The organism is Pseudomonas sp. PDM03, from assembly GCF_014852385.1.
GTDB classification, from domain to species: Bacteria; Pseudomonadota; Gammaproteobacteria; order Pseudomonadales; family Pseudomonadaceae; genus Aquipseudomonas; species Aquipseudomonas migulae.
On sequence record NZ_JACVBM010000001.1, the window covers coordinates 739,240 to 854,582 of the forward strand.

Consider the following 115,343-nt stretch of genomic DNA (forward strand, 5'->3'; position numbering starts at 1 on the left):
CGACACGCCGTTGGTGGAAATACCCGGTCGCTGGGAAATGGACGACTACGCCTCCCTCGCCTACACCCGCGCGCCGGACTTTCCTTCGGGACTGGACCGCACGGCCAGCTACGAGCTGACTCTGGACAACTGGTGCCGCGAGTACGATGGCGCCATGAATGAAGGGTTGTGCCTGACCACCCTGTTCCACCCCAAGATCACCGGCAAACCGGGACGCATCCTGTTGCTGGAAAAACTGTTCGAACACATGCGTCAGCGCGACGACGTGTGGTTTGCCACTTGCCGCGACGTCGCCCAGTGGTGGCTGAAGGAGCATCACCATGGCTGATTCCATCGTCTGGCCCGACGGCTATCGCTGCGCGGTGGTGCTGACCGTCGATTACAACGACATTCACGGGATTCTCACCCAGGCGCCGGAAGTCGCCGGGCGCGACAAGACACTGTCTGTATGGCGTTACGGCAGCCAGCGCGGCGTCGAGCGTCTGCTGGGTTTGTTCAAGGAGCTGGGGGTTCGCAGCAGCTGGTTTGTCCCCGGTATCGTCGCCGAAGAAAACCCCGAACACCTTCAGGCGATTCAGACCGGTGGGCATGAAATTGCCTGCGCCGGGTATCGCCATCAAAACTACGACACCCTCGATCTGGCGCAGCAGAGTGCCGAAATTGCCGCCGGCTGCGAGGCTTTGCAAGCATTGACCGGCCAGCGCCCGACGGGGTTTCGCATCCCCGCTGGCAATGGCGCGCCGGGGTTCATCGAGGCGCTGAGGGATCAAGGCATTCATTGGTCATCCTCGTGGCGCGGCGATGATTTGCCGTTCGCGCATCCCACTGCGCCGCAGGTGATTGAACTGCCCTTGCACTACGAGCTGGAAGACGAACCCTACTTCGCGTTCAACCTGAGCCCAGCGGTGCCGCCGGCGCAATCGCGGATCGCTTCTTACAGCCACACCCTGGGCAACCTGCAAATGGACTTCGCCGGGTTTCACCGCTTCGGGCTGTGTTACGTGCTGCGTTTGCACCCGGAAATCATTGCTACACCGGGGCGGATCGGCGTGTTGCGCGAATTGCTGCAGGGTATTCAGCAACACAACGACGTGTGGATCGCCACCGGAGCCGAAGTCGCTCAGTGGTGGGCCGATTCCGCGACGCCTGTGACCGAGGATCACCCGGCGTCAGTGTACGAACGGCATTATCGGGACTACCTCCTATGACCGAGCGCTTGCAACGACTGGCGCAGTTTTGCGTCGACACACGATTTGAAGACTTGCCCCCGGCACTGGTTGCACAAGCCAAACGGCACATTCTCGACACCTTTGGCGCGACGCTGGCCGGGGCTGATAGCGATGTGGCGAAACAGGCGCGCCTGGTGTTCGCGGGTGAAATCGGCGGCACGCGGGTCTGGGGCGCGGACCTGCGGGTCGGCGCCGCTCAGGCTGCGATGCTCAACGGCGTCGCCGCGCATGCGCTGGAACTGGACGACACCGGTGGCTGTGACCATTCCGGCGCGGTGGTGCTGCCGGCGGTGATGGCCGCTGTTTCGATGTGCACGCGGCCTGTCAGTGGTCGCGAGTTCATCACGGCGGTGGTCATCGGTTACGAAGTCGGCCGCCGCGTGCTCGAAGCCTGTGGTGGTTATTCGGCGCACAACGGCGCCGGCTGGCATTCCACCGCCACCTGCGGTGTGTTTGGCGCGGCAGCGGCAAGTGCACGCATCCTGGGTTTGAACGCCGGACAAATGCTCTCGGCACTGGGCATTGCCGGCAGTTTCAGCGGCGGCTTGTGGGCCTTCATCCACGACGGCTCGCAGAGTAAAAAACTGCACAGCGGGCGCGCCGCCGAAGGTGGGTTGCTGGCAGCACGGTTTGCGCAGCAAGGCATCACCGGGCCGTCGAAGCTGTTCGATGATGTCTGGGGTGGTTTTCTGAAAACCCTGGCCGGCGAGACGGCACAACCCGAGGCGCTGGATGCCGACCTGGGTGTCGTGTGGAAGCTCGCCCGCTGTTCGATCAAGCCGTTCGCCTCGTGCCGTGGCACGCATTCGGCCATCGACGCGTTGGGGTTGTTGCTGGATCAACTGCAGGTGGATGTTGATCAGGTTGAAGACCTTGAGGTTTCGCTGTGCGGGTTTCTGCAGGACATGTGCGGCGCTCAGGAAGTGAGCAGCCTCGCGGCGGCGCAGATGAGTTTGCCGTACGCCCTCGCCGCACGCCTGGTTCATGGGCATTGCCGGCTGGAGGCGTATGACGACGAACAACGGCGTGTTCCGCAGATTGCGCTGTGGATGTCGCGCATTCGTCTTGTAGTGGACCCGCAACTGTCAGAGGATGGCGAGCCCGTGGTGAGCGTGCGGACGGTGGACGGTCGGCAGGCCAGCCTGTGCGTCGACCCGCCACTGGGTGCGCCGGGTAATCCGTTGAGTGATGACGCGCTGGAACAGAAGTTTTTCAGTTTGGCGGTGCGGGTGATGCCGAGGTTGCAGGCTGAAGAGTTGGTCGGGCAGTTGTGGCGGTTGGAACAGCTTGAGTCGGTTGCTGTGCTGGATCGGTGGTTGAGTTGAGTAATGCGGTGGCTGATCTGGCCTCTTCGCGAGCAGGCTCGCTCCCACAGGGGAACGCATTCCAAATGTGGGAGCGAGCCTGCTCGCGATTGGGCACGACTCGGTACATCGCCGAACACCCTGAAATCTGAATAAGGACATTTGCCCCACCGTGGCCACTTACTCGCTTGTTATCCGCCGGTTGATGATCGTATCGCTGACCATCGTCGTCAGCCGCGCCATCACCAGCCCGTTGCTCACGTTGTTCCTGAGCAACAAACTGGGCCTCAACCAACAGGACGTTGGCTTGCTGCTGGGCATCGCGGTGTTCATCGCCACCCTGCTCGCGCTCTACGGCGGCTACATCATCGACCGCCTCGAAAAACGCCGGCTGCTGATCCTCGCCATGCTCTCCAGCGCCATCGGTTTCGTGTTGCTGACCTTCGCCGAAAACCTCTACCTGACCACCTTGACCCTGGTGATCACCGAAACCGCTTCGGCGCTGTTCCTGATCGGCTCGAAGGCGATCCTCAGCGAAAACCTGCCCATGGGCCAGCGCGCCAAGGCCTTTTCCCTGCGTTACACCCTGACCAACATCGGTTATGCCACGGGGCCGATGCTCGGCGTGGTCATCGCCGGTGTCTACCCGATTGCGCCGTTCCTGATTGCCGGCGGCATTGCGTTTTTCAGCATCTTTTTGATGAGCGGGATCCCGAAAGATTCGAGCCAGACACCCGCGATCGGCCAGCCGCAAAGCTTTCTGAAAACCCTGATCACCCTGAAAAACGACCGCACGCTGATCATGTTCACCTGCGGCTGCCTGCTCAGCACCGTGGTCCATGGGCGCTTCACCCTGTACCTGTCGCAATACCTGCTGGTGACCCAGGATTCCAAACGCGCCCTGGAAACCATGGCCGCCCTGCTCGCTTGTAACGCCATCAGCGTGATCCTGCTGCAATACCAGATCGGCCGTTTCCTCAAGCGTGAACAACTGCGCTACTGGATTGCCGGCGGCACCAGCCTGTTCATCCTCGGCCTGATCGGCTTCAGCCTGGCGGATAGCCTGGTGTCGTGGTGCATCGCGATGTTCATCTTCACCCTCGGCGAAATGATCATTTACCCCGCCGAATTCCTGTTCGTCGACACCCTGGCCCCGGAAGAACTGCGCGGCAGTTACTACGGAGCCCAAAACCTGGCGGCTTTGGGCGGTGCCCTCAGCCCGGTGATTTGCGGTTTCCTGTTGATGCACACCCCGGCGCCGACGATGTTTTATGCCCTGAGCGCGCTGACCGCCATGGGCGGTTTCCTGTGTTTCATGAGCGGACGCCGGGTGGCTTTACAGCAAAATTAATGCACTGAAACTGCATTAATATGAATTTGTCTCCGTCTGGAATGAGCGGCACACTGTGCCTCGTTCCTCCCCCAATAGTTGGAACGACTTCAAGGGCTTTCTGGGTATCCCAGCTAAGCCTTTTTTTTGCCTCGACTTTTGCAACGGACCATTCACCTCATGTTTGCTCGCTGGTTCCCCGCCGCCATCAATACCCGACCTTCTGAATGGAGCCGCGCCGCCATCGGCATGGCCCTCGGTACGATGTTCAGCGTCTGGCTGTGCTCACAGGTTTTCGGCATCGAAGTGGCGCAGCACCTGATCGGTCCGCTGGGCGCCTCGGCAGTGCTGTTGTTCGCGGTGTCCTCCGGCGCATTGGCACAACCCTGGTCGATTCTCGGCGGTTACTTGAGCGCAGGGGTGATCGCATTGTTGGTCGCCCACGTGCTCGGGCGAACCCTTGGCAGTGCTTGCCTGGCCGCGGGCATGTCGCTGATCCTGATGTGCTGGCTGCGTTGCCTGCATCCGCCGGCCGGTGCCTTGGCGTTGCTGTTGGTATTGGCAGACCCGGCGACCATCGCGCTGGACTGGAAAGCCCTCGGCCCGGTAATGCTCGGCGCCTCGACGATGTTGCTCAGCGCGCTGGCGTACAACAACCTGACGCGCATTCGTTACCCAAGACGCGCCAGTGAACCGGTGGCGATGGTGCCGGCCGATCACCCGCCCATCGACAGCCAGGCGATCACTGCCCAGGATCTGAAACGGGCGCTGGCGGACATGGAAGCTTTCTTTGACGTCACGCCCGAAGACCTTGAGCAGTTGATTCAAGCCAGTGAGTTGCATGCCAAACGGCGCAGTATCACTGAAGTCCTTAGCCGCAGAACCTGACACCCTACAGAACCCTTCAGGAGCGAGCAGTCTCGCTCCTGAAGGTTCGAGTCACGCCGCAGATAATTGCTTGGCCGGCACCGCCAGACTCACCGCCCGCACCGATGCCCCGGCACTCAACCCCAGTGTTTTTGCGGTCTGCGCATCGACAATCAACGTGCCCGCCGCTACCCGCGCCGGAGCTGCGGTAATCCGGCACTCGGCAAACTGGCGGTTGTGAATCAGGTAAGTCGCCGCCTGTTCTCCGGGGGTGCCAATGCTCAATTGCAGCACCTGACTGTCACGCACCGCGCGGATGTCGGCGGTGGCACATTCAATCAGCGGCCCGCCGTCGAAAATGTCGATGTAGTCGCGGTGTTCGAATCCTTCCGCCTGAAGCATGCCCAGCGCCGGCTCGGTGTTGGGATGGACGCGGCCAATCACCGAGCGCGCCGCTTCCGGCAACAGGCAGGTCGGCAGCGGAAATTTGGGCATTAGTTCCGCAATGAAGGTCTTGTTGCCCAGGCCGGTGAGGTAATCGGCATCGGCAAAGTCCATCTTGAAAAAGTGCCGCCCCAGTCCTTCCCAGAACGGTGAAACGCCTGCTTCGTCCGAGTAGCCGCGCATCTCTGCAATGACCTTGTCGCCGAAGTGCTGACGGAACTCTGCGAGAAACAGGAACCGCGCCTTCGACAACAAACGCCCGTTCAGGCCGCTGCGGTGATCGGCGTGCAAGAACAGAGAGCACAACTCCGATTGCCCGGTCATGTCGTTACCCAGGAACAGCGTCGGCAGTTGTTGATTGATCCCGAGGTTTTTCGACGCTGCGACAAACAAGCCCATTCGATAGTTGTACCAGGGCTCGCGCAGGCCGACGGCACCGGCCAGCGCACAAATACCGATCGCCTCTTTCTGGTCATTCTCCAGCACAAACAAGTAGTCGGCATCGGCACGCTCGGCGTCGCCGGCAAAGGTTTTCGCGGCCCATTCCAGACGCTGGCGCAAACGCGGCGCATCGGCAGGCAAGGTGGTCAAACCGGTCCCGGCGCTATGGGCCAGGGCCAGGAGTGCCGGCAGGTCAGCCGGTGTGGCGGGACGGACGATCATCGCACTTGCTCCTTGGCAGTCAGGTGTTTGGGCAGGAATACTTCGGCCAACATGCAGCGGGAGCTGCCGCCGCCGATGCGTTCGATGGTGTCGATGTTCACCGGCAGCGGCGTGGTGTGGGCTTCAATCAACCGACGCTGGCGGGTGTCCAACGCTTGCCAGGCGGTACGTGACATCACCAGCACGGGGTCGCCCGCACTGCTTTGAACTTCCAGCATGTTGCCGGCAAAGGATTCCAACTGGCTCCAGTTCAGCGCGATGACTTGCTTGCCGCTGTCTTCCAGCCGCGAGCGCAGGGCCAGGCGTTCGCTCGGGTTCGTGACCGATGCCAGGCAGGCAATGGCCAGCCGCGTACCGACGCTCATCATCACGTTAGTGTGATAAATCGCGACGCCCTGACGGTCTTCCGCCGTGAACGCGCACAGCTCGTAACCCAGATGGTCGACCACCTGATCCAGCGCCCGGGCGTGAGTGCGGGTGGAATAGCCGGCGTAGCAAATCCGCTGCTGACGATCCAGCACCATGCTGCCGGTGCCTTCAAGGAAGACTTCCTGCTGTTCGAGGCTGGAAAGGTCCAGCAACTGCTCGACCCGGTATTCGTCGCGCAGCCAGTCGAGCACACCTTTATCCCGCTCCAGGCGCCGGTTGTGGCCCTGCATCGGATACAGCACCAACGTGCCGTCGGGGTGGCTGCTCCACCAGTTGTTGGGAAAGATCGAGTCTGGCGTGTGTGGGGCTTCAAGGTCGTTGTGCACAAGGACCTCGACGCCTTGCCCGCGCAGTGCGGCAACGTAGCCGTCGAACTCTTGCAGGGCCTTGAGCTGAACCTCTTCGGACACGGCTGCCGGGCGCTGAAAACGGTTGTTCGCCGCCGTGTCCTGATTGAAAGAGAAACGTGTCGGGCGAATCATCAAAACGGTATTGGTGGTTTGCATGGGCACAGATTCAATGAGGGTTGAGAGAGGCTCATTGTCTGTTTCGGGAGCGGGAAAACCCGGTTGATAACGGGGTTGGTGGTGAGGAAAACGGCTGAAGATTCAGGCCCCTCCAGCCGATTCGGCAAACACCCAGAACCACTGTGGGAGCGAGACCGGCTTGCCGGCGATTGCGGTGTGTCAGACAACATTATTGCTGAATGACATACCGCAATCGCCGGCAAGCCGGTCTCGCTCCCACAAGGGAACTTCGGTGTTTATTACTCCATCGTGGTCTTGACCATCGCCAGTTCCGGGTGGCTGACCAGTTTGTCGATGTGCAGCTCCGGGTCGTCGAACCAGACTTCGGTCAGCACCCGGTAATGTTCCATGTCGCGGCAACGCATGCGCAGGCTGTAGTCGAACGCGCCGCTGATCAAGCGACATTCCAGCACCTGCGGGCAAGCACGGACCTTGGCTTCGAAGGCTTTTTGCGCCGCCCGCCCGCTCTGGTTCGACAGCGCCACCAACACCAGCAAAGACAGCCCCGGTGTCAGTTTTTTCTCATCGAGGATCGCCCCGTAACCGCGAATGACCCCCAGCTGCTCAAGCTTGCGCACCCGTTCCAGGCATGGCCTGGGGGTCAGGTGCACGCGTTCCGAAAGCTTTTGGTAAGTGATGCGCCCTTCATGGCGCAGCACTTCAATGATTGCCTGATCGATACGATCAAGCACGATCGACAGATCGCGGATGTCCGCCATGTACGTCTTGCCTCACTTCAAACGACCCGATAGGAATTGCTGCAAACGTTCACTGTTTGGCCGGTCGAGGATCGTCGCATCACCCTGCTCCTCGACCCGCCCCTGATGCAAGAACAACACCTGGCTCGACACCTGCCGGGCAAAGCCCATTTCATGGGTCACCATCAACATGGTCCGGCCTTCTTCCGCCAGTGCCTGAATCACCTTGAGCACTTCGCCGACCAACTCCGGATCAAGGGCCGAGGTCGGCTCGTCGAACAGCAGAATTTCCGGCTCCACCGCCAGCGCCCGGGCAATCGCCACCCGTTGTTGCTGGCCGCCGGAGAGAAACGCCGGGTATTGATCGGCGACTCGCTGCGGCAAGCCGACCTTGTCCAGATAAGCCCGTGCACTTTCCTCAGCCGCCTTGCGGCTGATGCCCAGCACCCGGCACGGTGCGAGCACGATGTTTTCCAGGACGGTCAGGTGACTCCACAAGTTGAAATGCTGGAACACCATCGCCAGACGCGTGCGCAAACGCTGCAACTGTGCCGGATGGGCGACGCGCATACCACCCGCGCCCGGGCGAGTGATGACCCGTTCGCCGTCGAGTTCGATGGCGCCCTCGTCCGCCCGTTCCAGAAAATTGATGCAACGCAGCATGGTGCTTTTGCCTGAACCGCTGGCGCCGATCATGCTCACCACGTCCCCTGCCCGCGCATTCAACGAGACGCCCTTGAGCACTTCATTGTCACCAAAACGTTTATACAGATTTTCAACCGTGAGTTTGTACATGCAGACACCCCTGCTGCAGCACCCGATTCGGCGCTGCTCTGGATAAATGGATTAATGAGTCGGCCCGAGAAAGCTCAGCCAGCGCTTTTCCGCGAGGCGAAATGCGCCGACCAGGCCGAACGACAACGCGAGGTACAGCAGGCCGGCAATGCCGAACGCCTGAAAGGTCATGAAGGTCGCGGCGTTGGCGTCGCGGGCGACTTTGAGAATGTCCGGAATGGTCGCGGTGAACGCCACCGATGTCGCGTGCAGCATCAGAATCACTTCGTTGCTGTAATACGGCAGCGCCCGGCGCAACGCCGAGGGCAGGATCAGTCGCAGGTACAGGCGCCAGCCGCTCAAGCCATAAGCGTGGGCTGCCTCGATTTCACCGTAGGGAATGCTGCGGATCGCCCCGGCGAAAATTTCCACGGTATAGGCGCAAGTGTTGAGGGTGAACGCGAGCAGCGTGCAATTCATCGCGTCGCGAAAGAACGCTTCGAGCAGCGGCTGCGAGCGCACCACCGCGATGCCGTAGATCCCGCTGTAGCAAATCAGCAGCTGGATATACAGCGGCGTACCGCGAAACACGTAGGTAAACAGCTGAACCGGCCAGCGCAGCAAGCCCCAGCGCGAGGTGCGCAGGATCGCCAACGGCAACGACAGGACAAAGCCCATCGCGATGCTCGCCACCAGCAACCACAGGGTCATCGCCAGGCCAGTGAGGGTCTCGCCGTCGCTGAACAGAAAGGGTTTCCAGTATTCGGCAATCAACTCGATCATCGCGCCATCCCCCGTACGCCCTGGTTGTAACGTCGCTCCAACACACGCAAGGCGTAGTTCGACGCGCTGGTGACCAGCAGATAAAGCGCCGCCGCCATCAGCAGGAAATCGAGCATGTTGAAGGTGCTTTTACCGGCCTCTTGCGCGACCTTGACCAGGTCCGACAGGCCGATGATCGACACCAGCGCCGTGGCCTTGAGCAACACCAGCCAGTTGTTGCCCAGGCTCGGCAAGGCAAAACGCATCATTTGCGGAAACACCACGAAGCGAAACCGCTGCCAGCGGTTCAAACCGAAACACGCCGCGGCTTCCTGTTGTCCACGCGGCACGCTGAGGATCGCTCCGCGAAAGGTCTCGGTGAAATACGCGCCATAAATAAACCCGAGGGTGATAATCCCGGCCACGAACGGGTCGATTTCCATGTAAGGCCAGCCCATCGCTTCGGTCAGGCTGCTCAGCCAGCCTTGCAGGCTGTAGAAAATCAGCAGCATCAGTACCAGGTCCGGCACACCGCGAATCAAGGTGGTGTAGAAGGTTGCCGGCAGGTTCAACAGCTTCAGCGGCGACAGCTTTGCCGCCGCGCCGAGCAACCCCAGCGCCATGCTCACCAGCAGCGAGAGCGCCGACAGTTTCAACGTGACCCAGGTGCCGTGCAGCAACAATGGGCCATAGCCTTGCAGGGCCGAAACATCGAGCCCGATCAGATTCAGGAAGGAATTCACGCCAGTCACCTGTCTTGAGGCGCCCACGGTGAAACACTGTGCCGGTTCACGGCACAGTGTCTTGGGGCGCGAGGATCAGTTGTTGTAGAGGTCCAGATCGCCGAAATGCTTTTGCTGGATCTGTGCGTAGATGCCCTTGTCATGCAGGGCCTTGATGGCGGCATTGAGCATGCCTTTGAGTTCTTCGTTGTCCTTGCGTACGCCGATGGCGATTTCCGACGGCACCAACGGGTCGCTGATGCCTTCGCTGTTCTGGAAGTCAGCCCCTTGTGGCGATGTGAGAAAGCTCATCTGTGCTTGCAGCTTGTCCTGGATCGACGCATCGAGACGGCCATAAACCAGGTCGGCGTACACCTGATCCTGATTCTGATAAGCGCGCAGCTTCACGCCGCCCGGCCCCAGTTTGGCCTTGGCGTAGGTTTCCTGAATCGTGCCCTGCATGTAACCGATGGTCTTGCCCCGCAGCGACTCGGCGGTGGGCAGCAGTCCGGAGTCCTTGCGGGTGACGATGGCGGTCGGCCCGGCGTACAGACGGTCGGTGAAGTCGATCTGCTTTTTGCGCGGCTCGGTCACGGTCATCGACGATTCGATGGCGTCGAACTTGCCGGCCTTGAGGGCAGGAATCAGCCCGTCGAAATCATTGCTGACCCACACGCAAGTCAGTTTCAGCTCGGCACAGATCGCGTTGCCCAGGTCCACACCAAAGCCCTGCACGCCGCCATCGGCGGTGGTTGACTCAAAAGGCGGGTAGCTTGGGTTGACGCCGAATCGCAGCTCTTTCCATTCCTTGGCATGGGCGCCGGTGGTGCAGCACAGCAGCGCGAGTGTCGGCAAAGTCAGCCATTTGATATTCATCTTCTTGAGTCCCGATTTGTTTGGAATTATCGCGGCCTGGCGAACCGGACCGCCTTTTTGGGCAGGAACAGAGAGTCGGTGCGGCGCGAGCCGCAACAGCGTTCTTATTGTTTTGTTCGAGGGGCCGCACGTTGCGGCCTCCAGCCTGAAACCCTCGGCACAGACGGCTTCAAAAGCACGGCCAGAATGCCAACAGATAACCCGTTGCAGGTGTCGTAAGGGCCGCTACAGACGCCCCGATTGCGCTGATAAGGCTGTTTTCACAGCCGATTCGGTCGTGAGCGCGGCCCACGGTGGTCTTGAGAGGGAAATCCTTCAGCGCTATTACAAAAATGCACACGAGACCTGCACATATCCGGGTTGTACTAGGCAAATTTGCACTGTTACGATCCAGCATCGCTCGCGCGCGAGCTTCTCTATAAAGAACAATAAAAGCAGGGAGTTAGTGATGACTGCTCAGGTTTCATCGAAGTGGACTTCGTCCATGGATGCCACGCAAAACGACGTGCTGGCCGAGGTTCGCAACCATATCGGTCACCTGACCCTCAACCGCCCCGCCGGCCTCAACGCCATTACCCTCGACATGGTGCGCAATCTGCAGCGTCAGCTCGACGCCTGGGCGCAGGACTCGGACATTCACGCGGTGGTCTTGCGCGGTGCCGGCGAAAAAGCCTTTTGTGCCGGCGGCGACATCCGCTCGTTGTATGACAGCTTCAAAAACGGCGACACCCTGCACGAAGACTTCTTCGTCGAGGAATACGCCCTCGACCTCGCGATTCACCATTACCGCAAACCGGTTCTCGCCCTGATGGACGGCTTCGTCCTGGGCGGCGGCATGGGCCTGGTGCAAGGCGCCGATTTACGCGTGGTCACCGAGAAAAGCCGCCTGGCGATGCCGGAAGTGGCCATCGGTTATTTCCCTGACGTCGGCGGCAGTTACTTCCTGCCGCGCATCCCCGGTGAACTGGGGATCTACCTGGGCGTCAGCGGCGTGCAGATCCGTGCGGCGGATGCGCTCTATTGCGGCCTGGCCGACTGGTATCTGGACAGCAGCAAACTGGCGACGCTGGACGAAAAACTCGATCAGCTGGAATGGCACGACACGCCGCTCAAGGACCTGCAAGGCCTGTTGGCCCGACTCGCCGTTCAGCAACTGCCGGACGCGCCTTTGGCAGCGCTGCGCCCGGCCATCGATCACTTCTTCGCCCTGCCCGATGTGCCGAGTATTGTTGAACAACTGCGCGACGTCACGGTTGCCGACAGCCATGAATGGGCGACCACCACCGCCGACCTGCTGCAAAGCCGTTCACCGCTGGCCATGGGCGTGACCCTGGAAATGCTGCGACGCGGTCGACACCTGAGTCTGGAAGACTGTTTTGCCCTGGAGCTGCACCTGGACCGTCAGTGGTTCGAGCGCGGCGACCTGATCGAAGGCGTGCGCGCCTTGCTGATCGACAAAGACAAGACCCCGCGCTGGAACCCGCCGACCTTGCAGGCGCTGGACGCCGCACATGTCGCGAGTTTTTTCACAGGGTTTGACCGGAGCGGGAGCTGAGCCATGCACGATATCGAATTGAGCGAAGAGCAAGTCATGATCCGCGATATGGCCCGGGACTTTGCCCATGGCGAAATCGCGCCGCACGCGCAAGCCTGGGAAAAGGCCGGCTGGATCGACGACGGTCTGGTGGCGAAGATGGGCGAGCTGGGGCTGCTGGGCATGGTGGTGCCCGAGGAATGGGGCGGCACTTATGTCGATTACGTCGCCTACGCCCTGGCGGTGGAAGAGATTTCCGCCGGCGACGGTGCCACGGGTGCACTGATGAGCATCCACAATTCCGTGGGTTGCGGGCCGGTCATGAACTACGGCACCGACGAACAGAAACAGACCTGGTTGCCGGATCTGGCCAGCGGCAAGGCCATCGGCTGCTTCTGCCTGACCGAGCCGCAAGCCGGTTCCGAGGCGCATAACCTGCGCACCCGCGCCGAACTGCGCGACGGCCAGTGGGTGATCAACGGCGCCAAGCAATTCGTCAGCAACGGCAAGCGGGCGAAACTGGCGATTGTGTTTGCCGTGACCGATCCGGACCTGGGCAAGCGTGGTATCTCGGCGTTTCTGGTGCCGACCGATACCGCCGGTTTCATCGTTGATCGCACCGAACACAAGATGGGCATTCGCGCCTCCGATACCTGCGCAGTGACCCTGAGCAACTGCATCATTGCCGAAGCCAATCTGTTGGGTGAACGCGGTAAAGGCCTGGCCATCGCCCTCTCCAACCTCGAAGGCGGACGCATCGGCATCGCCGCGCAGGCCTTGGGTATCGCGCGTGCCGCATTCGAAGCGGCGCTGGCCTACTCCCGTGATCGCGTGCAGTTCGCCAAGCCGATCATCGAGCACCAGAGCATCGCCAATATGCTGGCCGACATGCACATGCAACTCAACGCTGCACGGTTGATGATCCTGCATGCCGCGCGGTTGCGCAGTGCGGGCAAGCCATGCCTGTCGGAAGCTTCGCAGGCCAAGCTGTTTGCCTCGGAAATGGCTGAGAAGGTCTGCTCGTCAGCGATGCAGATCCATGGCGGGTACGGGTATCTGGAGGATTACCCGGTGGAGCGTTACTACCGGGATGCGCGGATCACGCAGATTTATGAAGGATCGAGCGAGATTCAGCGGATGGTGATTGCGCGAGAGTTGAAGAATTATCTGGTTTGAAGCCTAAAAGCATCGCGAGCAGGCTCACTCCCACACTTGACCGCATTTCTCCTGAAGAAACCTGGTCGAATGTGGGAGCGAGCCTGCTCGCGATGGCGTCCGCCAGGACACCGCATTACTTACCGACGAACTCCGCCTCACGCTTGGCAATAAACGCCGCCATCCCTTCCTTCTGATCCTGCGTCGCAAACGCCGCATGGAACACCCGACGCTCAAAACGCACGCCTTCCGACAGGCTCACTTCGAAGGCGCGGTTGACGCTTTCCTTGACCATCATCGCAATCGGCAGCGACTTCTTGGCGATCAGCGCGGCGACCTTCAGCGCTTCTTCCAGCAATTCATCCGCCGGAACGATCCGCGCGACGATCCCGCAACGCTCTGCTTCCACGGCATCGATCAAACGGCCGCTCAGGCACATTTCCATCGCCTTGGCTTTACCGACCGCGCGAGTCAGGCGCTGGGTGCCGCCCATGCCCGGCAACACGCCGAGGTTGATTTCCGGTTGGCCGAACCGGGCGTTATCGCCGGCCAGGATGAAGTCGCACATCAACGCCAGTTCACAACCACCGCCCAGGGCAAAACCGTTCACAGCAGCGATGATCGGCTTGCGGCGGTTGGCCACGCGGTCGCTGTCGCTGAACAGATCGTCGAGGTAGATCTGCGGGTAGGTCAGCTCAGCCATTTCCTTGATGTCGGCACCGGCGGCGAAGGCTTTTTTCGAGCCGGTCAGCACGATGCAACCGATGTTCGAATCGGATTCCAGGCCATCGAGGGCGTGGTTCAGTTCGCTGACGATCTGCGCGTTCAACGCGTTCAGCGCCTGCGGACGGTTCAGGGTGATCAGGCCGACACGGCCGTGGGTTTCCAGCAAAATCGTTTCGTAACTCACAATGGACTCCTTCTTAAAGACTGCGCGAAATGACCATGCGCTGAATATCGCTGGTGCCTTCGTAGATCTGGCATACCCGCACGTCGCGGTAGATCCGCTCCAGCGGGAAGTCGTTCAGGTAACCGTAACCGCCGAGGGTTTGCAATGCAGCAGAGCAGACCTTTTCGGCCATTTCCGAGGCGAACAGTTTGGCCATGGACGCTTCGACCAACGCCGGTTTGCCGCTGTCACGCAGCGCGGCGGCGTAATGCACCATTTGCCGGGCGACGGCGATCTGGGTCGCCATGTCCGCGAGGCGGAACGCGACGGCTTGATGCTCGATGATCGGTTTGCCGAAACTCTCGCGCTCACGGGCGTAATCCCGCGCCGCTTCAAACGCGGCTCGGGCCATGCCCACCGATTGCGAAGCGATGCCGACGCGACCGCCTTCGAGGTTGGCCAGGGCAATTCGATAGCCTTCGCCCTCCTCGCCCAAGCGGTTGGCCACCGGCACTTTCACGTCTTCGAACAGAATCTGGCAGGTGTCGGACGCATGCTGGCCGAGTTTGTCTTCGACGCGGGCGACTTTGTAGCCCGGTGAATCGGTGGGCACGATCAGTGCGGTGATCCCGCGTTTACCGGCGCTCGGGTCCGTCACTGCAAACACGATCACCACACCGGCGTTCTGCCCGGAGGTGATGAACTGTTTGCAACCGTTCAGGACGTAATGATCGCCTTCCAGGCGCGCACGGGTTTTCAGGCCGCTGGCATCGGAGCCGGCCTGCGGTTCGGTCAGGGCGAAAGCGCCGAGCATTGCACCGCTGGCCAACGGTTTGAGAAAGCGTTCTTTCTGGTCGTCGTTGCCGTAGTTGAGGATCGGCACGCAGCCGACCGAGTTGTGCACGCTCATGATGGTCGAGCAGGCGCCGTCGCCGGCGGCGATTTCTTCCAGGGCCATGGCGTAGGCCAGGTAACCGGTGTCGCACCCGCCCCATTGTTCGGGCACCAGCATGCCGAAGAAGCCCAGTTCAGCCATTTCGCCGATGGCTTCCTTGGGGAAACGGTGCTCACGGTCCCATTCGGCGGCGAACGGTTTCAGCCGTTCCTGGGCAAACTGCCGGGCCGCTTCGCTGATCTGCAGTTGTTCGTCATTGGGAATCATGGCAAATCCTTAAAATCCGGGGTACGACACAGAACTCTGTGGGAGCCAGCCTGCTGGCGATGGCGTCGTGTCAGTCACTGTCTGCTTTTATGACATACCGCATCGCCAGCAGGCTGGCTCCCACAGGGGTGAGGTTGACCTAGTACAGGCATTCCACGGCCATCGCCGTGGCTTCGCCGCCGCCGATGCAGATCGCCGCAACGCCGCGTTTCAGGCCTTTCTGGCGCAGGGCCGAGAGCAGGGTCACGAGGATCCGCGCGCCGGACGCACCGATCGGGTGGCCCAGGGCGCACGCGCCGCCATGCACGTTGAGTTTCTCGTGGGGGATTTCCAGATGGGTCATCGCTGCCATGCCGACCACGGCGAAGGCTTCGTTGACTTCCACCAGATCCACGTCATTCAGCGACCAGCCGGTTTTCTTCATCAGCCGCTTGATCGCGCCGATCGGTGCCACCGGGAACAGGCCCGGCGTGTCGGCGAATGCCGCGTGGCCATGGATCACCGCCAGCGGTTTCAGGCCGCGCTTGTCCGCTTCGGAACGGCGCATCAGCACCAGCGCCGCCGCACCGTCGGAGATCGAACTGGAGTTGGCCGCAGTCACTGTGCCGCCTTCACGGAACGCCGGTTTCAGCGAGGCAATCTTGTCCAGTTTGGCTTTAGGTGGCTGCTCGTCATTGCTGATGACGACTTGCTCTTTGCCGACGGTCACGGTCAACGGCACGATCTCGTCCTTGAAGCTGCCGTCCTTGATCGCCTCCTGCGCGCGAGTGGTCGAGGCGATGGCAAACGCATCCTGCGCTTCGCGGCTGAAGCCGTTGGTTTCAGCGCAATCCTCAGCGAAGGTGCCCATCAGGCGGCCCTTGTCGTAGGCGTCTTCCAGGCCGTCGAGGAACATGGAATCGAGCACACGGCCATGGCCCATGCGATAACCGCTGCGGGCGCGGTCCAGCAGGTATGGCGCGTTGGACATGCTTTCCATGCCGCCCGCCACCACCACATCGGCGCTGCCGGCGAGCAGCATGTCATGAGCCAGAATGGCCGCTTCCATACCGGAACCGCACATCTTGTTCAGCGTGGTGCAGCGGGTCGATTTATCCAGCCCGGCGCCCAGTGCAGCCTGGCGCGCCGGCGCCTGGCCGAGGCCGGCGGGCAGCACGCAGCCAAACAGCACTTCTTCAACCGCGTCCGGCGCAACACCGGCGCGTTCGACGGCGGCGCGAATCGCGGCGGCACCCAATTGCGGTGCAGTCAGGCTTTTCAGTTCGCCCTGGAAACCGCCCATCGGGGTACGGACGGCGCTGACGATAACGATTGGATCGTGGGAAAGGGTCATGACAAATCCTCCTTACTTGGCGGCCATGCGCAAGGCACCGTCGAGACGGATCACCTCGCCATTGAGCATGCTGTTATCAATGATATGCCTGACCAGCTGCGCGTACTCGGCCGGTTTGCCCAAACGTGGTGGAAACGGCACGCCAGCGGCAAGGGAATCGCGGACTTCCGGGGTCATGCCGGCCATCATCGGCGTCTCGAAAATCCCCGGAGCGATGGTCATCACACGGATACCGAAGCGCGCCAGTTCACGAGCCGCCGGCAAGGTCAGGCTGACAATCGCGCCTTTGGATGCCGCATAAGCCGCCTGGCCGATCTGGCCGTCATAGGCTGCGGCGGAAGCGGTGTTGATGATCACACCGCGCTCGCCATCGGCATCCGGCTCGGTTTCGGCGATGGCCGCCGCCGCCAGACGCAGCATGTTGAAGCTGCCGATAAGGTTGACGTTGATCACCTGGCTGAAACTGGCCAGTGCATGCGGACCGTTTTTGCCGAGGATCTTCTCGCCACGCACGATGCCGGCGCAGTTGACCAGACCGTTCAGGCCACCGAAGGCTTTGACTGTGGCCTGCACCGCCGCTTCCGCCGCCGCTTCGTTGCTGATGTCCGCGACCACGCTTTGCGCGCCGAGACGTTCAGCCTGGGCCGCGACCGCTTCGGCGTTCATGTCCACCAGCATCACTTTGGCGCCGGCAGCGACCAGCATTTCAGCGGTGGCCGCACCGAGCCCGGAGGCACCGCCGGTGACGAGAAAAACCTTGTTTTCGATCTGCATCATTGTTTCCTTGGATTCAAGCTGAAACGTTCTTCGCTGCGGCCTCTTGAGCCTTGGCGATTTCCTGGTTGCGCAAGATAAAGCGCTGCAATTTGCCGCTTGGGGTTTTCGGCAACTCGCTGACAAATTCGATTTCACGCGGGTAAGAGTGCGCGGCCAGACGTTTGCGCACATGTTGGCGCAACTCTTCGGCCAACTCCGGCGCGGCGCGGTATTGCGCGCTGAGCACGACGAAGGCTTTGACCAGTTCGGTGCGCTCCGGATCGGGTTTGCCGACCACGGCGGCTTCGACGACGGCCGGGTGTTCGATCAATGCGCTTTCCACATCGAACGGGCCGACGCGATAGCCGGAGGTGGTGATCACGTCGTCACTGCGGCCGACGAAGCTGATGCTGCCGTCCGGGTTCCACTCGACGGTGTCGCCGCTCAGGTAATAGTTGCCGACGAAGGCTTTGGTCGGTGCGCCTTCGTAGCCGTTGAACCAGCACATCGGCGACTGAGTGCGGTCGATGGCGAGGATGCCGGGTTGGCCGACACCCAGTTCCTTGTACTCCTCGTCCAGCACCACGATACGGTGGCCCGGCGAAGCAAAACCGGCGGCGCCCATGTGGATCGGATGATCGAGGCCGTGGTGGTTGCACAGGACCATGCCCAATTCGGTCTGGCCGTAATGGTCGTGAATGACTACGCCGAGGTTGTCGGCGAACCAGCGGATCACTTCCGGATTCAACGGCTCGCCGGCACTGCTGACGATGCGCAGCTTGCCTTTGATCGACTTAGCGAACTCATCGCCACCGGCGATCAACAGACGATAGGCGGTTGGTGAGCCAGTGAGGTTGGTGATCCCGTATTTGTTGATCACCCGGCAGGTGCTTTCGAGGGTGAACGGGCCATCGTAAAAGGTGATCGGATGCCCCATCGCCATCGGCCCGGTGACGCCGAAATAGATGCCGTAGGCCCAACCCGGATCGGCAACGTTCCAGAAGGCGTCTTCAGGGCGAAGGTCCACGGCGTCGCGGGTGTAGCTCTCGAACGCGACGATTGCCTTGAGCGGCACCGAAAGCGCTTTCGACGGGCCGGTCGTGCCAGAGGTGAACATCAGCAGGAACGGGTCTTCGCCGGTCAGCAGCACCGGTTCGCAGTCAGCGGAATAGTTGGCCAGTTCGGCCCAGAAACTGAAATCGCCACGGACGATGCCCTGGCCTTTTGCACCACCGACGGTGACGATGGTCGGGCAGTCGGTGACTTCAGCGAGTTTCGAGCGATTGACCGCGTCGGTCACCACCACTTTGGCGCCGGAGCTGCTCAAGCGGTGTTCGATCGCCTTGGGGCCGAACGCGGTGAACAGCGGCTGATACACCGCGCCGATGCGCCAGGTGGCGAACACGGTGATCAACAATTCGATATTGCGCGGCAGCAGGCCGGCGACCTTGTCGCCTTTCTTTACGCCCTGCGCCAGCAGGAAATTGGCGAAACGTGCAGCCTTGTCCTGCAAGTCGCTGAAGGTGTACGTCGCACTGGTGCCGTCCCGGCCTTCCCAGAACAGCGCGATGCGACCTGGCAACGCATGCCGGTCGCAACACTCGACACAGGCATTGAGGGCCGTCAGGTTACCCGCGAGTGCGGCGTCGACGGTGTGCTGATAATTGAACTGTGACGTGGCAGACAAGTAATCGCGCATTGCCAGAATCCCTCGGTATTTTTATTAGGTTGGGGGAAGCGTAACCAACAGGGAAATACTCGCTCTGCGCGGGGGGGGGGGGCAATGGTCAAAGCTATCAAGTTGTCTGACTGGTTTGGCCAAGGTTTGACAAATGTGGCGCTTGGACAGACGCCATCGCCAGCAAGCCGGCTCCTACAGTTTGGAATGCATTCCCCTGTAGGAGCCGGCTTGCTGGCGATAGCGGCCACCCATTCACTAAAAAACCCGGATCAGCTCGCTTCGGTCAGAATCAAACTCCGATAATGCCCCGGATTCGACCCCGACCATTTGCGAAAAGCCTTGTAGAACGAGCTCGCATCGGCAAACCCCAGCCGCGTGGCGATTTCGGCGAAGCTGATACTTGGCTCCGCCAGCCAGACAATGGCCAGTTCCTTGCGCACGCTGTCCTTGAGGCCTTGATAGGTCTGCCCCTCCTCCGCCAGCCGCCGCCGCAAGGTCGAGGCCGACATGCACAGTTGCTGTGCCAGAGGTTCGGTTTCCGGCCACTGCTCGGCGGGCAATTGCCGCAAATCGTGCTTGATCCGACTCGCCAGACTCTCCGGGTCGCGGTACTTGACCAGAATATTGGCCGGCGCATGGGCCAGGAAGCGCTTGAGCTCTTCCGCGCTGCGCTTGATCGGCAGGTCCAGGCAATCGGCCGAAAAAATCATTCGGGTGCGCGGCCTGTCGAAACGCAGGTTCTCGGAAAACATCACCTGATAGTCATCACAGAAATCCGGTTCCGGGCAGCGCAACTCGATGGCCAGAATCGGAATCCGTCGCCCGGCCAGCCAACACGCAACACCGTGAACGATCATCCAGTAGGTGAAATAGGTGAACGCGCGGCGAGGGTCCTGGTCGTCTTCCAGCAGGACGATTTCCGCGAGGCTTTGCTGACGAACCAGCTGCGCGGGCAGGTGTTCAAGCATCAACGACAGAAACCCCAGCCCCGAAGTCAGGCCGGCGGCCAGGCTCGGCTGGACCATCGAGCAGCGGCACAAAAACTCCAGGCTGCCGGATTTGAGCTTGCGCGGGTCCATGCCAAAAAACTCATCGTCGCCACGCCGGGCCAGCAATCGCCACAAACGCGCATAGGCCGTGGCCGGGACGCGGGCAACGGCGGACTCCAGCAGCGCCGGTTCGATACCGACCTTGTTCAATACCTCATCGGTGGCCGCACCGGGGGCGCAACTTTGCAACAGCGCTTCACGCACCAGTTGAATGGAAATGGTGTCTTTTTCCGACATTGCGCGGGGTGTGCCCTGTTGTTTGAGTGGTGGCATCTTAGCGCAGATCCTGTGGGAGCGAGCCTGCTCGCGATGAGGCCAAATCAGTCGACATTGATGTCGCCTGACATACCGCAATCGCGAGCAGGCTCGCTCCTACAGGGGATCGAGGTGATGTTGAGGGCTGTTCAGGTTAGGTTCAGGTAAATGTCAACTATTGGCATTTGGGAATGAGTGTCATTATGTTACAAATTAGCACCCTATCTAATTCCACGACGGTGCTGAATGCTTGTTCCTTTTCTGATCATGCTGCGCGAAGGCATCGAGGCCGCATTGATCGTCGGCATCATCGCCAGCTACCTCAAACAGACCGGTCGTGGCCAGTGGATGCCGGCCGTTTGGATCGGCGTGTTTCTCGCCGCCGCGCTGGCCCTGCTGGTGGGCGGCGGTCTGGAATTGGTCAGTGCCGAATTCCCGCAGAAACAACAGGAACTGTTTGAAGGTGTGGTCGGCCTGGTGGCGGTCGGCATCCTCAGTTCCATGGTGTTCTGGATGCGCAAGGTGGCGCGTTCGATCAAGCATTCGCTGCATGTGTCCCTCGATCACGCTTTGACGGGCTCCAAACACCAGGTCACGGCGCTGATCGCAATGGTGTTTTTCGCCGTCGCCCGGGAAGGTCTGGAAACGGTGTTTTTCCTGCTCGCGGTGTTCCAGCAAAGCGAAGGCCCGGCGGCCCCGATTGGCGCCCTGCTCGGCCTGATCCTGGCGATCATCGTTGGCTTCCTCATTTACACCGGCAGCATGCGCCTGAACCTCGGCGCGTTCTTTCGCTGGACAGGGCTGTTCATCCTCGTGGTGGCCGCCGGCATTCTCGCCAACTCGGTACAGGCGCTGCATGAAGCCGGGGTGTGGAATCACCTGCAAACCGTGCTGTTCGACTTCAGCGCCACGCTGCCAATGGACGGCCCGCTGGGCTCGGTGCTGGCCGGGATGTTCGGCTACCAGGACGCGCCCACCGTCAGCACCCTCGGCGCTTATCTGATTTACCTGCTGGTGGCGCTGGTGATGTTTTTTCTCCCGGCGCCGGCACCCGCTAAACAACCTTCTTCCGCTTCTTTGTAGGAGCAAGCTTGCTCGCGATAAGAGCGCCGCGGTGCATCAGGCCTCCAGCGTCATCGTTGACGACCATCGCCGGCAAGCCGGTCTCGCTCCCACAGGGTGGGCGTGCGCCAATGCATTTTTTCCAGTCAGTAAGGGCACCCATGTCAAATCAAGCCCCTCCTCAGGCTTCCCCTCCCCGCGCCTTGCGCTGGGCGGTGGCCGGTTCGGTGATCGTGATGATCGCCGCCGGCGGCCTGTTCTACTACGCCTCGAAAATGGCCGCGGCCAAACGCCAGGCCAACCATGACGAAGTGCTGGTGACCATTCACCCCCACAGCTGCGAACCGAACGCGTTGACGGTGCCGGCCGGTCGCGCCAGTTTCCGCATCGTCAACCGCTCGGATCGCGCCGTTGAATGGGAAATCCTTGACGGCGTGCTGGTGGTCGAAGAACGGGAAAACATCGCGCCCGGCCTGAGTCAGGTGATCAACGCCAACCTGTTGCCCGGCGATTACGCGATCACCTGCGGCCTGCTGAGCAACCCGCGTGGCACGCTGCACGTGACACCGACCGCGGCGTCCGATGCCGCTGCCAAGGCCAAGCCGTCGATGGTGGCTTTCGTCGGGCCATTGTCGGAATTCCGCGTTTACCTGAGCAGCCAGAGCACCGTGCTGATCAAGGCCGTCACTGCGCTTGAGCAAGCCATCGAAGCCGGTGACCTGAGTCAGGCACAAGCCTTGTACGTCCCGGCGCGCAGTGCCTATCAACGCATTGCCCCGGCCACGCAACGCCTGGCGGAACTGGACAACATCATCAACGCCCGTGCCGACTACTTTGAAAAGCGTGAGCAGGACCCCGGCTTCGTGGGTTTCCATCGCCTGGAATATGCACTGTTCCAGCAACGCAACCTCGACGGCCTGACACCGGTAGCCCAACAGCTGCTGACCGACGTCACCACGCTCAAGCAACAACTGCTCGCGCAATCGCTGCCCCCGGAACAACTGGTCAGCATCGTGGTGCGCAACCTCAATAACCTCGGCGATGTGCGCGCGACCAGCGGTGAAGAAGAACGCTACAGCCACGCCGACTTGAACGGTTTCGCCGGCAACCTCGAAGCTGCCCGCAAAGTCGTCGACCTGTTGCGCCCGTTGCTGACCAAGTCCGCCGCCGAACTGCTGCCGGCCCTCGACAGCGCTGTCGCCAGCCTTGATGCCGAACTCAACGGTTTCAAGGTCGAGAACGGCTACGCAAGCTACGACAGCGTCAGCGCCGCACAGCGTCAACAGATCGCCAACAAGGCCAAGGCACTGGCCGATGCACTCGATGGAATCGATCCCGCCCTTGGCCTTTCCGGCCTGTAAGCAGAAGACGACTTTTAAATGAACGATTCAGAGCAATTCAACCTCCAGCGTCGCCGGGTATTGATGGGCATGGGCGCCACCGGTGTGGCGTTGGCCGCTTCGGCATTGAGCTGCCCGGCCATGGCCGCCAGCCCCGCGCAAGTCACCGAAGCGCCGAGCAGCGACAAGACCGAAGACCGCCACGACTTCCATGGCCAGCACCAGAGCGGCATCGTCACCCCGCGCCCGGCGTCAGGCATGTTGGTGTCGTTTGATGTGTTGGCCAGTGATCGCGAAGACCTCGAACGGCTGTTCCGCACGCTCAATGAGCGCATCGCGTTCCTGATGAAGGGCGGCCCGGTAGCGCAGGTCGATCCGAAACTGCCACCGGTGGATTCAGGGATTCTTGGCCCGGTGGTCACGCCGGACAACCTGACCATCACCGTCTCGGTGGGTGAATCGTTATTCGACGAACGCTTCGGCCTGGCCCACGCCAAACCAAAACGGCTGAGCCGCATGGTCGGTTTCCCCAACGATGCGCTGGAAGCCGATTGCTGCCACGGCGACCTGAGTTTGCAGTTCTGCTCCAACACCACCGACACCAACATCCACGCCCTGCGCGACATCGTGAAAAACCTGCCGGACTTGCTGCTGGTGCGCTGGAAACAGGAAGGCAGCGTACCGCCCCAGGCACCGGCGAAACCCGGTGTGCCGGCGCAGAGCGCGCGTAACTTTCTGGGCTTTCGCGACGGTTCGGCCAACCCCGATTCCAACGACGCCAAGGCCATGGATCGCATCGTCTGGGTCCAGCCCGGCAGCGACGAACCGGCGTGGGCCGTCAACGGCAGCTATCAAGCGGTGCGGATCATCCGCAACTTCGTCGAGCGCTGGGACCGCACGCCGTTGCAGGAACAGGAAAGCATTCTCGGCCGGGTCAAAAGCACCGGCGCGCCCATGGGCGGCGCCCACGAAACCGAGGTTCCGGATTACGCCAAGGACCCGGAAGGCAAGCTGACCAAGCTCGACGCGCACATCCGCCTGGCCAACCCGCGCACCGCCGCGAGTCAGGCCAACCTGATCCTGCGCCGGCCGTTCAACTACTCCAACGGCGTGAACAAGAACGGTCAGCTGGACATGGGCTTGCTGTTCATCTGCTACCAGGCCGACCTGGAAAAAGGCTTCATCACCGTGCAAACCCGGCTCAACGGCGAGCCGCTCGAGGAATACCTCAAGCCGGTCGGCGGCGGGTACTTCTTCACCCTGCCGGGTGTGACGGGCGACCAGGATTTCATCGGCCGCTCGCTGCTCAACGCCACACAAACAAAAGCCACCGCCTAACCAACCCCCAACACGGAACCGTCCCATGAAAAAGTCGCCACTCGCGTTATTGCTGACCCTTGGTTTGCTCAACACCCCGTTTTCGGCTTTCGCGGCGACGGCGCCGCTGGAACTGGTGGGGCCGATTTCGGATTACAAGATCTACGTCACCGAGCAACTGGACGAACTGGCCAGCCACACCCAGAAATTCACCGATGCGGTGAAGAAAGGTGACCTGGCCACCGCGCAAAAACTCTACGCGCCGACCCGGGTTTACTACGAATCGATCGAGCCGATCGCCGAGCTGTTCAGTGACCTCGATGCGTCCATCGACTCCCGTGTCGACGACCACGAAAAAGGCGTGAAAGCCGAAGACTTCACCGGTTTCCACCGCATCGAATACTCGCTGTTTTCCGAGAAGAGCACCAAGGGCCTGGGCGAACTGGCCGATGGCTTGAACAAAGACGTCAAGGACCTGCAAACCCGCGTGGCCGGCCTGACCTTCCCGCCTGAAAAAGTGGTCGGCGGCGCGGCGGCGCTGCTGGAAGAAGTCGCCGCGACCAAGATCTCCGGCGAAGAGGATCGTTACAGCCACACCGACCTGTATGACTTCCAGGGCAACATCGACGGCGCGAAGAAAATCGTTGACCTGTTCCGTCCGCAGATCGAGAAGCAGGACGCGGCGTTCATTGCCAAGGTCGACAAAAACTTTGCCACGGTGAACAAGACGCTGGCGAAGTACAAAACCAAGGATGGCGGTTTTGAGACCTATGACAAGGTGAAGGACAGCGACCGTAAGGCGCTGGTCGGGCCGGTGAATACACTGGCTGAGGATTTGTCGACGTTGCGTGGGAAATTGGGGTTGAATTGATTTTTTGTAGCGTCTGAGCGGGCCCCTTCGCGGGCAAGCCTCGCTCCTACAGGATTTATGTCGTACGGGGTATTTTCACCCCCGCGCGAACTCTGTAGGAGCGAGGCTTGCCCGCGAAGGCATTTTCAGCCCCGACACATCCCCCTCCTGCTACCATCCCCCGCCAATAATAAAAGCTCACGGAAGACTCACTCATGTCCGCTTCAACCTTCGACCTGCGTCCGCTCATGGTCGCCAACATGGCCTGCACCATGGCAATGATGGCGTTCGTTTCTTTGATCGGGCCCATCGCCCGGGTCTTGGGCCTGGCCACCTGGCAGGCCGGTGCAGCGGTGACGGTGTCCGGGGTGATCTGGATGGTGCTGGCGCGTCCATGGGGTCAGGCCAGCGACCGCTTTGGACGACGACGCATTCTGTTGCTCGGCACTGCGGGATTCACCCTCGCCTATTGGGCCTTGTGCCTGTTCATCGACACGTCTTTGCGATTCCTGCCTTCAGCGGCGCTGGCGTTTATCGGGCTGATGCTCGGACGCGGGCTGATCGGGGTGTTCTATGCGGCGATCCCGGTCGGCTGTAATGCACTGATTGCCGACAACGTCGAGCCGCAACACCGCGCCAAAGCCATGGCCGCATTGGGCGCTGCCAACGCCTGCGGGCTGGTGATCGGCCCGGCGATAGCGGCGTTGCTGTCCCGATACAGCCTGAGCCTGCCCTTCTACGCCATGGCGTTTCTACCGCTGATGGCATTCCTCGTGCTGCGTTACAAGCTCAAGGCTCAGGAATTGCACTTGCGTCAGGCGCCGCGCAAGGTGCACCTCAACGATCCACGGTTGCGTCGGCCCATGGCGGTCGCGTTCGTGGCGATGCTCTGCGTTTCTGTCGCGCAGATCACCGTCGGCTTCTTCGCCATCGATCGACTGGGCATGAGCCCGGCCGACGCCGCGCAAACGGCCGGTATCGCCCTGACCATGGTCGGCTTCGCGTTGATCTGTTCACAGCTGGTTGTGCGTCGACTGGAATGGCCGCCGCTACGGCTGATCCGGGTCGGCGCGATGGTCGCTGCGCTGGGGTTTTCCGGCAGCATCATGGTCGATTCGGCATGGGGGTTGTGGCTGGGGTTCTTTGTCTCGGCGAGCGGCATGGGCCTGATTTTCCCGTCCTTCGCCGCGCTTGCCGCCAATGCGGTCGAGGCCTCGGAGCAAGGCGCGACCGCAGGTTCCATCGGCGCCGCCCAGGGGTTCGGCGTGGTGATCGGGCCGTTGACCGCCACGCTGATCTACGGCATCGAACCGCGTTTGCCGTATCTGGTAGCGGCTGCGTTGTTGCTGCTGGTGGCCCTGTGGCCAGGGCCCCGGCAGCGTCAGGCTTTATAGGATGCGATAGAGCAAGCGTTCAATGCGCACGCGACTGACACGCTTGAGGAACTTGGCCACGCCCGCCGGGTAATCCGGCAGCGTTTGCAGGTCCTGATAACGCTCGATACGCGTGGTGTGCTGGAAAATCTCCGCCAGCTCACTGCGACGCGGCTCCAGCAATTCACCTTTGGGGTCATCAATCAGCAGCGCGTTTTCCAGGTCGAGACGGAATGCGCGCGGATTGAGGTTGTTGCCGGTCAGCAAGGTGTAACGCTGATCAACCCACATGCCTTTAAGGTGATAGGTGTTATCGCCGTCCTTCCACAGGTGCAGGTTCAACTGGCCGCTGTCGACGCTGCGATGATGACGTTTGGCGAAACGCCGCAGGCTGATCTCGTAGAGGTACGGCAACGCCGAGATCACCTTGAACGGCTCGCTCGGCGGAATGTAGAAGTCGTTGGCGGTTTTGTCGCCGACCACGATGTCGATCTTCACACCCCGGGCCAATGCCCGGTTGATCTCCCGGGTCACCGCCAACGGCAGGTTGAAGTACGGCGTGCAGATCGTCAGTTGATGCTGGGCACTGGCGATCAACTCGCAGATTACCCGGCTCAACGGGTTGTTCTTGCCGACCCCAAGCAATGGGCTGACCGACAAACCGTCTTTAACCGTGGTGCCCGTCGTGGTGTCGTACGCCGCATGTTTCAGGCGGCTGCGCAGGTCGCCGATGTCATGGCGCAGGCTGCGGGTGGTCGGCAGGTTCGGCAAATCGAGGCGATGCACCGCTTTCGAGGCGACCAGGCCGTGCTGAACCAGGTGCTGCATCGAGTCGGCCAGGGCGCCGTTGTGCAGCAGGTGATAACGGTCGTAGCGGTATTTGTCGAATTTGTGCAGATAAACGTTGTTCAGGCTCGCACCGCTGTAGATCACGCAGTCATCGATCACGAAGCCCTTCAAATGCAGCACGCCGAACAGCTCGCGGGTCTGCACCGGCACCCCGTACACCGGGACCACGCTGGCGTGGGTTCGGGTGGTTTCCTGATACCACGCCGAATTGCCCGGCTGTTTGCCGGCACCGATCAAGCCACGCTGGGCGCGCAGCCAGTCGACGACCACCACCACGTCCAGTTCCGGACGCGCCAGTTTGGCGGCGTGCAAGGCATCGAGAATTTCCTGGCCGGCTTCATCCTGTTGCAGGTACAGCGCGACGATATAGATGCGCCGGGTCGCCTGGGCAATTTTTTCCAACAGGCAACGACGGAATTCGGCAGCGCCAGAGAGGATGGTGACGGCATCGGCGGTCAGCGGAAAACTGCGCAGTTTGGGCAGCAGAGAGCGTTTGAAAAGCGACGGCATAGGGCTCGCAATGGGTCGAATCCGGAGAGGTTGAGAGCTTACACCATGGAGGGGTTTGGGTCTTGCTGGTGTCTGTGCTGCCCCCATCGCTAGCAGGCTAGCTCCCACATTTGAAATGCATTCCCCTGTGGGAGCTAGCCTGCTAGCGATGGCAATCTAACAAACAAGAAAATATTCGCTTGTCAAAGGAGAACGATCGTTCTACTGTATGCCCCATGAACGAAATCACTAGCAACGACACACGCGACATCATTCTGGATGTCACCGAAAAGTTGATCTACAAAAGTGGCATCGCTGCCACGGGCATGGATCTTCTGGTGAAAACCGCCGGCGTCTCCAGAAAAAGCATCTACCGCTACTTCGCCAACAAGGAGGAGTTGACCGTCGCCGCCCTGCAACGCCGCGACGTGCGCTGGATGCTCTGGTACAGAAGTGCCGTCGACCAGGCCGAAACCCCGGCCGACCGGCTGCTCAACCTGTTTACCGTGCTCAAGGCCTGGTTTGCCTCCGAAGGCTTCCGTGGCTGCGCTTTCATCAACACCAGCGGTGAAACCGGCGACCCGCAAGACCCGGTCCGGCTGGTCGCCAAAGAACACAAACAGAAGCTGCTCGACTACGTGCGCGAGCTCTGCACCGAACATGGCGCAACCGACCCGGAGACGCTGGCCAAACAGCTGCTGATCCTGATCGATGGCGCCATTACCGTGGCGCTTGTCATGGGTGATCACAGTGCCGCCGATAATGCGCAATGCATGGCGCGAAAGTTATTGGACCTGTAACACTTTAAACAAGCCCGACAACTTGCTTGAACTTTAATCTTATTGGGAGACTTTAAATGTCTAACGCCGAAGTTCGTCCGCCATTGCCGCCGTTTACCCGTGAATCGGCCATTGAAAAAGTTCGCCTGGCCGAAGATGGCTGGAACTCCCGTGATGCAGAGCGCGTGTCTCTGGCCTACACACTGGACACCAAATGGCGCAACCGCGCCGAATTCGCCTACAACCGTGAAGAAGCCAAAGGTTTCCTGACACGCAAATGGGCCAAGGAACTGGACTATCGACTGATCAAGGAACTCTGGGCGTTCACCGGCAACCGCATCGCCGTGCGCTACGCCTATGAATGGCACGACGACTCGGGCAACTGGTTCCGTTCCTACGGCAACGAAAACTGGGAGTTCGACGAGAACGGCCTGATGGCCAACCGGTTCGCCTGCATCAACGACATGCCGATCAAGGAAAGCGACCGCAAGTTCCACTGGCCGCTGGGGCGTCGCCCGGATGATCATCCGGGACTGTCTGACCTCGGTCTGTAAACACACATCGCACCCTGTAGGAGCCGGCTTGCTGGCGATGGCGTCATAACATTCAACGATGATGTTGATTGTGAAATCGCTATCGCCAGCAAGCCGGCTCCTACAAGTTTTGTGGTGGTCAGGCGACGTCTGCTTGTTTCACGCTGGCCTCGGCCTCCAGCTCCCGCACCAACGGCAGCACCCGCTTGCCGAAATACTCCACCTCTTCCTGAAAGTGCAGAAACCCCGCCAGCACCAAATCCACGCCCACCGCTTTCAACGCCACAATCCGCTCGGCAATTTGCCGCGGCGTGCCGATCAGGTTGGTCTTGAAGCCGTCGTTGTACTGCACCAGATCCTCGAACGTCGATTTGGCCCAATTACCCTCGCCTTCCGGTGATGCCCTGCCCGCCTGTTTCGCCGCATCGCCAAAGGCATTCACCGCTTCCGGATCAGCCTGATCGATGATCTGCGCCAGCACTGCGCGCGCCTCTTCTTCGGTGTCGCGGGCGATGACGAACGCGTTGACCCCGACCTTCACCGAGTGATTGTTCGCGGCGGCCTTGCTGCGGATATCGTCGACTTGCGCCTTGATGCCTTCCGGTGTGTTGCCGTTGGTGAAGTACCAGTCCGAAACTCGCGCCGCCATGTCCCGTGCTGCACGGGAGCTGCCGCCCTGAAAGATTTCCGGCTGGCCCAGCGGTTTCGGTTTGAGGCTGTAATTGTCGAAGCGGTAAAAGTCGCCGCGAAAGGTGAAGTTGTCCTGGCTCCAGATGCCTTTGAGCGAGCGAATGAATTCTTCGGAGCGGCGATAGCGCTCGTCGTGCTCCAGCCAGTGTTCGCCGATGGCGTGGAATTCACCCTTGAACCAACCACTGACGATGTTCACCGCGATGCGGCCGTTGGTCAGCTGATCGATGGTCGCCAGTTGCTTGGCCGCCAGCGCGGGTTGCCAGGGACCGGGCAGGATCGCCGCAATGACTTTCAATGTGGTGGTGGCGGCGAGCAGCGCGTGACTGAAGGCGACCGACTCATGCTGGTACTCGGCGCCGTAACCGGCGGTGAAGCGAATCTGCGTCAGGGCGTATTCGAACCCCGCCGCTTCGGCCAGTTGCGCCAGTTTGCGGTTGTAGTCGATGCCCCAGTGGGTGCGTTGTTCGATCTTGCTGACCACCAGCCCGCCGCTGACGTTCGGCACCCAGTAGGCAAATTTGACGGCTTGCTGACTCATTGACGTGTCCTCGGGACGTTAGGAAGTCCTGAGGTGAGAGCAGCAACCGTGCCAGTGCTTTCCTGATCCGACCAAAGTCCCCTGTAGGAGCGAGCCTGCTCGCGATGGCGGTGTGTCAGCCAGCACATCTGTTGAATGTTCAACCGCTTTCGCGAGCAGGCTCACTCCCACATGGGGCTGGGTGTGACAGGGCAATTTGCTGCGGCGCTGTTGGCCCGGCAACAGTTCAAGCTGAATCTGAATCCCTACGCTTCAGTAAATCCTGGCTGTCCCTATCCGGCATGGACCATGCAATCCCCCTTGGCATCCACTGCCGATCCAAGGAGCTGTCCCATGACCGAACACCAGGTAATCAATCCGCTGTCCATTGGCACTGACTATGAAGTGCTGGCCGCGAGATTCCGTCCGATTTTCCAGCGCATCGCCGCCGGTGCCGTTGAGCGTGAACAGTCGCGCAGCCTGCCTTACGAGCCCATTCAGTGGCTGAAGGACGCCGGTTTCGGCGCGGTGCGCGTGCCGGTGGAATATGGGGGTGGCGGCGCCTCCCTGCCGCAGCTGTTTGAGTTGCTGATCGAACTGGCCGAAGCCGACTCCAACGTGCCCCAGGCACTGCGCGGGCATTTCGCGTTTGCCGAGGACCGCTTGAACGCCACGCCAGGGCCGGCACGGGACCTGTGGTTCAAACGCTTTGTCGACGGCGACATTGTCGGCTGCGCCTGGACTGAAATCGGCAATGTGGCGATTGGCGACGTGATCACCAAAGTCTCGCCCAACGGCGACGGCTGGCGGCTCAACGGTGAAAAGTTCTACAGCACCGGCAGCCTGTTTTCCGACTGGATCGACGTCTACGCCCAGCGCAGTGACACCGGTGGCGATGTCATCGCTGCGGTGCGCACCCGGCAACCGGGGATCGTGCAAAGCGATGACTGGGACGGTTTCGGTCAGCGCACCACGGGCAGCGGCACGTCGCGGTTTATCGACGCCGAGGTGGACGCCGAAAACATCATCGACTTCGCCACCCGTTTCAAATACCAGACGGCGTTCTATCAGCTCGTGTTGTTGGCCACGCTGAGCGGGATCGGTCGCGCCGCGTTGCGCGACGTGGCGCATCAGGTACGTGAACGCAAACGTATTTACAGCCATGGCAATGCCCAGCGCGTCAGTGAGGATTCACAAGTTCAACAAGTCGTCGGTGAAGTGGCGGCGCTGGTGTACGCCGCCGAAGCGAGCGCGTTGAAGGCTGCACAACCGGCGCAGCGGGCGTATCGGGCGCGGTTTTCGGGGGATGACGCGCTGGAGCGGGCGGCGAATGTTGCGGCGGAACTCGAGTCGGCGAAAGCGCAGGTGGTGGTGTCGGAGCTGATTCAGCGGGCGACCACCGAGCTGTTCAATGCGCTGGGGGCTTCGGATGTGCGTCAGGGGAAATCGCTGGACCGGCATTGGCGTAATGCGCGGACCGTGTCTTCGCACAATCCGGTGATCTACAAGGCGCGGATTGTCGGGGATTGGGAGATTAACGGGACTGAACCGCCGTTTGTGTGGCAGATCGGCAATGGGCCGGGCGCCAAGTGATGTAGCGCCTGCAAGTCAGTCTTCGCGGGCAAGCCTCGCTCCTACAGGGGAATACGCTTAACCGTAGGAGCGAGGCTTGCCCGCGAAGAGGCCACACCAGTCGCCGCAGAAGTTGGATATAGGTAAGATATCGGCCCTTCCCCGCAGCCCTTTGCTGCCCCCCGCCGAATAAGCCCATTTCCATGCCTTTCGAACTCAGCGTTGACCTCACCACCCTCGCCATTCTGGCCGTCGTCGCCTTCATTGCCGGTTTCATCGACGCCATTGCCGGTGGCGGCGGTCTGTTGACCACGCCGGCGCTGTTGACCGCCGGCCTGCCGCCGCACCTGGTGCTGGGCACCAACAAACTCAGTTCGACCTTCGGCTCGGCCACCGCCAGTTTCACGTTCTATCGGCGCAAACTGTTCCATCCCCGGCAGTGGGTGCACGCCATCGTCGGCACCTTGGTCGGCGCGCTGACCGGTGCCGTGGTCGCGCATTACCTGCCCGCCGAATGGCTGAACAAAATGCTGCCGGTGATCGTGTTCGCCTGCGGCCTCTACCTGTTGTTCGGTGGCACGCCGAAAGCGCCGCTGGACAGCGAGGCACCGATCAAGAAAAAGTGGCAATCGACCCAAGGCTTCAGCCTCGGCTTCTACGACGGCGTGGCCGGCCCCGGCACCGGCGCGTTCTGGACCGTGAGCAGCCTGCTGATGTACCCCATCGACCTGGTGAAGGCCAGCGGCGTGGCGCGCAGCATGAACTTCGTCAGCAACATTGCGGCGCTGTCGGTGTTCATCTTTTCCGGGCAAGTGGACTGGATCATCGGCCTGAGCATGGGCCTGTCGGTGATGGTCGGTGCGTTCTTCGGTGCGCGCTCCGCCATTAGCGGCGGAGCCAAGTTCATTCGCCCGGTGTTCATCACCGTGGTGCTGGGTCTGACTGTGCGCCTAGCCTGGCAGCACTGGTTCAGCGTGGCCTAAACGCCGCGCCACATAGACGTCGATCAGGTAACGGGCAATCGAGCGTGACGCCGGCAACGGCGGCAGCTCGTGCACGTTGAACCACTGGGCGTCCTCGATTTCGTCCTCCTGACAGACAATCTCGCCGCCGGCGTATTCGGCGTGAAAGCCAAGCATCATCGAATGCGGGAACGGCCAGCACTGACTGCCCATGTACTGGATGTTCTTGACCTCGATCTGCACCTCTTCACGCACCTCGCGAATCAGGCAGTCTTCAGCGGACTCGCCCGGCTCGGCAAAACCCGCCAGCGTGCTGTAGACCCCGGTGACAAACCGTGGCGAACGCGCCAGCAAGACTTCATCGCCTCGGGTGATCAGCACGATCATGCTCGGCGAAATCCGCGGGTAATAGCGCAAATTGCACGGCTCGCAATACATCGCCCGCTCACGCGGCACCTGCAAGGTCGCCTGCCCGCAGTTGCCGCAAAAACGGTGTTCACGGGCCCAGGTGCCGATCTGCGCGGCATAACCCAGCACTTTGTAAACCGCGTGATCGCCATCAAGCATGAACGCCCGCAAGCCTTTCCAGTTGCAGCCCGGTACTTCGCTGTGACTGCGCAGCTCCAGCAGGTAGACCGGTTCGCCATCCAGATGACCGATGCCGTGCTCGGCCAGAACCGGCAGGTCCTGACGCTTGAGCCATTCACGCGGGAACAGCGCGCCATTGTCGTCGAACAGGAAGCCTTCGGGGCTGCGCGCGACGGCCCAGCCGCCCGGTTGATCGGTGTCCAGTACTGCGGTGGTCCAGCGTGAAGTCATTTTTCAATCAATCCAGAAATTCGGGTTTCTGTTTGCTCATATGGGCGGCCATGGCCACGCGCAAGTCAGTGGATTGCAGCATGGCGGCGTTCCAGGTAGCGACGTATTCGAGGCCGTCGTCAATGCGATGGTCACGCATGTAGCTGATCATCTCTTTGGTGCCGGTGATCGCAATCGGCGACTTGCCGGCGATGTCCCGGGCAATGCCCATGACACCGTCGAGCAGGCTGGCGGTGTCGCTGTAGACGCGATTGACCAGGCCGATACTGCGCGCTTCCTCGGCGCCAAACGAGCGACCAGTGTAAGCCAGTTCACGCAGCATGCCGTCACCGATGATCCGCGGCAAGCGTTGCAAGGTGCCAACGTCGGCGGCCATGCCGATGTCGATTTCCTTGATCGAGAATTGCGCGTCTTCGGCGGCATAACGCATGTCGCAGGCGGCAATCAGGTCGATCGCGCCACCCAGGCAATAACCCTGGATTGCTGCCAGCACCGGCTTGCGGCAGTTGTCGACGGCATTGAAGGACGCTTGCAGCGCGAGGATCTTGCGGCGCAGCAGGCGCGCATTGCGGCCGACGTCCTTGCCCAGTTCATTGGCCACGCCGGCCAGCATCATCAGGTCGATACCGGAGGAAAAATGTTTGCCGGCGCCGCTGAGCACCACCACCCGGACTTCGTCGGTGTCATCGATCCACTGAAAGATCTCGATGATCTCGCTCCAGAACGCGGCGTTCATCGAGTTGATCTTTTCCGGACGATTGATCTGCACATGGGCAATTTTATCGGCCAGTTCGACGGTGAACGCAGTGTACTGAGACATGGCAGTGATCCTTTACCGGGCAAAAAATGAGGCCCGAACTATAACAAGGCAACCCGCGCCGCAGTAAGGCAGCGGTTCGGCCAAAAGCGGGACCTGAGAGCGCACCACAACAGTGCGCAACCGTAATTGCCCTCGCACATTCATGTGACTGCCAGGTTACTTTTTGGGGCTGAATCGCGAAAAAACATGCCCTTCGTCGGGGCGTTCGACTGCCTTTGCGGTACGTCCGTACCGCTTTGAACCGATTGTCGAACAATTTTGCCATATGGCCTTCACCGCTCTAAGTTCTGGCCTAGACTCCTTTTCGCGGGGCAAAACCGGTCGGTCACAAAGTGTCAAAAAAATCGAAACTTTTGCCATTTGTGGCCGGTCCTCTGAAAGGTAGGTGCGTTGCGACTGGTGCAATCCTTGCAACGGCCACTCCAGCCATTCTGCTTTAACGCATGGGCAGCGTTTGCTCACCGATGCGTAGCGCGTTTGCGCCCGGCCACAGGATTTGGCCACGAAACACCGTTTGCCAGACCTAGAATTAGATCAACAACACGGGAGATTCATATGATCAGTACGGCATTAGATATCCAGGGAGAACGTGCTCATCAGCAGGTCGGCGAAACGAGCGCCGTGAGCGCCCCAAGTGCCCAATCGATCAACGTCACGGGTACCAAGACGTTGACGCCGGTGGTCAGGCAGAATCCCAACAGAAAGAAAGTGTTGTTTGTGACCTCGGAAATCGCCGACCTGGTGAAGACCGGCGGTCTGGGTGACGTATCCGCGGCGCTGCCCCGGGCCATGGCGAAATTGCACGATGTGCGTGTGCTGATCCCCGGTTACCCGCAAGTGCTGCACAGCGAAAACCCGATCCACATTATTGGTGAGCTCGGTGGTCATGCTGCGCTGCCTGCCTGCAAGATCGGGCGCATGGACATGCCTGACGGCCTGGTCATTTACGTGTTGATCTGCCCTGAACTCTACGAGCGCGAAGGTTCACCTTACGGCGCCAATAACGGCCGCGACTGGCCGGACAACCATATTCGTTTCGCCCGCCTGGGCCTGGCGGCTGCCGACATCGCCGCCAACCTCGCACAAATCCACTGGTGCCCGGACCTGGTGCACGCCCATGACTGGCCCGCCGGCCTGGCCCCCGCCTATATGCACTGGCGCGGTCAACGCACGCCGACGCTGTTCACCATTCACAACCTCGCTTATCAAGGCGTGACCAGCCTGGGGTCGTGCCCCGAGCTGGGCATTCCCGCGCATGCCCTGCAACAGGAAGGCATGGAGTTTTACGGCAAGATGTCGTTCCTCAAGGCCGGCATGGCTTATTCGAGCCACATCACCACCGTCAGCGCCACCTACGCCCAGGAAATCACCACGCCGGCCTTCGGCTGCGGCCTCGACGGTTTTCTCGCCGCCAAGACCCAGCAAGGCCTGCTCAGCGGGATTCCCAATGGCATCGATGAGAGCTGGGACGCCGCCACTGACAGCCACCTGTTCCGTCCGTTCAGCATCGGTGACTGGGAAGGCAAAGCGGTCAACGCGGCGCACGTACGCGAGCTGTTCGGGCTGGACGACTCCGAAGGTCCGCTGTTCGCCGTGGTCTCGCGCCTGGTCTATCAAAAAGGCCTGGACCTGACGGAAGCCGTGTCCGAGTACATCGTCAAATCCGGTGGCCAGATCGCGATCATCGGGCGCGGCGAGCCGGAAGAAGAACAGGCAATGCGTGAACTGGCCCTGCGCTTTCCAGGGCAGATCGGCGTGCGCATCGGCTTCAACGAAACCGACGCCCGCCGCATGTTCGCCGGCAGCGACTTCCTGCTGATGCCCTCGCGTTATGAACCGTGCGGCTTGAGCCAGATGTACGCCCAGCGTTTCGGTTCGTTGCCGGTGGCGCGCAACACCGGCGGCCTGGCCGACACCATCGAAAATGGCGTGACCGGTTTCCTGTTCGACGAATCCACGGTCGAGAGCTATCAGGAAGCCCTGAGCCGCGCCTTCAAGGTGTTCGCCTTTCCTGGCTTGCTCAATGCCATGCGTTGCCGGGCCATGGCCGCACCGTTCAACTGGTGCAAAGCCGTCGAACCCTACGCCGAACTCTACGAACAGCTGGTGGCTAAAGCGCTGGGGAAATCGAACAAACAGTAAGAGGTTTTTGAACAATGCCGTTACGGACCCTAGAGACCTGGCCCCACGGCGCAATCATGCTGGACGCAGAGCACACGCGTTTTGCCTTGTGGGCGCCGGATGCGTTTTTTGTCAGTGTCGAACTGGAAGATGGACAGTCCTTGCCGTTGCTGCCTCAGGCCGATGGCTGGTTCGTGATCAAGACGCGTTGTCCTGCGGGCACGCGTTACCGCTACAACATTGATGGCGAACTCGAGGTGCCCGACCCGGCCTCCCGCGCTCAGGCCGGTGACATTCACCGGCACAGCGTGGTGGTCGATCCCCTCGCCTACACCTGGCGACACCGCGACTGGCTGGGGCGGCCCTGGAACGAGGCGGTGATCTACGAGTTGCACGTCGGTGCGCTCGGCGGTTTCGTCGAGGTCGAGCAGCACCTGGCCCGGCTTGCCGGACTGGGCATTACCGCCATCGAACTGATGCCGCTGGCGCAGTTCCCCGGTGATCGCAATTGGGGCTACGACGGGGTTCTGCCCTACGCGCCCCAGGCCTCCTACGGCACGCCCGAGCAACTCAAGCACCTGATCGACAGCGCCCACGGCCATGGTCTGGCGGTGATGCTCGATGTGGTCTACAACCACTTCGGCCCGGACGGCAATTACCTGCATCGCTACGCCAAGGCGTTCTTCAATGAAGACAAGCACACGCCTTGGGGCGCGGCCATCGACTTCCGGCGACGCGAGGTGCGCGACTTCTTTATCGACAATGCGTTGATGTGGTTGCTGGAATACCGCTTTGACGGTTTGCGCTTCGACGCGGTGCACGCGATCAAAAACCCGGACTTTCTACAGGAACTGGCGCAACGCATCCGGCAGCAAATCGACCCGGCGCGCCACGTGTGGCTGACGGTCGAAAACGAACACAACCAGGCCAGCCTGCTGCAGGAAGGTTACGACGCGCAGTGGAACGACGACGGTCACAACGCCCTGCACGTGCTGCTGACCGGTGAAACCGAGGCCTATTACGCCGACTATGCCGACAACCCTACCGAACAGTTGGCACGCTGCCTGAGCCAGGGCTTCGTGTTCCAGGGCCACACCAACCGCCATGGCGAAGCTCGCGGCGAGCCCAGCGGTCATTTGCCGCCCACGGCGTTCGTGCTGTTCCTGCAGAACCATGACCAGATCGGCAATCGCGCATTCGGTGAACGGCTGCACCAACTTGCCCACCCCGACGCCTTGAAAGCCGCGACGGCATTGTTGCTGTTGTCGCCGATGATCCCGCTGATGTTCATGGGCGACGAGTTTGCCGTCGAGCAACCGTTCCTGTTTTTCACCAGCCATCACGGCGAACTGGCGGAACTCGTTCGCGAAGGTCGGCGTAACGAATTTTCCGCATTCGACGCATTTGCCGATCCGGCCAGGCGTCAACAGATTCCCGACCCGAACGCGCAGCAAACCTTCGAAGACTCCCGGCCGAATCTGACGGCGAGCGGGCAATCGGCCATTTACACGCTGTATCGCCAACTGCTGAAAATCCGCCACGAGCAGATCATCGCGCGCCTGCCCGGTGCACACCCGTTGGGTGCCGAGGTACTGGCGCCAGGCGCGGTGAGCGCGCGCTGGCAATTGGGCGATGGCAGCCTGCTGCGCATTGACCTGAACCTCAGCGACAAGCCAGTGGTCCACTCCCCACAGGCCGGTACTTCGTTGTTGTTCGAACACCCGCCGAAGTCCGCCGACCTGCTGAATCAGGGCACCCTTGCCCCGTATTGCGCGCTAGTCAGCCTCACGGCCGCAGCCACTTTGCTACCCCCGGATGGAGAGCGCCCATGAGCGATGCGCAATTGGAAATACTGGCCAGCCGAGCTGGCCTGGCCGTCGACTGGATCGATGCCAACGGCCGCCCACAAAAAGTTGCGCCATCGGTGTTACGCAATGTCCTGACCGGGCTCGGCCATCCGGCCGGCAGCGCCCAGGAGATCGATGCCAGCCTGCAAGAATTGCAGCAAGTGCAACAAACCCGGCACCTGCCGCCGCTGCTGACCGCGGACGTTGGCGTGGGCCTCAGCCTCGCGCATTATTTCGAGCCGCAGACCCCCTGCGAGATTCACCTTGAGGACGGATCGCGGCTCAACCTGAAACTGGATGACCAAGCGATGTTGCCCGGCCTGATTCCTGTCGGTTATCAGCACGTCACTATCGAAGGCCAATCCTTTACGCTGGCCGTGGCGCCGGCACGCTGCTACAGCGTCAGCGATGCGGTCGACAGCCCGATCCCTCGCGCCTGGGGGCTGAGCGTGCAGCTGTACTCGCTGCGCCGTTCCGGCGATGGCGGTTTTGGCGACACCCAGGCGCTGGAAGATCTGGCCCGCGTCGCTGGTGAGCGTGGCGCCGAAGCGCTGGCGATCAGCCCGTTGCACGCGATGTTCAGCAGCGACACCCAACGCTATAGCCCTTATTCGCCGTCCAGCCGCCTGTTCCTCAACAGCCTGTACGCAGCACCCGGCGCGATCCTTGGCGAACGAGCGATGCGCACGGCGATTGATGCCACCGGGCTCGCCGCCGAGCTCAAACATCTGGAACAACAGCCGCTGGTTGACTGGCCAGTGGCGGCCGAGGCCAAGCACCGTCTGTTACAGGCGTTGTACGAAGGCTTTGTCCAGGGCGAACACCCGTTGCACGCCGATTTCAGCAGCTTCCGCCACGCGGCTGGCGAAGCGCTGGAGAACCACTGTCGTTTCGAAGCCATTCAGGAAGCCCGTGCCGCCAAGGGTGAGAACCTCGACTGGCGCGAGTGGCCCGAGCAATGGCGCGACCCGCGCAGTGCTGCGCTGGCTGAATTTGCCGAAGAGAACGCCGGGCGCATCGGCTTCTTCGCCTTCTGCCAGTGGTTGATTACCCGTTGCCTGGAGCGCGCACAAACCGCCGCGCGCGGCAGCGGCATGAGCATTGGCCTGATCGCTGACCTCGCAGTCGGTGCCGACGGCGGCGGCAGCCAGGCCTGGAGTCGCCAGGACGAATTGCTCGCCTCGCTGACGGTGGGCGCGCCACCGGACATTCTCAATCGCACCGGGCAGGGCTGGGGGATTTCCGCGTTCTCGCCCGAAGGCCTGGTGCGTCACGGATTTCGTGCGTTCATCGAAATGCTCCGGGCCAACTTCGCCCATGCCGGCGGCCTGCGCATCGATCACGTCATGGGCCTGCAACGGCTGTGGGTGATCCCCAACGGCGCATCACCCGCCGATGGCGCTTATCTGTATTACCCGGTGGACGATCTGCTGCGCCTGCTGACCCTGGAATCCCATCGGCATCAAGCCATCGTCCTCGGCGAAGATCTCGGGACAGTGGAAGACGGCCTGCGGGAAAAACTCATCGCCCGTTCGATTCTCGGCATGCGTGTGTTGCTGTTCGAGCAGGACAACACACACTTCAAGCCGATCCTCGACTGGCCGGACAACGCATTGGCCACCACCAGCACCCACGATTTGCCGACGCTCAACGGCTGGTGGCATGGTCACGATATCGACTGGAATGCCCGATTGGGCCTGGTCGACGCCACGGGTGAAATCGAGTGGCGCCGTCACCGCGAACGGGAGCGTGAAGGCCTGCGCCGGGCGTTGAGCCAGGACCCGCAGAACTTCCGCGAAGAGTCCCATGAGACCGATCAGATACTCGACGCCGCCATTCGCTTCCTCGGCCATACCCGCGCGCCGCTGGTGTTGCTGCCGCTGGAGGATGCCCTGGGCATCGAACAGCAGGCCAACCTGCCCGGCACCATCGACACCCATCCGAATTGGTCGCGCCGCTTGCCCGGCGCCAGCGAAGCCCTGCTCGATGACCTGGACGCGGCCCGACGTCTGGAATTGCTTGCCTGCGCGCGGCTTCAGGCGGCCGAGCGTGACCGATGAATCAACCACGCGCGACCCTGCGTTTGCAGTTTCATAAAGGCTTCACGCTGGACGATGCGGTGCCGCTGGTGTCCTATTTCGCCCGCCTCGGCATCAGCCATGTCTACGCCTCGCCGCTGCTGAGCGCACGCGCAGGCTCCATGCACGGCTATGACGTGGTGGACCCCACCACGGTAAACCCTGAACTGGGCGGCGAAGCGGCGTTGCGCCGTTTGGTCAGCGCGTTGCGTGAGCAGAACATGGGACTGATCCTCGACATTGTCTCCAACCACATGGCCGTGGGTGGCGGCGATAATCCCTGGTGGCTGGACTTGCTGGAATGGGGCCGTTTGAGCCCGTATGGCGAATTTTTCGACATCCAATGGCATTCTCCCGATCCGTTGATGGAGGGTCAGCTCTTGCTGCCATTCCTCGGCAGCGACTATGGCGTGGCGTTGCAGGACGGCACCCTGCCCTTGCGCTTCGATGCACAGCACGGTGTTTTTTACGTCGAACACTACGACCATCACTTCCCGATTTGCCCGATGGACTACGGCGAATTACTCAAGGACGATACCGAGCGATTCAAGTCACTGGCCGACCGTTTCAGCACCTTGAGTTACCAGACCGACGCCCACCGTCTGGCGAAACCGTTGAAAGTCGAGCTGCGCGAACTGGCCAGCGACCCGGCCCTGCTTCACGTCATAGAGCAGAACCTGCAAGCCTACGATTCGCTCACGCCGGACGGTTTCCAGCGCCTGCACCAGTTGCTGGAACGTCAAAGCTATCGCCTCGCCAGTTGGCGCACGGCGGCGGATGACATCAACTGGCGGCGCTTTTTCGATGTCAATGAACTGGGCGGCCTGCGTGTCGAGCGCCCGGCGGTGTTCGAAGCCACTCACGCAAAAATCTTCGAACTGGTCGCCGAGGGCCTGATCGACGGCCTGCGCATCGACCACATCGATGGCCTCGCCGATCCACGCGGTTATTGCCGCAAACTGCGGCGCCGGGTCGACAGCCTGACGCCGGGCCGACACCTGCCGATCTACGTCGAGAAAATTCTTGGCGAAGGTGAAACCCTGCACCGTGACTGGTCGGTGGACGGTACCACCGGTTATGAATTCATGAACCAGTTGTCGTTGCTGCAGCATGATCCCGCCGGTGCGCAAACCCTCGGCGAATTGTGGAACCGCTTCAGCGAACGGCCCGCCGATTTCCGTCAGGAAGCACACTTGGCCCGTCAGCAAATTATCAACGGTTCGCTTGCCGGCGACTTCGAAAGCGTCGCCCAGGCGCTGCTGCAAGTGGCCCGGGATGATGTGATGACCCGCGACCTGACCCTCGGCGCGATTCGTCGGGCGTTGCAGGAACTGATCGTGCACTTCCCGGTGTATCGCACCTACATCAGCCCTTGTGGGCGCTCCGTTGAGGACGATGGGTTTTTTCAGCAAGCCATGGACGGCGCGCGGCAAAACCTCAGCGAAGCCGATTGGCCGGTGCTCGATTGCCTGGCCCGATGGCTGGGCGGCGAACCCTGGCGAAAACGCCCGATGGGTCGCCCGCGCAAGATGCTCAAGCATGCCTGCGTGCGTTTTCAGCAGTTGACGTCACCGGCAGCGGCAAAGGCTGTCGAGGACACCGCGTTTTATCGCTCGGCGGTTTTGCTGTCGCGTAATGACGTGGGGTTCAACACAGAACAATTCAGTGCACCGGTGGCTGACTTCCATGCCGCGTGCCTCAATCGTCTCGAAGAATTCCCCGACAACCTGCTGGCCACCGCGACCCACGACCACAAACGCGGCGAAGACACCCGCGCCAGGCTGGCGGTGTTGAGTGAGCGCAGCGCATGGTTCGCCGAGCAGGTGCCGCTCTGGCAGACACTGGCCCGGCCGGTGCGCGACGACGATGCGATGCCGTCGGCGGGCGATGAATTGATTCTGTATCAGACGATTCTCGGCAGTTGGCCGCTGGAACTGCGCGTCGACGATCGGCCCGCGCTCGAGGACTACGTCAAACGTCTCTGGCAGTGGCAGCAGAAAGCCTTGCGTGAAGCCAAGCTGCAAAGCAGCTGGAGCGCGCCGAACGATGCGTATGAACGTGCGACCCAGGCGTTCATCGAACGTCTGCTGCTAAGCCCCGAAGGTGAGCAGCTGCGCGCAGCCCTGAGCAAAGCCGTGACGTCCATCGCTGCATCCGGCGCACTTAACGGATTGGCGCAAACCTTGCTGCGCATGACCGTGCCGGGCATTGCGGACCTTTACCAAGGCAACGAGTACTGGGACTTCTCGCTGGTCGATCCGGACAACCGTCGCCCGGTGGATTACGCGAGTCGCCAACACAGCATGCAACGTCCGCCGGAACTGCCGGAACTGCTGGCCAACTGGCGTGACGGGCGCATCAAACAAACCTTGATCGCGCGCACATTAAACCTGCGCGCCCAACAGGCCGAGCTGTTTCAACGCGGGATGTATCAAGCGCTGGAAGTGGTCGGCTGCGAGGCACACCGAGTGCTGGCATTTGCGCGCTCGTACAACCAGAAGCAGGCCATCGTGATCGTCCCGATACGTTGTGCAGGCCTGCTGAAAAACAGTGCCGAACCCCATATCGGCGCGCCGCAGTGGGGCGATACGCGAGTCAAATTACCGTTTGCCACCCCTGCCGAAAATCTGAAGGGACTTTTTTCCAGCGTCGCAGTCACAGAACACAAGGAGCTGATGATTGGCGCCGCGCTGGGGGATTTCCCGGTCAATCTCTTTATCCAAAACTTTGAGTTCAGTTCAGGAGCATAGCGATGAGTACCGACGATAAACGCATCCGCGAATTTGCCTATCAGATCTGGGAATCGGAAGGAAAACCCGAGGGCCATGAAGCCCGGCACTGGGAGATGGCTCGCAAGCTGGCGGAAGCCGAAGCCCTGGCCCCCAGCAAATCGCCCAAGGCGGCCGGCAGCAAAGCGGCAGGCACCAAGCCTGCCGTCAGCAAAACCGCCAACGGCAAGGCTGGCGAGCCGAAAACCAAAGCCAAGGCCAAACCCGCCGCTGCGGCCAAGGTGATCCCGCCCGGGGAAAAATCCACCGAGAAGAAACCTCGCGCAGCGCGTAAACCGCCTGCGGTCTGACACTTCCCGGCATTGTCCTGACTGACCTTGTGGCGAGCGACCTCTCGCCACCGTGGGCACGTTCGCCCCCGATAAACCACTGAACACTGTGGGAGCGAGCCTGCTCGCGATGAACGTTAACGATTACGCGCATTGTCTGGAAAAACGCGTCGTTCTGGAGTCCATCGCGAGCAGGCTCGCTCCTACAGTGAATCGGTGTGTGAGCCCCCTTTTTTGCAGGAGCATCTATGACCAGTCCAAAAAAAACCGCGCCAGAACCTCAGGCCGAGGCTTCGCGAATCCGGGAAGGCCTGCCCTTCCCGCTGGGCGCCACCTGGGATGGTCTGGGGGTCAACTTCGCCTTGTTCTCCGCCAACGCGACCAGGGTTGAACTGTGCATCTTCGATGACGCCGGCGAAGTTGAACTGGAGCGCATCGAACTGCCGGAATACACCGACGAGATCTACCACGGCTACCTCCCCGACGCTCATCCGGGGCTGATCTACGGCTATCGTGTTTATGGCCCGTATGACCCGGCCAACGGGCATCGCTTCAATCACAACAAACTGTTGATCGACCCCTACGCCAAACAACTGGTCGGCAAGTTGAAGTGGTCCGAAGCGCTGTTCGGCTACACCATCGGCCACCCCGACGCCGACCTCAGTTTTGACGAACGCGACAGCGCGCCGTTCGTACCGAAATGCAAGGTGATCGACCCGGCGCACACCTGGGGCCACGACCATCGCGTCAGCGTGCCATGGGACAAAACCATCATTTACGAAACTCACGTGCGCGGCTTCAGCATGCGTCACCCGTCTGTCCCCGAGAACGTGCGTGGCACCTTCGCCGGGTTGATGGTCGATGACATGCTGGAACACATCCGCAAGCTCGGCGTTTCGACTGTGGAATTGCTGCCGATTCACGCGTTCGTGAATGACCAGCACTTGTTGCACAAAGGCATGACCAATTACTGGGGCTACAACAGCATCGCGTTTTTCGCCCCGGACCCGCGTTACCTGGCCAGCGGCAAGATCGCCGAGTTCAAGGAAATGGTCGCGCACCTGCACGAAGCCAATCTGGAGGTGATTCTCGACGTGGTGTACAACCACACCGCCGAGGGCAACGAACAGGGCCCGACCCTGTCGATGCGCGGTATCGACAACGCCTCGTATTACCGCTTGATGCCCGACGACAAGCGCTTCTACATCAACGATTCCGGCACCGGCAACACCCTGGACCTGAGTCACCCGTGCGTGCTGCAAATGGTCACCGACTCCCTGCGCTACTGGGCGTCGGAAATGCACGTGGACGGCTTTCGTTTCGACCTGGCGACCATTCTCGGGCGCTACCACGACGGTTTCGATGAGCGTCACAGCTTCCTCGTTGCCTGCCGCCAGGACCCTGTACTGCGCCAGGTAAAAATGATTGCCGAGCCGTGGGACATTGGTCCCGGTGGCTATCAGGTCGGTCGCTTTCCACCGGGCTGGGTCGAATGGAACGACAAATTCCGCGACACCGTGCGCGCGTTCTGGAAAGGCGACGACGGCCAACTCGCTGACTTCGCCAGCCGGATGACTGCCTCCGGTGAAATGTTCAATCAGCGTGGTCGGCGGCCCTACGCGTCGGTGAACTTCGTCACCGCTCACGATGGCTTCACACTCAACGACCTGGTGTCGTACAACGAAAAACACAACGAAGCCAACGACGAGAACAACCAGGACGGCAGCAACAACAACCTGTCCTGGAACCACGGCGTCGAAGGCCCGACTGACGATCCCGAGATCAACGCACTTCGCCAGCGGCAGATGCGCAACTTCTTCGCCACCCTGCTGCTGTCCCAGGGCACGCCGATGCTGGTGGCCGGTGACGAGTTCGCCCGAACCCAGGACGGCAACAACAATGCCTATTGCCAGGACAGTGAAATCGGCTGGGTCAACTGGGACCTGAGCGAAGACGGCAAGGCATTGATGAAGTTCGTCAAACGCCTGATCAAGTTGCGCCTGGCCTATCCGATCCTGCGGCGCGGGCGCTTCCTGGTGGGTAACTACAACGAGGACATCGGCGTCAAGGACGTCACCTGGCTGGCGCCGGATGGCAGCGAGATGAGCACCGAACAATGGGAGGAATCCCACGGCAAATGCCTCGGCATGTTGCTCGATGGCCGAGCCCAGGAAACCGGGATTCGCCGCAAGGGCGCTGATGCCACCTTGCTACTGGTGGTCAACGCGCACCACGACATCGTCAACTTCACCTTGCCGCAAGTGCCGGATGGCAGGTTCTGGACCTGCATGGTCGACACCAATCAGCCATCGATCCGCGGTCAGGAGCGCTTCGAGTTCGGCCACGAATATTCGGTCACCGGCCGTTCGCTGCTGCTGTTCGAATTGCAGCGTGAGGAAGAAGAGTGAAATGAACCTACGGGCGTTTCTACATGGCCAGGCAGCGGCCGGACACTGGAGCGACTCCAGCGATAGTTGCGCGGCCTGGCACAACCCGGAGAAAAATATGTACCGGTGGGAACATCGACGCGACGAATAGCGTGACTTGAGCAATACTCTGTTCGCGGCAATCCAGGGTTCGGAGAGCGGCACATTGCTATTAATTAGAACAAGGACGTAGCCCGATGAAATCCGTTTCCATCAGCGACAGCAGCCTTACTGCACAGATCTGGAACAACGCGCCTCAGCTCGACAACATTCCCGTCATCAACACCCAGACCCTGGTCCCGCCCGGCGCCCGCGCCGTGGTGATCGCGCCGCATCCCGGCGATGAAGTCGTGACCTGCGGCGGACTGCTGCAATTACTCAGCGCTCTGGGCCATCCCCTGCAATTGATCTCGATCACCGACGGCAGCGCCAGCCATCCGGGGTCACAGCAATGGTCGGAGAAACGCCTCAGCGTGTTTCGTCCCCAGGAAAGCGTCGAAGCCTTGCGCCGCCTCGGTTTGCCGATGCACAGCCTGAAGTGGATTCGCGGTGGGTTCACCGACAACGCCCTGGCCGAGCGCGAGCTTCAGTTGACTCAATTCATCGCGCGGTACTTGCGGCCAGGTGATGTGGTGTTCAGCACCTGGTGCGAGGACGGCAATGTCGACCACGACGTCGTCGGCCGCGCCAGTGCCAAAGCCGCCGCCTCGGTCGGCGCAGCGTTCAACGAAGTACCCGTCTGGGCGTGGCATTGGCCCACGCGTGATCGAGGGCTGATCCCATGGCACCGCGCCCGCAAGGTTCGCCTCGACACCTGGACCGTCGCACGCAAAAGCCACGCCACCCACGCCTACGCCAGCCAGCTCGACGGCGAACCCGCCATCGGTATCGCCCCGCTGCTGCCCCGGGTACTGCTGGAACGCATGCGGTTACCCTATGAAATCGTCTTCGTCTAAACCAACACCCCCTGTAGGAGCCGGCTTGCCGGCGATGAGGCCCTTGAACCTTACGCTGATCTTGCGGACGCCATCGCCGGCAAGCCAGCTCCTACAGGTTTGTGTCGATCACAGGTTTAAAGTTGCCCCCACCCCCGTAGGAGCCAGCTTGCTGGCGATGAGGCCCTTGAGCCTTGCGCCATTCTTGCGGACGCCATCGCCGGCAAGCCAGCTCCTACAGGTTTGTGTCGATCACAGGTTTAAAGTTGCCCCCACCCCCGTAGGAGCCAGCTTGCTGGCGATGAGGCCCTTGAGCCTTGCGCCATTCTTGCGGACGCCATCGCCGGCAAGTCGGGCCGCAGCGCATGCTCAAACTGAACTGCCCGCCCCCGCATCAGTCGCATACATAAGCCAGCCTGATTCAGAGGAGTCAAAGTGACCAGTGATTCCAAGCGCCAGACCGTCGAATCGACGCCATTGAACACGCCACCGGCGATTAATCGACTCAGAGTGCTGACGGTCAACACCCACAAGGGCTTCACCGCGTTTAACCGACGCTTCATCCTCCCGGAACTGCGTGAAGCGGTACGCAGTACGTCCGCCGACCTGGTGTTCCTGCAGGAAGTCGTCGGTGAACACGAACGCCATTCTTCCCGCCTCAACAACTGGCCACAGACCTCGCAATACGAGTTCCTGGCCGACAGCATGTGGAGCGATTTCGCCTATGGCCGCAATGCGGTCTACCCCAACGGTCACCACGGTAACGCGCTGCTGTCAAAATACCCGATCCGGGAATACCGCAACCTCGACGTCTCGATCACTGGCCCCGAGCGCCGCGGCCTGTTGCATTGCCTGCTCGACGTACCGGGCCACGCCGAAGTCCACGCAATTTGCGTACACCTGAGCCTGCTGGAAAGTCATCGTCAGTTGCAGCTCCAGTTACTCTGCCAACTGCTTGAGTCTTTACCCGACGATGCACCGGTGATCATCGCCGGCGACTTCAACGACTGGCAGCTACAAGGCAACGCCGCCCTCGCCCGCCACGACTACCTGCACGAAGCCTTCGAGCGCCACCATGGTCGCCCGGCAAAAACCTATCCGGCACGGTTTCCGTTACTGCGACTGGACCGGATTTATCTGCGCAATGCCAGCAGCCATGAGCCGCGGATATTGGGCAGCAAGCCGTGGACGCATCTGTCGGATCATTTGCCGTTGGCGGTGGAAGTGCGTCTTTAGTGTTTCAGGCATGATCCGTCAGGCATCATTGATATTGACAGTAATGTTCTAAGGAATGCGACCGTGAATCTCGCCGTTCACATCGACTTTCTTACCGACCGTCGGCTGCTCAAACGCCTCTGGAACAACACTTTCACGATGATTTTTCGTACAAACAAGAACTTAGATAAGCGCCAAAAAACAATCAGTTGCAACGGCTAAATTAGACATACCGCTTATCGTTCATTTTCTTGACGCGACGCCATCAGTCTTCTTAGCTTGACGTTACTACCCCCGGAAGTACCACCCGGAGCAACCCCCCAGACACCCGTCAAAACGGGCCGCCAGCGGCTTGCCCCAATCCATTCGGTCGCCCCTCAATCAGGGGTAGGAGAGACGCCATAGCGAGATACCACATGCGACTGCAAGGTAGACCTCCATGAAAACTTCATTCACCCCACAAGAGATCAAAGTTACTTTTTGCACGGTTTCGAGTTCACTCTTGCTGTGCTCATCCATGGAAGTGCAGGCCTCGCCTGCCGAGGAAGAAACAACCCCCTGGTATGAACAGGAGGTCCCAGTGCTCACCTTGCCCGCGCTCGCTACCAACTACCCCGGCCGCTTCAGCGCCAAGCCTGATCTGCGAAGTTCACACCTGACCATCGAAGACGCTGCGCCCTCGGCCTGGGATCAGCTCTATGGACAGGCATCGCGTCAGGCACAAACCGATTATCTGTCCCAGGAATTCAGCATTCCTGGCGCCAACGAATTCAAAGGCCCGGCGATCCTCACCCTGCAAAGCGGTAGCGGCCATACCCAGCAGGTCGGGCTGATCGGCGGGATGAGCCAGTTTCAAGGCAACAGCAACGGCCTGCTGACCAGTCGCGCCCTTGCCGACCCCAACACCGACACCCTCAACCTGCAAGGCCAGAGCCTCGGCGCCTACTGGAGCCTGACCGGCCCACAGGGCTGGCACGTCGACTTGACGGCCAGTGGCGGTCGGGTCAACGGCTTCAGTCGTAATGAACAAGGAGCCCGACAAGCCACCGAAGGCAGCGCAGTCACCTTCTCGGTGGAAGGTGGCTTTCCGATTGGTCTGGGCGAAAACTGGGTGGTCGAACCCCAGGCTCAGTTGATCAATCAGCGCATCACCCTGGACACCCCGTACGCCGGTTCCGGCAATGCTTCATCCAGCGACCTGACATCCTGGAGCGGTCGGGTCGGTGCTCGGTTGAAAGGTAGCTACGACATCAACGGCCTCGGGGTCGAACCGTATGTGCGGACCAACTTGTGGCACACGGTTTACACCGGCAATACCGTGACCCTGGATCAGGTCGACAAGATCAGCAGCAGCCGCTATTCATCGACGGTCGAAGTGGGTTTGGGCCTGGTGGCCAGAGTGACACCCGCCGTGAGCCTGTATGTCAGCGCGGATTACAGCAGCAGTGTGGATGAAAATGATTTGAACGGGCTGATTGGCAGTTTGGGAGTGCGGATGCGTTGGTGAAAACACTTGATTCACCTGTTACTTCTTACAGTAGGCGGGCGATTGATGGTCGTGCATTGTGATGGGCAGTTCACTTTGATCAAGGCCAGCAGGGATGCCAATCGGAGCTTCGTCATTCGCGCATACCGGCACGCCGACCATGGTGGTGTCGGATGCGCGTGGGCTGTTGCTCAGGACGGTGCAGTTTCATCGGCGGGAGGCGGTCGATCCTGTTGACACGCGGGTGACACAGCAATGCTTCGATGCGGTGGGTCGATTGACGGCCAGTCGTGATCCGTATCTGTTCGATCTGGCTCACACCGATGCATCGGCCCCTTTTAACCTGAGCCAAGTGACGAGCCTGTCAGGTGGCGCATTGATGACCGACAGCGTGGATGCCGGATGGCGCGTTGTGTTGCCAGGTGACGCCGGGCAGCCTTTGGAACACTGGGACGGCCGCGGCAGCCATTCGCTGACCGAGTACGATGAACTGCTGCGCCCGGTGGCCATACGTGAATCCGGTCGGGAAGTGGCCGAGCACACGCTGGAGCGCTTTACCTATGCCGATGCCAGCGCGGAGTCTGCGGCGTGCAACCTGTGCGGCCAACCGATCCGTCACGACGACCCGGCGGGCACCGTTCATATTGGTAACCTGAGTATCACCGGCAATGTGCTGAGCCACACACGGAAGTTTTTGACCGGCACCGATGCGCCCGATTGGCTGGCCGACGTTGCCGGGCGGGATGCATTGCTCGAACCGGGAGACGGCGCGACCACGGCTTACACCTTTGCACCCGGCAGCGAACTGCTCAGCCAGACTGACGCTTTCGGCAATGTTCAGTCCTTTGCCTACACCCTCGCCGGGCAACTGAAAGACACCCGCCTGACCCTGGCGGGCGGCAGACAGGTCGAGAAGTTGCTAGTCCACGATATACGCTACAACGTCACTGGCCAGATCGAAGCGGAAACCGCCGGCAACGGCGTCATCACCCGCCACCGCTACGACGAAGCCAATGGCCGACTGACCGAACTGAGCGCCGACAAAGCCGATGGCACACCGCTGCAAGACCTGAAATATCACTACGACGCCGTGGGCAATGTGCTCAGCATCGTGGATGCTACGCAACCGATCCGCTACTTCGCCAACCAGCGCATCGATCCGCTCAAGACCTACCGCTACGACACGCTTTATCGGTTGATCGGAGCCACCGGCTGTGAGGCCAAAACCGGATCCGGCGGCCCCGCACTGCCCGACTTTCAAGCCCTGCCGCCCGACCCGAGCCAGCTCGCCAACTACACACAAACCTTTTATTACGACGCGGGCGGCAACCTGCTGGACCTGGTGCACGTCGGCGCGCAAGCCCATGGCCGCACCTTGACCCGAGCACGTTACAGCAACCGCTGCCTGCCCGAGCGCGACAACCGGCCGCCGACCGAGGACGAACTGGCCAACGGTTTCGATGCCAACGGCAACCTGCGAGAACTGCAAGCCGGCCAGTCACTGACCTGGGACTTGCGTAACCAGCTGCGGGAGGTGCGGCCGGTCGTGCGCAAGGACAAAGAAGACGACTGTGAATGCTACATCTACGACGGCGGCGGCCAACGGATGCGCAAAGTGCGCTCGAGTCTGACCAATGCCCGAGTAGTGCTTCGTGAAGTACGTTACCTGCCCGGTTTGGAGGTCCGCAGTCACAGCGGCAGCGGGGAAATCCTCCATGTCATCACCGCCAACGCCGGCAGCAACAGCGTGCAGGTGCTGCACTGGGTGTCGGCACCACCCGATCAAATGGCTCAGGATCAGGTACGTTACAGCCTCAACGACCACCTGAAATCCAGCACATTGGAACTGGACCAGCATGCCAACCTGATCAGCCAGGAATGCTATTACTCGTTTGGCGGCACGGCGTGTTGGGCAGGTCGAAACGTAACCGAGGCCAAGTACAAAACCGTGCGCTACTCCGGCAAGGAACGGGATGCGACAGGACTTTATTATTACGGATTCCGCTATTACGCACCGTGGTTGCAGCAGTGGATCAATCCTGATCCAGCAGGGTACATCGACGGGATGAACCTGTATCAATTTCTGAGCTCAGACCCGATAAATAACATCGATTGCGAAGGTCTGAATAAAAAGCGCTGGCAGGACTTAATCCATAAACATTTACTCACGGGCTATGGACATATATTAAGAGGCATACATCTCGACTACATAGGCGAACAAATTAAAGAAGACGCCCCCAGACAATCGGCCGGATCACGACAGTTTCATGGCGTCAGATACTACAATCAACAGCAGCGAGCAGAGAGGCATATGCCTCACACAGTCGAAGCAGGCATCATTCGCAGATCTACTGGAAGCCAGGCTAATTATGATAAAGCCGGCATAACTTCTTCATTGGACTGGATTAAATCCCCTGGATATTTTGGATATGTACTGGCGTTAAATGAACATAACGCACCAGAGCTCGCTTTATTCAAACCTGCACGAAACAAAACTTACCACTCAAGTCTTTTCTCTGGCCGCCCTGTTTTAGACGCTGGAATGATGGTAATCACATCAGGAGCAGTCGCTTTTATAGAAAATAAAAGTGGTCATTACCGACCAAGGATGGAGCAGAAACTGCATACGTTGAATTTTTTAAAGCAAGGCGGTATGAATTTGAAAGATATTTTTGTATCAGAGCGAATTCCTGACTCATTCAAAACTACTGAGCAGCCCCCCCACGATTACCAGGACGAATTGGAAAACTATCTTGAAAACAACCTCTATAACGCCGCAGATTTTTACAACTGGCATATGGACGTCGCATTACGCCACAAAAATCTTTCAAACACTGAAACTTCCAAAGAGGCTACCCTTACAGAACCACCTCCCACTGTTAACCTACCCTCCAAAGGTAAATTTGGACTAACTCCAATGGAAACTTTAACCTCTAGAAACTGGATGCAGCGCGACGAGAATGGCAGACCAGAAAAACCGCTGAAATCCTCGCGACTGAGCTATAATTAGCCATTTCACTAAAAATCAACTTACTCACCTGAGTATTAGGTTTATCCCTTAGTCGGAGCCAAGTGACGAGTTTTCCAGTTTCAGCGTTGTAGTTGCACAGCGCTGAAACCGTTCTCGATCAACGAATCCGAATCACCCCTCCGGCCTCAACATCAACACCGCCAACGGCGGCAAATTCAGCACCAGCGAAAGCGCCTGCCCATGGCTTGCCTCTTCCTCGGTAGACGCCCCGCCGCTGTTCCCGTAATTCGACCCGGCATACGTCGCCGCGTCGCTGTTGATCACTTCAGTCCAGCGCCCCGCAAACGGTACGCCAATGCGATAAGCCTGACGCGGCACCGGCGTAAAGTTCGCCACCACCAGCATCGGCCGACCGTCCTTGCTCCAGCGCAGGAACGCGTAAACGCTGTTGATCGCGTCATCGCCAATCAACCACTGGAACCCTTGCGGCACGTCGTCCTGCTCATGCAGCGCCGGTTCTTCACGGTACAACCGGTTGAGGTCACCGACCAAAGTCTTCACACCTTGGTGTTCCGGATACTGCAGCAAGTACCAATCCAGCTGCTGATCATGATCCCACTCACGCCACTGGCCAAACTCGCAGCCCATGAACAACAGTTTCTTGCCCGGATGCGCCCACATGAAGCTCAGGTACGCACGCAGGTTGGCGAATTTCTGCCAGCGGTCGCCGGGCATTTTGTCGATCAGCGAGTGTTTGCCGTGGACCACTTCGTCGTGGGAGATCGGCAGGATGAAGCGCTCGGACCAGGCGTATACCAGGCCGAAACTCAGTTCGTTGTGATGATGCGCGCGGTAGACCGGATCCTGCTGGATGTAATGCAGCGAATCGTGCATCCAGCCCATGTTCCATTTGTAATCGAAACCCAGGCCGCCCTGTTGCGTGCTCTGGCTCACGCCTGGCCACGCGGTGGATTCCTCGGCGATCACCAGTGCGCCAGGGGCTTCGAGATTGACCACGTCGTTGAGGTGACGCAGGAAATCGATCGCTTCAAGGTTCTCCCGGCCGCCGTGACGGTTCGGCACCCATTCGCCGGCCTTGCGCGAGTAATCGCGATACAGCATCGACGCCACCGCATCGACGCGCAGGCCATCAACATGGAAATGCTTGAGCCAGTGCAACCCCGACGCCAGCATGTAGCCGTGCACTTCGGTGCGGCCGAGGTTGTAGATCAGCGTGTCCCAATCCTGGTGGAAACCTTCCTGCGGGTTGCCGTATTCGTACAGCGCGGTGCCATCGAATTGCGCCAGGCCGTGGACATCGGTCGGGAAATGCGCCGGCACCCAATCGAGGATGACGCCGATGTCGGCCAGGTGACAGGCGTTGACGAACGCGGCGAAGTCATCCGGTGAACCGTAGCGCGCGCTCGGGGCAAATTGCGAGAGCAGTTGATAGCCCCACGAACCGCCGAACGGGTGCTCCATGATCGGCATCAGCTCAATGTGGGTGAAGCCCAGATCCTTGACGTACGGGATCAACCGTTCACCCAGTTCGTGCCAGGTGTACTGGCGCGCGACTTCGCCCAGATCGTCCAGTTCGCACTGCCAGGAGCCGGCGTGCAATTCGTAGATCGACAACGGCGCGCTCGGTTGAGAACGCTCGACGCGTGCCTGCATCCACGCGTGATCCTGCCATTCGATGCTCAGCGGTGAGGCGACTTTCGACGCGGTGTCCGGCGGCAGCGCGGTGGCCAGGGCCATCGGATCGGCCTTGAGTGGCAGAATGCCGTGGGCACCGAGGATCTCGTACTTGTAAGCCTCGCCTGCCTGCATGCGCGGGATGAACACTTCCCAGACGCCGGTCGGGTGACGCAGGCGCATCGGGTGGCGACGCCCATCCCAGTTATTGAAATCGCCGACCACCGAAACCCGCCTGGCGTTGGGTGCCCACACGGCAAAACGCACGCCGTCGACGCCGTCGACGTTTTTCAGCTGCGCACCGAGGCAACTGCTCAAGTCGCGGTGATTGCCCTCGGCGAACAGGTACAAGTCCATTTCACCGAGCAACGGGCCGAAGCTGTAAGGGTCCTCGGACACCTGTTCGCCACCGGCCCAACGGGTGCGCAGCACATACGGCTGCGCGTGCTCGAAATGCCCGATAAACAACCCCGGCGTCTGGGTGGCCTCCAGGCTGCCGAGTTCTTCGCCGGAGTCCTTAGCCAACACCTGAACGCTCAGCGCGTCAGGCAGATAAGCCCGTATGAATTGCCCGCCAGCACCATCGCCATGGGGGCCGAGGATTGCAAAGGGGTCGTGATGTTCTGCGCGTACCAGCGCATCGATGTCCCGGGATCTGGGCAGTAATGCCTCTCTAGCGTGACCCTGTTCCTTGTTCGAGAAACTCATGACTACTCTCCACCAAGATCGGAAAAGGGTTTAAGCCCACTCAATAATCCATATAAACCGTGCAACGGCACGGGCAACCAGGTGGGCCGATTCTCTGCCTCATAGGCCACCTCATACGCCGCTTTTTCCAGACCGAACAACGCCAGCGCGGCGTCCTCGCCTTCCGGATCTTGCCACGCATGAGCAAGACTAGCTGCCGCCAGCCGATAAGCGTCGACAAATGCCTGTCGCGCTTCACTTAAATAGCGGTCGGCGACACGCTGGCGAGCCGCCTGCACATCGGCGGTGTGATCAGCGTTGTGCACGTTGATCGTCATCGCCGCAGCGTAGTCGAAGGAACGCAACACGCCGCTGACATCTTTATAGGGGCTGTGTTTGCCGCGACGTTCGGCCAGTGGCCGCGCCGGTTCGCCTTCGAAGTCGATCAGGTACGCATCACCCTTGATCACCAGCACCTGCCCGAGATGCAAGTCGCCGTGGACGCGAATCCGCAGACCACCGACTGCTTTTTTACCCAGTTCCTGGACATGGCCGAGGATGGCTTTTTTGTTGTCCAGTAAACGGCTGACCAGGGTTTTGTCCGCCGGGTTCAGTTCGCTTTGATGCTGTTTGAGCAACTTCAGCGCGCGCTCCAGTTGCGCCGCGACATCCTTGGCCGAGGCCAGGGCGTCTTTTTGCGTGGTGACGTGCGGGGCGAAGTCCGGGTCGTCGGTAGACGCCGCCAGCATCAGGTGCATTTCACCCAGGCGCTGACCGAGCATTGCGGCGAAGTCTTTCAACTCGCCGAGGGCGTTGTAATGCTGCTCCTGCTCGGACATGGCGTCGGCCAGTTCATCGCGCAGCGCCCGTTCGAGGTTGTTCTGCGTCCATTCCCACGCATCGCCCTGATTGCTCAAATAGCCTTGGGCGATCATCAGCAGATTGTCTTCGCCCTTGGCGTCGCGGCGAACCACCGAGCCCAGCAGCGGCGAGATATTGGCAAAGCCTGCGTTGGTCAGGTACGCGCTCATTTCCAGTTCCGGGTGCACGCCCGAGGCGATCTTGCGGATCAGCTTCAGCACCATGGTTTTGCCCACCACCACCGAACTGTTGGACTGTTCGGCGGACAGGTAGCGCACTTCCGAATCCGCCGTCAGCCCCAGGCCGGCCAGTGCGGCAGTCGGTTCGAAACGGATTTCACCTCCATCAGAAGGCAACACCTTGCTTTCCTGCATGCCTGACAGCACGGCGCGGATGAAGTGTTCGAGGCTGAAGGCATCGGTGATCAATCCGACCTGCGGTCCGCGTCGCACCCGCGACAATGCCAGTTGCTGCGGCAATGCCGGCCCGACCTGATCGTCCGCAATGAAGCCGAATGGCAACTGGTAACGACTGGTCTGGTCGCCGCTGGTGACTTCGATTTCACTCAACAGCACCGGATGCTGCGCATCACCGAAACGCACGCCGTAGGCCAGGTTGACCTTGTCGATAGTCGCGTCCTTGCCGGCGAACCAACGCCGGTTCTGCAACCAGCTCGGCAAGATGCTCTGCTCCAGCGTGTCACGGGACGGCGCTTCGAGCAGTTCTTCCATGCGTTTTTTCAGCACCAGCGTGGTGAAGTCCGGCAGGCTTTGCGCCGGTTCGACGTGCCAGCTCGGCATTTGGTTTTCTGCCGCCAGTACAAACCAATAGAAACCGTACGGAGCCAGGGTCAGGAGGAAATTCAATTGCCCAATCGGCGGGAACGCATTCCCGCCGAGCATCTCCACCGGCACCATGCCGACGTAGGCCGACAGGTCGAGCTCTGCCGCTTGCGCGCTGCGGGACACGTTGGCCACGCACAGGATGATTTCGTGCTTGCCGTCGGCCCCGGTGAATTCACGAGTGTAGGCCAGAATCCGGCGGTTGCTCGGCGACAGCATTTTCAGGGTGCCACGACCGAAGGCCTTGGACTGCTTGCGCACCGCGAGCATGCGGCGGGTCCAGTTCAACAGCGAATGCGGGTCGCCGGCCTGGGTTTCGACGTTGACCGACAGGTAACCGTATTGCGGGTCCATGATCGGCGGCAGCACCAGGCTCGCCGGGTCGGCGCGGGAAAACCCGCCGTTACGGTCGATCGACCATTGCATCGGCGTACGCACGCCATCGCGATCGCCGAGGTAGATGTTGTCGCCCATGCCGATTTCATCGCCGTAATACAGCGTCGGTGTGCCGGGCATCGACAGCAACAGGCTATTGAGCAATTCCACGCGACGACGATCACGCTCCATCAGCGGCGCGAGACGACGGCGAATCCCCAGGTTGATCCGCGCGCGACGGTCGGCGGCGTAGTAATTCCACAGGTAATCGCGCTCCTTGTCGGTGACCATTTCCAGGGTCAGCTCATCGTGGTTGCGCAGGAAAATCGCCCACTGACAGTTGGCGGGGATTTCCGGGGTCTGACGCAGAATGTCAGTGATCGGGAAACGGTCTTCCTGTGCCAGCGCCATGTACATCCGCGGCATCAGCGGGAAGTGGAACGCCATGTGGCATTCGTCGCCGTTCAGGCCTTTTTTATCGGTGTCGCCGAAGTACAACTGGGTGTCTTCCGGCCACTGGTTGGCCTCGGCCAGCAGCATGCGATCGGGATAATTGGCGTCGATTTCGGCGCGGATCTGTTTGAGGACATCGTGGGTCTCGGGCAGGTTTTCATTATTGGTGCCGTCGCGCTCGATGAGGTACGGAATCGCATCCAGACGCAAACCGTCGATGCCCATGTCCAGCCAATAGCGCATCACCGAGAGCACGGCTTTCATGACCTGCGGGTTATCGAAGTTCAGGTCCGGCTGGTGGGAATAGAAGCGGTGCCAGAAGTACTGACCGGCGACCGGGTCCCACGTCCAGTTGGATTTCTCGGTGTCGAGAAAAATGATGCGGGTGCCGTCGTATTTTTGATCGTCATCGGACCAGACGTAAAAGTCCCGCGCAGCCGAGCCAGGCTTGGCTTTGCGCGCACGCTGGAACCACGCGTGCTGGTCCGAAGTGTGATTGATGACCAGTTCGGTAATCACCCGCAAACCACGTTTGTGCGCTTCAGAAATAAAGCGTTTGGCGTCGGCCATCGTGCCGTAATCGGCGTGCACGCCGCGGTATTCGGCAATGTCGTAACCGTCATCGCGCCGTGGCGACGGGTAAAACGGCAGGAGCCAGATGGTGTTGACGCCGAGGTCGGCAATGTAATCGAGTTTGGCGATAAGGCCGGGAAAGTCGCCGATCCCGTCGTTGTTGGAGTCGAAAAAAGATTTAACGTGAACCTGGTAGATCACCGCATCCTTGTACCAGAGCGGGTCCTTGATAAACGTGGCTGCCTTGGGTTTCTTCGCCATTTGAAACTCCTGTTGAGTTCGAGAAGGTCGCTGGGCCGTACACAATCCTCCAACGCGATGATTTTCCCTTGTAGGAGCCGGCTTGCTGGCGATGGCGGCGGGTCAGTCAACGGAACTGTTGAATGCAATTGCGCTATCGCCAGCAAGCCGGCTCCTACAGATCCTGCGTTTAGACGGTGATGCGCCAGATCCCGAACGGCTGATGCGCCGGGTCGATCCGCATGAACTGGTACTTGCCGTGCCAGGTCCAGCGATGCCCGTTCATCAAATCCTCGCCCTGGGTGCTGGCGTCGTCGGACAAACCCATTTCCCACAGCGGCAATTCGAAATTCGCTTCCTGAACGTTGTGCGGATCGAGGCTGACGGCCACCAGAATGAAATTGCTGCCATCGGCGCTGCGCTTGCCGAAATACACAATGTTGTCATTCCAGGCGTTGTAGACCCTTAGCCCCAAATGCGTGTGCAGCGCCGGGTTTTGCCGACGAATGCGATTGAGCTGCGCGATCTCGGCGATGATGTTGCCGGGTGCATTGAAGTCCCTTGGGCGAATCTCGTACTTCTCGGAATCGAGGTATTCCTCCTTCCCCGGCACGGGCGCGGCTTCGCAGAGTTCAAACCCGGAATACATGCCCCACAACCCCGAGCCCATGGTCGCCAGCGCTGCACGGATGAGAAAACCGGCGCGCCCCGACTCATGCAGAAACGCCGGATTGATGTCTGGCGTATTGACGAAGAAATTCGGCCGGTAGCATTCGCGCCACGGCGATTCGTTGAGTTCGGTGAAGTACGTCGACAGTTCATGCTTGGTGTTGCGCCAGGTGAAGTAGGTGTAGCTCTGCGAATACCCCACCTTGCCCAGGCGCGCCATCATCGCCGGCGTGGTGAAGGCTTCGGCGAGAAAAATCACCTCCGGGTACAGCGCCCGCACATCGGCGATCAGCCACTGCCAGAACGGCAACGGTTTGGTGTGCGGGTTGTCGACGCGAAAGAGCTTCACGCCCTCCTCAACCCAGCCGACCACGATGTCGCGCAACTCGACCCACAGGCTGGGAATGGCCTCGACGGCATAGAAGTCGACGTTGACGATATCCTGGTATTTCTTCGGCGGGTTTTCGGCGTATTTGATCGTGCCGTCCGGGCGCCAGTTGAACCAGCCGGGGTGCTGTTTGAGCCACGGATGGTCCTGGGAACACTGGATCGCAAAGTCGAGTGCGATTTCCAGACCATGCTCAGCCGCTGCAGCCACCAGTCGGCGGAAGTCTTCGCGGGTGCCCAGCTCCTTATGAATCGCCTCATGACCGCCCTCTTCGCTGCCAATGGCATAGGGGCTGCCCGGATCGTCGGGGCCAGCGGTGAGCGAGTTGTTCGGGCCTTTGCGATAGCTGCGCCCGATCGGGTGGATCGGCGGAAAGTACAGCACGTCGAAACCCATGTCCTGGATCATCGGCAGCCGCGAATGCACGTCGTTGAAGGTGCCGTGACGGGACGGGTCATCGGTGATCGAACGGGGGAACAATTCATACCAACTGGCAAACTGCGCGAGCTCGCGTTCGACATCCAGCGGATACTCGGCGCTCAGGCTCAAAAAAGCGTGGTGATCGGCCTCGGCCATCAGGTCAGCGCTACGCTGGTGCAAAAACAGCGCGACCTGCTCGGTTTCGAGCAATCCGGACAATTCATGGTGCAGCGCGGCCAGCGCTTCGCTGAGTGGTCCTTCAGTACGTTCGGCCGCCTGCTGGACCTGATTGCGCCCCTCCTGCAACTCAAGACTGACCGGCACGCGGGCCGTGTACTTTTTTTCCAGCTCATAACAGAAGCTGGCGAACTGATCGACCCAGGCTTCGATGCAGAACACATAACGGCCCTGGCGATCGACGCGGAACTGGCCTTGATAACCGTTGTTGCCCAACTCGCCCATGACTTCGCTCTGCCAGACTTCATCGTCAGCAGCGCGCCAACGGACCCGAACCGCCAGTTTGTCATGACCGTCGGCGAAGACTTTGCTGGTCACTACCACGTCTTGCCCCACCACCGCTTTAACGGCGAATTGCCCGCCTTCGAGGGTCGGCATAGTGTTTTCGATGGCGATGCGCGGTAGCAGTAACGCCTGCGACAGCGGCATATGAGGGTTGTAGTTGAGCTCTGTGGGTTTTTCAGCAGTCATCGAGCATCTCTCCTTCACGCCCCATGGACGCTCTTGTACCTGGTCGTCACTCGCGCAAGGCCAGCGGCCCCGGAATGAACTCACTTAAGTTCCGAGCGACGGGCGCCGGTAAAGTTCACGGGGATTTGCCTGGGTATCCGGTGGAATCAATTCCTGCACGAAGTGGTCAACACACTTAAGCACGACTTGCGCCATGTGCCACTGGAGGCTTCAACGATGAGTATTCCAATTCCGGCAGAAACGCCCGATCCGAACATCGACCAACCGACGATTCCGCCGACTGAGCCGCAACCTGTACCCGAGCAGGATCCGCCGGGCACTACCCCGCCACCGCGTGAAGATCCGCCGGAAACCATCCCGCCGGTAATCGTCAGTCCCGAATGATGCGCGCCCCCCCCTGAATGATGCCGCAACCCCTGTAGGAGCCGGCTTGCTGGCGATAGCGGTGTGTCAATCAATGCAAATGGTGCGTTATAAACCGCTATCGCCAGCAAGCCGGCTCCTACAGCTCCGTGTCAGTCTTTGTTTTCGAGTAGCTTCACGATCCTCGGCATCACACTGAAAATCCCCAACGCCAGCAACGTACTGAACACCGCCGTCGCCTCACGCCCCAACCCGGCGGAAACACCAATCGCCGCGGTCATCCACAACCCGGCGGCGGTGGTCAGGCCTTTCACGTGGCCTTCATCACCGTCCTGGTTTTTCAGGATGGTCCCGGCACCGAGAAAGCCGATCCCGGCGATCACGCCCTGCACCACGCGGCTCATGGCATCCGCCTGAGAACCGGACATTTGCGGCACCAGCACAAACAATGCGGCGCCAAGCGCGACCAACATGTGCGTTCGCACTCCGGCCGCCTTGCCCTTGTGTTCACGCTCGAACCCCAGAATCCCGCCCAAAATCGCCGCTATCAGCAATCTGACGGTAATTCGTGTCAGTTGTGAGGCGTCGCCGATGTCGGCGAACTCCGCTTGCAGCGTCAGCCAAACCTCATGCCACCAGGCGTTCATGGCGCAATCCTTGTAGATGCTCGATAGAGGATGGACCGCGCCGACCATTAATCGGTTGCACAGAACGATGGCGGCCGCAGGTGCCCTAACAGTCAAGAATCCTCAGAAAAAAGGACCTCTCCATGACTGTGCGCATCGAAAACCAGACCTGCTTCTTCATCACGCAGAACGGCGAAGAAATCCGTCTGTGCCCCGACGTCACCATCATCACCGACGGCGCCAAAGCGATGTCGGCGGTAGACATCGACGGCCAGCGCATTTACATCACCGAAGCAGAAGCCGATGCATTGACCGTAGCAGGTGCAGTGGACGGTCGCCGGCATCTGAAGGCCACCGACAGTGATTCGGTGATTTGACTGACCCGGATCAACATCATGGGCGAGCGCCTGATATAGGCGCCCGCGCCCTGTTGTGACGGGTGCATCAACTTGTCGCAGGGCGAGGCTCAACGCTCATCTGATCCGCTTTTTATTGCGATACCTGAGTCTGTTATGCAAACAGATCGCCGCTCATAGTGCTCATGCCTGATGGAGGCTGATGAGCGAAAGACCATGAGCGAAAGAATCCCCGTCCGAATCGTAGAACCCGCCTCATTTGTTAAAAATGAGACTTCGCGTCCAAAGATGAAGGCCAAGTCCAGCGACAACCTGATCCACACCCGCAGCTTCACCGGTCTGTTCCGCACACTGCGCCTGAGTGGTGCGGGATTTCTGTTCCTGCTGTTTTTCGGCACCGTGTGGTTGAACTGGGGTGGCCGTCAGGCTGTGCTCTGGGACCTTTCCGAAAGCAAATTCCACATCTTCGGTGCGACCTTCTGGCCGCAGGATTTCATTCTGCTGTCGGCACTGCTGATCATTGCCGCGTTCGGTCTGTTTGCGATCACCGTGTTTGCCGGCCGGGTCTGGTGCGGCTACACCTGCCCGCAGAGTTCCTGGACCTGGATTTTCATGTGGTGCGAGAAGATCACCGAAGGCGAGCGTAACCAGCGAATCAAGCTCCAAGCCGCGCCCTGGGGCGTGAATAAACTGATGCGTCGCTCGGCCAAGCACACGCTATGGCTGGCGATCAGTTTGCTGACGGGCCTGACGTTTGTCGGTTACTTCACACCAATCCGCCCGCTGGCCGAAGAACTGCTGACCTTGCAGATGGGCGGTGTCAGCCTGTTCTGGGTGCTGTTTTTCACCGGCGCGACCTACATCAACGCCGGTTGGCTGCGCGAAGCGGTGTGCATGCACATGTGCCCGTATGCACGGTTTCAGAGCGTGATGTTCGACAAGGACACGCTGACCATTTCCTACGATGTCGCCCGTGGTGAAAACCGTGGCCCACGCAAACGTGAGGTGAAACCTGCCGACGTCGGCCTCGGTGATTGCATCGATTGCCAACTGTGCGTGCAGGTCTGCCCGACCGGCATCGACATCCGCGATGGCTTGCAGATGGAGTGCATCGGGTGCGCCGCGTGTATCGACGCCTGCGATTCGATCATGGACAAAATGGGCTATGCCCGTGGCCTGATCAGCTACACCTCGGAGCACGAGTTGCAAGGTGGCAAGACGCATCTGCTGCGGCCACGGCTGATCGGCTACACCGCGGTGTTGCTGGTGATGATCGGCGCCCTCGCCCTCGCGCTGGTGGAACGGCCGATGGTGTCGCTGGACGTCAGCAAGGACCGTGGTCTGTTCCGCGAGAACAGTCAGGGGCTGATCGAAAACATCTACAGCCTTAAGGTCATCAACAAGACCCAGCAACGTCAGGACTACCGCTTGGCCCTGGTCGATGGCGACGGCTTCCAGCTGCAAGGCAAGACCGAACTGAGCCTGGCGCCGGGCGAAATTGTCGACGTGCCGGTGTCCGTGGCGATGACCACCGAACGGCCGAGCAGTAGCTCGCAGAGCATCAGTTTCAAGATCGTCGACAGCGATGAACCGCAGATTTATAGCGTGGCCAAAAGCCGGTTTGTTGCGCCGATGAACCGTTGATCCCTTAGACTGCATCGCCGGCAAGCCGGCTCCTACAGAATCGCGCAGACCTGTAGGAGCCGGCTTGCCGGCGAAGAAGGCCCCCCAATTTCTCTGAATACCGCAACCCCAGGGCACTCGATGAAACGCTACGAAAAATTCGCCGACGACATCGCTGAACTGATCCGCTCCGGCGTCCTCGGCCCCGGCCAGCGCGTGCCCTCGGTGCGCTACGCCAGCCAGACCTACGGCGTCAGCCCGTCCACGGTGTTCCAGGCCTATTACCTGTTGGAGCGCCGTGGCCTGATCCGCGCCCGCCCGCGTTCCGGCTACTTCGTCAACACCCATGCGCCGAGCCCGTTTTCAGAGCCGGTGATCAGCAGCCAGGTCAACGAGTCCACCGAAGTCGACGTCAGCGAACTGGTGTTCTCGGTCCTCGACTCGATCAAAGACCCCAACACAGTGCCCTTCGGCTCGGCGTTCCCCAGCCCGACCCTGTTTCCCCTGCAACGGCTGTCACGATCATTGGCCAGCGCCGCCCGGGAAATGGACCCGCGCATGGTCGTGACCGACATGTCGCCGGGCAACCCGCAACTGCGCCGACAAATCGCCCTGCGCTACATGGTCGGCGGCCTGATGCTGCCCATGGAAGAACTGCTGATCACCAACGGCGCCCTCGAAGCGTTGAACCTGTGCCTGCAAGCCGTCACCGAACCCGGCGACCTGGTGGCCATCGAAGCCCCGGCGTTCTACGCCTGCCTGCAAATCCTCGAACGGCTGAAACTCAAAGCCGTGGAAATCCCCGTGCACCCACGCGACGGCATCGACCTCGGCGTGCTCGCGCAAACCCTGGAACGCCACCCGATCAAGGCCTGCTGGTGCATGACCAGTTTCCAGAACCCCATGGGCGCCACCATGCCCGAGGCCAAGAAACAGGAACTGGTGGAGTTGTTGCGCAGCCATCAGGTGCCGCTGATCGAAGATGATGTCTACGCCGAGCTCTATTACGGGCAACAGGCGCCAAAACCGGCGAAAGCGTTCGATACCGAAGGGTTGGTGATGCACTGCGGCTCGTTCGCCAAGAGCCTCGCCCCTGGTTATCGCATTGGCTGGGTGGCTGCCGGGCGCTATGCGCAGAAGATTGAGCGGTTGAAGTTGATGACCTCGCTGTGCGCATCGATGCCGGCGCAGGCGGCCATTGCCGACTACCTGCAACATGGCGGCTATGACCGGCATCTGCGCAAACTGCGCTATGCGCTGGAAGAACAGCAAAGTGCGATGCTCGCGGCGATTGCTCGCTATTTTCCGGCGCAGACTCGCGTCAGCCAACCGGCTGGCGGGTATTTTTTGTGGCTGGAATTGCCGCCGCAGATGGACTCGTTGAAGTTGTTTCAGATGGCATTGGCGCAAGGGATCAGCATTGCGCCGGGGCCGATATTTTCACCGGCGCAGCGGTTCAGGAATTGTATTCGGCTGAATTATGGCAGCCCTTGGGATGAGGCTTCAGAGAAGGCGATGGAGACATTGGGGCGGATTGTGCGGTCGTTCTGAAGGCTCGAAAGTGTTTGGACTATCGCCTTCGCGAGCAGGCTCGCTCCTACAGTTGACCGTGTTCCACTGTGGGAGTGAGCCTGTTCGCGATGAGACCAGAACAGGCACCACAACACTTGAGGACTAGCGCCCGCCACCAAGATCAACAAACGTCCCCGTCGCATACGACGCCTTATCCGACAACAACCACACAATCGCTTCCGCCACTTCATCCGGCCGGCCACCGCGTGCCATCGGTATTGCCGATTCCAGTTTGCTGACCCGGTCCGGATCGCCGCTCAGCGCGTGGAAATCGGTGTAGATGTAACCGGGGCGCACGGCGTTGACACGGATACCTTCGCCGGCCACTTCCTTGGACAGGCCGACGGTGAAGGTGTCGAGCGCGCCTTTGGAGGACGCGTAGTCGACGTATTCGTTGGGGGCGCCCAAGCGTGCGGCTACCGAGGAGACGTTGACGATGCTGCCACCCTGGCCGCCATGTTTGGGCGACATGCGCAGGATCGCGTGTTTGGCGCAGAGGATCGGCGCCAGGACGTTGGTTTTGAGAATTTTGAGGATGCGGAATTCGGACATTTCGTCGACCCGGGATTTGTGCCCCACGGTGCCAGCGTTGTTGACCAGTGCGGTGACCCGGCCCAGTTCGGTGTCGACCCGGTGAAACAAGGCGATCACTTCGTCTTCGATGCTGACGTCGGCACGGACCGCGATGGCCTGGGCACCGAGGGCGCGGACTTGCTCGAGCACACGGTGCGCAGCTTCTTCGTCGGATTGATAGTTGATGCAGATCCGATAGCCCTGTTCGGCGGCCAACAAGGCTGTGGCGGCACCGATGCCGCGGCTGCCGCCGGTGATGACGATGACTTTGTCCATGCGAGCTTTCCCCGTTCAAGCGTAAGCAGTCGGGGGCAAGAATAACCGTCATCGACGTTTTTTGCATGGGGTGTTGTGGTGTCCGGGCGGACGCCATCGCCAGCAAGCCGGCTCCTACAAGGTTTTGTGGCGGGCCTGAACGATCTGAACTACACGGTCCACTGTAGGAGCCGGCTTGCTGGCGATAGCGTCCTCGAAATCGACGTAACTCTCACTGGCCCCATCTCCAGCAAGCCGGCTCCTACAAGGGCTGTAACTCGGCGGTAAGCGGTAACGCGGTCGCACGCTCCGCTCGAAGGATGTCGACCATGAAGCGCTCCGCCGGCAGCGGGTGCCCCAGCAGGTAACCCTGCAACGAATCACAGCCCAGCTGGGTCAGGAAATCCTGCTGCACGTCGGTTTCCACCCCTTCGGCGACAATCCGCAAACCCAGAGCCTGGCCCAGCGCGACGATGGCGGAAACGATCGCGGCATCGTCGCTGTCGCGTTCCAGGTCGCGGACAAAACCACGGTCAATCTTCAATTCATTGGCCGGCAAGCGCTTGAGGTACATCAAACTCGAATAGCCAGTGCCAAAGTCATCGATGGACAGGTCAACGCCCATCTCCGAGAGCTCGTTAAGCACCGTCATGCTCGCATCGGCGTCGCTCATGGCGGTGGTTTCGGTGATTTCCAGGGTCAGGCTGTTGGCGGGCAAATGGTGCGTGGCCAAGGCTTTGGCGACACTTTGAACCAGGCCTGCATGGCAGAACTGCAGGGCCGAGAGGTTCACCGCGATGCGCCAGTCGGTGTAGCCGAGCACGTACCACTCACGCATCTGGCGGCAGGCTTCGTTGAGCACCCAGTCGCCAATCGGAATGATCAGCCCGGTCTTCTCCGCCAGCTCGATGAATTTGTCCGGCAGCAGCATGCCCTGAGTCGGGTGCACCCAACGCAACAGCGCTTCGGCGCCGACCGGCCGGCCATTGCTGGCGTCGAACTTGGGCTGGTAATAGAGGCTGAACTGTTGCTGGTCCACTGCATTACGCAGGTCTTGCAGCAATTGCAGTTGTTTGCGCGCGTTGCTGTTCATCGAAGCGTCGAAGAAGCTGTAGCCGTTTTTGCCCGCGCCCTTGGCGTGATACATCGCCGCATCGGCATTCATCAGCAGCTCTTCGGCCGTTTGACCGTTGCCCGGATAGAGGGCGATGCCGACACTGGCTGAAATCTGCAAATCGTGTTCGGCGACGCGGAACGAGCGCGCGATCATTCCGACCTGACGGGCCGCCAGGTTCAGGGCGTCATGTTCGTCGCGCAGTTGCACCAGCAAGACAAATTCATCACCGCCGATCCGCGCCAGGGTGTCCTGGCTGCGCAGATCCTCGCGCAAGCGCAAGCCGACTTCCCGCAGCAGCAGGTCGCCCATGTGATGGCCGAAGGCATCATTGACCGGTTTGAAACCGTCCAGATCGATGAACATCAATGCAAAACAACCGCCCTGCTCCTGCACCCTCGACATGGCCTGGCCGATGCGGTCGGCCAGCAATACCCGATTAGGCAAACCGGTCAGGGTGTCGTGCAGCGCCAGTTGGGTGAGTTCACGATTGGCTTCGGTCAGCGAGCGGGCCAGGTCGGCGGTGCGCGCCTCCAGACGTGCATCCAGAATCGAGGTGAGCAAGGCGATGCTCAACACCGCCAGCGTGGTGATCAAGACCAGGCTGTCCAGGCCCTTGCCGCTTAAACCGTTGACGGCCGCGCCACAAAAACTGCCGTCCGGAAACTGCGCCGCAGCCATGGCGGTGTAGTGCATGCCGACGATGGCGATGCCCATGATCACCGCCGCGCCGCCGCGAATCAGCCGGACGTAAGGTGTGTGCTTGCGCAGACGGAAGGCGATCCATAACGCCGCGCCCGAGGCGCCAACGGCTATCAGCAGCGATACGCTGAACAGCGTAGGGTCGTAATCGATGCCCGGCTGCATGCTCATGGCGGCCATGCCGGTGTAGTGCATGGCGCTGATGCCGGCACCCATCACCAGTGCGCCGAACGCCAGTTGCCAGGCCGGTAATTGTGGCTGGCTGACCAGCCACAGGGCGAAGCCGCTGGACAGGAACGCGGTCAGCAGCGACAGCGACGTCAGCGTGACATCGTAGCCAAGGTCAATCGGCAATTTGAACGCGAGCATGCCGATGAAATGCATCGACCACACACCAATGCCCATCGCAAAAGCCCCGCCCGCCGTCCACAAATGCACGGCCCGACCTTTGGCGGTGGCAATGCGCCCGGTCATGTCGAGTGCGGTATAGGAGGCGAGAATCGCTACGAAGAGCGAAATGATAACCAGCGTGGGTGAATAGCTACCGATGAGCATTGGATTTCTCGCGACTACCCCGCCGTACTGCTTCCGTTCTCGGGGGGCAAATCGGGCGATTGTACTGATTGCACAAAAGAACGCACTGAGAAAATTAGCAAAGGGCCATCAAGCCGATGAAACGCTTGTTTGATCGCCTGAAATACCTCTGAAACGTTACTCCCGAGCCGCACTCCACACCTCTGTAGGAGCTGTCGAGTGAAACGAGGCGGCGATTCTTTCAGGCAATGAAAATCTGGAGCAAGATCAAAAATCGCCGCCTCGTTTCACTCGACAGCTCCTACAGGGATACGGGGGAATTCGGGAATACGGGGGTCAGTTGTTGAGTTCTAGCTGGCCGTCCCATCCGCCGCCCAGTGCCGCAATCAATTGCACGCTGGCGATCAGCCGGCTCTGCAACAAGTCCAGCATGTTGCGTTCATTGTTCAGCGCCGTGGCCTGCACCACGACCACATCCAGGTAAGCAATCAACCCGGCCTTGTACTGGTTCTGGGTCAGGCGCAGGGACTCACGCGCCGCGTCCAGAGCCTGTTGACGCACGGCGGATTCGTCTTCCAGGACCTTGAGCTGAACCAGGTAGTTTTCCACCTCGCGGAAACCGTCGAGCACGGTCTGGCGGTACTTGGCCACGGTTTCGTCATAGGCCGCTTCGCTGCGGTCGACTTTCGCCGAACGCTGTCCGCCGTCAAACAGGGTCATTGCCAGTTGCGGGCCGACCGACCAGAAGCGGTTCGGCACACTGAACCAGTTGGAGGACGTGCTGCTGCTGTAACCGCCGTTCAAACTCAGCGTCAGGTCCGGGTAATAAGCAGCTTTGGCCACACCGATGTTCGCGTTGGCGGCCATCACCGAGCGCTCGGCGGAGGCGATGTCCGGGCGACGTTCGAGCAATTGCGAAGGCAGGTTCAGCGGCACGTCGGGCAGCAGCGGGATGTCCGTGGTCTCTGCGATGCCGAACTCAGCGGGCGCCAGTCCGATCAGCACGGCGATGGCGTTTTCGAACTGGGCGCGCTGCCAGATCAGATCGACCAACTCGGCCTCGGTGCTCTTGAGCTGAGTGGTGGCCTGTGCCACCGCGTCCTTGCCGGAAACACCGGCGCGGTACTGGTTTTCGGTCATTTTCAGCGAGCGCTGATAGGCCTCGACCGTCGCTTGCAGCAGGCGCCTTTGCTCATCGATCACGCGCAATTGCAGGTAGTTCTGCACCAGCTCCGACTGCTGACTTAAACGCATCGCTGCCAGATCGGCAAAACTTGCCTCGGCGTTGGCAGTGTCGGCCTCAAGGCCCCGGCGCAGTTTGCCCCAGACGTCGGCCTCCCAACTGACCCCGGCCTGGGCCGTGTAGGTGTTGCGGATGCCGCTGGAGGAACTGCTCAGGCTCGAACTGCTGCTGCCGGTGCCCTGGCTGGAACGGTTTTTCCCGACAGTCAGGTCCACCGTCGGGAAGAACGCGCCGCGAGCACTGCGCACCAGGGCCTGGGCCTGACGGTACTGTGCTTCGGACTGGGCGACGGTCTGGTTGGCGCTGTTGAGTTTGTCGATCAGGCCGTTGAGCTGTTGATCGCCATACAGCTCCCACCAGGCACCGCGGGCCAGGGAATCGCTCGGGTTGGCCTGACGCCAACCGGCCGCCTCCTTGTACTGCACTGGCGCGGCGGCCGTCGGGCGCTGGTAATCCGGGCCGATGGCGCAGGCACTGAGCAGCGCCACGCACAGCGACAGGCTCAACAAACGCGAGCCTCGGGCCGTGATCAGCGGTGCAGACAGGTTGATAAGCGAACGGTCAGTCATAGCGGAGTTTCCAGAGCAGCATCAGTACGCACCCCACGCCATTTATTGAAACGATGGCGCAGTTTGTCGAGATAGAGGTAAACCACCGGGGTGGTGTAAAGGGTCAGCACCTGACTGAAGATCAGCCCGCCGATGATGGTCAGGCCCAGCGGCTGGCGCATTTCCGCACCTTCGGCACGGCTCAGCAGCAGCGGCAACGCCCCGAGGATCGCGGCCAGCGTGGTCATCAGAATCGGACGCAGACGTTGCAGGCACGCGCTGCGAATCGACTCCAGCGGTTCCAGGCCCTTTTGCCGCTCCAGTTGCAGCGCGAGGTCGATCATCAGAATGGCGTTCTTCTTCACCACCCCGATCAGCAAAAACAGCCCGAGCAACGAAATCAGGCTGAACTCGCCGCCCAATGCATAGATCGACAGCAACGCGCCGACCCCGGCCGACGGCAAGGTCGAGAGAATGGTCAGCGGATGAATGTAGCTTTCATACAGCACGCCCAGCACCAGATACACCGCCACCAGCGCGCCAAGAATCATCCACGGCTGGCTCTTTTGCGTAGCGGCAAAGGCATCGGCTGTGCCGGCCATTTTCACGATGACGTCTTCCGGCATACCGAGCTTGGCAATCGCCCGTTCGATGGCCGCAGTGCCCTGCTCCACGGTCACGCCTTCGGCCATGTCGAAGGAAATGCTTTCGGAGGCGAACTGGCCTTCGTGGCTGACGCGGTCATCTTCCAGGCTGTTTTCGTAATGGGCGATGGTCGACAGCGGAATCCGCGCGCCGTCGGCGGTGATCACCTGGACCTGCTTGAGGGTGATCGGGTCCTGGGCGTACTTCGGGTTGACCTCCATCACCACTTGATATTGGTTGAGGCTGTCGTAGATCGTCGAAATCTGCCGCTGGCTGTAGGCGTTGTTCAACACGGCGGTGACCATGTCCATATCGACGCCCAGGCGTTTGGCCTGATCGCGATCGACGATCAAGGTCACTTGTTGTGCGCCGCGCCCTTCACGGGCGTCAATCGCGGTCAGCTCCGGCAACGCCTTCAGCGCGGTGACGACTTTCGGGTACCACTGGCGCAATTCGCCAAGGTCGGCGCTTTGCAGGATGTAGGAATACTGCGAGCTGGTCTGTTCACGACCACCGCCAAACTGCAGGTCCTGATCCGCCATCAGCATCAACTGTGCGCCGGGAACCTTGGGCATTTCCTTGCGCAGGCGTTCGATGACCTTTTGCGCGGACAAGGCCCGTTCCTTGATCGGCTTCAGACGCACCAGCATGAAGGCGTTGTTGGTGCCGTTAGTGCCACCGATGAAGCCGGCGACGCTTTCCACTGCCTCATCTTTCAACACGGCACGGCGGAAGATTTCCATTTTCGGCTGCATCACGCTGAACGACAGACCATCGTCGCCGCGCACGAAACCGATCAGCTGACCGGTGTCTTGCTGAGGTAAAAACGTTTTAGGAACAACAACATACAGCGCAATATTCACGCCAACTGTCACGATCAAACTGAGCAACGTCAGTCGACGGTGATGCAGCACCCAATCAAGGCTGGTGGCGTACTTGCCGACCATCCACTCGTTGGCGCGCTGACTCCAGCGCTGCAAACGGTTTTCCTGACCCGGCGTATGTGGCTTGAGCCAACGGGCGCACAGCATCGGTGTCAGCGTCAGCGAGACCACCAGCGACACCACGATGGACGCCGCCAGCGTGATGGAAAACTCACGGAACAGGCTTTCGATGATCCCGCCCATAAACAGGATCGAGAGGAACACCGCCACCAGCGAGACGTTCATCGACAGCAGCGTAAAGCCGACTTCCTGTGCCCCGAGGTAAGCGGCCTTCATCGGCGGCACGCCTTCGTCGATGTGCCGGGAAATGTTCTCCAGCACCACGATGGCATCGTCCACCACCAGCCCGGTGGCCAAAATCAATGCCATCAGCGACAGGTTGTTCAGCGAGAACCCATAGAGGTACATCACCGCGAAGGTGCCGACCAGCGACACCGGCACCGCGAGGGTCGGAATCAGTGAGGCGCGGAAGTTACCGAGGAACAGGAACACCACCAGAATCACCAGCGCCACGGCAATCAGCAGGGTCATTTCCGCTTCATGCAGGGTCGCCTTGATCACCGGCGAGCGGTCCATGGCCAGGTTCAATTTGACGCTGGCCGGCAGCACGGCTTGCAGCGCCGGGAGCTGGGCCTTGATCTCGTTGACGGTCTCGATGATGTTGGCGCCGGCCTGGCGGTTGATCACCAGCAGCACCGCCGCGTCGTCGTTGAAGAAACCGCTGTTGTAGCGGTCTTCGACGCCGTCGCTGACCTTCGCCACATCCTTCAGGCGCAGCGCCGCACCGCCGTTGTAGTGGATGATCAGCGACTCGTAGTCCTTGGCCTTTTCCAGTTGATCGTTGGCCTGAACCTGCCACAAGCGCTGGCCGTCTTCGACCGAGCCCTTGGGCCGGCGCACGTTGGCGTTGGCGATGGTGTTGCGCACGTCGTCCAGCGCCACGCCATATTGGTTGAGCGCTTGTGGTTCGAGCTCGATACGCACCGCCGGCAAAGAGCTGCCGCCGATCTGTACTTCGCCCACGCCCTGCACCTGAGACAGGCTCTGCGACAGGATCGTCGAGGCCAAATCGTAAAGCTGACCCTTTTCCAAAACGTCCGAGGTCAGCGACAGCACCATGATTGGTGCCTGGGACGGGTTGACCTTCTTGTAGGTCGGCATGCTGCGCATCCCGCTCGGCAGCAGGTTGCGCGAGGCGTTGATCGCCGCTTGTACTTCCCGCGCTGCGCCGTTGATGTCGCGGTCGAGGTCGAATTGCAGAATGACCCGGGTCGAGCCCTGGCTGGATCGGCTGCTCATGGTGTTGACCCCGGCAATGGCGCCGAAGGAACGTTCGAGCGGCGTGGCCACGGTCGAGGCCATTACCTCCGGGCTCGCGCCGGGCAGACTGGCCTGAACCACGATCACCGGGAAGTCCATTTGCGGCAGCGGCGACACGGGAAGCAAACCGAAGCTCACCCCGCCCAGCAGCATGATCGCCAGGCTCAGCAACATGGTGGCGACCGGGCGCTTGATGAAAGGTCCGGAGAGGTTCATCGAGGGTAGCTCCCGACATCCACCCCTGTGGGAGCGAGCCTGCTCGCGATGAGGCCTTCAAATTCAACATTGATGTCGACTGACCGGACGCCTTCGTCGGAACGCCGCCCGGAGACAGGCTCGCTCCCACAAGGAATGCGCTTTGCGGGGATGAAATTTCGGCGAGCCGTCATACCGCGACCTCTTGGGCGTCGGATTTGCCGAAACGACGACCGAGGCGGTCAAAGTACAGGTAGATAACAGGCGTGGTGAACAAGGTCAGCACCTGACTCACCAACAAGCCGCCGACCATCACCAGACCCAACGGCTGACGCAACTCAGCGCCAGAACCGGTGGCGAGCATCAACGGCACCGCGCCAAACAACGCCGCGAGCGTGGTCATCAGAATCGGCCGGAACCGCAGCAACGCGGCTTGATAGATCGCCGTTTCCGGGTCCATGCCCTGATTGCGCTCGGCGTCGAGGGCGAAGTCGATCATCATGATCGCGTTCTTCTTCACGATGCCGATCAGCAGGATGATGCCGATGATCGCGATCATCCCCAGGTCATTGCCACTCAACAGCAATGCCAGCAAGGCGCCGACCGCCGCCGAGGGCAAGGTCGAGAGGATGGTGATCGGGTGGATGTAGCTCTCGTAGAGCACGCCGAGCACGATGTACATGGTCACCACCGCCGCCAGAATCAGCAGCAAGGTGCTCGACAGCGAAGCCTGGAACGCCTCGGCCGCGCCCTGGAACTGGGTCTGCACGCCAATCGGCATGCCGATGTCCTTTTGCACTTGCTCGATGATTTGCACCGCATGCCCCAGCGCCACGCCGGGTGCAAGGTTGAACGACATCATCACCGCCGGGAACTGGCCGATGTGAGTGATCGCCAGTTGCGCCTGACGCTCTTCGATGTGCGCCAGGCTGGACAGGCGCACTTGCCCGCCATCGGTGGTCTTGACGTGAATCTGGTTCAGCGCGTCCGGGCCGATTTTCTCGCCGGACTGCGACTGCAGGACCACGCGGTACTGGCTGGCCTGGGTGTAAATGGTCGAAATCTGCCGCTGGCCGAAGGCGTCGTATAGCGCGTCGGTGATGTTCGACACCGATACGCCGACCCGCGAGGCGGCATCGCGGTCGATCACCAGATAAACCTGCAGACCTTTGTCCTGAAGGTCACTGGCGACGTCGGTCAGTTCCGGTCGTTGGGCCAAAGCCTCAACCAATCGACTGCTCCACAGGCTGAGCAGCTCGGAATCCGGCGACGACATGCTGAACTGGTACTGCGTGCGGCTGACCCGGTCCTCGATGGTCAGGTCTTGCACCGGCTGCATGAACAGACGGATACCGACCAGTTTGTCGAGTTCCGGTTGCAGGCGGGCAATCACTTCGGTGGCGCTCAAGTCGCGGTTGCTGTGGGACTTGAGGTTGATCAGCAGGCGACCGCTGTTCAACGTCGAGTTATCGCCGTCGACGCCAATATAGGACGACAGGCTTTCGACGGCCGGATCCGCGAGGATCACTTTCGCCAGTTCCTGCTGCCGCTCACTCATCGCCGCAAAGGAAATCGACTGCGGCGCCTCGGAAATCCCCTGAATTACCCCGGTGTCCTGCACTGGGAAGAAGCCCTTCGGCACGACCATGTAAAGGAACACGGTCAGCGCCAGAGTGCCGATGGCCACCAGCAACGTCAGCGGTTGATGCTTGAGAACCCACTTTAACTTGCGCCCGTAAGCCGCGATCATCCAATCAATTGCTTCGCCGCTAGCCCGGTAGAATCGGCCCTGTTCTTCTTCCTTGGGTTCACGCTTGAGCAGCCGCGCGCACATCATCGGCGTCAGGGTCAACGACACGACCAGGGAAATCAGGATCGCCACCGCCAGGGTGATGGCAAATTCGCGGAACAAGCGCCCTACCACGTCGGCCATGAACAGCAGCGGAATCAGTACCGCGATCAGCGACAGCGTCAGGGAAATCAGGGTAAAGCCAATCTGCTTGGCACCCTTGAGCGCTGCGTTCAACGGGCTGTCGCCCTCTTCGATGAACCGGGAAATGTTCTCCAGCATGACGATCGCATCGTCCACCACGAAACCGGTGGCGATGGTCAGCGCCATCAGGGTCAGGTTGTTCACCGAGAAACCGGCGAGGTACATCACGCCAAAGGTGCCGATCAGCGACAGCGGCACGGCCACCGATGGAATGATCGTGGCGCTGGCCCGACGCAGGAACAGGAACGTGACCATCACCACCAGCGCGATGGCGATCAGCAGCTCGTGTTGCACATCGGTGACCGATGCGCGGATGGTCTGGGTGCGGTCGGTCAGTACGGTGACCTCGAGACCGGCCGGGAGGTTGTCGGTGATGCTCGGCAGTAAGGCCTTGATCCGGTCGACCACCTCGATGACGTTCGCACCCGGCTGGCGCTGAATGTTCAGCAACACCGCCTGATTTTCATTGGCCCACGCTGCGAGGCGTTCGTTCTCCGCGCCATCGACGATTTCCGCCACGTCCTTGAGCCGCAACGGCGCGCCGTTGGTGTAGGCCAGGATCAGGTTGGCGTAATCCTTGGGCGAAGTCAGTTGATCGTTTGCATCGAGCATCGAGACCCGGGTCGGGCCGTCGAAGTTGCCCTTGGGCTGGTTGACGTTGGAAGCGCCGATCAGGGTGCGCACGTCCGACAGGTTCAGGCCGTTGGCCGCCAGGGCTTCAGGGTTGACCTTGATCCGCACCGCCTGACGCTGACCGCCGGCAATGCTGACCATGCCGACGCCACTGATCTGGGCGATTTTCTGCGCCATGCGCGTATCGACCAGGTCATTGAGTTTGGGCAACAGCATGGTTTTGGAGGTGATCGCCAGGGTCAGCACCGGGGTGTCCGCCGGGTTGACCTTGTTGTACACCGGCGGCGCCGGCAGGTCCTTGGGCAGCAGATTGGTCGCGGCGTTGATCGCGGCTTGCACCTGCTGCTCGGCGACATCCATGTTGATGTCAAGGCTGAACCGCAGAGTCAGCACCGAAGCGCCGCCGGAGCTGGTCGAAGCCATTTGCGTGAGTCCCGACATCTGCCCGAACTGACGTTCGAGCGGCGCGGTGACGGCGCTGGTCATGACGTCCGGGCTGGCGCCGGGATAGAGGGTCATCACGCGAATGGTCGGGTAATCGACCTGAGGCAATGCCGATACCGGCAACAGCCGATAGGCGATCACGCCGGCCAGAATAATGGCCAGCATGCTCAGGGTCGTGGCGACCGGGCGAAGGATGAACAGCCGCGAGATGTTCATGCGCCGCCCTTTTTCGCCTTGTCGGTGGTCGCCGGCTCAGTCGCATCGGCCGCCGATTTGCCTTGCAGGTGCCCGGTCGGGGTGGTCGGCACATCCTTGGTGTCGTTGACCACTTCCACTTCGCTGCCTTCCTTCAGGCGGTCGGTGCCTTCCAGGACGACACGATCGCCGGCGGACAGGCCTTCGGTGATCACGGTGTTGTCACCATCGCTGGCGCCGACTTTCAACTGGCGGATCGTGACTTTCTTGTCGCCATCCATCGCATAGACGAAGGTGCCGTTGGTGCCGAATTGAATCGCTGCCGACGGCGCGAGTACCACGCCTTTGAGGGTGTCGGCCAACAGGTGGACGTTGACGAACTGATTGGGGAACAGCGCCTGATCACGGTTTTCGTAGCGCGCCTTGAATTTCAGGGTGCCGGTGGTGACGTCGATCTGGTTGTCGAGGCTCTGCAATACACCGGTGGCCTGTATCTGGGTGTCGCCACGGTTCCACGCTTCGGCGGGCAATTTGGCGCCGCTGCGATAGCGGGCCAGCACAACGTCGAGGCTGTTTTCCGGCAAGGTGAACGCCACGCTGATCGGTTGGGTCTGGGTGATGATCGCCAGCGCCGTGGTGTCGTTGGCGGCGACAAGGTTGCCGACGTCGAGCTGACGCAGGCCCACACGCCCGGCAATCGGCGCACGGATTTTGGTGAATTCGAGATTGAGTTTGGCGTCGTTGACCGCCGCCTGATTGGTCTTGACCGTGCCTTGAAACTGGCCGACCAGCGCTTCGGCGGTGTCCAGGGTTTGCTTGGCGATGCTGTCTTCGCGGTACAGGTTGCGATAACGCTCGACATCGACCTGCGCGTTTTTCAGTTGCGCCTGATTCTGCAGCAAGGTGCCTTCGGCTTGCAGCAAGGCATTCTGGTAAGGGCGCGGATCGATTTCCGCCAGCAAGTCACCGGCCTTGACCATCTGCCCTTCTTCGAACGACACCTTGATCAGCTCGCCGCCCACCCGACTGCGCACATTAATGGTGTTCAGCGCCGTCACGGTGCCCAACGCCTTGTAATACAGCGGGAAGTCACCCTTGACCGCCGGCGCCACACGCACCGGAACCGGCCCGGTCGCGCCGCCGAAACCCGGACGCATGCCACCCGAGCGGCCAGTGTGCCCGGCCACGGCTTTTTGCCCGTTGCCTTCTTTTGGCGCAGCACTGCCAGGCCAGAACTTCCAGCACAGGCCGGCAATGACCAACAGGACAAGCAGGCCGAACAGCCAGCGACGAGGACTACGGGGAGCGGAGGATTGCATTGAATGATCAACCATTGGGCGCGTGGGCTTTTTCTACGGGAGGCTGAACGATAAGCACTGGCGGGGATTTAGCAAAGCGCCTTTACCGGCAATTTACCTTCGGCTTACGTAACAGGAGATTTATCTAAGACACTGAAGCACAAATGAAAACGGCCTGGACAGGGCCAGGCCGTTAACAATTGTAAAACCAGACTTATTTCAGTACAGCGAGTGCCGCTTCGTAGTTCGGCTCTTCAGCGATTTCCTTGACCAACTCGCTGTGCAGCACGTTGTCGTTCTCGTCCAGTACCACAACGGCACGGGCGGTCAGGCCTTTGAGTGGGCCATCGGCAATCGCAACGCCGTAGTTCTCGATGAACTCGGCACCGCGCAGGGTCGACAGGTTCTGTACGTTTTCCAGGCCTTCGGCGCCGCAGAAACGGGCCTGGGCGAACGGCAGGTCAGCGGAGATGCACAGCACGACGGTGTTGGCGACATCGTTGGCCTGGGCGTTGAACTTGCGCACCGACGTGGCGCAGGTTGGGGTGTCGACGCTTGGGAAGATGTTCAGCACTTTGCGCTTGCCGGCGAAGCTCGCCAGGGTCACGTCGGACAGATTGCCGGCAACCAGGGAAAAGGCTGGCGCCTTGGAACCGGCTTGTGGCAATTGGCCGTTGACTTGAACCGGGTTGCCTTTGAGAGTGACTTGAGCCATGAACGGAGTCCTTCTGAACGTTGATGTGGAAAATTCGACGAGGCAGAAGTTAACCATGGATTGCGCTGATGGCCTATGGGCGGATACAAATCGTGATAAGCCGGGTAGGAGCAAGCTTGCTCACGATAGCGGTAGAACCTTCAAAAAAAGGGCGACTCATCGCTGGCCCTGAGTCACTCACCTCCATTGGAGATAACCCCACGCGATTCATGATTGCGATTCATGATAATTGTCAAAACCAGCCCCGATTCCGAGGCGGGCCTCATGCCCAACGAAGGACTGTTGATCGCGATAGGCTACAAAGCGTGCTTAATTTCAAGTTTTTCCATTAAAAAGCAGCACCTCCGACACAAACTACGTCATCTATTAGTTAACCTGATTCAAGAACACACTGAACAACAACCTGCATTGAAACTCCAGCGAATTCCAAGACCAACGCGACCCCCCCGCTGCCGGTATTACCAGTCACCTTCCATACTGGCTGCGTTTGCGCGAGGTCAAATCCAGGCTCACTTATTAAATCTCCTGGGCCAACGCTACCAAAAAGCAGTCTCTTGAGCGTCACTTTGCGACCTAGTAAGGGCGTATCATTTTTGGGAGTCGCCGTTACGATACGGGGGCGGTTGTGGACAAAAAGGGTTCGTGGATCACTTACAGGATTACCGTCAATCAGAACGTCAACTTCTTCGACCATATTCTCAGACAACAGGAAGTTCTCAGGCAGGCTCACTGGCACCGCCATTCCCTTACCCGACAAGCTCATCCCGAACGCACCGCTTTTTTTTGTGCCCGCGCCCCTTAGCGACCAGCTATGCGGACGAGTTTGTATGCACTCAACAATCGTTGGCGAATCACAAGACAAACTGATGGGGTAGTCCGATGGTAGTGGGCTGCCAGCGAAGTGGACAAAAAACTGCTCGAGAAATACCGTTGTCTTGGAATAAGGGCTTGAGCCGCGTTGTTTCGATGACGGGCGATACTTTGGGAAGCGCTGTCGATTTAAACGTCGGCCAATCGACCATGCTGTGAATCACTCACATCCATTGGAGACAACCCCCATGCGATTCATGATCATTGTCAAAGCCAGCCCAGACTCCGAGGCCGGCGTCATGCCCAGCGAAGAACTGTTGACCGCGATGGGCAATTACAACGAGGAACTGGTGAAGGCCGGGATCATGCTGGCGGGAGAAGGCCTGCACCCCAGCAGTAAAGGCGCGCGCGTGCGTTTTTCCGGTGACAAGCGCTCGGTGATCGACGGCCCGTTTATCGAGACCAAGGAATTGATCGCCGGCTACTGGCTGTGGCAAGTGAAGTCGAAAGAGGAAGCGATCGAATGGGTCAAGCGCTGCCCCAACCCGATGCCCGGCACCGAAGCTGAAATCGAGATCCGCCAGGTGTTCGAGGCCGAGGATTTCGGTGCAGAGTTCACGCCGGAACTGCGGGAGCAGGAGGAGCGGCAGCGTGAGCAGATGAACAAGCGTTGAGCCCCCACCCTAGCGCCACGATCACGATCACGTCCAGGTCCTGTGCCATTGAACGGACGTGATCGGGAGTTCTACGCTCACCCGTTTAACCTGATACTTATCGGGGTTAAACGATATTGATGGTTCTTGGAGAACTAGGTTTTCCGCGAACAAAGATACGGGCAGTAATCACACCGACCAATTCCCCCTGTTTAAACTGTATAGAGCTGAATGCATTTTCACCGGTGTATTCAAGTTTCAGACGACTACCGTCTGCCCCTAGCCACTCAACCTGAACCCCCTTCTTCAACTGAGTCCCCTTCATGGATCTCGTCGTTAATGTTTTTGAATTTCCAACCGTCTGCAGAATAATGGTTGTCAGTCTGACACCACCGTCTTGATAGCCCACGTCCACTGGCAGATGAATAAATTCTTGCGGGCTACTCTCCAGACTCAATTTGATTGACAAGTTTCCATCCGTATCGTCACCGCAATTCAGGTTCCAACGAGCAATGGGGTTAAGTGCTTGAGATCCTTCTGGCGGTTCGAACACTGCCCCCAGATTCGGCGGTGTCACTGCATCCGATGACAATACAATTTTCTGGCGTATTAGCGGGCTACCAGGAAAAGGTTCCACCTCAATTAAATTACTGCGATTTCTCACCGCATAAACAACATCGCCAGACTTGAGCTCTTCGCCATTTACCCGGATGACTAACTGTTCAATTGGCTTGGGCGACATGACCTGACAGGGGATTTCCAATGGCATATTCAATTGCCGACTCATTAGAACAAACACAAGAGCACCGCTCTTTCCAATCTCCGGGCTGATCTTATAGCTTAATTTTCCGGCGACCAGCTCGTGCCAGGATTCCAATTTCGGTTCCACCAGGAGTTTAACGCCCTCATTATTGTCCACGACCGCCAGATAAATTTCTTCAGCAACTTCCGGTGCAGCTTCTATTTCGAAAGTACTGTCTTCTCCATAAAACAGGGCGATTGTCTGGTTCGGCAATACCGGCTTGCCGTTGAAGAGTATCGTGGCTTCGTCCCAGGAACGATCGGGGGCTGATTTTTTATTGGGCTGGTTCATCATGGTGTGTTCTCGATAATCGTCGGTGATTGAAAACTGGGCGTTTAACTATCAGCGAAAAACACGCCACCGAAAACTGTCACAAATCACAGGTCGCAAAGACTAATCGGCAATATGCCGGCTGCTTTTTATTCGAATACGGCATGCCATCCCGCGTTCTGTTTGATGCGCATGATCAACATCAGCAGCCACTTCACAGGCAGAGAGTGCGCCCTTCGACTGGATTACCCGCCGACAACTGCTAACGTCATCAGACGTGTCCTACAGGCTTGATAGGAAAGAGATTACGCAGTAACGGCCGCCAAGTGCCCAGTAGACCAATGAGCCACCAAGGAACCGGGGAATCATGTCGAATACTCCAGGAGCGAGCGCCCTTTTGTTGGCGGCATCAATAACGTCCGCCGTGTGTGCCCAGGCGGACAACGCTGACACGGCCAACAAAAGTAACAACCCGTTGAACCTCGCACCGGGGATGAACCTGCAGGACTACTACACCCCGAAGTACTACGACTCGAATATCCACACCAACGATTTGCTGGTGCGCGGGACGCTGCCGATTGCGCCCAACGACTTCATCGGCGTCCCGCAATTGCTGCGCGCCACCGCACCGATCAGCACCCGTCCCGATCCGCACGGTGGCTACAGCACCGGCGAAGGCGATCTGAACCTGTTCGATATCTTCCTGCTCAAGACCGAAGGCGTGCAGTTGGGCATTGGCCCACAGATCACCGCGCCCTACGCCGATCGGGACGAGCTCGGCACCGGCAAGTGGCAAGCGGGGCTGGCGGCCATTGCGATTGATTCATCGCCCCGTGGCTTGCTTGGTGCGTTGGTGCAATACCAGAGCTCTTTCGCCGGCGACAGCGACCGCCCGCATGTCGAATCGGCCACCCTGCAGCCGTTTGTCATTCACAACCTCGATAGAGGCTGGTACCTGCGCTCCACCGCGACCTGGACCTTCGACCTGAAAAACGACACCCATTACATCCCCCTCGGTCTGGGTGCCGGCAAGGTCTGGAAATCCGGGTCCAATATTCTCAACGCTTTAATAGAGCCGCAGTGGACCGTCGAGCGCAAGGGCGATGGCTTGCCGCAGTTCACGCTGTTCGCGGGGATCAACGTCACCTTCGGCAAATAAGGACTCTATTTATGCACGGTGCAATTCGCGCAGCCGGTTACAGCTTGATGAGCATGTTTGTCAGTTGCGGCGTTGGCGCTCAAGACGTCAGCGTCAGTCAAAAGACCGGATTCACCGCCAGCCCGGAGGAAGCGCGGGCCATCGCCAAGGAAGCTTATTTGTACGGCTACCCGGTGGTGGAAATGTACAAGACCCTCTACACCCAGGCGGTCGACAAGAAGAGCCCGAACTTCAAGGCACCGTTCAATCAGATCGGCAATACCGCACAGGCATTCACCGCCAAGGACACGGCCTTCGTCACGCCCAACGCCGACACGCCCTACTCGTTTATCTGGATGGACCTGCGCGCCGAACCGGTGGTGCTGACCCTGCCGCCCATCGAAGAACACCGTTACTACTCGGTGCAACTGATCGACGCCTACACGCAGAATTTTGCGTATCTGGGCACCCGCAGCACGGGCAACGCCGGCGGGCATTTCATGATTGCCGGGCCGAACTGGCAAGGTCAGCAACCGGTTGAAATCGACCGTCTGCTGCGCAGTGAAACCAACTTCGCCTACGCGCTGTATCGCACGCAGTTGTTCGACGAAAAAGACCTGGGCAAGGTCAAGGGCATTCAGAAGGGCTACAAGATCGAACCGCTGAGCCACTACGTTAAACAAAAGGCCCCGCCTGCCGCGCCGAAGGTCAACTGGCCCAAACCCACGCCGACCATGAGCGAAACCCCGGAGCTGTTCGGCTACCTGAATTTCATGCTGTCGTTTGCCCCTCCTCAGGATGCGGAAAAAGACTTGCTGGCGCGCTTCGCCAAAATCGGTATCGAAGCCGGCAAGCCGTTCAAGCCCAACGAGCTGCCAGCCAGTCAGCGCAAAGCCCTGGAAGACGGCATCGCCGACGCCAAGGCCGAATTCGCACAGTTCAAAAAGGACAAGGTCGACAGCCATCAGGTCAGCAGCGGCGATTTGTTCGGCACCCGCGACCACCTCAACGGTAACTACCTGTACCGCTACGCCGGCGCCAACATGGGGATCTTCGGCAACTCCGCCGAAGAGGCGAATTACATCGGTTATTTCGTCGATAAGGACGGTCAACCGGTCGACGCCTCGAAACACGACTACACGCTGCATTTCGACAAAGGCGCCCTGCCCCCGGCCGACGCGTTCTGGTCGCTGACGATGTACGACGGCAAGAGCAAATTGCTGGTCGCCAACCCGTTGAACCGCTACCTGATCAACTCGCGAATGCTGCCGAATCTCAAGCTGGATGCCGACGGCGGCCTGACCCTTTATGTGCAGCACAAAGCCCCGGCCAAAGACCTGCAAAGTAATTGGCTGCCAGCGCCGAACGGGCCTTTCTACGGCGTCCTGCGCCTGTACCTGCCGAGACCGGAAGTCTCCAGCGGCGAGTGGAAAATGCCCTTGCTGACGCCTGTCATTTCAGCCAATCAGTAAGCGGAGCCAGCCATGGTCAGGTGTTTTGTAGTACGTCCTTTGTTGGCCCTCTGCGTGGTTGGCATCAGTCCGCTGGTTTTGGCGGCTGAAGGTGGCGGTGGCCGGCCAATGACCGGCTTGCAGGTATTTTCCAATGCCGGGATCGTGCCACCGGAACCCGGCTGGGTAATGTCGCTGAGCAGTTTCTGGTACGACGGTGAACTCAAGGGCAACGTACAAGTGCCTATCGTTGGCGCCTTGAGTACCGGCCTGGACCTGAAAGTGTCTTACACCATGGCCAACTTCACCCATGTCTGGGATACCGGCAAGGGTCGCTGGAACTACGCGTCGGCGATTGGCGTGCCGGTGCAGTACACCGACATTACCGCGAGCATCACCGGGCCTCGCGGCCGGACGCTGGGAGCGGAAGATACCGGCACCCAGTTCGCCGACCTGCTGGTGACGCCCATCGCCGCCGGCTACCACTTCGACGAGGTCAACCACCTCTCGTTGTCCTTGCCGATCTACCTGCCGACCGGCGCTTACAACGACGATCGCCTGGCCAACGCCGGGCAGAACAACTACACCTTCATGCCCACCGTGGCCTTCACTCACCTCGACGGCAAGGGCGGCGAGTTCACCTTGTCCGGGGGGCTTGAGTTCTACACCGAAAACGACGCCACGGACTACAAGAACGGCAACCTCTTCACCCTCGATGCGCTATGGACCCACGGCTTCGGCAACGGCTGGAACGCCGGCATGGCCGCGGGCTACATCCAGCAGCTCACCGACGACACCGGGTCAGGCGCCAACAGCGGCTTTCGCGGACGCTCGGTGGGCGCCGGTCCGACGGTGGGCTGGGCCGGCAAATTTGCCGACGCCCAGGCCAGCGTCAACGCTCGCTGGATCCCGGAGTTCGACACCAAGAACCGGCCTGAAGGCAACGGATTCAGCGTCAACCTGACCTTGGCGTTCTTCTAGAAGTGAACAGGGATCGCCAGTTTTATCGATCAACCTGCCAATGCCTTTGGCGACTTGAATAAAGGCCCCTCAATGACCGCACTCAACGACCTCAACGCCCTGCAAGCCAGCATCGCCGAAGCGGTACTGGGCCAGGATCAAGTGATCCGGCAGATTCTGCTGGGCCTTCTCGCTAACGGCCATTTGCTCCTGGAAAGCTTGCCCGGGCTGGCCAAGACCCGCACGGTGAAAGCGCTGGCCAAACACCTGGACGCGAAGATGAGCCGCATCCAGTTCACCCCTGATCTCCTGCCGTCGGACATCACCGGTGCCGAAGTGCTGCACCAGATCGATGGCAAGAACGAGATCCGGTTCCAGCCCGGGCCACTGTTCGGCAACCTGATTCTGGCCGACGAAATCAACCGCGCACCGGCCAAGGTCCAGGCAGCTCTGCTGGAAGCGATGGAAGAACGGCAAATCACCGTGGCCGGCAACAGCCATGGGCTGCCGGAATTGTTCATCGTGGTTGCCACCCAAAACCCCATCGAACAGGAAGGCACTTACCCGCTGCCGGAAGCGCAGATGGACCGTTTTCTGATGAAGGTGCTGCTCGATTACCCGAGTGCGGAAAACGAGAGCCAAGTGCTGCGGCTGCTGCGTGAAGAGGAGTTTGCGACAGGCGCCAAGACCGCGCCGGTACAGGGTTTCGCGCTGTCGCAGGAAGTGATTTTCGCTGCACGCCGGGAAGTCAGCGCCATCCATGTGTCCCCGGCCATCGATCGTTACCTGATCGACCTGATCAACGCCACCCGCCATCCGACGGATTACGACGCGGACCTGGGCCGCTGGATCGCCATCGGCGCCAGCCCGCGTGGCGGCATCGGCCTGGACCGTTGCGCCCGTGCCGATGCCTGGTTGCAGGGGCAGGATTTTGTCTCGCCGGACAACGTGCGCGCCGTGGTGCATCCGGTGCTGCGTCATCGTTTGCAGCTGAGTTATGACGCGGTCGCTGATGGCGTCACGGCCGATCAGGTGCTGGATCGCCTGCTCGATAACGTTGCGATTCCTGCCTGATGTTGAAAACAAAAAGTGTCGACGGTCTGGTGTATGTCTCTCTGGCGCAATTGATGGCACTGGAATTCAAGGCCCGTGACCTGAGTTTCCTCGCACGCCAGCCGCAAGGCAGCATCCTCGCCGGCAACCACGCCTCGCGGCTACGGGGGCGCGGGCTGAATTTCGATGAGCTGCGCCGCTATCAACCGGGAGACGACTTGCGCCACCTCGATTGGCGCGCCTCACTGCGCACCGGCAAACCGGTGGTGCGTACGTTCACCGAAGAGCGGGATCGCCCGGCGTTGATCCTCGTGGACCAGCGCATGTCGATGTTTTTCGGCTCGCAACGCAGTTTCAAATCCGCGGTTGCCGCCGAACTCGGCGCACTGGCAGCGTGGATGGTGTTCAACGCGGGCGACCGGGTTGGAGGGTTGGTATTCAACGACTCACGGATCGACGCGATTGCCCCGTTGCGCAGCCGCAAACGGATCGAGGCGCTGTGCAGTCGCATCGTCCAGCAGAATCAGGCATTGAGCGCGGCCAACCCGGACGCCGAGGGCGAGGATCAGCTCGATAAAGTCCTGCAACAGTGTCTGGCAGTGGCCGGTCACGATCACCTGATCTGCATCGTCAGCGACTTTGCCGGTGCGGGCGAACGCACCTTGCAACTGATGCGGCAACTGGCGGCGCACAACGATGTGATCGCCATGCAGGTGTACGACCCGCTGGCGTTGAACCTGCCGAAAAATGGCCGTTTGCTGATTACTCAAGGTCAGTTGCAAGTCGAGCTGGCGGTCGAACAACGCAGTGTTCATCAGCCGTTGGGGGATTTTCTCAGCGGTCGGCTCAAGGACGTTGCCACGCTGCTGCGGCGAAGTCAGGTGCCGTTGATGATGTTCAGTACGGCGACCGAGGCGCAGGCACAACTGCGCGCGGAACTGGGCAAACTCGGCGGGGGGCGGCGATGAACCCGAACGTGCCGAGCATTGAGCAACTCAAGGAAATGGCCCTGCCGGCGCCTGTCAGTTACGCGCCGCAGACGTGGGGCTGGTGGGTGTTGCTGGCGGTGTTGATGGCTGCTGTGTTGCTGGTGGGTGCACGGCGGTATTGGCAGTGGCGGCGGGATCGGTATCGGCGCGAGGCGCTGGTACGGTTGGCTGAACTGCAAAGCAGCGATGATCAAATCAGCGCCCTGCGCGAACTCCCCGAACTGCTCAAACGCGTCGCCCTGTCGATGCCTATGAGTTGGAATACAACCTCTGTAGGAGCCGGCTTGCTGGCGATAGCGGCGTGTCAGGCGCCTTCAATAGTGACTGACCGGACGCGATCGCCAGCAAGCCGGCTCCTACAGGGTTCAGCGCAGAGTCAGTCGGCTTCAAGGGTGAATGGACAGACGCCTTCGCGAGCAGGCTCGCTCCCACAGGAGGATGTGGGTGCACTCGGAGGCGAGGATTGGCAGGCATTTCTGGCGCAGCACAGTGCGCAGCCGTTGCCGGCGGATTTCAGCCGGCAATTGGCGTTGCTGGCCTATGCGCCGGATGCAACATTGCTGGCGTTGCCCAATGATCAGCGCCAGCAGCTGTTCGACACCTGCAAACACTGGGTGGAGTCGCATCATGTGGCAGCTTGATTACCCCTGGCTGTTACTGCTCCTGCCGTTGCCCTGGTTGGGTTATCGTTACCTGCCCGATTACCGCGAAGCCCGCAGCGCCGTGCGCGTGCCGTTTTTTGGCGCCATGAGCCGCGCGGTCGGACAGGCGCCAAGCGCCGCCGGCACACGCAACAATCGCTGGCAATTGCTCCTGAACCTGCTGGTCTGGGCGCTGTTGCTGCTCGCGGCCGCACGTCCGGTGTACGTGGAAAAACCCATCGAACGCCAGCAACCGGTGCGTGATCTGATGCTGGCCATCGACATCTCCCAGTCAATGGAAACCACTGATTTCACCAATGCCAACGGGCAGAAGATCAACCGTCTGGCGGCGGTCAAGGACGTGGTCCACGGTTTTATCGACAAGCGTAAAGAAGATCGCCTGGGCCTGATCGTGTTCGGCAGCGGCGCGTATCCGCAGGCGCCGCTGACACTGGATCACGCCAGCCTGTCGCTGTTGCTGGACGACACCGGCATTGGCATGGCCGGGCCCAACACCGCCATTGGCGATGCGATTGGCCTGAGCCTGAAGTTGCTGGATCAGGCCCATGAACGGGAAAAAGTCCTGATCCTGCTCACCGACGGCAACGACACCAGCAGCGCCATCACCCCGGATCACGCGGCGTCGATGGCCGCCGCCAAGGGGGTGGTGATTCACACCATCGGCATTGGCGACCCGAGCGCCGAAGGCGAAGCCAAGGTCAACCTGCAAGGCTTGCAGCAGATTGCCGACGTCACGGGCGGCAAGTTCTTCCGCGCCGAAGACCGCACGGCGCTGGATCAGGTTTACAGCACCCTCGACACGCTGACCCCGCACCAGGTGAAAACCCTCAGTCATCAGCCGAAAAAGGATCTGTTCTGGTGGCCGCTCGGCGCCGCTATCGGTTTGCTCGCGCTCTACCACCTCGGCGCCCTGTTGCGTCCGCACCTGGCCCACGCGCGTCAGCGGCAGGAGGCTTGAGATGGAGATCAACCTCAGCGACTTGCACTTCCTCCGTCCGCTGTGGCTCTTGCTCGTGCCGTTGGGTGCCTTGCTGCCGTGGCTCTGGAGGCGCAGCCGGGATGTGCAGCGGCGTTTGCGCAGCAACATTGCCGAGCACTTGCTGCCGCACTTGCTGATGACCCCGCAGGACCAACAGCGTTTGCGGCCGGTGCATCTGGTGTGTGCGCTGTTGATGTTGGGCGCCCTCGCCGCTGCCGGTCCGACCTGGGAGCAGGACCGGCCGGACTTTCTGGAAAATCGTGCGCCGCTGATCATTGCCATCGACCTCTCGCCCTCGATGGACGCCAGCGACATGCCGCCCAGTCGCCTGGAAGCGGTCAAACACAAACTGCACGACCTGATCCAGCGCCGCGCCGGTGCCCGCAACGCGCTGATCGCCTACGCCGGCAGCGCGCATCTGGTGCTGCCGCCAACCGACGATCCAGCGTTGCTCGATACGTTTATCCAGGCATTGAGCAGCGACCTGATCGGCAAACCGGGGAAGGATGTCGGCGCGGTGATCGACGAGGCCAAACGCTTGTTGGCGGCGGAGAAAACGCCGGGCACGTTGTTGCTGATCACCGACGGCGCCGACACCTCGCAACTCGGCGGCCTGGGCAAGCAGCTGAACGACAGCACGCTGCAAGTGTTGATCCTCGCCGTCGGTAGCGAGGATGGCGGAATCATTCGTGATGCCAATGGCCAGCCGCGCACCGACAGTAACGGCCACCCGGCCCTCGGCAGTTTCGATCAGGCCGCGCTCAAGCAGTTGGCATCAGCCATGGCGGCGCCGCTGGGCAGCCTGACGCTCAATGACAACGATCTGGACTGGATCGAACTGCACGCCCGGCAACATTTCCAGGCGGCCAGTGACGAGCAGCGTGAGTTGCATTGGAAAGACGCCGGATACTGGCTGTGCTGGCCGCTGCTGCTGATCGCGTTTTTCAGCGTGCGCAAAGGCTGGAGCCTGAACTGGACGGCCGGTTTGCTACTGGCGCTGGGTATCGGTTTTCAGCCCACCAATGCCCAGGCCAACGCCTTGACCGATGCATTTTTCACCCCTGACCAACAAGGTCGCTGGGCCTTCGAACATGAGCATTTCCCGAAGGCTGCCGCCCTGTTTGTCGATCCGTACTGGAAAGGCATCGCGGCCTATCACGCGGCGGATTTTGACCTCGCGCTGGCGAGTTTTGCGCGACTGGAAACACCCCAGGCGTATTTTTACCTGGGCAATATTTACGTGCGCCGTTTCAAGTTTGATCAGGCCATCGCGGCCTACACCCAGGCGCTGAAGCTGCAACCTCAGTTCCCGGAGGCCACGGCCAATCTGGCGTTGGCCATCGCCCTGGAGAAAGACACCGAGAGCGCCGAACAGAACGCGCCCGAGGTCAAACCTGACGAAATCAAGATGGACAAGGCGCCGGGCAAGGGACAAAGCAAAGCCGTGGAGACCGAGCAGGCGACGTCGGACGCGTTGTGGTTGCAGAACCTGACGACATCGCCAGCGAAATTCCTCAAGCAGAAGTTCAGCTTGCAGGATCAGGCGGGGGGCAAGCCATGAACCGAGTCGCGGCCATCGCCGGCAAGCCGGCTCCTACAGGAGGATGCATTTCAAACTGTAGGAGCCGGCTTGCCGGCGATAGCGTCCGCTCACTCACCACAAAACTTGCCGCCTTGCTCTGCTGCCTGATCACCACATCCGCCCTCGCCACCGAACCCGAACTGCGCATCCAGACCCGCCTGCAACCCGCAGACCCGGTCATGGTCGGCGGTCTCCTGGAGCTGCAACTCGACGTCCTCACCGACAGTTGGTTCACCGATGCCCCCGCCCTGCCCGACCTGAAACTGCCCGGCGCGCTGGTGCTGCCGCCCGACGGCCACGCCGAGCACATCAACCAGACGCTGGATGGCAAGGCGTTCAACGGCATGCGCTACAGCTACCGGATCAGCCCGAATCTGGCCCAGAGTTTCGACATTCCGGCGCTGACTGTGCAGGCCACGCCGGGCCAGGCCAGCGCCCCGTTGAGTGCGCAAAGCCAGCCGCTGCATTTCACCGCCACACAGCCGCCGGGGTTCAAGCCTGGTGAACCTGTGCTGGTGGCGCAAGGGCTGCGTTTCACGCAAAAAGTCATCGACTCGGCAACGCCTCTGAAGGTCGGCGACAGCCTGACCCGGCAACTGACCTTGCAGGCCGACAACGCCATGGCCATGTCGCTGCCCGCGCCGTCACTGGGCGACGTCAGTGGCCTGAGTCGTTACCCGAAAAACCCGCAAATCAGCAGCATGGACGACGGCCGGGGCAACTTCGCCGGCGGCCAACGCATCGACACCGTGACTTACCGCATCGACAGCGAAGGCCATCACAGCCTGCCCGCGATCGCGCTGAAATGGTGGGACGCCAGCAGCCAGCAAACCCGCACCGCTCAAGTACCGGCAGTGAGCTTCGAGGCCGTCGCCAACAGCGCTTACACGCCTGTGTTCTCGATTGCCGAAGACCTGAAACAAATGGGCGAACACAGTCGCGTGCGTTTTTCCAGGCACTGGCTGGTTGTCTTGCTGCTGCCGGCAGTGCTGCTTCTGGGCTGGTTCGCAAGGCCTTTCATGCATCGCGTTTACCTGTCCGTGCGCGACCGACGCCGTGCCCGACACGCCACGTGGCTGCAATCCGCCGACTACGCCTGGCGGCAGATTCCACCACAAATCAACGCCCGACCAGCGCAACTCAGCGCCCTGTACCTGTGGCTCAAACGCAGTCGCGGGGGCCTGAAACTGAGCGTCCTCGGCCCGCGCCTGCAGGACCTGTTACGCGCCTGTTACAGCCCTCAATCGACCGAAGATCAGGCGCTGCGCCAACTCGGGCAATCCTTGTCTACGCTGCATAGTCAGGCGCGAGGCAGCAACGTCCGGACCGTTCCCGCACTGCGGCCGCTCAACCCCGTCCACGAGAAGGAATTCCCATGACGAACGCGACTTCAAGCCACCATCGTTTCGGGCTGACGCTGCTCTTCACGCTGATCCTGCCGCTGCTGGCGCATGCCAACGAGCCATTGCCGTCGTGGAATGACGGCCCGGCGAAAAAGCACATCATCGAGTTCGTCCAGACGGTCACCGACCAATCCAGCAGGGACTTCGTCAAGCCCGCTGACCGCATCGCCGTGTTCGACAACGACGGCACCTTGTGGAGCGAGCAGCCGATGTACTTCGAGCTGCTGTTTGCCCTGGAAGAGGTCAAGCGCACCGCGCCGCAGCACCCGGAATGGAAAACCACCCAGCCCTTCAAGGCCGTCCTGGAAAACGATCACCAGGCACTCGCCGCCGCCGGCATGGACGGCATCATGAAGATCTTCGGTGCGACCCACACCGGCATGACCACCGAAGCCTTCGACGACTATGCCAAGACCTGGCTGAGCCAGGCCCGGCATCCGAAGACCGGCAAGCCGTACACCGAGATGATCTTCCAGCCGATGCTGGAAATGCTCGACTACCTGCGCGGCCAGGACTTCAAGACCTACATCGTCTCCGGTGGCGACACCGGGTTCATGCGCGCCTTCGCCGAGAAGGTCTACGGCATCCCGCCCGAGCAAGTGATCGGCACCACCTTCGTCACGGCGTTCCAGTTCAAGGACGGCAAAGCCTCGATCGTGCGCACCCCCAAGCTGGCCCACAACGACGACGGCCCGGGCAAACCGGAAAGCATCGACGCGGTGATCGGCAAGCGGCCAATCCTGGCGTTCGGCAACTCTGACGGCGACCTGCAAATGTTGCAGTGGACTGCCGCCGGCCCCGGCAAACGATTCATGGGGTTGGTGCATCACACCGACGCCAAACGCGAATGGGCCTATGACCGCAAGTCCGATATCGGGCGCCTGGACAAAGCCCTGGACGAAGCAAAAACCCGTGGCTGGACTATCGTCGACATGGCGTCCGAATGGCGCCGGATCTATCCGTTCGAGGCGGCCGCCACTCCCGAGCAAGTGCAATAAAAAGCGTGACGCAGGACTGCAATAAACGTTTGTCGCACCACGCGACACTAGCGCAAAAGGAGCAAGTCAGATGACTCGCATACGCAAGTGGCTACCGAAACTCGCCTTGGTGGCGGCCTCGGTGATGGCGATTTCGGCGACTGCCGGGGCCGCCGAGAAACCCAATATCCTGGTGATCTTTGGCGATGACATCGGCCAGACCAACATCAGTGCCTACTCCATGGGCGTGGTCGGGTACAAGACTCCAAACATCGACCGGATTGCCAAAGAAGGCATGATGTTCACCGACTATTACGCGGAAAACAGCTGCACGGCTGGACGCTCGTCGTTCATTACCGGGCAGACACCGTTGCGTACCGGCCTGTCGAAAGTCGGCGCGCCTGGCGCACCTGTCGGTTTACAGAAACGTGACATCACTATCGCCCAGGCACTCAAGTCCCAGGGATACGCCACCGGACAGTTCGGCAAAAATCACCTGGGCGACAAGGATGAATACCTTCCGACCAATCACGGTTTCGACGAGTTCTTCGGCAACCTGTATCACCTCAACGCCGAGGAAGAACCCGAGCGTCCGTACTGGCCCAAGGATGACCCGGAATTTCTCAAGTCCTATGCCCCGCGCGGCGTGATCCACAGCTTCGCGGACGGCAAGATCGAAGACACTGGCGCCCTGACCACCAAGCGCATGGAAACCATCGACGACGAAACCACTGCCGCCGCGCAAGCGTTCATCGAGAAACAGGCCAAGGCGGACAAACCGTTCTTCGTCTGGATGAACACCACGCGCATGCACTTGTTCACCCACGTGCGTGATTCGATGAAGGGCCAGAGCGGCATGCCCGGCAACGAGTACGCGGACGGCATGCTCGAACACGATGGTGACGTAGGCAAACTGTTGAAAACCCTCGATGACTTGAAAATCACCGACAACACCATCGTCGTCTATACCACCGACAACGGGCCGAACCAATTCTCCTGGCCGGACGCGGCGACCACGCCGTTCCGTAACGAGAAGAACTCCAACTGGGAAGGCGCCTACCGCGTACCGGCGATGATTCGTTGGCCGGGCAAGGTCAAACCGGGTGAAGTCTCCAACGAAATGTTCTCCGGTCTGGACTGGTTTCCGACGCTGCTGGCCGCTGCCGGCGATACCGATGTGAAGAACAAACTCCTCAAAGGATGGGCACCGACCTCCGGTGGCAACAACTTCAAGGTGCACCTGGACGGTTACAACCAGCTGCCTTACCTGACCGGCCAACAGCCTAAAGGTGAGCGTAAGGAGTTCTACTACTTCAACGATGACGGCGTGTTGGTGTCCATGCGTTTCGATAACTGGAAAGCGGTGTTCTGCGAGCAACGCGCGCCCGGCGGCTTCAAGGTGTGGAGTGAGCCGTTCGTCTGCCTGCGAGTGCCAAAAATCCTCAACCTGAGAATGGACCCGTATGAACGCGCCGACGTGGTTTCCGACCAGTATTACGATTGGGCGACCAAAAACGTTTATCTGGCAGCGGTAGCAACCGGTAAAGCGGCAGTGTTCCTGCAAACCTTTATCGAATACCCGCCAAGCCAGAAACCGGCCAGCTTCAGCGTCGACCAGATCCGCGCTGCGGTAGACGCCAAAATCGCTGAAAAAATGAAGAATCAACCTGCACAGTAAGACCGTTTGACCGCCGCTCGCCCGTTACGGCGAGCGGCCCTATTCCCAGATGCAAACACATTACCTGTAGGAGCCGGCTTGCTGGCGATAGCGGTTGTTCAGGCAACACTTCTATCGACTGGACGGCCGCTATCGTCGGAACGCCGCCCGCAGCAAGCCGGCTCCTACAGGGATTTGTGTTTTATTCAAAATTTGTACAAGGCAATAGCCCTATGTCCTCACGTGTCGCCAGCAAGTCGTCGGCCATTCCTGTTCCTCATGCCGCCTCCCCCGCGCTGCTGATCCCGGCCCTGTTGCTGTTCGTCTCCGGTGCCGCGGCGCTGGTGTATCAGGTGCTGTGGATCAAGCAACTGTCGCTGGTGGTCGGCGTCGAGGTCTATGCAATCATCACCGGTATCAGCGCTTTTTTTGCCGGGCTGGCCTTGGGTGGATGGCTGTTCGGACGCTGGGCGGATCGCTTGCAGCAGCCCGTTCTGTTGTATGCAGGGCTGGAAGTGGTCGTGGCCGTGCTGGGTGTCGGCGCGACCTTCGCCATGAGCCTCGCGGCCAGCCCGTTTGCCTGGCTGGAACAACACATCGGTCTGGCCGCTTGGCTGTTGCCCTTCGCATTAGTCGGCATCCCTGCGCTGTTGATGGGCGGCACCTTGCCGGTGCTGGTGCGCTCGTTGGCCAGCGACCCACAGCATCTGGGCAAGGCTGGCGGCCAGCTTTACGCGGCGAACACCGCCGGCGCTATCGCCGGCACCCTGCTTGCCGCGTTCGTGCTGATTGCCACCCTCGGCGTGCGCGGCAGTGCCCTGGCCGCCGCGATGCTGAACCTGCTGGCCGCCGCCGGCGCCTTGTGGTTTCAGCGTCACCATTCATTGCCGGCCGTTGCGCCGGCGAAACACACGTCGAGCAAAGCGCCCGACCGACTGGCCTTGTGGCTGTACTCGATTGCCGGCGGCGTGGCCCTCGGTTATGAGGTGGTCTGGTCACAATCGATCGTGCAGTTCATGAGCACCCGCACCTACGCCTTTGCTGTGGTGCTGGCGACGTACCTCACCGGGCTGTTTCTCGGCAGTGTGCTGCTGGCCCGTCGGGTGGAGCGCATTCGTGATCCCTGGGGAGTATTCGGTTTGCTGATCGCCGGCGCCGGGCTGGTCGCATTGCTGGAAATCGCCCTGCTCGGTCGCTGGCTGGTGATCGCGCAAAGCCTCGCCGAAACGTGGGTGTTGTCGCTGGGTGCGAGTGAATTGCCGGGCATGAGCGCGCGGTTTGCGGTGGCGGCGTTAAGCATCGTGTTTGTGCCGACGCTGTTGTTGGGCGCGGCGTTCCCCCTCGCCCTGCGCCTGAGCGTTGGCCGCGAGCGAGTCGGCCAGGATGTCGGCGCTGTCGTGGCGTTCAATACGCTGGGCGGGATTGTCGGGGTGATGCTCTGCGGGTTTGTGCTGATCCCGTGGCTGGGCCTGGTACGCACATTGGGGCTGTTGGCTATTGTCGCCGCCGGGATCGGGTACTTCGCGGTGCGCAAGGGTCACGGGGTCAAGAAAGGTCGACGGCAAGCGGTGGTGGCTATCGGTCTGTTGTCGGTGGCGGTGGCGATATTTACCCCGGTGAACAAACTCGCCAGCCTGCTCCCCGGTGCTCGCAACGCCACGCTGGCCTTCTATGAAGAAGGACGCGGCGGGACCGTGGCGGTGGTCACCCAGGGCAAGGGGCAGAAAGCCTTCCAGCGCTTGTACATTCAAGGCGTGTCCAACACCGGCGACGCCATGCCGTCCCTGCGTTACATGCGCATTCAGGCGCTGCTGCCGCTGCTGATCCACAACGGCGAACCGCGCTCGGCGCTGGTGATCGGCTTTGGCACCGGCATCACCGCCGGCGCATTGACCCGTTATCCGGGGCTGGAACACCGGGTGGTGGCCGAGTTGCTGCCTTCGGTGGTCAAAGCTGCGCCCCTGTTCAAAGGCAACTTCAATGCCGCCGCCGATCCCGCTGTTGACGTACGCCTGCGCGACGGGCGCCAGGAGCTGCTGCGCAACCCGCAGCGCTATGACTTGATCACCCTTGAGCCGCCACCGCCCTCCGCGGCCGGCGTGGTCAATCTTTACTCCCGGGACTTCTACCAACTGGCCGCCAGTCGCCTGGAGAAACAGGGGCTGGTCGCGCAGTGGCTGCCGCTGCCCACGCAGAACATCGACGATTCGCGCTCTCTGGTGCGCAGCTTTCTCGATGTGTTCCCGTACGCCAACGTGTGGACCAGCGAGTTCCACGAAATGCTGCTGGTGGGCTCGATGGAACCGATTGCGCTGGATGCGGCGAAAATCAGCGAGCGCTTCCAGCAGGACAGCGTGCGCAGCACGTTGCAGGACGTGGGCATTGGTTCCGCCAACGCCTTGCTCGCCACGTGGGTCACCGATCGCACGGGGCTGGAGCGTTTCGCCGCCGATGCACCGCCAGTGACCGACGACCAGCCCCGTATCGAATATGCGCCGTGGGTGCGGGCCAAGGAGATCAGTCGGGTGCTCCCCGCCCTGCTGGACTTGCACGTCGCGCCACCGTTAGTGAATGCCGATGCGGGATTCATCGAGCGGATGAATGCGCACCAGCAACGCTTGATGCAGTTCTATCGGGCGAGCCTGCATGCCTATGACGGCGACCGTGATGCGTGGGCCAGGGATATTCGCGAGGTGATGCGCGGGGATGGGGGGAATCCGTATTACCGGTGGTTTGTCGGGGAGTGATTTAGCGCCTGGTAGACCGCTATCGCGAGCAGGCTCGCTCCCACATTTGATCTCTGTCGCACACATTTTTTGTGTTCACTGGAGATCCAATGTGGGAGCGAGCCTGCTCGCGATGAGGCCCTCAGCCCCAACAAATTATTTGGATTTGAGTTTCAGATACGACTGATGCATATCCGAAGCCCAGCCATCGATCACGCTTTTCACGTCATCGGCCTTCATCACCTGAGATTCATTTTCCAGCGGTTTGCCGGTGCCCTTGCGCACTACCTGGGCCACGACTTTATTGCTGCCGCCGTCCAGGAACACCGCTTCAGTGGCCAGGTCGGTCTGCTGATCACGAATACCGCTGGCAGTACTCACCGCCGCTGCCACCAGCGCAATCGGGATCACTTCATAAGGCTTCAGCCCTTCGGTCTTGCTGCTGACGGCAGTGATCGCGGCGCGCACCACAATCACACCCGGGCCAGGGCCTGAGGCAAGAGGCAGGGATTTGCCGATTTCGCGTTTGAGCGCCTGATCGTAATAACTGGTGATTCCGTTCAGGGTGGTCTGAGGGATTTTTGCCGTCGGCTGAGGTTTGGGATACAGCTGGGTCGGCTCGATGTACACGCTTTTGAATTTCTTGATGTCAACTTTCGGATCGATCCAGCGCATCACTACTGCACCCGAAGGTGACTTGCCTTCCTGGAGCTGGCTGTAATTTTTGAGAAAGCCCGAATACTCGTCCGGCTCGACCTTTTTGCTGGCGCAGCCAACTACGCCGATCGAGGCAATACACAGTGTGCTCATCATTAATGCAAGCTTCATGCGGTAACTCCTGTAGGGCGGTCGACTACGGTTTGGAAACGGGTTTAACAGGTATAGCCAATGCAGCGAGTTTTGTTGTGCAGAATCACAACATTCATCTATCGCCGCGCAGAGGATCACAACCGTCATTTGACAGACGCCCGGCATCCGTCAAAGCTGCATCGAGCTAGAACGCGCGCCTGACGGCAAACGCACCCGGACTATGGAAGTCGTAATGCCGAAACATAAAAACAAAGCAGCCGCCCCAAACCCTGATTCGTCACCGACTTCGTTTTCTCGTTATCTGTTTCCCGTACTCATCAGCGTGTTGCTCCTGGCGATCGCGGGCATTGGCTGGTTTCTGTTCAGCAGCCAACCGGCCCCGCAGACCTATGCGCCGTCGGTCAGTACGCCGGTCCTTGCACCTGAAAAACCCGTGGTCGCCGCGCCGGCGAAGATGGTCGATGAGCAACAGTGCCAGGCTTGCCACAGCGAACAAGTGAAGGACTGGCAAGGCTCGCATCACCAATTGGCGATGCAGGAAGCCAGCGCCGGGACGATGCTCGGCGACTTCAACAACGTCACCTTCAAGGCCGAAAACGAAACGACCCGGTTTTCGCGCAAGGACGACGAGTTCTGGGTCAACACACCGGGCATTGATGGCAACAACGCTGACTTCAAGGTCGCCTACACCTTTGGCATCGCGCCGTTGCAGCAGTATTTGATTGAAGTCGGTGACGGTTGGTTGCAGGCGTTGGGCGTCGCCTGGGATACCGAGAAACACCGCTGGTTTCACCTTTATCCGGGCCAGGGTGTGAACTTCAAGAACCCGTTGCACTGGAGCAAGCCGAGCCAGAACGCCAATTTCATGTGCGTCGAGTGCCATACCACCGGCTATAAACGCAACTTCGACGCGGCTAAAAACACTTTTGACAGTCAGTGGAACAGCCTTGGCGTGGGTTGCCAGGCGTGCCACGGTCCGGCGTCCAGCCACCTGGAATGGACCGCGAAAAAGACTGATCTGATCCACGCCGGTTTCGCCGTCGACCTCAAGGACAAGGACGCGACCGTCGAGATCGAAACCTGCGCCCGCTGCCATTCACGGCGCGCTCCACTGGGTGATGGCTTCACCGTCGGCAAGCGCCTGATGGATGACTATCTGCCCAGCCCCCTGACCCGCGAGTTGTATGCGCTGGATGGCAAGATCAAGGACGAAGTGTTCGAACACGGTTCCTTCGCCCAGAGCAAAATGTTCGACAAGGGCGTGCGCTGCAGCAACTGCCACAACCCCCACAGCAACGAACTCAAGGCGCCGGGCAACGGTATCTGCCTGCAATGCCACAACAGCGCTGGCAAAACCTCGGTGGCCGGTGTCGAGGGCAAGGGCTTGCAGGCGAAAAACTACGATTCGGTCGAGCACACCCGCCACGCCATGGGGCAACCGGGTTCGCAGTGCGTGGATTGCCACATGCCCGGCAAGTTCTACATGGGCAATGACTTTCGGCATGACCACAGCTTCAGCATTCCCAACCCTGAGCGGGCGAAAAAACTTGGCACGCCGGACGCCTGCCTGACCTGCCATCAGGGCAAGGCCGGTGACAAAATCACTGAACAATTCAAGCTCTGGAACACCGCAGCCACCGCCACCCAGGCGCCGCGTTACGACGAAAGCCTGTGGCTGATTCGAAACGGTCAGCCCGGCGCGGCGCAAGCCTTGTACGAACAGCTGCAACGCAACAACCTGCCGGCGATCCAGCGCGCAACGCTGCTGGCCGAGTTGCCGCTGTACCCCAGCGAACAGGCGTTGAAGCTGGCGACTCAAGACTTGCGCAACCCGGCACCGCAAGTGCGTGAAAGCGCCGTTCGGGCGATCAGCGCGTTCCTCCCGCCAGTGGAGCGCACACCACTGCTGACACCGTTACTGGGTGACCCGGTCAAAGCGGTACGCATCGCTGCCGCCCGTGATCTGCTCAGCGTCGCCCGCGATGGTTTGGGCAGCGCTCAGGCGAACTGGAGCGCCGCCATCGCCGAGTATGAGGATGTGCAAAAGAGCCTGGCCGAACGCGCAGAAGCCAACCTCAACCTCGCCATGCTGTATCAGGCCAGCGGTCGCAGCGCTGAAGTTGAAGCGCTGCTGCGCACGGCGCTCCAGCGCGATCCGGACTTTTACCCGGCGCTGGTGACGCTGGTGCAGTGGCTGGAAGCCAGTGGGCGCGGTCAGGACGCACAGGCCCTGCTGGAACAGGGCCTCAAGGAGCATCCGGACGCCGCTTTGCTGTTGCATACCCAAGGGTTGTCGCTGATACGAGCGGGCAAAACGGCCCAGGCCATGCCAGTGCTGCGCAAAGCCGCCGGGCTGGAGCCCCAGAGCGCGCAGTTCGGCTACGTGCTGGCGGTGGCGCTGCATGACAGCGGCAAGGTCGATGAGGCCTGCGAGGAACTGGAACGGTTGTTGAAGGTGCAACCGGCGAACCGCAATGCGCGGTTATCGTTGATCCAGTACTACCTGGAAAACGGACAGGAGCCCAAGGCTCAGGTGCTGTTGCAAGGCTGGAAGAAGATGAACATGGGGGATCCGGCTTTGAAGTGATCCGGGGGCCCCATCGCCGGCAAGCCGGCTCCTACAGAGATCGCATGCCCCTGTAGGAGCCAGCTTGCTGGCGATAGCGTCGCCTCGGTATCACCAGGACGAACCACTCTTCAACGCCAACTCCCGCCGACTGTTCGCCCGCATCGCCTTGATCAACGACACCGTGCCCACCAACAGAATCGCGGCGCCGAACAGGAAGTCGATGTTGTACAGCTGGAAGTCCTCTAGCGGTCCCACCAACAGCACGCGGATCGCGCCGATACTCACCAGTGTCGCGAGAAAATCGATGCCCGGTTCGTCACGATAAAATACGTGCATCAGCGGCAGGCAGATCACCAGCAACAACAGCAGCACGATCACCTTGAACGAGCCTTTGCGCTCGACACTGAAGGCGCACTCATTGGCCGCGTAGGGCTTGTAATCGTCCTCGCGAACCAATGAATTTTTCTCGTTGATGTACTCGACCCGGTTGTACTTTTGAATCGGCGTGAAGGTGTTGGACATCTCCATGAGGGTGGTGATGCGTTTGAACTTCAGGTCGATCCGTTCATTGCCCTTGAGGATGTACAGCACCGGTTTGTAGCCATAGCGCCAGGTGTCGAACGGAAACACCGCCGCCCGCCCCTGCACGCCGATGGGCCGGGATTCAAGCTCGGCGTAGGCACTTTTGTCGAGCGAAGAGAGGTTGCGACTCAGCGGTTTGATCCTGACCTGCTCAAGGAAGATCGGCGTGACGCCGTAGGACCATTGAAGAGGTTCCAGGCGCAGGCGCAACTCATTGCGGCCCAGGTCATATCGATCGAAAGTGCGCTCGGAGACGATGACCGCACCCGAGAGCATGAAATCGCCCCGTACGTTGTTGGTGATGCGCAGGGTCAGGTGATCCTTGCCCAGCGCCGCCGCATCGCTGGCCGGTGGCGTGCCGCACCAGGCGGAACTGTCGGCCGACGCCCCGAGTTGCCCGTCACGGTTCTCCTGGAACAGATACACATAACTGCCCCACAGGGCCGCCATCAGCAACACTGCGACCAGCCCTAATACTTTCTTGCCCGCGCTCAAACCAGACTCCTTTCTTTGACCCGCTTCCTTATGAGGCGCGGACTCTATCAAAACGGGGTCCCCGGCCAAAGCAAAAAGTCGTGTGGTTGTCAGCGGCGCCGAAACAACGGTCGTGGCTCGATCACCGAGCGGCCATACAACACACTCATACCGGCGAGACCCTTGAGCGCGTCTTCGGCGGACTTGTCCTCGCGCACCGCGAAGCTGTCGAAACCGCACTGGCGCATGTGGCTGAGTTGATCGCGCAGGACATCGCCAACCGCGCGCAACTCGCCGGTCCAGCCCAATCGGGTACGCAGCAAATACGCCTGGCTGTAACCACGACCGTCGCGAAAACTCGGGAAATCCAGCGCAATCAGCGGCAGTTGGTCGAACCACGGCTTAAGGCTTTCCACCTCATCGTCCGGCCCCAGCCACACGCCCTGCTGCCCGGGCTCCTCCAGCCAGCAGGCCAGCGGCACTATCACCGGACCTGAAGGTAGTCCGGCGGCTGGATCCCTGACCAGGGTCCACGGATCGGCGCTATCGATCCGCGCCACACCGGCCTCCAGTCGTAGCAGATTGTTCATGCCGAGACCTCCAGCAACTTCGGATAGACCGCTTCCTTGAACGGCTCCAGACCAAGGCGCTGCAACGTGTCGACGAACAGTTCCTCACTCTCGCGGTAACGCACGAACGTGGCGATGATCCGCTCGATCACGTCGGGCACCTCAGCCGCGCTGAAGGACGGTCCGATCACTTTGCCCAACGCGCTGTTCTTGCCCTGAGCGCCGCCGAGGGTGATCTGGTACCACTCGCTGCCGTTCTTGTCGACGCCAAGAATGCCGATATTGCCGATGTGGTGGTGGCCGCAGGCGTTCATGCAACCGGAAATATTGAGGCTGATGTCGCCCAGATCATGCAGATAATCCAGGTCGTCAAATCGCGCCTGAATGCCTTGTGCAATGGGGATCGACTTGGCGTTGGCCAACGCACAGAAGTCGCCGCCGGGGCAGGCGATGATGTCGGTCAGCAAACCGACATTGGCACTGCCCAACCCATGCTCGCAAGCCACACGCCAGAGTGTGAACAGCTCCGACTTCCGCACGTCCGGCAGGACGATGTTCTGTTCATGGGCAATGCGGATTTCGCCAAAGCCGAACTGTTCGGACCACGCGGCCACGGCATCCATTTGTTCGCCGGTGACATCGCCCGGCGGCGAAGCGCTGCCCGGTTTGGTCGACAGCACCACACTGGCGTAGCCCGGCACCTTGTGCGGCTGGACGTTGCGCGAGACCCAGCGAGCGAATGCGCTGTTTTCGGCCAGACGGGTGCCGAACTCCAGGTCGGTACTGGACAGCGAACGGTAATCCGGCGGCACGAAGGCACTGGCGACACGCGCATATTCATCGCCGGTCAACTGCGCCGGACCGTCCTTGAGGTGCTGCCACTCCTCCTCCACTTCCCTGGCAAAGGCGTCGATCCCGAGTGCCTTGACCAGAATCTTGATCCGCGCCTTGTACTTGTTGTCCCGCCGACCGTGGCGGTTGTAGACCCGCAGCACCGCTTCGACATACGACAGCAAATGCTGCCACGGCAAGCCTTCGCGAATCTGCAGGCCAAGAATCGGCGTGCGTCCCAAACCACCGCCAACGATCACCCGCAGGAGCATTTGTCCGTCGGCGCCGGGGTAAAGATAAAGGCCGATGTCGTGCATCATGATCGCCGCGCGGTCCTGTACGGCCGAGCAGATGGCAATCTTGAATTTGCGTGGCAGGAACAGGAACTCCGGGTTGATCGTCGACCATTGGCGCAGGATTTCCGCCAGCGGTCGCGGGTCGATCAACTCGTCCGCCGCGACCCCGGCGAAGGCTTCGGTGGTGATATTGCGCACGCAGTTGCCGGACGTCTGGATCGCGTGCATTTCTACCTGGGCCAGGCGTTCGAGGATTTCCGGCACCTGGGCCAGTTCGATCCAGTTGAACTGCATGTTCTGGCGGGTGGTGAAGTGGCCGTAGCCACGGTCGTAATCCCGGGCGATGCTCGCCAGCGTACGCATCTGTTGCGCGCTGAGCGTGCCGTAGGGAATGGCCACGCGCAGCATGTACGCGTGCTTTTGCATGTACAGGCCATTCTGCAAGCGCAACGGCAGGAATTCCTCTTCGCTCAACTCGCCTGCCGTGAAGCGTTCGACCTGATCACGAAACTGCGCAACCCGCTCGAAGACCAGCGCCCGGTCATAGTCGTCGTACTGATACATGTGGCTACCTCATCAGGATGGGACGGGCTCTGTGGCTCGTTTTCGATGAGGCGACTATGAGGGGCACCGGAAAAACATTACAGATTCAGGAGGCCTCAAAAAAACCATATCAGTTTGATGGATCACTACTTAGGTTGATTCGGCATCTCATCAACGATGGGGGCGTAAAGCCTTTTGAAGCGCCAATCGTACGAATCGCCGGCCTTGTTGGTGCCACACTCCCAACTGCACGACCACGTCATCAAGCCTCTGATCCCGTTGCTGTCTTTTACCAGTCGTTTGAGTGCATTTTTCACAAAAGCGGGATCAACTACATACCCGTTGGCGGCTGCATCGATACTGCTGGGCAAGCCGATAACGAATTTGTCGGCAGGGATTTTGGTGAACCCATAAGCACCTGTTACCAATGCGGTGGTCAGGTAGTAGAGGAAATCTTCCTTGCGCACACCATCGTTTTGCGCCAGCCAAGGTGGATTAAGGCCTGGCACATAAAGCCCATCACCGTTCTGGTTGTAGTATTGCGGGGCAATGAAGTCGTAATGGTCCTCCAGCGCTGTCAAATACGGTACGTACTTGCCACTAGTGACCAAGTGCGGAAATTCCGGCGCCATGCTGATGATGAAATGCTTGCCTTCCTTCGCGTAGTGCTCCCTGACCAGCTTCAGCGCGGCGGGAATTACCTTGTTGTTATCGGCAAAGTCGATAGCGGCCTGCTCCAGATCGATGTCCAGCCCATCAAAACCATAGACTTCCGCCAATCGGATAATTTCAGTGGCAAGCGCCTGTTCCTGACCGTTGCGCAGTTCAATGTGAGCATCGGCGCCCCCCAGTGAAATCAGCACCGCGCGACCTTGCTTGTTGAGTACGCCAACCTGACGCCGAAACTCCACATCGGTTTGGTTGTATGGCTTGAATGTCGGGATACCGGCCCCCTTCATGAACGCGACGGCCACAACGTTGTATTCGACGGGGATGTCTTCCAGTTGCACTTCACCCGTCAATCCGCCTTGATACCCGGCACTCGGTCCCCAGTTATGCCAAAAACCCATGAATATCTTTTTCCCGCGAATATCGGGCATCTCGGACGCGTCATCGGCAGGCGCCTTGGGGCCTGTATAAGTGAAAGTTGTCATTGGTTCACCCTTGAGTTCAGAACATCCTGTATGAAAGTGCCCCTCCTGATCGCCATGACCGGCAGGGCTGACTTGCCTTGAACGCAACCACTGGAACTCACCACTACCCAATGCGTCAGCGGGTTTATTAAACCGCTGGATTCAATCCGCCGATACTGTCAACTCTGACAGGTACGGCGCCTTTATCTGATCCGTATTAATTGCGCTTTCCTGAATCTGTTTTGTTTTCGATGAGGTTTCTACAGTTCACGGCATGCCAGTCCGGGTGGCCTGGCAAGACTTTGCAACCGTGGAAGCATTGACCATGAGCACAGCAACAATCGGACAGGCCTATAACTACAAGGTCGTCCGCCAATTCGTCGTGGCGACCATTTTCTGGGGCGTCGTGGGGATGGCGATGGGGGTGTGGATCGCCTCGCAACTGGTGTGGCCCGAGATGAACCTCGACCTGCCGTGGACCTCGTTCGGGCGTTTGCGTCCGCTGCACACCAGCCTGGTGATTTTCGGCTTTGCCGGCAGCGCGCAGTTCGCCGCCAGTTATTACGCAGTGCAGCGTACCTGCCAGGTGCGGCTGTACTCGGACACCCTCGCCGCCTTTACCTTCTGGGGTTGGCAATCGGTCATCGTGGTGATGCTGATCACCCTGCCGCTGGGCTACACCACTACCAAGGAATACGCCGAGATCGAGTTCTCCGGCGCGGTGTGGATGACCGTGGTCTGGGTGGCGTACGCCGTCGTGTTTTTCACCACAGTGGTGCAACGCAAGACCCATCACATTTACGTCGGCAACTGGTTTTTCGGTGCATTCATCGTGGTGATCGCCATGTTGCACGTGGTCAATCACCTGTCGATTCCGGTGGACTGGTTCAAGTCTTACCCGGTGTATTCCGGCGCCACCGACGCCATGGTGCAGTGGTGGTACGGGCACAACGCGGTGGGTTTCTTCCTGACCACCGGGTTCCTCGGGATGATGTATTACTTCGTGCCGAAACAGGTCGGGCGGCCGGTGTATTCCTATCGCTTGTCCATCGTGCATTTCTGGGCGCTGATCACCCTGTACATCTGGGCCGGCCCGCACCATTTGCACTACACCGCGTTGCCGGACTGGGCGCAGTCGTTGGGCATGGCCATGTCGCTGATCCTGTTGGCGCCGAGCTGGGGCGGGATGATCAACGGCATGATGACGCTCTCGGGTGCCTGGCATAAATTGCGCACCGATCCGATTTTGCGTTTTCTGGTGCTGTCGCTGGCCTTCTACGGCATGTCGACCTTCGAGGGGCCGATGATGGCGATCAAAACCGTGAACGCCCTCTCCCACTACACCGACTGGACCATCGGCCACGTGCACGCCGGCGCCCTCGGCTGGGTGGCGATGATCACCTTCGGTGCGGTCTACCACATGATTCCGAAAGTCTTCGGCCGCGAGCAGATGTACAGCACGCCGCTGATCAACCTGCATTTCTGGCTGGCGACCATCGGCACCGTGTTGTACATCGCCTCGATGTGGGTCAACGGCATCACCCAGGGCCTGATGTGGCGCGCGATCAACGACGACGGCACGCTGACCTACTCCTTCGTCGAAGCCTTGCAGGCCAGTCATCCGGGATTTGTGGTGCGGTTTGCCGGTGGCGTGTTCTTCCTCAGCGGCATGCTGTTGATGGCTTACAACGCCTGGCGCACGGTACGGGTTTCCGACGTGGCGATGGCTGAACGTGATGCACGGATTGCCTGAGGCGAGGGGCTGAAATGTTCGAGATCGTGTTGAATATCGTGGGGGTTGCGGGGCTTTGGCTGGCGGTCGAGTACTGCCTGAAGCAGCAGACGGCAGAAAGTCTGGAGGAAGCGAGCCTGATCCCGTTTGCCGATGACCCGGAGGTGGCACGACGGGTGGAGTTGGCGACGGGGAAAGTAGTGAAGGCGGTTGCGCCGGAAGTGGCAAAGCCCGGTTGGGTGAATCTGGATATGTGATTCGAAGCTGATGACCCCATCGCTGGCAAGCCAGCTCCTACAAGTGCGACGCATCCCCTGTAGGAGCTGGCTTGCCAGCGATGGCGGTCTCGGATCAGCCGCGATCTCTAGGGATCAGACTCTGCAACTGCTGCGCCAGGAAATTCGCGTCGAAGGCAAAGGTGTCCGGGTCCTTCAAACCATTGGTCTTGCGCCATTGCCAGCTGCTCGATGGCGGCAGGCACACCAGCGAAATGCTGCCATATCGCGCGGCGGTCAGGCCCATCACCGCCAGGGAAATCTGCCCACCGGTACCCATGACGTCCGGCACGAACTCCACGGGTTTGCCGGCGATCACGATGCCCAGTTTCTCGGTCTTGAACGTTGACGTCTCGACCGGAACGCTCGGCCCCGAGGCAACATACGCCTCGCGACTGACTTCCAGCAGGTTCGGCGCCCGGACCGGTTCCAGCCATTGCTGGATCTGATCGAACAGCTCGCCAATGCGCGTCGCCCACACGGCCGATTGCGACTCGAACAGTTGTTTTTTGTGCGCTTCGCTGTCTGCGTAGTGGCGAAGCATCTCGCCCAGTTGCTGTACGTCGTCCATTGCGGTGTTCCTTTGGTTGAAGCAGTGCTGCGGACTTTGAGCATGGCAGATGCGCGCGGCGGGCGTACGACTAAAAGCGTGAGCGGTATTGGCTGGGGGTCATGGCGAGGAATTTGCGGAAGGCACTGCCCATGTGCGACTGGTGGGTGAAACCGGCATCAATGGCGATGTCAGCCAGGCTCAGCCGGGTGTGCTCGATCATCCGCCGTGCCGCCTGCAGTCGTACTTCAACGAGGTAAGCGTGCGGTGTCAGGCCGATGGCGCGGGTAAAGTCGCGCAGAAAGCGCAGCTCGTTCTGGCCGTAGGCCGTCGCCAGTTGTTGCAGCGTGAGGGGCTGATGGAATTGTCCGGCGATCAGGTCCAGCACTTGGGCGAGTGCGGCTGGCGCGGGCCGATGAGCCATTTCGACCTGCGGTTGCGCCAAACCCACAAATCCCAGGGCACATTGCTCCAGTGCCAGAAAGTCGGGGTGTGGCGCGAGTAACAAACGCCGCACTTCGCGCGCCGGGCTCAGCGCCTGTCGATTGCCGCAAGACTGTACGCGATGGCCAACGGCGGGCAATTGCTCATCGGCAAACGATTCGTCCAGCTGCATCAGCAAGTATTCGCCGCCGGTGGACGATTCGGAAAACACTTCGACGCCCACCGGCGTATACGCCAGAACACCGGGCAACGTATCGAAATCCACCCGCCGATCCGAGTCAATCGCGTGCACACCCTGCTGGCGCTCCAGCGTCACCCCGAGGGTGCGCGACTGCGCCGGATCGCGGGCGCTGTAAGCGGCACGGGGCAGAAGTTGCAAGCTGACTTTAGCGCCCGGAAGCCGTTGGCTCAGCATGTGAAATTTCCTGATAGAAAGCCGTGAAGCGCCACGGGATACTCCCAGACAAAGGGTTGCCATCAACAGGAGCACGCCATGCGCACCATCGGCCTTATCGGCGGCATGAGCTGGGAGTCCAGCGCCGAGTATTACCGCCTCATCAACCAACAGGTACGCGACCGGCTCGGGCCGTTGCGTTCGGCGAAACTGCTAATGTACAGCGTCGACTTCGGGCCTGTCGAACAGGCCCAGCATGCCGGCCGCTGGGATGATGCGGCGCTGATTCTGGTGGATGCCGCGCGGCGGCTGGAGGCTGGCGGCGCCGATTGCGTGGTGCTTTGCACCAACACCATGCACAAGGTCGCCGGGCAGATTCAGGCGGCGATCAACATTCCGTTCCTGCACATCGCCGATCCGGCCGGACAAGCGGCGGTGGATGCCGGCGCGCTGAACGTCGGGTTGCTGGGGACTGCGTTTACCATGGAACAGGACTTTCTCAAGGAACGCCTGACGTCGATGGGGCTGACCGTACTGGTGCCGGAGGCGAAGGAGCGCCAAGCCGTGCACCGGATCATCTACGACGAGTTGTGCGTCGGGGTGATCAGCGAGGCCTCACGCCGGATTTATCAGCAGGTGATCGAATCCCTGCGCCAGCGCGGCGCCCAGGTCATCATCCTCGGTTGCACCGAAATCGGCCTGCTGATCAAACCCGAACACAGCGCCCTGCCCCTGCTCGACACCACCGAACTGCATGCGCAGGCAGCGGTGGCGTTTGCACTGGGCGAGTGAATCAACCCGCCTTGGGCGTGCGACGCAGACGCGCCATGCTCAAGGTGTCCACCAACACTCCGTCACGCACGGCGTAGTCCCGAAACAGGCCTTCGGTTTCAAAACCAAACTTGCGGTACAAACCGATGGCTGCTTCGTTGTCGGCGTACACCGACAGCTCGACCCGTTGCAGATTCATCCAGTTGTCGGCGATGTCCAGCGCGGTGGCCAGCAGCTTCGAGCCAACACCCTTGCCCTGCCACGCCTCAGAGACTCCCATGCCGAAATTGGCGGCATGGCTGCGGCGGATGCGCGAAAACTGCTCAAGACCGATGTTGCCGATCACCGTCCCCTGATGCAGCGCCACCAGCTGTACATGCCGTTCGTTGCCCGGATCCAGGCGTTTGCGCCAGACCTCGATGGACTGAAACGGCATTTGCAGCACTTGCCGGGTAATCGCTGGCTCGTTGTAAAGCGCGGTGATGCCTTCGAGGTGGGATTCGTTGAAGCGTTCAAGCGTAATGACAGCGTCAGTGACGGGCATGGGTGATTCATCCTTGATACAGACATGGCCGCTCACTCTACAACGCAATCTTCCAGCATGACGAATACCAAATGTAGGAGTGAGACCGGATTGCCGGCGATAGCGTCCGGACAGTCAACATCAATGTTGAATGTTATGGCCCTATCGCCGGCAAGCCGGTCTCACTCCTACAGTAGGTATTGCTCAGGCTTCGAACCACTCCCGGCGCTCATTGAAGGTGTTTTCAATCAGTTCGACGATCATCTGCACCTGAGCTTCATCCTGCGACTGCGCATTGACTGCCATCCATACCTGGCGGTGCATCGGTTGGCCAAACAACCCCGGCAACGCGATAAGGCCACGGTCGAAGTGCCTGATATATCCAGGCAGCAAACCGATACAGGCGCTGCATCGGATCATCTCCAGCATCAGCTCGTAGGCATGCAGCTGCACCACCCCGGCGAGGCGCTGATCCACCAGCGCATTCCACGGCACAAAGCTCTCGACCTGACGATGAGGCTGCCATTGCACCAACAGGAAATCAGCTAGGTCATCAAGGTTGTCCGGGCGTGACGCAGTGCGTGAATAACGCTTGGCAATGTGCGGCAGGTAGTCGAGCCGCGCCAGGCGTTGCGGCTCGCCGACGGCAAAACTCGGGCCCGGCAGCGGTGAATCGGTGCCCGCCAGCCACACCACCACATCGGCGCTGACGGCGCGCAGGGCCAGCTCGCTGTCGAGGGAAATGATCTCCAGACGCACACTGGCGTTGCGGCGCAGCAAGGCCACCAGGTCGCGACCGAGGATGTCATGCAGGATCGATTCGGCGACGGCCAGGCGCACCAAGGGCTGTTCGATCACCGGCAAGTCGCGTTCATGGGCCAAGGCAATCAACTGCGCCTGAAGCTGCAAGCCTTCACGACTGAGGGCGACGCCATTGTCGCCATGGCTGAACAGCGAGCACTGCAGGTGCGCTTCGAGTTGCGCCAACTGCTTGCGCAGCAACGTCGCCTTGATGTTGAGACTGCGCGACGCCTGCATGAAACAACCGCAGCGGGCACTGACCATGAACGCTTGCGCCAGTTGCGGTTCAAGCGCGGCGGCCTGCGCATGTATGGATGACGAGGTGTCTACCGGCGAGCGGTATTCGGCAGGGCTTTGGCGCCCGGCGGTTTCCATGAATGACATCAATGACTCCCTGTCGATCTGTCCTTTGAAAACCTCATCCTGCGCAACGTTCATGAACCTGATGTGACAGCGTCCTCACGCGCTGGGGGTCTGGCGGAAACTCACCGCCAGGCGATTCCAGCTGTTGATGGTGGTAACGGCGATGGTCAGGTCGACCATCTCGCTCTCGCTGAACTGTTCCCGGGCCTGGGCGTAGACGTCGTCCGGCACATGGCTTTGCGAGAGCAAGGTGACCGCTTCGGTCCAGGCCAGCGCCGCGCGCTCGCGCGGGTTGAAAAAGCCGCTGTCGCGCCAGACCACAATCGAATACAGACGCCGGTCGGTCTCGCCGAGGCGTCGCGCGTCCACCGAGTGCATGTCGGTGCAGAAGGCGCAGCCGTTGAGCTGCGAGGCGCGGATCTTGATCAGGTGCAGCAGCGCCGGCTCGATGCTCAGGTTGCTGGTCAGCGCCTCCATGGCGATCATGGCTTTCATCGCTTTGGGCGACGCGCTGTAGTAATCCAGACGGGAAGTCATGGCGTGCCTCGTGGATTGATAGATGTTTTCACGGTAGGCGCTGATGCGCCGGCGATACAGATCCAATTGCGCGAAATACCGGTGGACCACTCCGAGCAGACCAATCCGCGGTTTTTCCCCCACGCAACTTCTGCACGGCGGCGCATGCGGGTAATCTGGCGCGACGCACACGCGCCTTAACCGCCCAGGAGCCCCGCCGGTATGGAACTTCATGTTGTCATCAACGGCCGCAAGGACCTGGCAGGCCAGTTGTACAACCAACTGCGCAGCGCCATCGAATCCGGTCGCCTGGCAGCCGGGACGCAACTGCCGCCCAGCCGTCTGCTGGCCGAACAACTGGGCATCTCGCGCAAGACCATTTCCGACACGTATGCGCAACTGACCTATGAAAACTTCCTGACCGGGGTGATCGGCAAAGGCACCTACGTCAATGCCCGGACGGCAAAAACGCAGCCCAAGCAAAGCCATTCGCAGTTGGCGAGTGCCGAAGTCATCGAGTCATGGCGCAATTTGCCGGTGTTTTTGCGTCACCCGACGCTGGAAGGCTCGCTGCGTTATGACTTCATCGGTGGCGCCACCAGCAAGGGCCAGTTTCCGCAGGACGATTGGCGGCGCTGTACCTCCCACGCGCTGCGTCAGATGTCCGGTTCCAAAGGCTTCTACAGCTTGCCTGAAGGCCTGCCGGCGCTGCGCAATGCGATCGCCCGGCACATCGCGTTTTCCCGTGGGGTGAATTGCCAGGACGAAGACGTGGTGGTGTGCAACGGCGCGCAACAAGCGCTGGACCTGATCTCCCGCGTGATCACGCGCCCCGGCAGCATCGTCGCCATGGAAGATCCCGGTTACCCGCCCGCGCGCCTGCTGTTCGGCAGCCACGGCGCCACGGTGATCGGCGTACCGGTCGACGAAGACGGCATCCAGGTCGACAAAATCCCTCTGGGCACCCGGCTGATTTATGTCACGCCGTCCCACCAGTTTCCGCTCGGCATGCCGATGAGCCAGGCACGTCGCGTGGCGCTGCTGGAGCGCGCCTACGAGTTGGGCGCGATCATCATCGAGGACGATTACGACAGCGAATTCCGCTACGAAGGCCGGCCCACCGACTCGCTGCAAAGCATGGATGAACGCGGGATCGTCGCCTACGTCGGGACCTTTTCGAAAACCCTGCTGCCGGAACTGCGCCTCGGCTACGCGATTTTGCCGCCGGCGATTCTCGAAGCGGTGATCCGCGCCAAGCAACTCACCGACCTGCACACCTCCACCCTGCCCCAATGGGCACTGGCCAAATTCATCGCCGAAGGCTGCCTGCTCAAGCACATCCGGCGCTGTCACACGATCTACGCCGGGCGTCGCGAACGCATCCTCACACGCATCGCCGGTGACCTGTCACCCTGGCTCGAAGCGATCCCGAGTACGGCGGGTTTCCACATGGTGCTTATGTGCAAAGTGCCTATCGATATGCCATTGCTGATCGAACTGGCGAAAAAGGTCGAAGTCGGGCTGTATTCCATCGATACCTTTTACTACCAGCGGGCCCCACAGGCCGGGCTTCTCATGGGGTTTGGCGCCATTGAAACCCTGGACATCGACACCGCGCTGGACCGCTTGCGTGACATTTTTCAGCAAATCGCCTGAGCGATTGGTCTGGGTTTTTATCCGGCAATTGGCTATTGGCGGTCCGCAAGTGCAGGCCTATCCTCGTAAGCGTTATCCCTCAATGAGCAGGATTCGTCCGGCCTGATTCAGGAGTGTGAGCAATGTCCAACGAAGTGATCAACACCGTAAAGGTGCAGGCCGCAGCCGGCCGCTCGGACGAACTGGGTAAGCAACTGCAAAAGATTGTCGAAACCCTGCGTGAACAACCGGGCTGCGAATCCTATATGGTCGACCGCTGCCCCGAGGACAGCAACCGCTGGAACGTCAGCGCCCGCTGGCAATCGGAAGCGGCCATGCAATCGCATTTCAACACCCCACAGGCGCAAGGTTTCATCGACCTGATCGATTGCCAATTGGCGAACGCCGTGGACTTCAACAGCTTCCCGATCCGTTAACCCCCCCCTGTAGGAGCCGGCTTGCTGGCGATAGCATCACCTCGGTGTACCTGATGCACCGCGGTGATGCGATCGCCAGCAAGCCGGCTCCTACAAGGCGATCCATTCACCTCGGTGTGCCTGATGCACTGCGGTGATGCTATCGCCGGCAAGCCGGCTCCTACAGGCGACCATTCACCTCGGTGTGCCTGATGCACTGCGGTGATGCTATCGCCGGCAAGCCGGCTCCTACAGGTTTTGCATTGCCTTGCGTAAATCCGGATTGGTCCCCTGACCTTCTGCTGAATTGGCTGTTTGATTGCGGTCACTGGCGGACTAACGTTGTTTGCGACAACTAACCCTCCGCAGGTGATGAATCATGAAAGTTTTGCGTTTATTGGCCACCCCGCTTGCCGTCCTCGCCCTGAGCGTTTCTGCCTCGGCATTCGCCCACGACCCTTCGGAAAAAGTCACGATTCTGCAAGATGAAGTACTGAAAAACGTCCCGGGCAAAAAGGCGCTGATGATCGAAGTCGATTACAAGCCGGGCCAGTCCTCCATCGCCCACAAGCACGAAGGCACCGCGATGGCGTATGTGATTTCGGGCTCGATCACTTCCCAGGTGAAAGGCGAGCAACCGAAAACCTACAAGGCTGGCGAGTACTGGTATGAAGCCGCCGGTTCGGAGCATCTGGTCTCGAAAAATGCCAGCGCAACCAAGCCGGCCAAACTCCTGGTGTTCATGGTGTTGTCCCCCGACGAGAAAGTGTTGATCCCATTGGAAAACTGATAGCTGAACGTACAGCCATAAATAAACAGGCCCGAATCGAAAGTTCGGGCCTTTTTATTGCCCGACGCAATTAACCGACAACTTTTAAACCAAACAAGACTATTGGCACCTGACAAGTTCATGAATTGGCTATTTCATTCAGCCGCCACAGGTTTAGTCTGAAGTCACTGCCAACACCGGCAACTTTAACTTCCGACTCAAGTTGTTTCACTGGAGAGACACCCATGAAACTTGCACTTGTCAGCACCTTGTCGCTTGCCGCTGTTTTAACCGGTTGCTCAATTCCCACTGCACCGACGGCAGTTTCTTCACTCGACGGTATCTTCAGCACACCCGTCGGCCGCAGCAGCGCCACCCATGTCGCCAGCGGCGGTCAGGTCTCGCTGGGCATCGTCTACAGCCGCAACACCCAGACCAACCGCGCCTACCTGCAGGACTATCAGGCCAATGCCGGCACCGGTTTCGGCCAGAGCCTGCTGGTGCAACCGATTCACGATGCCTACGTCGCCACCTCCAAACCCGACCTGGCGGTGGATTGGGTCAAGGCCTCGTTGCAGCGCCAGTTCGGCTCGGTCACGGTGTACCCGGACATGCAAAGCCTCAGGGCGGCGAAACCGGACGTGGTCGCGATTGTCGACACCCGCAGCCAATTGATCACCTCACGCAGTTCGGATATCAAGGCCGATGTAAGTGCGGACTTTTATGATGCCAACTTCAATTACATCGGCACTGCGCAAGGGCATGACGCCAAAGCATTGAGCCCGGTGTGGGCGGACTATAAACGCAGCGAAGAGATCGTGGCGGATATTAATGAACAGCAGAATGTGCAAGTTCGGGCATTGCAGAAGTTTGACCATTCGCTCAGTAATTTATTGACCAGGCCGACAGATAAAGTGTCGATGATTGATAATAACGCTGGCGGGAAGTTGTATTGAGGCAGATGGCCCCATCGCCAGCAAGCCGGCTCCTACAGATTTTATGTCGTTCGCAGCTCCTGTGATCGACACAAAATCTGTAGGGGCCGGCTTGCTGGCGATGAGGCCCGCCCGGACACCACAAACATTCAGACAAAAAAAGCCCCGCATCTCTCAATGCGGGGCTTTTTCATTCAGCGACTGATCAGGCCGCCGGTTCCAGCTCGGCACTGGCGGTGACAGCAGCGGCAGGCACCACCGCTTGGCCGCTCAACGCCAGGTCCAGCAACTCACGGTTGGCTACCGCATACATCGCGTAGTCAGTGCCGCTCGCCGCACGGATTTCCACCAGCATGGCGCGCCAGCGTTCGATCATGCTTTCGTTCTCTTCCATCCACAGCGCCAGGCGTGTTTCCACATCCTGAGTGCCGTCGCCCTGTTGCAGGACGGAGATGGTGATCGCACGTTGCTGCCAGTCGACGTCATCGCGGAACGCTTCACGGGCCAAGGCCTGCCAGTTGTTTTCAACCGGCAGAGCGCTGATCTGTTGCAGGTACCAGGTGACGTCCAGCGCGCTGCCCACGGCGAAGTAAGCTTTCGCCACGTCCGCAGGGTTCTGGCCGGTCACGTCGGAGGCCTCGATGATCGGCAGCAGCGTGTACAGGTGCGAAGTACCAGCCACCATGCGCGCCAGCAACTCCGGCACACCGGCTTCGACGTACGCCTGATAACGGGACTGCCAGTTTTCGTGGATCTCGCCGCTCAGCAGTTCGTCGAGCTTGAGACCCAACTCCTTCAGGTGCGGACCGAAATGCGCAACGTCACGGGCAGCGTTCTGCTCGTTGCGGCGGGCACGCAGGAACCAGCGCGTAGCGCGACGGCCCAGACGCATCAGCTCGTCCATCAGCTCCAGTTGTACGTCAGCGGAAACCTGGTAATCCAGGGCC

The 115,343-nt window shown here is 60.4% G+C and carries 92 protein-coding genes and 1 pseudogene (2 of these 93 only partly in view); 52 read left to right on the top strand and 41 right to left on the bottom strand.

Going from position 1 to position 115,343, the window contains the following annotated elements; genetic code table 11:
- The 5 genes from IB254_RS03460 to IB254_RS03480 form a co-directional block, all read left to right on the top strand.
- On the top strand, positions 1-328 hold the 3' portion of the coding sequence (locus IB254_RS03460) for a polysaccharide deacetylase family protein (RefSeq protein ID WP_192416411.1). 515 nt of this gene lie to the left of the window's left edge; 328 of the gene's 843 nt are visible here — the last part of the coding sequence; its start codon lies beyond the left edge, outside the window; it ends in the stop codon at positions 326-328.
- Positions 321-1,208 carry a polysaccharide deacetylase family protein gene (locus IB254_RS03465; protein WP_192416412.1) on the top strand — a complete coding sequence of 296 codons (888 nt, stop codon included), beginning with the start codon at positions 321-323 and terminating at the stop codon, positions 1,206-1,208. The genes IB254_RS03460 and IB254_RS03465 overlap by 8 nt, the downstream gene beginning before the upstream one ends.
- Positions 1,205-2,554 (top strand): MmgE/PrpD family protein, encoded by a 1,350-nt coding sequence (locus IB254_RS03470; protein ID WP_192416413.1) that lies wholly within the window; start codon positions 1,205-1,207, stop codon positions 2,552-2,554. The genes IB254_RS03465 and IB254_RS03470 overlap by 4 nt, the downstream gene beginning before the upstream one ends.
- A gap of 151 nt (positions 2,555-2,705) precedes the next feature.
- Positions 2,706-3,884 (top strand): MFS transporter, encoded by a 1,179-nt coding sequence (locus IB254_RS03475; protein WP_008026490.1) that lies wholly within the window; start codon positions 2,706-2,708, stop codon positions 3,882-3,884.
- A gap of 159 nt (positions 3,885-4,043) precedes the next feature.
- Entirely contained in the window at positions 4,044-4,751 is a 708-nt protein-coding gene (locus tag IB254_RS03480) for an HPP family protein (protein ID WP_192416414.1), read from the top strand.
- A 51-nt stretch (positions 4,752-4,802) separates the two neighbouring features.
- On the opposite strand, the gene astA is transcribed toward IB254_RS03480, so the two are convergent.
- The 7 genes from astA to IB254_RS03515 all read right to left on the bottom strand — a co-directional run bounded on the left by astA (position 4,803) and on the right by IB254_RS03515 (position 10,625).
- Positions 4,803-5,837, bottom strand: a complete 1,035-nt coding sequence (gene astA / locus IB254_RS03485) for an arginine N-succinyltransferase (protein ID WP_192416415.1) — start codon at positions 5,835-5,837, stop codon at positions 4,803-4,805.
- The gene (ctlX, locus tag IB254_RS03490; RefSeq protein WP_192416416.1) at positions 5,834-6,772 is read right to left on the bottom strand and encodes a citrulline utilization hydrolase CtlX; all 939 of its coding nucleotides are present in this window, start codon (positions 6,770-6,772) and stop codon (positions 5,834-5,836) included. Before ctlX ends, astA begins: the two co-directional genes overlap by 4 nt.
- A gap of 260 nt (positions 6,773-7,032) precedes the next feature.
- Positions 7,033-7,512, bottom strand: a complete 480-nt coding sequence (locus IB254_RS03495; protein ID WP_008026500.1) for an Lrp/AsnC family transcriptional regulator — start codon at positions 7,510-7,512, stop codon at positions 7,033-7,035.
- A 12-nt stretch (positions 7,513-7,524) separates the two neighbouring features.
- A complete protein-coding gene (locus IB254_RS03500; RefSeq protein WP_008038375.1) occupies positions 7,525-8,286 on the bottom strand; it encodes an ABC transporter ATP-binding protein in 762 nt (253 codons plus the stop codon).
- A 51-nt stretch (positions 8,287-8,337) separates the two neighbouring features.
- Positions 8,338-9,048: an ABC transporter permease gene (locus IB254_RS03505; protein ID WP_008026504.1), complete on the bottom strand. Its 711-nt coding sequence runs from the start codon at positions 9,046-9,048 to the stop codon at positions 8,338-8,340.
- The gene (locus IB254_RS03510; protein ID WP_192416417.1) at positions 9,045-9,770 is read right to left on the bottom strand and encodes an ABC transporter permease; all 726 of its coding nucleotides are present in this window, start codon (positions 9,768-9,770) and stop codon (positions 9,045-9,047) included. Before IB254_RS03510 ends, IB254_RS03505 begins: the two co-directional genes overlap by 4 nt.
- Before the next feature lie 75 nt (positions 9,771-9,845).
- Positions 9,846-10,625: a transporter substrate-binding domain-containing protein gene (locus tag IB254_RS03515; RefSeq protein WP_008026508.1), complete on the bottom strand. Its 780-nt coding sequence runs from the start codon at positions 10,623-10,625 to the stop codon at positions 9,846-9,848.
- 448 nt (positions 10,626-11,073) lie between these two features.
- Between IB254_RS03515 and IB254_RS03520 the strand changes: the two genes are divergently transcribed.
- Together IB254_RS03520 and IB254_RS03525 are read left to right on the top strand one after the other, a co-directional pair.
- Positions 11,074-12,180 (top strand): enoyl-CoA hydratase/isomerase family protein, encoded by a 1,107-nt coding sequence (locus tag IB254_RS03520; protein WP_192416418.1) that lies wholly within the window; start codon positions 11,074-11,076, stop codon positions 12,178-12,180.
- Between the two features lie 3 nt (positions 12,181-12,183).
- Positions 12,184-13,335, top strand: a complete 1,152-nt coding sequence (locus IB254_RS03525) for an acyl-CoA dehydrogenase family protein (RefSeq protein WP_192416419.1) — start codon at positions 12,184-12,186, stop codon at positions 13,333-13,335.
- Positions 13,336-13,450: 115 nt separating this feature from the next.
- On the opposite strand, the gene IB254_RS03530 is transcribed toward IB254_RS03525, so the two are convergent.
- From IB254_RS03530 to IB254_RS03555, 6 genes are all read right to left on the bottom strand, one after another.
- On the bottom strand, positions 13,451-14,224 hold the full coding sequence (locus tag IB254_RS03530; protein ID WP_192416420.1) for an enoyl-CoA hydratase: 774 nt from the start codon (positions 14,222-14,224) through the stop codon (positions 13,451-13,453).
- A 13-nt stretch (positions 14,225-14,237) separates the two neighbouring features.
- Positions 14,238-15,365 (bottom strand): acyl-CoA dehydrogenase, encoded by a 1,128-nt coding sequence (locus IB254_RS03535; RefSeq protein WP_008026517.1) that lies wholly within the window; start codon positions 15,363-15,365, stop codon positions 14,238-14,240.
- Positions 15,366-15,504: 139 nt separating this feature from the next.
- A complete protein-coding gene (locus IB254_RS03540; protein ID WP_192416421.1) occupies positions 15,505-16,698 on the bottom strand; it encodes an acetyl-CoA C-acyltransferase in 1,194 nt (397 codons plus the stop codon).
- Between the two features lie 12 nt (positions 16,699-16,710).
- A complete protein-coding gene (locus IB254_RS03545) occupies positions 16,711-17,472 on the bottom strand; it encodes an SDR family NAD(P)-dependent oxidoreductase (protein WP_192416422.1) in 762 nt (253 codons plus the stop codon).
- Between the two features lie 16 nt (positions 17,473-17,488).
- Complete coding sequence (locus IB254_RS03550; protein WP_192416423.1) at positions 17,489-19,153, bottom strand: AMP-binding protein; 1,665 nt, start codon at positions 19,151-19,153, stop codon at positions 17,489-17,491.
- Positions 19,154-19,404: 251 nt separating this feature from the next.
- Positions 19,405-20,421, bottom strand: coding sequence for an AraC family transcriptional regulator (locus IB254_RS03555; RefSeq protein WP_192416621.1), 1,017 nt, complete (start codon positions 20,419-20,421; stop codon positions 19,405-19,407).
- Between the two features lie 264 nt (positions 20,422-20,685).
- Here IB254_RS03555 and efeU point away from each other — a divergent pair, with 264 nt between their 5' ends.
- From efeU to IB254_RS03580, 5 genes are all read left to right on the top strand, one after another.
- Entirely contained in the window at positions 20,686-21,522 is an 837-nt protein-coding gene (gene efeU, locus IB254_RS03560) for an iron uptake transporter permease EfeU (RefSeq protein WP_192416424.1), read from the top strand.
- A gap of 140 nt (positions 21,523-21,662) precedes the next feature.
- Entirely contained in the window at positions 21,663-22,862 is a 1,200-nt protein-coding gene (efeO, locus tag IB254_RS03565) for an iron uptake system protein EfeO (RefSeq protein ID WP_192416425.1), read from the top strand.
- A gap of 18 nt (positions 22,863-22,880) precedes the next feature.
- Positions 22,881-24,179: an iron uptake transporter deferrochelatase/peroxidase subunit gene (efeB, locus tag IB254_RS03570; RefSeq protein WP_192416426.1), complete on the top strand. Its 1,299-nt coding sequence runs from the start codon at positions 22,881-22,883 to the stop codon at positions 24,177-24,179.
- A 25-nt stretch (positions 24,180-24,204) separates the two neighbouring features.
- On the top strand, positions 24,205-25,029 hold the full coding sequence (gene efeO / locus IB254_RS03575; RefSeq protein ID WP_192416427.1) for an iron uptake system protein EfeO: 825 nt from the start codon (positions 24,205-24,207) through the stop codon (positions 25,027-25,029).
- A 194-nt stretch (positions 25,030-25,223) separates the two neighbouring features.
- Entirely contained in the window at positions 25,224-26,402 is a 1,179-nt protein-coding gene (locus tag IB254_RS03580) for an MFS transporter (RefSeq protein ID WP_192227244.1), read from the top strand.
- Here IB254_RS03580 and pssA read toward each other — a convergent pair.
- Positions 26,397-27,740: a CDP-diacylglycerol--serine O-phosphatidyltransferase gene (gene pssA / locus IB254_RS03585; RefSeq protein ID WP_008038356.1), complete on the bottom strand. Its 1,344-nt coding sequence runs from the start codon at positions 27,738-27,740 to the stop codon at positions 26,397-26,399. The genes IB254_RS03580 and pssA overlap by 6 nt on opposite strands.
- 215 nt (positions 27,741-27,955) lie before the next feature.
- On the opposite strand from pssA, the gene IB254_RS03590 reads away from it, so the two are divergent.
- Together IB254_RS03590 and IB254_RS03595 are read left to right on the top strand one after the other, a co-directional pair.
- Complete coding sequence (locus tag IB254_RS03590; RefSeq protein WP_192227246.1) at positions 27,956-28,519, top strand: TetR/AcrR family transcriptional regulator; 564 nt, start codon at positions 27,956-27,958, stop codon at positions 28,517-28,519.
- Positions 28,520-28,575: 56 nt separating this feature from the next.
- Positions 28,576-29,052, top strand: coding sequence for a DUF1348 family protein (locus tag IB254_RS03595; protein ID WP_192227247.1), 477 nt, complete (start codon positions 28,576-28,578; stop codon positions 29,050-29,052).
- 118 nt (positions 29,053-29,170) lie between these two features.
- On the opposite strand, the gene sfnG is transcribed toward IB254_RS03595, so the two are convergent.
- Positions 29,171-30,262 (bottom strand): dimethylsulfone monooxygenase SfnG, encoded by a 1,092-nt coding sequence (gene sfnG, locus IB254_RS03600; RefSeq protein ID WP_192416428.1) that lies wholly within the window; start codon positions 30,260-30,262, stop codon positions 29,171-29,173.
- Between the two features lie 333 nt (positions 30,263-30,595).
- On the opposite strand from sfnG, the gene IB254_RS03605 reads away from it, so the two are divergent.
- Together IB254_RS03605 and IB254_RS03610 are read left to right on the top strand one after the other, a co-directional pair.
- Positions 30,596-31,834 carry an acyl-CoA dehydrogenase family protein gene (locus IB254_RS03605; RefSeq protein ID WP_192416429.1) on the top strand — a complete coding sequence of 413 codons (1,239 nt, stop codon included), beginning with the start codon at positions 30,596-30,598 and terminating at the stop codon, positions 31,832-31,834.
- A 182-nt stretch (positions 31,835-32,016) separates the two neighbouring features.
- Positions 32,017-32,796, top strand: a complete 780-nt coding sequence (locus tag IB254_RS03610) for a TSUP family transporter (RefSeq protein WP_008038340.1) — start codon at positions 32,017-32,019, stop codon at positions 32,794-32,796.
- Here IB254_RS03610 and nudC read toward each other — a convergent pair.
- Together nudC and IB254_RS03620 are read right to left on the bottom strand one after the other, a co-directional pair.
- Complete coding sequence (nudC, locus tag IB254_RS03615) at positions 32,764-33,594, bottom strand: NAD(+) diphosphatase (RefSeq protein WP_008026265.1); 831 nt, start codon at positions 33,592-33,594, stop codon at positions 32,764-32,766. The genes IB254_RS03610 and nudC overlap by 33 nt on opposite strands.
- Positions 33,595-33,601: 7 nt before the next feature.
- Positions 33,602-34,414 carry a crotonase/enoyl-CoA hydratase family protein gene (locus IB254_RS03620; RefSeq protein WP_192416430.1) on the bottom strand — a complete coding sequence of 271 codons (813 nt, stop codon included), beginning with the start codon at positions 34,412-34,414 and terminating at the stop codon, positions 33,602-33,604.
- Between the two features lie 555 nt (positions 34,415-34,969).
- On the opposite strand from IB254_RS03620, the gene glgA reads away from it, so the two are divergent.
- The 10 genes from glgA to IB254_RS03670 all read left to right on the top strand — a co-directional run bounded on the left by glgA (position 34,970) and on the right by IB254_RS03670 (position 52,590).
- Positions 34,970-36,556 carry a glycogen synthase GlgA gene (gene glgA, locus IB254_RS03625; RefSeq protein ID WP_192416431.1) on the top strand — a complete coding sequence of 529 codons (1,587 nt, stop codon included), beginning with the start codon at positions 34,970-34,972 and terminating at the stop codon, positions 36,554-36,556.
- Positions 36,557-36,570: 14 nt separating this feature from the next.
- Positions 36,571-38,367, top strand: a complete 1,797-nt coding sequence (gene treZ / locus IB254_RS03630; RefSeq protein ID WP_192416432.1) for a malto-oligosyltrehalose trehalohydrolase — start codon at positions 36,571-36,573, stop codon at positions 38,365-38,367.
- Complete coding sequence (gene malQ / locus IB254_RS03635; RefSeq protein ID WP_192416433.1) at positions 38,364-40,442, top strand: 4-alpha-glucanotransferase; 2,079 nt, start codon at positions 38,364-38,366, stop codon at positions 40,440-40,442. The genes treZ and malQ overlap by 4 nt, the downstream gene beginning before the upstream one ends.
- A complete protein-coding gene (locus tag IB254_RS03640) occupies positions 40,439-43,210 on the top strand; it encodes a malto-oligosyltrehalose synthase (RefSeq protein WP_192416434.1) in 2,772 nt (923 codons plus the stop codon). The genes malQ and IB254_RS03640 overlap by 4 nt, the downstream gene beginning before the upstream one ends.
- A gap of 2 nt (positions 43,211-43,212) precedes the next feature.
- Positions 43,213-43,539: a DUF2934 domain-containing protein gene (locus tag IB254_RS03645; RefSeq protein WP_008038331.1), complete on the top strand. Its 327-nt coding sequence runs from the start codon at positions 43,213-43,215 to the stop codon at positions 43,537-43,539.
- A gap of 227 nt (positions 43,540-43,766) precedes the next feature.
- Positions 43,767-45,926, top strand: coding sequence for a glycogen debranching protein GlgX (glgX, locus tag IB254_RS03650; RefSeq protein WP_192416435.1), 2,160 nt, complete (start codon positions 43,767-43,769; stop codon positions 45,924-45,926).
- A 215-nt stretch (positions 45,927-46,141) separates the two neighbouring features.
- Positions 46,142-46,900 carry a PIG-L deacetylase family protein gene (locus tag IB254_RS03655; RefSeq protein WP_192416436.1) on the top strand — a complete coding sequence of 253 codons (759 nt, stop codon included), beginning with the start codon at positions 46,142-46,144 and terminating at the stop codon, positions 46,898-46,900.
- Positions 46,901-47,314: 414 nt separating this feature from the next.
- Positions 47,315-48,115, top strand: coding sequence for an endonuclease/exonuclease/phosphatase family protein (locus IB254_RS03660; RefSeq protein ID WP_192416437.1), 801 nt, complete (start codon positions 47,315-47,317; stop codon positions 48,113-48,115).
- 418 nt (positions 48,116-48,533) lie between these two features.
- On the top strand, positions 48,534-49,601 hold the full coding sequence (locus tag IB254_RS03665) for an autotransporter outer membrane beta-barrel domain-containing protein (protein ID WP_192416438.1): 1,068 nt from the start codon (positions 48,534-48,536) through the stop codon (positions 49,599-49,601).
- A 94-nt stretch (positions 49,602-49,695) separates the two neighbouring features.
- Positions 49,696-52,590 (top strand): RHS repeat domain-containing protein, encoded by a 2,895-nt coding sequence (locus tag IB254_RS03670; protein ID WP_192416439.1) that lies wholly within the window; start codon positions 49,696-49,698, stop codon positions 52,588-52,590.
- Between the two features lie 132 nt (positions 52,591-52,722).
- On the opposite strand, the gene glgB is transcribed toward IB254_RS03670, so the two are convergent.
- The 3 genes from glgB to IB254_RS03685 form a co-directional block, all read right to left on the bottom strand.
- On the bottom strand, positions 52,723-54,954 hold the full coding sequence (gene glgB / locus IB254_RS03675) for a 1,4-alpha-glucan branching protein GlgB (protein WP_192416440.1): 2,232 nt from the start codon (positions 54,952-54,954) through the stop codon (positions 52,723-52,725).
- A gap of 2 nt (positions 54,955-54,956) precedes the next feature.
- The gene (treS, locus tag IB254_RS03680) at positions 54,957-58,298 is read right to left on the bottom strand and encodes a maltose alpha-D-glucosyltransferase (protein ID WP_192416441.1); all 3,342 of its coding nucleotides are present in this window, start codon (positions 58,296-58,298) and stop codon (positions 54,957-54,959) included.
- Positions 58,299-58,467: 169 nt separating this feature from the next.
- Positions 58,468-60,462, bottom strand: a complete 1,995-nt coding sequence (locus IB254_RS03685; RefSeq protein WP_192416442.1) for an alpha-1,4-glucan--maltose-1-phosphate maltosyltransferase — start codon at positions 60,460-60,462, stop codon at positions 58,468-58,470.
- A 216-nt stretch (positions 60,463-60,678) separates the two neighbouring features.
- Here IB254_RS03685 and IB254_RS03690 point away from each other — a divergent pair, with 216 nt between their 5' ends.
- A complete protein-coding gene (locus tag IB254_RS03690) occupies positions 60,679-60,846 on the top strand; it encodes a hypothetical protein (protein ID WP_192227263.1) in 168 nt (55 codons plus the stop codon).
- Between the two features lie 131 nt (positions 60,847-60,977).
- Here IB254_RS03690 and IB254_RS03695 read toward each other — a convergent pair whose 3' ends face one another.
- Complete coding sequence (locus tag IB254_RS03695; protein WP_192416443.1) at positions 60,978-61,472, bottom strand: MgtC/SapB family protein; 495 nt, start codon at positions 61,470-61,472, stop codon at positions 60,978-60,980.
- 122 nt (positions 61,473-61,594) lie between these two features.
- On the opposite strand from IB254_RS03695, the gene IB254_RS03700 reads away from it, so the two are divergent.
- From IB254_RS03700 to mapR, 3 genes are all read left to right on the top strand, one after another.
- Positions 61,595-61,828: a DUF3203 family protein gene (locus IB254_RS03700; protein WP_192416444.1), complete on the top strand. Its 234-nt coding sequence runs from the start codon at positions 61,595-61,597 to the stop codon at positions 61,826-61,828.
- A 195-nt stretch (positions 61,829-62,023) separates the two neighbouring features.
- Positions 62,024-63,451, top strand: a complete 1,428-nt coding sequence (gene ccoG / locus IB254_RS03705) for a cytochrome c oxidase accessory protein CcoG (protein WP_192416445.1) — start codon at positions 62,024-62,026, stop codon at positions 63,449-63,451.
- 120 nt (positions 63,452-63,571) lie between these two features.
- Entirely contained in the window at positions 63,572-64,981 is a 1,410-nt protein-coding gene (gene mapR / locus IB254_RS03710) for a GntR family transcriptional regulator MpaR (protein WP_192416446.1), read from the top strand.
- Between the two features lie 123 nt (positions 64,982-65,104).
- Here mapR and IB254_RS03715 read toward each other — a convergent pair whose 3' ends face one another.
- From IB254_RS03715 to tpx, 7 genes are all read right to left on the bottom strand, one after another.
- Entirely contained in the window at positions 65,105-65,851 is a 747-nt protein-coding gene (locus IB254_RS03715; RefSeq protein WP_008035597.1) for an SDR family oxidoreductase, read from the bottom strand.
- 241 nt (positions 65,852-66,092) lie between these two features.
- Positions 66,093-68,201 (bottom strand): putative bifunctional diguanylate cyclase/phosphodiesterase, encoded by a 2,109-nt coding sequence (locus IB254_RS03720; RefSeq protein ID WP_192416447.1) that lies wholly within the window; start codon positions 68,199-68,201, stop codon positions 66,093-66,095.
- Positions 68,202-68,516: 315 nt separating this feature from the next.
- Positions 68,517-69,992 carry an efflux transporter outer membrane subunit gene (locus IB254_RS03725; RefSeq protein ID WP_192416448.1) on the bottom strand — a complete coding sequence of 492 codons (1,476 nt, stop codon included), beginning with the start codon at positions 69,990-69,992 and terminating at the stop codon, positions 68,517-68,519.
- Positions 69,989-73,096 (bottom strand): efflux RND transporter permease subunit, encoded by a 3,108-nt coding sequence (locus tag IB254_RS03730; RefSeq protein WP_192416449.1) that lies wholly within the window; start codon positions 73,094-73,096, stop codon positions 69,989-69,991. The genes IB254_RS03725 and IB254_RS03730 overlap by 4 nt, the downstream gene beginning before the upstream one ends.
- 169 nt (positions 73,097-73,265) lie before the next feature.
- Positions 73,266-76,361 carry an MdtB/MuxB family multidrug efflux RND transporter permease subunit gene (locus tag IB254_RS03735; protein WP_192416450.1) on the bottom strand — a complete coding sequence of 1,032 codons (3,096 nt, stop codon included), beginning with the start codon at positions 76,359-76,361 and terminating at the stop codon, positions 73,266-73,268.
- Positions 76,358-77,674 carry an MdtA/MuxA family multidrug efflux RND transporter periplasmic adaptor subunit gene (locus IB254_RS03740; protein ID WP_192416451.1) on the bottom strand — a complete coding sequence of 439 codons (1,317 nt, stop codon included), beginning with the start codon at positions 77,672-77,674 and terminating at the stop codon, positions 76,358-76,360. Before IB254_RS03740 ends, IB254_RS03735 begins: the two co-directional genes overlap by 4 nt.
- A 178-nt stretch (positions 77,675-77,852) precedes the next feature.
- Positions 77,853-78,353 carry a thiol peroxidase gene (gene tpx / locus IB254_RS03745; protein WP_008030203.1) on the bottom strand — a complete coding sequence of 167 codons (501 nt, stop codon included), beginning with the start codon at positions 78,351-78,353 and terminating at the stop codon, positions 77,853-77,855.
- Positions 78,354-78,566: 213 nt separating this feature from the next.
- Here tpx and IB254_RS29440 point away from each other — a divergent pair.
- Positions 78,567-78,650: pseudogene (locus IB254_RS29440) on the top strand (YciI family protein); the annotation flags it as partial.
- Positions 78,651-78,723: 73 nt separating this feature from the next.
- Here the strand turns inward: IB254_RS29440 and IB254_RS03750 are convergent.
- A complete protein-coding gene (locus IB254_RS03750; RefSeq protein WP_192416452.1) occupies positions 78,724-79,116 on the bottom strand; it encodes a hypothetical protein in 393 nt (130 codons plus the stop codon).
- A gap of 295 nt (positions 79,117-79,411) precedes the next feature.
- On the opposite strand from IB254_RS03750, the gene IB254_RS03755 reads away from it, so the two are divergent.
- A complete protein-coding gene (locus IB254_RS03755; RefSeq protein ID WP_150633644.1) occupies positions 79,412-79,837 on the top strand; it encodes a YciI family protein in 426 nt (141 codons plus the stop codon).
- Positions 79,838-79,943: 106 nt separating this feature from the next.
- Here the strand turns inward: IB254_RS03755 and IB254_RS03760 are convergent, their stop codons facing one another.
- Positions 79,944-80,912 carry a hypothetical protein gene (locus tag IB254_RS03760; RefSeq protein ID WP_192416453.1) on the bottom strand — a complete coding sequence of 323 codons (969 nt, stop codon included), beginning with the start codon at positions 80,910-80,912 and terminating at the stop codon, positions 79,944-79,946.
- Positions 80,913-81,255: 343 nt separating this feature from the next.
- Between IB254_RS03760 and IB254_RS03765 the strand changes: the two genes are divergently transcribed.
- From IB254_RS03765 to IB254_RS03820, 12 genes are all read left to right on the top strand, one after another.
- Positions 81,256-82,047, top strand: a complete 792-nt coding sequence (locus IB254_RS03765) for a hypothetical protein (RefSeq protein WP_192416454.1) — start codon at positions 81,256-81,258, stop codon at positions 82,045-82,047.
- 11 nt (positions 82,048-82,058) lie between these two features.
- The gene (locus tag IB254_RS03770) at positions 82,059-83,498 is read left to right on the top strand and encodes a DUF1254 domain-containing protein (RefSeq protein ID WP_192416455.1); all 1,440 of its coding nucleotides are present in this window, start codon (positions 82,059-82,061) and stop codon (positions 83,496-83,498) included.
- A 12-nt stretch (positions 83,499-83,510) separates the two neighbouring features.
- Positions 83,511-84,458 carry a transporter gene (locus IB254_RS03775; protein WP_192416456.1) on the top strand — a complete coding sequence of 316 codons (948 nt, stop codon included), beginning with the start codon at positions 83,511-83,513 and terminating at the stop codon, positions 84,456-84,458.
- A 72-nt stretch (positions 84,459-84,530) separates the two neighbouring features.
- The gene (locus IB254_RS03780; RefSeq protein WP_192416457.1) at positions 84,531-85,511 is read left to right on the top strand and encodes an AAA family ATPase; all 981 of its coding nucleotides are present in this window, start codon (positions 84,531-84,533) and stop codon (positions 85,509-85,511) included.
- A complete protein-coding gene (locus IB254_RS03785; RefSeq protein WP_192416458.1) occupies positions 85,511-86,458 on the top strand; it encodes a DUF58 domain-containing protein in 948 nt (315 codons plus the stop codon). Before IB254_RS03780 ends, IB254_RS03785 begins: the two co-directional genes overlap by 1 nt.
- Positions 86,455-87,120 (top strand): DUF4381 domain-containing protein, encoded by a 666-nt coding sequence (locus tag IB254_RS03790; RefSeq protein WP_192416459.1) that lies wholly within the window; start codon positions 86,455-86,457, stop codon positions 87,118-87,120. The genes IB254_RS03785 and IB254_RS03790 overlap by 4 nt, the downstream gene beginning before the upstream one ends.
- Positions 87,107-88,099, top strand: a complete 993-nt coding sequence (locus IB254_RS03795) for a vWA domain-containing protein (RefSeq protein ID WP_192416460.1) — start codon at positions 87,107-87,109, stop codon at positions 88,097-88,099. Before IB254_RS03790 ends, IB254_RS03795 begins: the two co-directional genes overlap by 14 nt.
- A gap of 1 nt (position 88,100) precedes the next feature.
- Entirely contained in the window at positions 88,101-89,681 is a 1,581-nt protein-coding gene (locus IB254_RS03800) for a VWA domain-containing protein (protein WP_192416461.1), read from the top strand.
- Positions 89,678-91,081 (top strand): BatD family protein, encoded by a 1,404-nt coding sequence (locus IB254_RS03805; protein WP_192416462.1) that lies wholly within the window; start codon positions 89,678-89,680, stop codon positions 91,079-91,081. The genes IB254_RS03800 and IB254_RS03805 overlap by 4 nt, the downstream gene beginning before the upstream one ends.
- Positions 91,078-92,103, top strand: coding sequence for an HAD family hydrolase (locus IB254_RS03810; protein ID WP_008030176.1), 1,026 nt, complete (start codon positions 91,078-91,080; stop codon positions 92,101-92,103). Before IB254_RS03805 ends, IB254_RS03810 begins: the two co-directional genes overlap by 4 nt.
- A 70-nt stretch (positions 92,104-92,173) precedes the next feature.
- Positions 92,174-93,760, top strand: coding sequence for an arylsulfatase (locus IB254_RS03815; RefSeq protein ID WP_192416463.1), 1,587 nt, complete (start codon positions 92,174-92,176; stop codon positions 93,758-93,760).
- A gap of 212 nt (positions 93,761-93,972) precedes the next feature.
- The gene (locus IB254_RS03820; protein ID WP_192416464.1) at positions 93,973-96,486 is read left to right on the top strand and encodes a fused MFS/spermidine synthase; all 2,514 of its coding nucleotides are present in this window, start codon (positions 93,973-93,975) and stop codon (positions 96,484-96,486) included.
- 135 nt (positions 96,487-96,621) lie between these two features.
- Here IB254_RS03820 and IB254_RS03825 read toward each other — a convergent pair whose 3' ends face one another.
- Complete coding sequence (locus tag IB254_RS03825; RefSeq protein WP_192416622.1) at positions 96,622-97,293, bottom strand: DUF3313 domain-containing protein; 672 nt, start codon at positions 97,291-97,293, stop codon at positions 96,622-96,624.
- 214 nt (positions 97,294-97,507) lie between these two features.
- Between IB254_RS03825 and IB254_RS03830 the strand changes: the two genes are divergently transcribed.
- Entirely contained in the window at positions 97,508-99,862 is a 2,355-nt protein-coding gene (locus IB254_RS03830) for a tetratricopeptide repeat protein (protein ID WP_192416465.1), read from the top strand.
- Positions 99,863-99,952: 90 nt separating this feature from the next.
- On the opposite strand, the gene IB254_RS03835 is transcribed toward IB254_RS03830, so the two are convergent.
- The 4 genes from IB254_RS03835 to IB254_RS03850 all read right to left on the bottom strand — a co-directional run bounded on the left by IB254_RS03835 (position 99,953) and on the right by IB254_RS03850 (position 104,293).
- A complete protein-coding gene (locus IB254_RS03835) occupies positions 99,953-100,921 on the bottom strand; it encodes a hypothetical protein (RefSeq protein WP_192416466.1) in 969 nt (322 codons plus the stop codon).
- Between the two features lie 89 nt (positions 100,922-101,010).
- Complete coding sequence (locus IB254_RS03840; RefSeq protein ID WP_192416467.1) at positions 101,011-101,490, bottom strand: DUF934 domain-containing protein; 480 nt, start codon at positions 101,488-101,490, stop codon at positions 101,011-101,013.
- Positions 101,487-103,160: a nitrite/sulfite reductase gene (locus tag IB254_RS03845; protein WP_192416468.1), complete on the bottom strand. Its 1,674-nt coding sequence runs from the start codon at positions 103,158-103,160 to the stop codon at positions 101,487-101,489. The genes IB254_RS03840 and IB254_RS03845 overlap by 4 nt, the downstream gene beginning before the upstream one ends.
- 125 nt (positions 103,161-103,285) lie before the next feature.
- On the bottom strand, positions 103,286-104,293 hold the full coding sequence (locus IB254_RS03850; protein ID WP_192416469.1) for a glycosyl hydrolase family 18 protein: 1,008 nt from the start codon (positions 104,291-104,293) through the stop codon (positions 103,286-103,288).
- Between the two features lie 304 nt (positions 104,294-104,597).
- Here IB254_RS03850 and ccoN point away from each other — a divergent pair, with 304 nt between their 5' ends.
- Positions 104,598-106,025 carry a cytochrome-c oxidase, cbb3-type subunit I gene (ccoN, locus tag IB254_RS03855; RefSeq protein ID WP_008030155.1) on the top strand — a complete coding sequence of 476 codons (1,428 nt, stop codon included), beginning with the start codon at positions 104,598-104,600 and terminating at the stop codon, positions 106,023-106,025.
- 14 nt (positions 106,026-106,039) lie between these two features.
- Positions 106,040-106,261 carry a cbb3-type cytochrome c oxidase subunit 3 gene (locus IB254_RS03860; protein WP_192416470.1) on the top strand — a complete coding sequence of 74 codons (222 nt, stop codon included), beginning with the start codon at positions 106,040-106,042 and terminating at the stop codon, positions 106,259-106,261.
- 94 nt (positions 106,262-106,355) lie between these two features.
- On the opposite strand, the gene IB254_RS03865 is transcribed toward IB254_RS03860, so the two are convergent.
- Both IB254_RS03865 and IB254_RS03870 read right to left on the bottom strand, forming a co-directional pair.
- Positions 106,356-106,850 (bottom strand): hypothetical protein, encoded by a 495-nt coding sequence (locus IB254_RS03865; RefSeq protein WP_192416471.1) that lies wholly within the window; start codon positions 106,848-106,850, stop codon positions 106,356-106,358.
- A gap of 70 nt (positions 106,851-106,920) precedes the next feature.
- Positions 106,921-107,688 carry a helix-turn-helix domain-containing protein gene (locus tag IB254_RS03870; protein ID WP_192416472.1) on the bottom strand — a complete coding sequence of 256 codons (768 nt, stop codon included), beginning with the start codon at positions 107,686-107,688 and terminating at the stop codon, positions 106,921-106,923.
- A gap of 78 nt (positions 107,689-107,766) precedes the next feature.
- Here IB254_RS03870 and IB254_RS03875 point away from each other — a divergent pair, with 78 nt between their 5' ends.
- Positions 107,767-108,459 carry an aspartate/glutamate racemase family protein gene (locus IB254_RS03875; RefSeq protein WP_192416473.1) on the top strand — a complete coding sequence of 231 codons (693 nt, stop codon included), beginning with the start codon at positions 107,767-107,769 and terminating at the stop codon, positions 108,457-108,459.
- A gap of 1 nt (position 108,460) precedes the next feature.
- On the opposite strand, the gene IB254_RS03880 is transcribed toward IB254_RS03875, so the two are convergent.
- From IB254_RS03880 to IB254_RS03890, 3 genes are all read right to left on the bottom strand, one after another.
- The gene (locus IB254_RS03880; protein WP_192416474.1) at positions 108,461-108,982 is read right to left on the bottom strand and encodes a GNAT family N-acetyltransferase; all 522 of its coding nucleotides are present in this window, start codon (positions 108,980-108,982) and stop codon (positions 108,461-108,463) included.
- A gap of 183 nt (positions 108,983-109,165) precedes the next feature.
- Positions 109,166-110,146: a LysR family transcriptional regulator gene (locus tag IB254_RS03885; RefSeq protein ID WP_192416475.1), complete on the bottom strand. Its 981-nt coding sequence runs from the start codon at positions 110,144-110,146 to the stop codon at positions 109,166-109,168.
- 75 nt (positions 110,147-110,221) lie between these two features.
- Positions 110,222-110,662 carry a carboxymuconolactone decarboxylase family protein gene (locus IB254_RS03890; RefSeq protein ID WP_192416476.1) on the bottom strand — a complete coding sequence of 147 codons (441 nt, stop codon included), beginning with the start codon at positions 110,660-110,662 and terminating at the stop codon, positions 110,222-110,224.
- A 201-nt stretch (positions 110,663-110,863) separates the two neighbouring features.
- Between IB254_RS03890 and IB254_RS03895 the strand changes: the two genes are divergently transcribed.
- The 4 genes from IB254_RS03895 (at position 110,864) to IB254_RS03910 (ending at position 114,417) form a co-directional block, all read left to right on the top strand.
- A complete protein-coding gene (locus IB254_RS03895; protein WP_192416477.1) occupies positions 110,864-112,297 on the top strand; it encodes a PLP-dependent aminotransferase family protein in 1,434 nt (477 codons plus the stop codon).
- Between the two features lie 122 nt (positions 112,298-112,419).
- The gene (locus IB254_RS03900) at positions 112,420-112,713 is read left to right on the top strand and encodes a putative quinol monooxygenase (protein WP_008042903.1); all 294 of its coding nucleotides are present in this window, start codon (positions 112,420-112,422) and stop codon (positions 112,711-112,713) included.
- A 358-nt stretch (positions 112,714-113,071) separates the two neighbouring features.
- A complete protein-coding gene (locus IB254_RS03905) occupies positions 113,072-113,482 on the top strand; it encodes a cupin domain-containing protein (RefSeq protein WP_008030133.1) in 411 nt (136 codons plus the stop codon).
- A gap of 224 nt (positions 113,483-113,706) precedes the next feature.
- The gene (locus IB254_RS03910) at positions 113,707-114,417 is read left to right on the top strand and encodes an ATPase (RefSeq protein WP_192416478.1); all 711 of its coding nucleotides are present in this window, start codon (positions 113,707-113,709) and stop codon (positions 114,415-114,417) included.
- A gap of 184 nt (positions 114,418-114,601) precedes the next feature.
- On the opposite strand, the gene IB254_RS03915 is transcribed toward IB254_RS03910, so the two are convergent.
- On the bottom strand, positions 114,602-115,343 hold the end of the coding sequence (locus IB254_RS03915) for an NAD-glutamate dehydrogenase (RefSeq protein WP_192416479.1). The gene runs 4,163 nt beyond the window's last position; only the last 742 of its 4,905 coding nucleotides appear in the window; its start codon lies beyond the right edge, outside the window; its stop codon occupies positions 114,602-114,604.

What these genes read in the sequence shown, in the direction of transcription:
- pssA (WP_008038356.1), bottom strand. Translation starts at nt 27,740, where the DNA reads ATGCCGTCGCTTTTCAAACGCTCTCTGCTGCCCAAACTGCGCAGTTTT.
- IB254_RS03620 (WP_192416430.1), bottom strand. Translation starts at nt 34,414, where the DNA reads ATGTCTCAGTACACTGCGTTCACCGTCGAACTGGCCGATAAAATTGCC.
- IB254_RS03910 (WP_192416478.1), top strand. Translation starts at nt 113,707, where the DNA reads ATGAAACTTGCACTTGTCAGCACCTTGTCGCTTGCCGCTGTTTTAACC.
- IB254_RS03470 (WP_192416413.1), top strand. Translation starts at nt 1,205, where the DNA reads ATGACCGAGCGCTTGCAACGACTGGCGCAGTTTTGCGTCGACACACGA.
- tpx (WP_008030203.1), bottom strand. Translation starts at nt 78,353, where the DNA reads ATGGCTCAAGTCACTCTCAAAGGCAACCCGGTTCAAGTCAACGGCCAA.
- IB254_RS03605 (WP_192416429.1), top strand. Translation starts at nt 30,596, where the DNA reads ATGACCGAACACCAGGTAATCAATCCGCTGTCCATTGGCACTGACTAT.
- IB254_RS03810 (WP_008030176.1), top strand. Translation starts at nt 91,078, where the DNA reads ATGACGAACGCGACTTCAAGCCACCATCGTTTCGGGCTGACGCTGCTC.
- IB254_RS03720 (WP_192416447.1), bottom strand. Translation starts at nt 68,201, where the DNA reads ATGCTCATCGGTAGCTATTCACCCACGCTGGTTATCATTTCGCTCTTC.
- IB254_RS03770 (WP_192416455.1), top strand. Translation starts at nt 82,059, where the DNA reads ATGCACGGTGCAATTCGCGCAGCCGGTTACAGCTTGATGAGCATGTTT.
- IB254_RS03860 (WP_192416470.1), top strand. Translation starts at nt 106,040, where the DNA reads ATGTTCGAGATCGTGTTGAATATCGTGGGGGTTGCGGGGCTTTGGCTG.
- glgX (WP_192416435.1), top strand. Translation starts at nt 43,767, where the DNA reads ATGACCAGTCCAAAAAAAACCGCGCCAGAACCTCAGGCCGAGGCTTCG.
- IB254_RS03775 (WP_192416456.1), top strand. Translation starts at nt 83,511, where the DNA reads ATGGTCAGGTGTTTTGTAGTACGTCCTTTGTTGGCCCTCTGCGTGGTT.
- IB254_RS03685 (WP_192416442.1), bottom strand. Translation starts at nt 60,462, where the DNA reads ATGACTGCTGAAAAACCCACAGAGCTCAACTACAACCCTCATATGCCG.
- IB254_RS03800 (WP_192416461.1), top strand. Translation starts at nt 88,101, where the DNA reads ATGGAGATCAACCTCAGCGACTTGCACTTCCTCCGTCCGCTGTGGCTC.
- IB254_RS03690 (WP_192227263.1), top strand. Translation starts at nt 60,679, where the DNA reads ATGAGTATTCCAATTCCGGCAGAAACGCCCGATCCGAACATCGACCAA.
- IB254_RS03795 (WP_192416460.1), top strand. Translation starts at nt 87,107, where the DNA reads ATGTGGCAGCTTGATTACCCCTGGCTGTTACTGCTCCTGCCGTTGCCC.
- IB254_RS03895 (WP_192416477.1), top strand. Translation starts at nt 110,864, where the DNA reads ATGGAACTTCATGTTGTCATCAACGGCCGCAAGGACCTGGCAGGCCAG.
- ctlX (WP_192416416.1), bottom strand. Translation starts at nt 6,772, where the DNA reads ATGCAAACCACCAATACCGTTTTGATGATTCGCCCGACACGTTTCTCT.
- IB254_RS03700 (WP_192416444.1), top strand. Translation starts at nt 61,595, where the DNA reads ATGACTGTGCGCATCGAAAACCAGACCTGCTTCTTCATCACGCAGAAC.
- mapR (WP_192416446.1), top strand. Translation starts at nt 63,572, where the DNA reads ATGAAACGCTACGAAAAATTCGCCGACGACATCGCTGAACTGATCCGC.
- IB254_RS03890 (WP_192416476.1), bottom strand. Translation starts at nt 110,662, where the DNA reads ATGACTTCCCGTCTGGATTACTACAGCGCGTCGCCCAAAGCGATGAAA.
- IB254_RS03595 (WP_192227247.1), top strand. Translation starts at nt 28,576, where the DNA reads ATGTCTAACGCCGAAGTTCGTCCGCCATTGCCGCCGTTTACCCGTGAA.
- IB254_RS03465 (WP_192416412.1), top strand. Translation starts at nt 321, where the DNA reads ATGGCTGATTCCATCGTCTGGCCCGACGGCTATCGCTGCGCGGTGGTG.
- IB254_RS03900 (WP_008042903.1), top strand. Translation starts at nt 112,420, where the DNA reads ATGTCCAACGAAGTGATCAACACCGTAAAGGTGCAGGCCGCAGCCGGC.
- IB254_RS03885 (WP_192416475.1), bottom strand. Translation starts at nt 110,146, where the DNA reads ATGTCATTCATGGAAACCGCCGGGCGCCAAAGCCCTGCCGAATACCGC.
- IB254_RS03540 (WP_192416421.1), bottom strand. Translation starts at nt 16,698, where the DNA reads ATGACCCTTTCCCACGATCCAATCGTTATCGTCAGCGCCGTCCGTACC.
- IB254_RS03845 (WP_192416468.1), bottom strand. Translation starts at nt 103,160, where the DNA reads ATGTATCAGTACGACGACTATGACCGGGCGCTGGTCTTCGAGCGGGTT.
- IB254_RS03815 (WP_192416463.1), top strand. Translation starts at nt 92,174, where the DNA reads ATGACTCGCATACGCAAGTGGCTACCGAAACTCGCCTTGGTGGCGGCC.
- IB254_RS03545 (WP_192416422.1), bottom strand. Translation starts at nt 17,472, where the DNA reads ATGCAGATCGAAAACAAGGTTTTTCTCGTCACCGGCGGTGCCTCCGGG.
- glgB (WP_192416440.1), bottom strand. Translation starts at nt 54,954, where the DNA reads ATGAGTTTCTCGAACAAGGAACAGGGTCACGCTAGAGAGGCATTACTG.
- IB254_RS03580 (WP_192227244.1), top strand. Translation starts at nt 25,224, where the DNA reads ATGTCCGCTTCAACCTTCGACCTGCGTCCGCTCATGGTCGCCAACATG.
- IB254_RS03535 (WP_008026517.1), bottom strand. Translation starts at nt 15,365, where the DNA reads ATGATTCCCAATGACGAACAACTGCAGATCAGCGAAGCGGCCCGGCAG.
- sfnG (WP_192416428.1), bottom strand. Translation starts at nt 30,262, where the DNA reads ATGAGTCAGCAAGCCGTCAAATTTGCCTACTGGGTGCCGAACGTCAGC.
- efeU (WP_192416424.1), top strand. Translation starts at nt 20,686, where the DNA reads ATGCTTGTTCCTTTTCTGATCATGCTGCGCGAAGGCATCGAGGCCGCA.
- IB254_RS03715 (WP_008035597.1), bottom strand. Translation starts at nt 65,851, where the DNA reads ATGGACAAAGTCATCGTCATCACCGGCGGCAGCCGCGGCATCGGTGCC.
- IB254_RS03865 (WP_192416471.1), bottom strand. Translation starts at nt 106,850, where the DNA reads ATGGACGACGTACAGCAACTGGGCGAGATGCTTCGCCACTACGCAGAC.
- IB254_RS03870 (WP_192416472.1), bottom strand. Translation starts at nt 107,688, where the DNA reads ATGCTGAGCCAACGGCTTCCGGGCGCTAAAGTCAGCTTGCAACTTCTG.
- IB254_RS03880 (WP_192416474.1), bottom strand. Translation starts at nt 108,982, where the DNA reads ATGCCCGTCACTGACGCTGTCATTACGCTTGAACGCTTCAACGAATCC.
- IB254_RS03525 (WP_192416419.1), top strand. Translation starts at nt 12,184, where the DNA reads ATGCACGATATCGAATTGAGCGAAGAGCAAGTCATGATCCGCGATATG.
- IB254_RS03515 (WP_008026508.1), bottom strand. Translation starts at nt 10,625, where the DNA reads ATGAATATCAAATGGCTGACTTTGCCGACACTCGCGCTGCTGTGCTGC.
- IB254_RS03905 (WP_008030133.1), top strand. Translation starts at nt 113,072, where the DNA reads ATGAAAGTTTTGCGTTTATTGGCCACCCCGCTTGCCGTCCTCGCCCTG.
- IB254_RS03755 (WP_150633644.1), top strand. Translation starts at nt 79,412, where the DNA reads ATGCGATTCATGATCATTGTCAAAGCCAGCCCAGACTCCGAGGCCGGC.
- IB254_RS03730 (WP_192416449.1), bottom strand. Translation starts at nt 73,096, where the DNA reads ATGAACCTCTCCGGACCTTTCATCAAGCGCCCGGTCGCCACCATGTTG.
- glgA (WP_192416431.1), top strand. Translation starts at nt 34,970, where the DNA reads ATGATCAGTACGGCATTAGATATCCAGGGAGAACGTGCTCATCAGCAG.
- IB254_RS03670 (WP_192416439.1), top strand. Translation starts at nt 49,696, where the DNA reads ATGCCAATCGGAGCTTCGTCATTCGCGCATACCGGCACGCCGACCATG.
- IB254_RS03695 (WP_192416443.1), bottom strand. Translation starts at nt 61,472, where the DNA reads ATGAACGCCTGGTGGCATGAGGTTTGGCTGACGCTGCAAGCGGAGTTC.
- IB254_RS03790 (WP_192416459.1), top strand. Translation starts at nt 86,455, where the DNA reads ATGAACCCGAACGTGCCGAGCATTGAGCAACTCAAGGAAATGGCCCTG.
- IB254_RS03840 (WP_192416467.1), bottom strand. Translation starts at nt 101,490, where the DNA reads ATGAACAATCTGCTACGACTGGAGGCCGGTGTGGCGCGGATCGATAGC.
- IB254_RS03735 (WP_192416450.1), bottom strand. Translation starts at nt 76,361, where the DNA reads ATGAACATCTCGCGGCTGTTCATCCTTCGCCCGGTCGCCACGACCCTG.
- IB254_RS03805 (WP_192416462.1), top strand. Translation starts at nt 89,678, where the DNA reads ATGAACCGAGTCGCGGCCATCGCCGGCAAGCCGGCTCCTACAGGAGGA.
- malQ (WP_192416433.1), top strand. Translation starts at nt 38,364, where the DNA reads ATGAGCGATGCGCAATTGGAAATACTGGCCAGCCGAGCTGGCCTGGCC.
- IB254_RS03725 (WP_192416448.1), bottom strand. Translation starts at nt 69,992, where the DNA reads ATGACTGACCGTTCGCTTATCAACCTGTCTGCACCGCTGATCACGGCC.
- IB254_RS03825 (WP_192416622.1), bottom strand. Translation starts at nt 97,293, where the DNA reads ATGAAGCTTGCATTAATGATGAGCACACTGTGTATTGCCTCGATCGGC.
- IB254_RS03550 (WP_192416423.1), bottom strand. Translation starts at nt 19,153, where the DNA reads ATGCGCGATTACTTGTCTGCCACGTCACAGTTCAATTATCAGCACACC.
- IB254_RS03820 (WP_192416464.1), top strand. Translation starts at nt 93,973, where the DNA reads ATGTCCTCACGTGTCGCCAGCAAGTCGTCGGCCATTCCTGTTCCTCAT.
- IB254_RS03495 (WP_008026500.1), bottom strand. Translation starts at nt 7,512, where the DNA reads ATGGCGGACATCCGCGATCTGTCGATCGTGCTTGATCGTATCGATCAG.
- treZ (WP_192416432.1), top strand. Translation starts at nt 36,571, where the DNA reads ATGCCGTTACGGACCCTAGAGACCTGGCCCCACGGCGCAATCATGCTG.
- ccoN (WP_008030155.1), top strand. Translation starts at nt 104,598, where the DNA reads ATGAGCACAGCAACAATCGGACAGGCCTATAACTACAAGGTCGTCCGC.
- nudC (WP_008026265.1), bottom strand. Translation starts at nt 33,594, where the DNA reads ATGACTTCACGCTGGACCACCGCAGTACTGGACACCGATCAACCGGGC.
- IB254_RS03640 (WP_192416434.1), top strand. Translation starts at nt 40,439, where the DNA reads ATGAATCAACCACGCGCGACCCTGCGTTTGCAGTTTCATAAAGGCTTC.
- IB254_RS03665 (WP_192416438.1), top strand. Translation starts at nt 48,534, where the DNA reads ATGAAAACTTCATTCACCCCACAAGAGATCAAAGTTACTTTTTGCACG.
- IB254_RS03875 (WP_192416473.1), top strand. Translation starts at nt 107,767, where the DNA reads ATGCGCACCATCGGCCTTATCGGCGGCATGAGCTGGGAGTCCAGCGCC.
- IB254_RS03655 (WP_192416436.1), top strand. Translation starts at nt 46,142, where the DNA reads ATGAAATCCGTTTCCATCAGCGACAGCAGCCTTACTGCACAGATCTGG.
- IB254_RS03555 (WP_192416621.1), bottom strand. Translation starts at nt 20,421, where the DNA reads ATGTCGGAAAAAGACACCATTTCCATTCAACTGGTGCGTGAAGCGCTG.
- IB254_RS03610 (WP_008038340.1), top strand. Translation starts at nt 32,017, where the DNA reads ATGCCTTTCGAACTCAGCGTTGACCTCACCACCCTCGCCATTCTGGCC.
- IB254_RS03780 (WP_192416457.1), top strand. Translation starts at nt 84,531, where the DNA reads ATGACCGCACTCAACGACCTCAACGCCCTGCAAGCCAGCATCGCCGAA.
- IB254_RS03740 (WP_192416451.1), bottom strand. Translation starts at nt 77,674, where the DNA reads ATGGTTGATCATTCAATGCAATCCTCCGCTCCCCGTAGTCCTCGTCGC.
- efeO (WP_192416427.1), top strand. Translation starts at nt 24,205, where the DNA reads ATGAAAAAGTCGCCACTCGCGTTATTGCTGACCCTTGGTTTGCTCAAC.
- IB254_RS03750 (WP_192416452.1), bottom strand. Translation starts at nt 79,116, where the DNA reads ATGAGCTTGTCGGGTAAGGGAATGGCGGTGCCAGTGAGCCTGCCTGAG.
- efeO (WP_192416425.1), top strand. Translation starts at nt 21,663, where the DNA reads ATGTCAAATCAAGCCCCTCCTCAGGCTTCCCCTCCCCGCGCCTTGCGC.
- IB254_RS03830 (WP_192416465.1), top strand. Translation starts at nt 97,508, where the DNA reads ATGCCGAAACATAAAAACAAAGCAGCCGCCCCAAACCCTGATTCGTCA.
- treS (WP_192416441.1), bottom strand. Translation starts at nt 58,298, where the DNA reads ATGGCGAAGAAACCCAAGGCAGCCACGTTTATCAAGGACCCGCTCTGG.
- ccoG (WP_192416445.1), top strand. Translation starts at nt 62,024, where the DNA reads ATGAGCGAAAGAATCCCCGTCCGAATCGTAGAACCCGCCTCATTTGTT.
- IB254_RS03645 (WP_008038331.1), top strand. Translation starts at nt 43,213, where the DNA reads ATGAGTACCGACGATAAACGCATCCGCGAATTTGCCTATCAGATCTGG.
- IB254_RS03500 (WP_008038375.1), bottom strand. Translation starts at nt 8,286, where the DNA reads ATGTACAAACTCACGGTTGAAAATCTGTATAAACGTTTTGGTGACAAT.
- IB254_RS03760 (WP_192416453.1), bottom strand. Translation starts at nt 80,912, where the DNA reads ATGATGAACCAGCCCAATAAAAAATCAGCCCCCGATCGTTCCTGGGAC.
- IB254_RS03520 (WP_192416418.1), top strand. Translation starts at nt 11,074, where the DNA reads ATGACTGCTCAGGTTTCATCGAAGTGGACTTCGTCCATGGATGCCACG.
- IB254_RS03850 (WP_192416469.1), bottom strand. Translation starts at nt 104,293, where the DNA reads ATGACAACTTTCACTTATACAGGCCCCAAGGCGCCTGCCGATGACGCG.
- IB254_RS03505 (WP_008026504.1), bottom strand. Translation starts at nt 9,048, where the DNA reads ATGATCGAGTTGATTGCCGAATACTGGAAACCCTTTCTGTTCAGCGAC.
- astA (WP_192416415.1), bottom strand. Translation starts at nt 5,837, where the DNA reads ATGATCGTCCGTCCCGCCACACCGGCTGACCTGCCGGCACTCCTGGCC.
- IB254_RS03785 (WP_192416458.1), top strand. Translation starts at nt 85,511, where the DNA reads ATGTTGAAAACAAAAAGTGTCGACGGTCTGGTGTATGTCTCTCTGGCG.
- efeB (WP_192416426.1), top strand. Translation starts at nt 22,881, where the DNA reads ATGAACGATTCAGAGCAATTCAACCTCCAGCGTCGCCGGGTATTGATG.
- IB254_RS03590 (WP_192227246.1), top strand. Translation starts at nt 27,956, where the DNA reads ATGAACGAAATCACTAGCAACGACACACGCGACATCATTCTGGATGTC.
- IB254_RS03765 (WP_192416454.1), top strand. Translation starts at nt 81,256, where the DNA reads ATGTCGAATACTCCAGGAGCGAGCGCCCTTTTGTTGGCGGCATCAATA.
- IB254_RS03480 (WP_192416414.1), top strand. Translation starts at nt 4,044, where the DNA reads ATGTTTGCTCGCTGGTTCCCCGCCGCCATCAATACCCGACCTTCTGAA.